At 29.6% G+C, this 115,343-nt stretch carries 107 protein-coding genes and 2 tRNA genes (1 of these 109 running past the window's edge); 58 read left to right on the top strand and 51 right to left on the bottom strand.

Annotation, left to right across the window (positions count from 1 at the left end; translation table 11 throughout):
- From CLV86_RS07075 to CLV86_RS07065, 3 genes are all read left to right on the top strand, one after another.
- On the top strand, positions 1-508 hold the 3' portion of the coding sequence (locus tag CLV86_RS07075) for a putative DNA modification/repair radical SAM protein (protein ID WP_076733581.1). The gene continues 755 nt to the left of window position 1, outside the view; 508 of the gene's 1,263 nt are visible here — the last part of the coding sequence; its start codon lies beyond the left edge, outside the window; it ends in the stop codon at positions 506-508.
- Position 509: 1 nt separating this feature from the next.
- Positions 510-1,280 (top strand): TIGR03915 family putative DNA repair protein, encoded by a 771-nt coding sequence (locus tag CLV86_RS07070; RefSeq protein ID WP_121051185.1) that lies wholly within the window; start codon positions 510-512, stop codon positions 1,278-1,280.
- Positions 1,281-1,393: 113 nt separating this feature from the next.
- Positions 1,394-3,610 (top strand): ATP-binding response regulator, encoded by a 2,217-nt coding sequence (locus CLV86_RS07065; RefSeq protein ID WP_121051183.1) that lies wholly within the window; start codon positions 1,394-1,396, stop codon positions 3,608-3,610.
- Between the two features lie 71 nt (positions 3,611-3,681).
- Here CLV86_RS07065 and CLV86_RS07060 read toward each other — a convergent pair whose 3' ends face one another.
- Together CLV86_RS07060 and CLV86_RS07055 are read right to left on the bottom strand one after the other, a co-directional pair.
- Positions 3,682-5,130, bottom strand: coding sequence for a glyceraldehyde-3-phosphate dehydrogenase (locus CLV86_RS07060; protein ID WP_076733578.1), 1,449 nt, complete (start codon positions 5,128-5,130; stop codon positions 3,682-3,684).
- A gap of 160 nt (positions 5,131-5,290) precedes the next feature.
- Positions 5,291-6,700 (bottom strand): trypsin-like peptidase domain-containing protein, encoded by a 1,410-nt coding sequence (locus tag CLV86_RS07055; RefSeq protein ID WP_076733577.1) that lies wholly within the window; start codon positions 6,698-6,700, stop codon positions 5,291-5,293.
- 163 nt (positions 6,701-6,863) lie between these two features.
- On the opposite strand from CLV86_RS07055, the gene dapF reads away from it, so the two are divergent.
- The 5 genes from dapF (at position 6,864) to CLV86_RS07030 (ending at position 10,881) form a co-directional block, all read left to right on the top strand.
- Complete coding sequence (gene dapF, locus CLV86_RS07050; RefSeq protein WP_121051181.1) at positions 6,864-7,643, top strand: diaminopimelate epimerase; 780 nt, start codon at positions 6,864-6,866, stop codon at positions 7,641-7,643.
- On the top strand, positions 7,637-8,167 hold the full coding sequence (locus tag CLV86_RS07045; RefSeq protein WP_121051179.1) for a GNAT family N-acetyltransferase: 531 nt from the start codon (positions 7,637-7,639) through the stop codon (positions 8,165-8,167). The genes dapF and CLV86_RS07045 overlap by 7 nt, the downstream gene beginning before the upstream one ends.
- Positions 8,157-9,200: an endolytic transglycosylase MltG gene (gene mltG / locus CLV86_RS07040; protein WP_121051177.1), complete on the top strand. Its 1,044-nt coding sequence runs from the start codon at positions 8,157-8,159 to the stop codon at positions 9,198-9,200. The genes CLV86_RS07045 and mltG overlap by 11 nt, the downstream gene beginning before the upstream one ends.
- Positions 9,201-9,202: 2 nt before the next feature.
- The gene (locus CLV86_RS07035; RefSeq protein WP_249037461.1) at positions 9,203-10,108 is read left to right on the top strand and encodes a DUF2279 domain-containing protein; all 906 of its coding nucleotides are present in this window, start codon (positions 9,203-9,205) and stop codon (positions 10,106-10,108) included.
- Positions 10,109-10,215: 107 nt separating this feature from the next.
- Positions 10,216-10,881: a peptidoglycan-binding protein LysM gene (locus CLV86_RS07030; RefSeq protein WP_076734411.1), complete on the top strand. Its 666-nt coding sequence runs from the start codon at positions 10,216-10,218 to the stop codon at positions 10,879-10,881.
- A gap of 12 nt (positions 10,882-10,893) precedes the next feature.
- On the opposite strand, the gene CLV86_RS07025 is transcribed toward CLV86_RS07030, so the two are convergent.
- The 3 genes from CLV86_RS07025 to dnaA are packed head-to-tail and all read right to left on the bottom strand — an operon-like array spanning position 10,894 to position 13,517.
- Positions 10,894-11,610: an SAM-dependent methyltransferase gene (locus CLV86_RS07025; protein WP_121051173.1), complete on the bottom strand. Its 717-nt coding sequence runs from the start codon at positions 11,608-11,610 to the stop codon at positions 10,894-10,896.
- Positions 11,611-11,615: 5 nt separating this feature from the next.
- Complete coding sequence (locus CLV86_RS07020; protein WP_121051171.1) at positions 11,616-12,074, bottom strand: low molecular weight protein-tyrosine-phosphatase; 459 nt, start codon at positions 12,072-12,074, stop codon at positions 11,616-11,618.
- A 15-nt stretch (positions 12,075-12,089) separates the two neighbouring features.
- Positions 12,090-13,517: a chromosomal replication initiator protein DnaA gene (dnaA, locus tag CLV86_RS07015; RefSeq protein WP_076733570.1), complete on the bottom strand. Its 1,428-nt coding sequence runs from the start codon at positions 13,515-13,517 to the stop codon at positions 12,090-12,092.
- 190 nt (positions 13,518-13,707) lie between these two features.
- Here dnaA and CLV86_RS07010 point away from each other — a divergent pair, with 190 nt between their 5' ends.
- Positions 13,708-14,106, top strand: a complete 399-nt coding sequence (locus CLV86_RS07010; protein WP_121051169.1) for an acyl-CoA thioesterase — start codon at positions 13,708-13,710, stop codon at positions 14,104-14,106.
- Positions 14,107-14,114: 8 nt separating this feature from the next.
- On the opposite strand, the gene CLV86_RS07005 is transcribed toward CLV86_RS07010, so the two are convergent.
- The 5 genes from CLV86_RS07005 to CLV86_RS06985 are packed head-to-tail and all read right to left on the bottom strand — an operon-like array spanning position 14,115 to position 17,693.
- A complete protein-coding gene (locus CLV86_RS07005; RefSeq protein WP_121051167.1) occupies positions 14,115-14,729 on the bottom strand; it encodes an IMPACT family protein in 615 nt (204 codons plus the stop codon).
- A 5-nt stretch (positions 14,730-14,734) separates the two neighbouring features.
- Positions 14,735-15,598: an EamA/RhaT family transporter gene (locus CLV86_RS07000; RefSeq protein WP_121051165.1), complete on the bottom strand. Its 864-nt coding sequence runs from the start codon at positions 15,596-15,598 to the stop codon at positions 14,735-14,737.
- On the bottom strand, positions 15,595-16,206 hold the full coding sequence (locus CLV86_RS06995; protein WP_121051163.1) for an HAD family hydrolase: 612 nt from the start codon (positions 16,204-16,206) through the stop codon (positions 15,595-15,597). The genes CLV86_RS07000 and CLV86_RS06995 overlap by 4 nt, the downstream gene beginning before the upstream one ends.
- A 43-nt stretch (positions 16,207-16,249) precedes the next feature.
- Positions 16,250-17,215, bottom strand: a complete 966-nt coding sequence (gene ribD, locus CLV86_RS06990; RefSeq protein WP_121051161.1) for a bifunctional diaminohydroxyphosphoribosylaminopyrimidine deaminase/5-amino-6-(5-phosphoribosylamino)uracil reductase RibD — start codon at positions 17,213-17,215, stop codon at positions 16,250-16,252.
- Between the two features lie 22 nt (positions 17,216-17,237).
- On the bottom strand, positions 17,238-17,693 hold the full coding sequence (locus tag CLV86_RS06985) for a hypothetical protein (protein ID WP_121051159.1): 456 nt from the start codon (positions 17,691-17,693) through the stop codon (positions 17,238-17,240).
- Positions 17,694-17,766: 73 nt separating this feature from the next.
- Between CLV86_RS06985 and CLV86_RS06980 the strand changes: the two genes are divergently transcribed.
- From CLV86_RS06980 to CLV86_RS14160, 5 genes are all read left to right on the top strand, one after another.
- On the top strand, positions 17,767-18,261 hold the full coding sequence (locus CLV86_RS06980) for a GNAT family N-acetyltransferase (RefSeq protein WP_121051157.1): 495 nt from the start codon (positions 17,767-17,769) through the stop codon (positions 18,259-18,261).
- A gap of 12 nt (positions 18,262-18,273) precedes the next feature.
- Positions 18,274-19,140, top strand: a complete 867-nt coding sequence (prmC, locus tag CLV86_RS06975) for a peptide chain release factor N(5)-glutamine methyltransferase (protein WP_121051155.1) — start codon at positions 18,274-18,276, stop codon at positions 19,138-19,140.
- Positions 19,140-19,721, top strand: a complete 582-nt coding sequence (locus tag CLV86_RS06970) for an LOG family protein (protein WP_121051153.1) — start codon at positions 19,140-19,142, stop codon at positions 19,719-19,721. Before prmC ends, CLV86_RS06970 begins: the two co-directional genes overlap by 1 nt.
- Before the next feature lies 1 nt (position 19,722).
- Positions 19,723-21,714 (top strand): NAD-dependent DNA ligase LigA, encoded by a 1,992-nt coding sequence (gene ligA / locus CLV86_RS06965; protein ID WP_121051151.1) that lies wholly within the window; start codon positions 19,723-19,725, stop codon positions 21,712-21,714.
- A 1,261-nt stretch (positions 21,715-22,975) separates the two neighbouring features.
- Positions 22,976-23,362: a hypothetical protein gene (locus CLV86_RS14160; protein ID WP_147427018.1), complete on the top strand. Its 387-nt coding sequence runs from the start codon at positions 22,976-22,978 to the stop codon at positions 23,360-23,362.
- Here CLV86_RS14160 and CLV86_RS06950 read toward each other — a convergent pair.
- Genes CLV86_RS06950 through CLV86_RS06940 form a run of 3 tightly spaced genes read right to left on the bottom strand, consistent with a single transcriptional unit; the run spans position 23,354 to position 25,476 of the window.
- Positions 23,354-23,728 carry a DoxX family membrane protein gene (locus tag CLV86_RS06950; protein ID WP_121051145.1) on the bottom strand — a complete coding sequence of 125 codons (375 nt, stop codon included), beginning with the start codon at positions 23,726-23,728 and terminating at the stop codon, positions 23,354-23,356. The two genes, CLV86_RS14160 and CLV86_RS06950, sit on opposite strands and share 9 nt — an antisense overlap.
- A gap of 59 nt (positions 23,729-23,787) precedes the next feature.
- On the bottom strand, positions 23,788-24,705 hold the full coding sequence (locus CLV86_RS06945; protein WP_121051143.1) for a bifunctional metallophosphatase/5'-nucleotidase: 918 nt from the start codon (positions 24,703-24,705) through the stop codon (positions 23,788-23,790).
- Between the two features lie 9 nt (positions 24,706-24,714).
- Positions 24,715-25,476: a 5'-nucleotidase C-terminal domain-containing protein gene (locus CLV86_RS06940; RefSeq protein ID WP_121051518.1), complete on the bottom strand. Its 762-nt coding sequence runs from the start codon at positions 25,474-25,476 to the stop codon at positions 24,715-24,717.
- A 70-nt stretch (positions 25,477-25,546) separates the two neighbouring features.
- Here CLV86_RS06940 and CLV86_RS06935 point away from each other — a divergent pair, with 70 nt between their 5' ends.
- The 14 genes from CLV86_RS06935 to CLV86_RS06870 all read left to right on the top strand — a co-directional run bounded on the left by CLV86_RS06935 (position 25,547) and on the right by CLV86_RS06870 (position 41,148).
- Positions 25,547-26,065, top strand: a complete 519-nt coding sequence (locus CLV86_RS06935; protein WP_121051141.1) for a DUF6913 domain-containing protein — start codon at positions 25,547-25,549, stop codon at positions 26,063-26,065.
- A 3-nt stretch (positions 26,066-26,068) separates the two neighbouring features.
- On the top strand, positions 26,069-26,953 hold the full coding sequence (gene dapA / locus CLV86_RS06930; RefSeq protein ID WP_121051139.1) for a 4-hydroxy-tetrahydrodipicolinate synthase: 885 nt from the start codon (positions 26,069-26,071) through the stop codon (positions 26,951-26,953).
- 166 nt (positions 26,954-27,119) lie between these two features.
- A complete protein-coding gene (locus CLV86_RS06925; protein ID WP_076733552.1) occupies positions 27,120-27,920 on the top strand; it encodes an outer membrane protein assembly factor BamD in 801 nt (266 codons plus the stop codon).
- Between the two features lie 10 nt (positions 27,921-27,930).
- Positions 27,931-28,257, top strand: a complete 327-nt coding sequence (locus tag CLV86_RS06920; RefSeq protein ID WP_076733551.1) for a DNA-directed RNA polymerase subunit omega — start codon at positions 27,931-27,933, stop codon at positions 28,255-28,257.
- A 4-nt stretch (positions 28,258-28,261) separates the two neighbouring features.
- Complete coding sequence (gene coaBC, locus CLV86_RS06915; protein ID WP_121051137.1) at positions 28,262-29,473, top strand: bifunctional phosphopantothenoylcysteine decarboxylase/phosphopantothenate--cysteine ligase CoaBC; 1,212 nt, start codon at positions 28,262-28,264, stop codon at positions 29,471-29,473.
- On the top strand, positions 29,466-30,353 hold the full coding sequence (porD, locus tag CLV86_RS06910; RefSeq protein ID WP_121051131.1) for a type IX secretion system protein PorD: 888 nt from the start codon (positions 29,466-29,468) through the stop codon (positions 30,351-30,353). Before coaBC ends, porD begins: the two co-directional genes overlap by 8 nt.
- Positions 30,354-30,487: 134 nt before the next feature.
- Complete coding sequence (gene recN / locus CLV86_RS06905; RefSeq protein WP_121051129.1) at positions 30,488-32,140, top strand: DNA repair protein RecN; 1,653 nt, start codon at positions 30,488-30,490, stop codon at positions 32,138-32,140.
- A gap of 111 nt (positions 32,141-32,251) precedes the next feature.
- Positions 32,252-33,076, top strand: coding sequence for an enoyl-ACP reductase FabI (locus CLV86_RS06900; RefSeq protein ID WP_121051127.1), 825 nt, complete (start codon positions 32,252-32,254; stop codon positions 33,074-33,076).
- Positions 33,077-33,320: 244 nt separating this feature from the next.
- A complete protein-coding gene (locus tag CLV86_RS06895; protein ID WP_121051125.1) occupies positions 33,321-36,128 on the top strand; it encodes a T9SS type A sorting domain-containing protein in 2,808 nt (935 codons plus the stop codon).
- Between the two features lie 104 nt (positions 36,129-36,232).
- On the top strand, positions 36,233-37,240 hold the full coding sequence (locus tag CLV86_RS06890) for a glycosyltransferase family 2 protein (protein WP_121051123.1): 1,008 nt from the start codon (positions 36,233-36,235) through the stop codon (positions 37,238-37,240).
- The gene (locus CLV86_RS06885) at positions 37,240-38,202 is read left to right on the top strand and encodes a CdaR family protein (protein WP_121051121.1); all 963 of its coding nucleotides are present in this window, start codon (positions 37,240-37,242) and stop codon (positions 38,200-38,202) included. Before CLV86_RS06890 ends, CLV86_RS06885 begins: the two co-directional genes overlap by 1 nt.
- The gene (gene coaE, locus CLV86_RS06880; protein WP_121051119.1) at positions 38,199-38,792 is read left to right on the top strand and encodes a dephospho-CoA kinase; all 594 of its coding nucleotides are present in this window, start codon (positions 38,199-38,201) and stop codon (positions 38,790-38,792) included. Before CLV86_RS06885 ends, coaE begins: the two co-directional genes overlap by 4 nt.
- 117 nt (positions 38,793-38,909) lie before the next feature.
- Positions 38,910-40,436 (top strand): sensor histidine kinase, encoded by a 1,527-nt coding sequence (locus CLV86_RS06875; protein ID WP_249037460.1) that lies wholly within the window; start codon positions 38,910-38,912, stop codon positions 40,434-40,436.
- Positions 40,437-40,440: 4 nt separating this feature from the next.
- Positions 40,441-41,148 carry a response regulator transcription factor gene (locus CLV86_RS06870; protein WP_076733541.1) on the top strand — a complete coding sequence of 236 codons (708 nt, stop codon included), beginning with the start codon at positions 40,441-40,443 and terminating at the stop codon, positions 41,146-41,148.
- Between the two features lie 51 nt (positions 41,149-41,199).
- Here the strand turns inward: CLV86_RS06870 and CLV86_RS06865 are convergent, their stop codons facing one another.
- From CLV86_RS06865 to CLV86_RS06825, 9 genes are all read right to left on the bottom strand, one after another.
- Positions 41,200-42,420, bottom strand: a complete 1,221-nt coding sequence (locus tag CLV86_RS06865) for a DUF2254 domain-containing protein (RefSeq protein WP_346226859.1) — start codon at positions 42,418-42,420, stop codon at positions 41,200-41,202.
- 97 nt (positions 42,421-42,517) lie between these two features.
- Positions 42,518-43,429 carry a tRNA (adenosine(37)-N6)-dimethylallyltransferase MiaA gene (gene miaA / locus CLV86_RS06860; RefSeq protein WP_121051115.1) on the bottom strand — a complete coding sequence of 304 codons (912 nt, stop codon included), beginning with the start codon at positions 43,427-43,429 and terminating at the stop codon, positions 42,518-42,520.
- A 9-nt stretch (positions 43,430-43,438) separates the two neighbouring features.
- Positions 43,439-44,299, bottom strand: a complete 861-nt coding sequence (locus CLV86_RS06855) for an ion transporter (RefSeq protein WP_121051113.1) — start codon at positions 44,297-44,299, stop codon at positions 43,439-43,441.
- Positions 44,300-44,320: 21 nt separating this feature from the next.
- A complete protein-coding gene (locus CLV86_RS06850) occupies positions 44,321-45,700 on the bottom strand; it encodes an exonuclease domain-containing protein (protein ID WP_121051111.1) in 1,380 nt (459 codons plus the stop codon).
- An 88-nt stretch (positions 45,701-45,788) separates the two neighbouring features.
- Positions 45,789-46,457, bottom strand: a complete 669-nt coding sequence (locus tag CLV86_RS06845) for a YggS family pyridoxal phosphate-dependent enzyme (protein ID WP_121051109.1) — start codon at positions 46,455-46,457, stop codon at positions 45,789-45,791.
- Positions 46,457-46,696, bottom strand: a complete 240-nt coding sequence (locus CLV86_RS06840) for a hypothetical protein (RefSeq protein ID WP_170148518.1) — start codon at positions 46,694-46,696, stop codon at positions 46,457-46,459. Before CLV86_RS06840 ends, CLV86_RS06845 begins: the two co-directional genes overlap by 1 nt.
- A 7-nt stretch (positions 46,697-46,703) precedes the next feature.
- On the bottom strand, positions 46,704-47,942 hold the full coding sequence (locus CLV86_RS06835; RefSeq protein WP_121051107.1) for a DUF1015 domain-containing protein: 1,239 nt from the start codon (positions 47,940-47,942) through the stop codon (positions 46,704-46,706).
- A gap of 75 nt (positions 47,943-48,017) precedes the next feature.
- A complete protein-coding gene (locus tag CLV86_RS06830; RefSeq protein ID WP_076733534.1) occupies positions 48,018-48,908 on the bottom strand; it encodes a 3-hydroxyacyl-CoA dehydrogenase family protein in 891 nt (296 codons plus the stop codon).
- 86 nt (positions 48,909-48,994) lie between these two features.
- On the bottom strand, positions 48,995-49,954 hold the full coding sequence (locus tag CLV86_RS06825; protein ID WP_076733533.1) for a Gfo/Idh/MocA family protein: 960 nt from the start codon (positions 49,952-49,954) through the stop codon (positions 48,995-48,997).
- Between the two features lie 157 nt (positions 49,955-50,111).
- Here CLV86_RS06825 and CLV86_RS06820 point away from each other — a divergent pair, with 157 nt between their 5' ends.
- Positions 50,112-50,753 (top strand): protein-L-isoaspartate(D-aspartate) O-methyltransferase, encoded by a 642-nt coding sequence (locus CLV86_RS06820; protein ID WP_076733532.1) that lies wholly within the window; start codon positions 50,112-50,114, stop codon positions 50,751-50,753.
- A gap of 3 nt (positions 50,754-50,756) precedes the next feature.
- Here CLV86_RS06820 and CLV86_RS06815 read toward each other — a convergent pair whose 3' ends face one another.
- The 6 genes from CLV86_RS06815 to CLV86_RS06790 all read right to left on the bottom strand — a co-directional run bounded on the left by CLV86_RS06815 (position 50,757) and on the right by CLV86_RS06790 (position 57,350).
- Entirely contained in the window at positions 50,757-51,272 is a 516-nt protein-coding gene (locus tag CLV86_RS06815; protein WP_121051105.1) for a DUF1648 domain-containing protein, read from the bottom strand.
- Positions 51,273-51,299: 27 nt separating this feature from the next.
- Positions 51,300-52,034, bottom strand: a complete 735-nt coding sequence (locus CLV86_RS06810) for a flavodoxin family protein (protein WP_121051103.1) — start codon at positions 52,032-52,034, stop codon at positions 51,300-51,302.
- A 98-nt stretch (positions 52,035-52,132) separates the two neighbouring features.
- Entirely contained in the window at positions 52,133-54,601 is a 2,469-nt protein-coding gene (locus tag CLV86_RS06805; RefSeq protein WP_121051101.1) for a DUF5686 and carboxypeptidase regulatory-like domain-containing protein, read from the bottom strand.
- Positions 54,602-54,712: 111 nt separating this feature from the next.
- Positions 54,713-56,332, bottom strand: coding sequence for a S8/S53 family peptidase (locus tag CLV86_RS06800; protein ID WP_121051099.1), 1,620 nt, complete (start codon positions 56,330-56,332; stop codon positions 54,713-54,715).
- Between the two features lie 5 nt (positions 56,333-56,337).
- On the bottom strand, positions 56,338-56,799 hold the full coding sequence (smpB, locus tag CLV86_RS06795) for an SsrA-binding protein SmpB (protein ID WP_121051097.1): 462 nt from the start codon (positions 56,797-56,799) through the stop codon (positions 56,338-56,340).
- A 35-nt stretch (positions 56,800-56,834) separates the two neighbouring features.
- Entirely contained in the window at positions 56,835-57,350 is a 516-nt protein-coding gene (locus tag CLV86_RS06790) for a phosphoglycerate mutase family protein (RefSeq protein WP_121051095.1), read from the bottom strand.
- A gap of 92 nt (positions 57,351-57,442) precedes the next feature.
- Between CLV86_RS06790 and mqo the strand changes: the two genes are divergently transcribed.
- Positions 57,443-58,930: a malate dehydrogenase (quinone) gene (gene mqo / locus CLV86_RS06785; protein WP_121051093.1), complete on the top strand. Its 1,488-nt coding sequence runs from the start codon at positions 57,443-57,445 to the stop codon at positions 58,928-58,930.
- Positions 58,931-58,932: 2 nt separating this feature from the next.
- On the opposite strand, the gene CLV86_RS06780 is transcribed toward mqo, so the two are convergent.
- Positions 58,933-59,370: a hypothetical protein gene (locus tag CLV86_RS06780; RefSeq protein ID WP_249037459.1), complete on the bottom strand. Its 438-nt coding sequence runs from the start codon at positions 59,368-59,370 to the stop codon at positions 58,933-58,935.
- 280 nt (positions 59,371-59,650) lie between these two features.
- Positions 59,651-62,257 carry an ATP-dependent chaperone ClpB gene (clpB, locus tag CLV86_RS06775; protein WP_076733523.1) on the bottom strand — a complete coding sequence of 869 codons (2,607 nt, stop codon included), beginning with the start codon at positions 62,255-62,257 and terminating at the stop codon, positions 59,651-59,653.
- Between the two features lie 253 nt (positions 62,258-62,510).
- On the opposite strand from clpB, the gene CLV86_RS06770 reads away from it, so the two are divergent.
- The 4 genes from CLV86_RS06770 (at position 62,511) to CLV86_RS06755 (ending at position 67,228) form a co-directional block, all read left to right on the top strand.
- Entirely contained in the window at positions 62,511-65,834 is a 3,324-nt protein-coding gene (locus CLV86_RS06770; protein ID WP_121051089.1) for a PAS domain S-box protein, read from the top strand.
- 2 nt (positions 65,835-65,836) lie between these two features.
- The gene (locus CLV86_RS06765; RefSeq protein ID WP_121051087.1) at positions 65,837-66,253 is read left to right on the top strand and encodes a response regulator; all 417 of its coding nucleotides are present in this window, start codon (positions 65,837-65,839) and stop codon (positions 66,251-66,253) included.
- Between the two features lie 65 nt (positions 66,254-66,318).
- A complete protein-coding gene (gene ytxJ, locus CLV86_RS06760) occupies positions 66,319-66,705 on the top strand; it encodes a bacillithiol system redox-active protein YtxJ (RefSeq protein WP_121051085.1) in 387 nt (128 codons plus the stop codon).
- Positions 66,706-66,715: 10 nt separating this feature from the next.
- Complete coding sequence (locus tag CLV86_RS06755; protein WP_121051083.1) at positions 66,716-67,228, top strand: DUF3124 domain-containing protein; 513 nt, start codon at positions 66,716-66,718, stop codon at positions 67,226-67,228.
- A gap of 111 nt (positions 67,229-67,339) precedes the next feature.
- Here CLV86_RS06755 and CLV86_RS06750 read toward each other — a convergent pair whose 3' ends face one another.
- The 3 genes from CLV86_RS06750 to CLV86_RS06740 form a co-directional block, all read right to left on the bottom strand.
- Positions 67,340-67,753: a hypothetical protein gene (locus CLV86_RS06750; RefSeq protein WP_121051081.1), complete on the bottom strand. Its 414-nt coding sequence runs from the start codon at positions 67,751-67,753 to the stop codon at positions 67,340-67,342.
- Positions 67,754-68,021: 268 nt separating this feature from the next.
- The gene (locus CLV86_RS06745; RefSeq protein WP_121051079.1) at positions 68,022-68,261 is read right to left on the bottom strand and encodes a hypothetical protein; all 240 of its coding nucleotides are present in this window, start codon (positions 68,259-68,261) and stop codon (positions 68,022-68,024) included.
- The gene (locus tag CLV86_RS06740; protein WP_121051077.1) at positions 68,254-68,709 is read right to left on the bottom strand and encodes an SRPBCC family protein; all 456 of its coding nucleotides are present in this window, start codon (positions 68,707-68,709) and stop codon (positions 68,254-68,256) included. Before CLV86_RS06740 ends, CLV86_RS06745 begins: the two co-directional genes overlap by 8 nt.
- Before the next feature lie 259 nt (positions 68,710-68,968).
- On the opposite strand from CLV86_RS06740, the gene CLV86_RS06735 reads away from it, so the two are divergent.
- The 6 genes from CLV86_RS06735 to CLV86_RS06710 all read left to right on the top strand — a co-directional run bounded on the left by CLV86_RS06735 (position 68,969) and on the right by CLV86_RS06710 (position 79,879).
- The gene (locus CLV86_RS06735) at positions 68,969-70,891 is read left to right on the top strand and encodes a peptidylprolyl isomerase (protein ID WP_249037458.1); all 1,923 of its coding nucleotides are present in this window, start codon (positions 68,969-68,971) and stop codon (positions 70,889-70,891) included.
- A gap of 1 nt (position 70,892) precedes the next feature.
- The gene (locus tag CLV86_RS06730; protein WP_121051073.1) at positions 70,893-71,747 is read left to right on the top strand and encodes a peptidyl-prolyl cis-trans isomerase; all 855 of its coding nucleotides are present in this window, start codon (positions 70,893-70,895) and stop codon (positions 71,745-71,747) included.
- Positions 71,710-73,161, top strand: a complete 1,452-nt coding sequence (locus CLV86_RS06725; protein WP_121051071.1) for a peptidylprolyl isomerase — start codon at positions 71,710-71,712, stop codon at positions 73,159-73,161. The genes CLV86_RS06730 and CLV86_RS06725 overlap by 38 nt, the downstream gene beginning before the upstream one ends.
- A 16-nt stretch (positions 73,162-73,177) precedes the next feature.
- Positions 73,178-74,131 (top strand): AAA family ATPase, encoded by a 954-nt coding sequence (locus CLV86_RS06720; RefSeq protein ID WP_121051069.1) that lies wholly within the window; start codon positions 73,178-73,180, stop codon positions 74,129-74,131.
- A gap of 534 nt (positions 74,132-74,665) precedes the next feature.
- Complete coding sequence (locus CLV86_RS06715; protein ID WP_121051067.1) at positions 74,666-77,440, top strand: bifunctional aconitate hydratase 2/2-methylisocitrate dehydratase; 2,775 nt, start codon at positions 74,666-74,668, stop codon at positions 77,438-77,440.
- Positions 77,441-77,611: 171 nt separating this feature from the next.
- Positions 77,612-79,879, top strand: a complete 2,268-nt coding sequence (locus CLV86_RS06710) for an aconitate hydratase (RefSeq protein WP_121051065.1) — start codon at positions 77,612-77,614, stop codon at positions 79,877-79,879.
- 75 nt (positions 79,880-79,954) lie between these two features.
- Here CLV86_RS06710 and CLV86_RS06705 read toward each other — a convergent pair whose 3' ends face one another.
- The gene (locus tag CLV86_RS06705; RefSeq protein ID WP_121051063.1) at positions 79,955-80,617 is read right to left on the bottom strand and encodes a C1q-like domain-containing protein; all 663 of its coding nucleotides are present in this window, start codon (positions 80,615-80,617) and stop codon (positions 79,955-79,957) included.
- A 214-nt stretch (positions 80,618-80,831) separates the two neighbouring features.
- On the opposite strand from CLV86_RS06705, the gene CLV86_RS06700 reads away from it, so the two are divergent.
- The 3 genes from CLV86_RS06700 (at position 80,832) to CLV86_RS06690 (ending at position 83,160) form a co-directional block, all read left to right on the top strand.
- On the top strand, positions 80,832-81,503 hold the full coding sequence (locus CLV86_RS06700; protein ID WP_121051061.1) for a Crp/Fnr family transcriptional regulator: 672 nt from the start codon (positions 80,832-80,834) through the stop codon (positions 81,501-81,503).
- An 82-nt stretch (positions 81,504-81,585) separates the two neighbouring features.
- A complete protein-coding gene (locus CLV86_RS06695; RefSeq protein WP_121051059.1) occupies positions 81,586-82,464 on the top strand; it encodes an anti-sigma factor in 879 nt (292 codons plus the stop codon).
- Positions 82,465-82,596: 132 nt separating this feature from the next.
- Entirely contained in the window at positions 82,597-83,160 is a 564-nt protein-coding gene (locus CLV86_RS06690; RefSeq protein WP_076733505.1) for a TlpA family protein disulfide reductase, read from the top strand.
- A gap of 4 nt (positions 83,161-83,164) precedes the next feature.
- Here CLV86_RS06690 and CLV86_RS06685 read toward each other — a convergent pair whose 3' ends face one another.
- From CLV86_RS06685 to CLV86_RS06655, 7 genes are all read right to left on the bottom strand, one after another.
- The gene (locus CLV86_RS06685; protein ID WP_121051057.1) at positions 83,165-84,310 is read right to left on the bottom strand and encodes a lycopene cyclase family protein; all 1,146 of its coding nucleotides are present in this window, start codon (positions 84,308-84,310) and stop codon (positions 83,165-83,167) included.
- 10 nt (positions 84,311-84,320) lie between these two features.
- The gene (locus CLV86_RS06680) at positions 84,321-84,770 is read right to left on the bottom strand and encodes a sterol desaturase family protein (protein ID WP_121051055.1); all 450 of its coding nucleotides are present in this window, start codon (positions 84,768-84,770) and stop codon (positions 84,321-84,323) included.
- A complete protein-coding gene (locus CLV86_RS06675; RefSeq protein WP_076733502.1) occupies positions 84,770-85,609 on the bottom strand; it encodes a phytoene/squalene synthase family protein in 840 nt (279 codons plus the stop codon). Before CLV86_RS06675 ends, CLV86_RS06680 begins: the two co-directional genes overlap by 1 nt.
- A gap of 3 nt (positions 85,610-85,612) precedes the next feature.
- Positions 85,613-87,076 carry a phytoene desaturase family protein gene (locus tag CLV86_RS06670; protein ID WP_121051053.1) on the bottom strand — a complete coding sequence of 488 codons (1,464 nt, stop codon included), beginning with the start codon at positions 87,074-87,076 and terminating at the stop codon, positions 85,613-85,615.
- 1 nt (position 87,077) lies between these two features.
- Positions 87,078-87,998: a MerR family transcriptional regulator gene (locus CLV86_RS06665; RefSeq protein ID WP_121051051.1), complete on the bottom strand. Its 921-nt coding sequence runs from the start codon at positions 87,996-87,998 to the stop codon at positions 87,078-87,080.
- A 103-nt stretch (positions 87,999-88,101) separates the two neighbouring features.
- Positions 88,102-88,186 (bottom strand) — tRNA-Leu (locus CLV86_RS06660).
- Between the two features lie 51 nt (positions 88,187-88,237).
- Positions 88,238-88,310 (bottom strand) — tRNA-Lys (locus CLV86_RS06655).
- 123 nt (positions 88,311-88,433) lie between these two features.
- Here CLV86_RS06655 and CLV86_RS06650 point away from each other — a divergent pair.
- Positions 88,434-88,952, top strand: a complete 519-nt coding sequence (locus CLV86_RS06650) for a shikimate kinase (RefSeq protein ID WP_121051049.1) — start codon at positions 88,434-88,436, stop codon at positions 88,950-88,952.
- On the opposite strand, the gene CLV86_RS06645 is transcribed toward CLV86_RS06650, so the two are convergent.
- Both CLV86_RS06645 and CLV86_RS06640 read right to left on the bottom strand, forming a co-directional pair.
- On the bottom strand, positions 88,944-89,447 hold the full coding sequence (locus CLV86_RS06645; RefSeq protein WP_076733498.1) for a phosphoribosyltransferase family protein: 504 nt from the start codon (positions 89,445-89,447) through the stop codon (positions 88,944-88,946). The genes CLV86_RS06650 and CLV86_RS06645 overlap by 9 nt on opposite strands.
- A gap of 25 nt (positions 89,448-89,472) precedes the next feature.
- Complete coding sequence (locus CLV86_RS06640; protein ID WP_121051047.1) at positions 89,473-89,850, bottom strand: RNA-binding S4 domain-containing protein; 378 nt, start codon at positions 89,848-89,850, stop codon at positions 89,473-89,475.
- A gap of 79 nt (positions 89,851-89,929) precedes the next feature.
- Here CLV86_RS06640 and CLV86_RS06635 point away from each other — a divergent pair, with 79 nt between their 5' ends.
- Positions 89,930-91,042, top strand: a complete 1,113-nt coding sequence (locus tag CLV86_RS06635) for an FKBP-type peptidyl-prolyl cis-trans isomerase (protein WP_121051045.1) — start codon at positions 89,930-89,932, stop codon at positions 91,040-91,042.
- Between the two features lie 71 nt (positions 91,043-91,113).
- Here CLV86_RS06635 and CLV86_RS06630 read toward each other — a convergent pair whose 3' ends face one another.
- From CLV86_RS06630 to CLV86_RS06620, 3 genes are all read right to left on the bottom strand, one after another.
- Positions 91,114-91,752, bottom strand: coding sequence for an outer membrane beta-barrel protein (locus CLV86_RS06630; protein ID WP_121051043.1), 639 nt, complete (start codon positions 91,750-91,752; stop codon positions 91,114-91,116).
- A 149-nt stretch (positions 91,753-91,901) separates the two neighbouring features.
- Positions 91,902-92,855 (bottom strand): transketolase family protein, encoded by a 954-nt coding sequence (locus CLV86_RS06625; RefSeq protein WP_121051514.1) that lies wholly within the window; start codon positions 92,853-92,855, stop codon positions 91,902-91,904.
- Between the two features lie 22 nt (positions 92,856-92,877).
- Positions 92,878-93,723, bottom strand: coding sequence for a transketolase (locus CLV86_RS06620; RefSeq protein WP_076733495.1), 846 nt, complete (start codon positions 93,721-93,723; stop codon positions 92,878-92,880).
- Positions 93,724-94,032: 309 nt separating this feature from the next.
- Between CLV86_RS06620 and tgt the strand changes: the two genes are divergently transcribed.
- From tgt to CLV86_RS06555, 13 genes are all read left to right on the top strand, one after another.
- Positions 94,033-95,163 (top strand): tRNA guanosine(34) transglycosylase Tgt, encoded by a 1,131-nt coding sequence (gene tgt / locus CLV86_RS06615; protein ID WP_121051041.1) that lies wholly within the window; start codon positions 94,033-94,035, stop codon positions 95,161-95,163.
- A 38-nt stretch (positions 95,164-95,201) separates the two neighbouring features.
- A complete protein-coding gene (locus tag CLV86_RS06610; RefSeq protein ID WP_076733493.1) occupies positions 95,202-96,275 on the top strand; it encodes an LptF/LptG family permease in 1,074 nt (357 codons plus the stop codon).
- Positions 96,262-97,176: a DMT family transporter gene (locus CLV86_RS06605; protein WP_121051039.1), complete on the top strand. Its 915-nt coding sequence runs from the start codon at positions 96,262-96,264 to the stop codon at positions 97,174-97,176. The genes CLV86_RS06610 and CLV86_RS06605 overlap by 14 nt, the downstream gene beginning before the upstream one ends.
- A gap of 40 nt (positions 97,177-97,216) precedes the next feature.
- Positions 97,217-98,170: an acetyl-CoA carboxylase carboxyltransferase subunit alpha gene (locus CLV86_RS06600; RefSeq protein WP_076733491.1), complete on the top strand. Its 954-nt coding sequence runs from the start codon at positions 97,217-97,219 to the stop codon at positions 98,168-98,170.
- Positions 98,171-98,338: 168 nt separating this feature from the next.
- Positions 98,339-99,874 (top strand): replicative DNA helicase, encoded by a 1,536-nt coding sequence (gene dnaB / locus CLV86_RS06595; protein WP_076733490.1) that lies wholly within the window; start codon positions 98,339-98,341, stop codon positions 99,872-99,874.
- Positions 99,875-99,882: 8 nt separating this feature from the next.
- Positions 99,883-100,431, top strand: coding sequence for a hypothetical protein (locus CLV86_RS06590; RefSeq protein ID WP_147427017.1), 549 nt, complete (start codon positions 99,883-99,885; stop codon positions 100,429-100,431).
- A 70-nt stretch (positions 100,432-100,501) separates the two neighbouring features.
- Complete coding sequence (locus CLV86_RS06585) at positions 100,502-101,530, top strand: AI-2E family transporter (protein ID WP_121051035.1); 1,029 nt, start codon at positions 100,502-100,504, stop codon at positions 101,528-101,530.
- A 181-nt stretch (positions 101,531-101,711) separates the two neighbouring features.
- Positions 101,712-102,896 (top strand): asparagine synthetase B, encoded by a 1,185-nt coding sequence (locus tag CLV86_RS06580; RefSeq protein ID WP_121051033.1) that lies wholly within the window; start codon positions 101,712-101,714, stop codon positions 102,894-102,896.
- Between the two features lies 1 nt (position 102,897).
- The gene (locus CLV86_RS06575; RefSeq protein ID WP_121051031.1) at positions 102,898-104,598 is read left to right on the top strand and encodes a tetratricopeptide repeat-containing sensor histidine kinase; all 1,701 of its coding nucleotides are present in this window, start codon (positions 102,898-102,900) and stop codon (positions 104,596-104,598) included.
- The gene (locus CLV86_RS06570; RefSeq protein ID WP_121051029.1) at positions 104,591-105,259 is read left to right on the top strand and encodes a LytR/AlgR family response regulator transcription factor; all 669 of its coding nucleotides are present in this window, start codon (positions 104,591-104,593) and stop codon (positions 105,257-105,259) included. Before CLV86_RS06575 ends, CLV86_RS06570 begins: the two co-directional genes overlap by 8 nt.
- Positions 105,260-105,358: 99 nt before the next feature.
- A complete protein-coding gene (locus CLV86_RS06565) occupies positions 105,359-109,291 on the top strand; it encodes a LamG-like jellyroll fold domain-containing protein (protein WP_121051027.1) in 3,933 nt (1,310 codons plus the stop codon).
- 114 nt (positions 109,292-109,405) lie between these two features.
- Entirely contained in the window at positions 109,406-109,675 is a 270-nt protein-coding gene (locus CLV86_RS06560; RefSeq protein WP_076733483.1) for an EF-hand domain-containing protein, read from the top strand.
- Between the two features lie 6 nt (positions 109,676-109,681).
- Entirely contained in the window at positions 109,682-110,749 is a 1,068-nt protein-coding gene (locus tag CLV86_RS06555; RefSeq protein WP_076733482.1) for an adenylate/guanylate cyclase domain-containing protein, read from the top strand.
- Here CLV86_RS06555 and CLV86_RS06550 read toward each other — a convergent pair.
- From CLV86_RS06550 to thrS, 5 genes are all read right to left on the bottom strand, one after another.
- On the bottom strand, positions 110,746-111,555 hold the full coding sequence (locus CLV86_RS06550; protein WP_121051025.1) for an HAD family hydrolase: 810 nt from the start codon (positions 111,553-111,555) through the stop codon (positions 110,746-110,748). The two genes, CLV86_RS06555 and CLV86_RS06550, sit on opposite strands and share 4 nt — an antisense overlap.
- A 147-nt stretch (positions 111,556-111,702) precedes the next feature.
- Complete coding sequence (rplT, locus tag CLV86_RS06545; RefSeq protein ID WP_076733480.1) at positions 111,703-112,047, bottom strand: 50S ribosomal protein L20; 345 nt, start codon at positions 112,045-112,047, stop codon at positions 111,703-111,705.
- Between the two features lie 107 nt (positions 112,048-112,154).
- Positions 112,155-112,352 carry a 50S ribosomal protein L35 gene (gene rpmI, locus CLV86_RS06540; RefSeq protein ID WP_076733479.1) on the bottom strand — a complete coding sequence of 66 codons (198 nt, stop codon included), beginning with the start codon at positions 112,350-112,352 and terminating at the stop codon, positions 112,155-112,157.
- A gap of 69 nt (positions 112,353-112,421) precedes the next feature.
- Positions 112,422-112,931 (bottom strand): translation initiation factor IF-3, encoded by a 510-nt coding sequence (gene infC, locus CLV86_RS06535; RefSeq protein ID WP_076733478.1) that lies wholly within the window; start codon positions 112,929-112,931, stop codon positions 112,422-112,424.
- A 71-nt stretch (positions 112,932-113,002) separates the two neighbouring features.
- On the bottom strand, positions 113,003-114,937 hold the full coding sequence (gene thrS, locus CLV86_RS06530) for a threonine--tRNA ligase (protein ID WP_076733477.1): 1,935 nt from the start codon (positions 114,935-114,937) through the stop codon (positions 113,003-113,005).
- Positions 114,938-115,343 lie beyond the last annotated feature (406 nt).

The raw sequence follows: 115,343 nt of genomic DNA, 5'->3' as shown, positions 1-115,343 counted from the left end.
TGTTTATTATTCTGGCTATGTACCAATAAGTTATGATAATCGATTGCCACAAATAGGAACACCAGTGCCAATGCTTAGAGAGAATAGACTGTATCAAACCGATTGGTTATTGAGATTCTATGGTTTTAATATAGAAGAGATATTAAATAACGACCATAAAAGTTTAGATTTAGATATAGACCCAAAACTAGGTTGGGCCTTACGTAATCTTCACGAATTTCCTATAGATGTAAATAAAGCAGAAAAACGAATGCTTGCCAGAATTCCAGGATTAGGCATGAAATCTGTTTATAAAATAATAAATGCTAGGCGTTACGGTAAGTTAAATTGGGAACATTTAAAAGCAATTGGTGTGGCCTTAAATAGAGCTAAATATTTTATTATTTGTGCTTCTAACGAGTATGAAAGAAGAGATTTAACTGCCCAAAAAATAAAAGGTTTAATATTACAAAATTCTAAAAGTAAGTATACAAAAACCTTATCAAACCAATTAAACTTGTTTGGCTAAAATGTATACAGCATTAATTTACGATGGCTCTTTTGATGGTTTTTTAACCAGTATTTTTGTAAGCTTCGATTTAAAATTGGAGAAAGTAAATATAGTTAAATCTCAATTTTTTCAGGATTCATTTTTTGAAGAGAAAGAAACTATAATTACAGATAAAGAAAAAGCAGATCGTGTTTGGTTAGGTTTAAAAAAGAAAATAAAACCAATAGAATTAAGCAGAATGTATTATGCTTTTCTAAGCGAAAATGCTACAGTAGAAAACGCATTGTTTATGGCAATAAAGTATGTGTTTAAAAGTAAAGATAATGTAGCTTCTAATTTCTCTAACCCATACATATTAGAAATTTCAAAGCTATCTAAAAATGTAAGTAGAGAAAAACATAGAATGGAAGCCTTTGTAAGATTTAAGCTTACAAAAGATAATATTTACTTTGCTAATATTGAGCCAGATTTTAATGTATTACCATTAATCACCAAACATTTTAAAAATAGATATGCGGACCAGAAATGGATGATTTACGATTTAAAACGTAATTATGGGATATTTTATAATTTAGAAAAATTAGAAACTATACAACTGTCCTTTAATAACAGTTTCGATCCCACAAAAACAAATGCGTCCTATTTTACAGATTCAGAATTAGAATTTCAACAACTCTGGAAAGACTATTTTAAAAGCACAAATATTAAATCTCGTAAAAATATGAAGTTACATATACAACATGTACCTAAACGGTATTGGAAATATTTAAGCGAAAAGAGTCCAATTTAAATTAATTAATATTTAAGTTTCTATTAATTGTATGTTTTACTTGCTTAAATTTTAGTTAGTTACAAATTATCTTATTAATATTGTAGTGATAACCTACTTATATTAAAAAAACCTTGAATAAAACTGTTTTAATTATACTAGCATTATTTCTTCATTGTTCTGTAATTAACGCACAATCTAATAGCAAATCTCAACAAGAAAAAGTTGAGAAAAATAATAACCTTCAAGAGCAAAAAGATATAGATTCGTTAATTAGAGATTTGCGTGATAGTTTTTATGCTAAAGATTATGTTAAGACTATAGATGACGGGAAAGCAATTATAGAAAAAGCAAAACCTATAAATTATAATACAGCAGTTTATACAGTTTCTAGTATTTTAGGTAACACTTTTTTGCAATTAAATGATACTATTGCAGCCGTTAAAATTATTAAAGACCAATTAGAACAAGCAGAAGTTAGAAAAGACTCAGCAAATTTTTTAGGAGCAAGTATCGATTTAGGAAATATTTATTTTTATCAAGGTAAAATTGATAAAGCTCTAACATCTTTTAAGTTTGTTTTGCCTCATGCAAAACAATCTAAAGACACAATACGTTTATTCATATTAAACTATAATATTTCCGAAATTTATTTAGATAAAAAAAACAGTAATAAGTCAGAGTTTTATGTTAATGAAACAGGAAAATACATAGATGTACTTAGAGCTAAACCTTATCACGCTGGATACGAATTAATATTAGGAAGATTAAAATATCTTAAAAATAATCCAAAAGAAGCCATTGTACACTTAAGTAAAGCAATTGAAATTTCTAATAAAATAAATTATACAGAGTGTTTAATTAAAAGTTCAAGCTTTCATGCTCTTGCAAGTGCTAAATTAGGCGATTTTGAAACTGCGTATAAACTACAACAAAAGGTAGATTTATATAAAGAAGAAAAATATAATACAGATAAAATAAAAGCTATAGAAACTGTAACTGCCAAATTTAATATAGAGCAATACAAACAAGATATAGAAAGAAAAGAGCTTAAAAATAAAATAATAGAGCAAGAAGCAAATAGAAACGAAACAAAATTAATGTGGGTATCTTTTGCAACAGTAGGATTATTGCTTTTAATGCTATCTATATTGTATTCATATTTTAAAAGAAAAAAGCTACTTAAAGACTTAAAAGAAAGAAATATAAAATATTTAAAAGCTAAAGAAAAAAGCGAAGAATTAGCAATTGCAAAAAGTTTGTTTTTTTCAAATATAAGTCACGAACTTAGAACTCCACTATATGGAATTATAGGTTTATCTTCCATTTTAATGGATGATAAAACTTTAGATAAACACAGAGAAGATGTTAAGTCTTTAAAATTTTCTGCAGACTACTTATTATCATTAATAAATGATGTTTTACAAATTAGTAAACTAGACTCTAAACAAGAAAATAAGCTAAATAAAAAAGCTTTTAACCTAAAAGATCTTTTAATTGGTATTATGAAGTCTTTTGAGTTTTTAAAGGTGCAAAACATGAATACCTTTAATATTAAAATTTCTGAAGACATACCTAATATTTTAATAGGCGATGATGTGAAATTATCTCAGATACTAATTAATATTATTGGAAACGCCTGTAAATTCACCGAGAATGGTATAATAACAGTAAATGTTGGTGTTGAAGCTATAAAAGATGATAATGTAACAATTAATTTTAACATTAAAGATACTGGTATAGGTATAGAAAAAAGTAAACAAGAAGTAATTTTTAATGAATTTGCTCAAGTAGAAAATAGAACAAAAGGATACCAAGGCACAGGCTTAGGTTTACCTATTGTTAAAAAACTTTTAGAGATACATAAATCTAAAATTAACCTTATTAGTGAAGAAGGGAAAGGAACAGAAATTAGTTTTAAAATAACTTACGATATAGCAACGGAAACGTCCCAAGTTATAAAGGAAAATTTATTAGAATCTAAAATTTCTATTAGAAATAAAACAATTTTAGTTGTAGATGATAATAGAATAAATAGAATAGTAACTAAAAAAATTCTAGAAAAATATAAAGCAAAACCATTGGTTGCAAATGGAGGACTTGAGGCAATAGAATTTGTTAAAAATAATACAGTTGAACTTATTTTAATGGATATTAACATGCCAGAAATGAATGGCTTAGAAGCAACAGAAGCGATTAGGTTAATAAATCCAGATGTGCCTGTAATAGCTTTAACTGCAGTAGAAATTGAAGAAATGAAAGAAAGTATACAAAACTCAACAATTTGCGATATTATAGTAAAACCTTATGACGAGGTCGTTTTTATAGAAACCATTTTAAAACATATTTAATTAAGGTTTAAAAATAAAAAAGCTCAAAATTGACATACAATTCTGAGCTTTTTTTATAAAGAATACTACTATTAATAGTAAGTAAAACGTCTTACTTTAGCAATATGTTTAGCTAAACGAATAACTTGATGACTGTATCCATATTCGTTATCATACCAAACATAAAGTATTGCATTTTTTCCATCTTTTCTTACAATAGTAGCTTTACTATCATAAATAGAAGGAGCAGAGCAACCAACAATATCACTAGAAACTAACTCGTCGCTCATTTCATATTTAATTTGTTCTACTAAATCACCTTCTAAAGCATATTTTTTTAATGTAGCATTCATACTATCAACACTAGCTTTAGATTTTAATTCTAAATTTAAAATAGCCAAAGATCCGTTAGGAACAGGAACTCGAATAGCGTTAGAAGTTAGTTTCCCTTCAAAACTTGGTAATGCTTTAGAAACAGCAGCACCAGCACCAGTTTCTGTAATAACCATGTTTAATGCTGCAGCACGACCACGTCTGTATTTTTTATGAAAATTATCAACTAAATTCTGGTCGTTAGTATAAGCGTGTATTGTTTCTAAGTGTCCGCTTTTTACACCAAAAGTATCTTCAATAGCCTTTAAAACAGGAGTAATAGCGTTAGTAGTACAAGAAGCAGCAGAAAATATATCTAAACTATCTGGGTCATTTTCTAAATGGTTTACACCGTGTACAATATTTGGAATACCTTTACCAGGCGCAGTAAGTAAAACCTTGTCTGCACCAGGAGAATTTTTTAAACGTGTTAAGGCTTCTTTATCTCTAAAAACACCCGTGTTATCAATAATTAAAGCATTATTAATATCGTATTTTGTATAATCTATGTCTTCTGGTTGATTTGCTGAAATAATTCTAACCGTAGTACCATTAATAATTAAAGATTCATTTTCTAAATCTACAGCAACAGTTCCAGAAAATTCACCGTGAACAGAATCGTTACGTAATAATGAAGCTCTTTTTTCTAATACAGTTGCATCGTTTTTACCACGTGTAACAATAGCACGTAAACGCAATTGGCTACCTTTACCAGTTCTAGTCATTAATTCTCGGGCAACTAAACGTCCAATACGTCCAAAACCATATAATACAACATCTTTAGGAGTTATATCATCTGTTTTATCAGCATTTTTTAATTTGCTAGAAACAAATGCCATAGCATTTGAATGCTCTTGCTCTTCTAAATGATACTCGTAAGTTAATTTACCAATATCCAATTTTGCTGGCGGAATATCTAATGTCTTAATAGCTTGTGCAATTTCCACAGAGTCAAAAACCGAAATTGGTTTTTGCACAAATTCACCTGCATATTCATGAAGGTTTAAAATTTGGCTTACATTTCTATCTATTAATTGGTTTCTAAAAAGAACCAACTCTATAGATTTGTCGTACCAAAGGTCGCTAACAATTTTAATAAATTCTACGGTAGCACGACGTCTGTCGGCTTGAAAAGCTAGTTCGTTTTCATAGGTTTCTTTAACTGGCATTCGTTTAAGTATTTAGTGAGTTGTTTTTTATATTTCAGTTTTACTGAATTTTTTTGCAAAAGTATAGAATTCAAACGTTTTCGTAAAGGATTTTAAATAAAAAAATAAAAGCACTTTAGAATTTTCTAAAGTGCTTTTAAAAATCTTATAATTTTAAATTTTATCTAAATGCGTATTTTAAATTTTGTCCATTAGAATTAATTAACTCAATAGCTAATGGGTGATAAGGATCTTTATTTTTTATAATCTCTTTTACATCTTCAACCGAGTTAACTTCAACACCGTTTACTTTAGTTATAATATCTCCAGCTTGAATACCTTCTTGAGATAAATATTGTGCATATCCTCCAGAAATTGCTGTTATTTTAACGCCTTTTTTAACCTTATACTTTCTTAAGTCTTTAGGCTTAGCATCTTTTATAATACCAATATTAGGTATTGTTAAAGTGTTATTTTTTAATAAAGTTACTTCTGCTTGTTGTTGTACACCATTACGTAAATAATATACTGTTACTTTATCGTTAGGTCTTTTAGTATCTAAATAACCTCTTAAGTCCGAAAATTTTCTAATTTCAATATTATCAACCTTTTTAATAATATCTCCACTTTTTAATCCTGCAGCATCTGCACCAGTATCTTCATCTACATCATCTACATAAAAACCTTCTGTTTCACCAACTCCAAGTTTTTCGGCAGCACTACTATTTAAAGAGCCACCACGAACACCTAAAATACCATTTTGTACGTTACCAAATTCCATTATATCTTGTACCACTTTCTTTGCTATATTACTTGGCACAGCAAAAGAGTAGCCTATATAAGAACCTGTTTGAGACGTAATAGCAGTGTTAATACCAATAAGTTCTCCATTAATATTTACTAGTGCTCCTCCAGAATTTCCAGGATTTACGGCAGCATCTGTTTGTATAAAAGATTGACTACTTTCTCCAGATAAATCTCTAGATTTAGCACTTATAATTCCTGCAGTTACCGTAGATGTTAAATTAAAAGGATTACCAACAGCTAATACCCATTCTCCAATTTTAGCAGTATCGCTATCACCAAAAGTTGTATAAGGTAAAGCTTCATCACTTTCAACCTTTAATAATGCAATATCTGTTTTTGGATCTGTACCAACAATAGTCGCTTCTAAAGTTCTGTTATCGTTTAAGGTAACGCTTAGTTTTTCAGAAGAATCAATAACATGGTTGTTAGTAATAATATAACCATCTGGAGAAATAATTACACCACTACCAGTACCTAATTGTTTACGCTGAGGTACACGACCTAACATTAAATCTCGCATAGATGGCTGCGCAGTTGTTATAGTAATATTTTTTACATGCACTACAGCATCTAACGTTTTTTCTGCTGCATTTGTAAAATTAATACCTTCTATGGCTCCTAAATTACTATTTGATGCAGTATAATTTACAGGTTGAAAAAAAGGTTGAACTTTTTCTTCTTGTTGTGCAATTGTTTGTTCTTCTTCAAGAAAGGTTTTATATGTTCCAAGAGTAATTGCACCTCCTAATACCGAAACTAAAACCAGTGTTGCTATTTTTTTCATATAAAATTTTTTTATTTCCTTTTAGTAAGGAATCTTAGTTAAGATTTATTAGTATAACTATAAAATTAATTTTTTTATTGCTCAATAAAATCAACTTTAACGAGAGATTAACATCAAAAATAAATTTTCAATACACTATATTTGTTCCTCTAAATTTTACTTAATGACACACACCTTTTTCAAATATCAAGGTACAGGAAATGACTTCGTTTTTATTGATAATCGAAAGGAATTATTTAACAAAAATAATACCAAATTAATAGCGCATTTATGTAATAGACGCTTTGGTATTGGTGCAGATGGCTTAATATTGCTAGAGAATGATGAAGATGCAGATTTTAAAATGGTTTACTTTAATGCAGATGGAAACGAAAGTACAATGTGCGGAAACGGAGGCAGATGTATTGTTGCTTTTGCTAATAAATTAAACATTTTTAAAGATAAAACAACATTTAATGCTATAGATGGTTTACACGAAGCAACAATAGATAATGGCTTTGTTAAACTTAAAATGAAAGATGTAGACGATGTAGAAGTATTTAAAGATTATGTGTTTTTAAATACAGGATCTCCACATCATGTAACATTAGTAGAAAATATAAAAGAATATAATGTTAAAAATGAAGGAGCAAAAATTAGATATGGTGCGCCTTATAATAAAGTAGGTACTAATGTAAATTTTGTTAAGCAAATAGATTCTGAAACTTTTTCAGTAAGAACTTACGAAAGAGGTGTAGAAGATGAAACTTTATCTTGCGGAACTGGAGTAACAGCAGTTGCTTTAGCAATGCATACCTTAGAAAAAACTAATACCGAAGTAGTAACCTTAAATGTAGAAGGAGGAACGCTTAAAGTATCTTTTGAAAAAACTGAAAAAGGTTATAAAGATATTTGGCTTCAAGGTCCTGCAACATTGGTTTTTAAAGGCGAAATAGAATGGTAACATTAAAAGGCGAACATATATATTTACGCGCTTTAGAGCCAGAAGATTTAGAATTTATTCATACTATTGAAAACGACGAGTCTATTTGGGAATTAAGTAGTACTATAACACCTTATTCAAGATTTTTAATTAAAGAGTATTTAGAACATGCTCACAAAGATATATACGAAGTAAAACAATTACGTTTATTAATTTCAGATTATAATAATGTAGAAATTGGTTTAATAGACGTATTCGATTTTGATGTAAAAAACCAACGCGCAGGTATTGGAATTTTAATTCATAAGACTAATAATAGAGGTAAAGGTTATGGAAAAGAAGCACTTTCTCTATTAGTAAAATACTGTTTTATGCACTTAGATTTGCATCAACTATATTGTAATATTTCTGAAAGTAACATAGCAAGTATTGCACTTTTTGAAAATGAAGGTTTTGAAAAAGTAGGATTAAAAAAGGACTGGAATTTCCATAACGGACACTATAAAAACGAATATTTATACCAACTTATTAATAATGTACATTAAAAAAATTATCACAGCCATTGCTATTATTGGCTTAGCAATAGCAGCTTATTTTGCTTATTTTATTTACGGAGCAATGTTAAAACCTAATACAGCTTTTAATAATAAAGAAGCTTATATTTTTGTTCCAACCAATGCAACTTACTCAGAAGTTAGGGAGCAATTAGAACCTTTGTTAAAAGATATTGATGGTTTTGATGCACTTGCAGAGCAAAAAAAATATACTACTAATATTAAATCAGGTCGTTTTGTTATAAAAAAAGATATGAGTAATAATGATATTATTAATTCTATAAGAAGTAATAATATACCACTTAAAATAGCCTTTAATAATCAAGAACGTATTGAAGATTTAGCTGGCCGTATAGCTTTTCAAATAGAAGCAGATAGTTTGTCTTTATTAAATGCAATGACGCATCCTGAATTTTTAAAGAAAAACGGATTTACAACCGAAACTGTTTTAGGAATGTACATACCTAATAGTTACGAAGTTTACTGGAATACTTCTGCAGAGAGTTTTAGAGATAAAATGCTAAAAGAATACCATAGATTTTGGAATCCATCTAGAACCAAAAAAAGAAAAGCACTTAACTTATCTACTAACGAAGTCATGTCTATAGCGGCAATTGTACACAAAGAAACTGCAAAAGTAGATGAGCGTCCTAGAGTTGCTGGAGTATATTTAAATAGAATAAAAAAAGGAATGCCTTTACAAGCAGATCCTACAGTAATTTATGCTGTTAAAAAACAATCGGGAGATTTTAAACAAGTTATAAAAAGAGTACTTTATAAAGATTTAGAAATAGACTCTAAATATAATACTTACAAATACGCAAGTATACCTCCAGGCCCAATTTTTATGCCAGATGTTTCAGCAATAGATGCTGTTCTAAACCCAGAAAAGCATGATTATTATTATTTTGTAGCTAATGTAAATAACTTTGGTTATCATAAATTTGCTAAAACTCTATCACAACATAACGTAAACAAGCGTGAGTATGTAGCGTGGATAAATAAACAAGGTGTTAATAGATAAAAGTGAAACGTTTTCTACTCTTTCTTTTTTTCTTTAATTTCTTATTTAGCTTAGTAGCACAACAAAATATTTTTTTTAAACCTAGTGATACTTTAAATACAAAACGAAGAAATGCAGTAGTAATTTCAGAAGCTACTGTTGGCGGTTTAACACTTTTAGGTTTAAATCAACTTTGGTATTCAGATTACGAACGTTCAAAATTTCATACAATAAACGATAATAGTGAGTGGCTTCAAATGGATAAGTTAGGTCACGTTTTCTCTGCTTATCAACTTGGTAGTTTTGGAGCAAAAACATTAAAATGGAGTGGTGTTAGAAAAAAAGATCAACTTTTATATGGTGCAACTTTAGGCTTTTCTTTTCTTACTGCTGTAGAAATTTTAGATGGTTTTTCTAGTGAGTGGGGATTTAGTTGGGGAGACTTTACTGCAAATACAGCCGGAACCGGATTGTATATTGGTCAAGAACTCTTATGGAAAGAGCAACGTATTGTTATGAAATATTCTTTTCATAGAACTAAGTATGCTTCACAAAGACCAGATAAACTTGGAAATGGCTTTTTAGAAGAAGCATTAAAAGATTATAATGGACAAACGTATTGGTTATCTGCAAATCTTCATTCTTTTTTGCCAGATACTAAAATACCAAAATGGTTAAACCTAGCTATAGGTTATGGAGGAGAAGGTATGTTGTCTGGAGATAAAACTCTTATAGTAGATAATAATCTTATCAATCAAAATAGAAAGAGACAATTTTACATAAGTTTAGATGTCGATTTGACAAAAATTAAAACTAATTCTGAACTATTAAAGACGTTTTTTAGCGTTTTTAATACTATAAAAATACCATTTCCAACTGTGGAGTTTACCGATAAAAATAGCGTAAAGCTCCATCCTATCTACTTTTAAAGCACTTAAACGATTGATTTTCAGTATTAAAAAAAAGGTTGTACATTTGCACTCGAAATTTTAGGCATGCTTATTGTTTAATAGCTGCTTTAAAAAATCAAATGGTTATGAATAAAAAAAATATTGCAAAGTTAGTTTTATTAGCGTTTACAATATGTATTTTAATTGTAGTATCGCTTTCAAACAAATCTTATACTAAAGATTATGCTATACTGGTTAAAAATAACACAGAAGATATAGCATTAAGTAATTCAATTGAGCAAAATAAAAATGCCAATGTTTCATTTAAAAATCAATTCTCTCCAAAATTAGGAAAATCGTTCAACGGTTTTAAAGAGCAATTAGGTTTTAAAGAATCTCAAAACGATTATTTTAGAGTTAACACTTTAGGTTATTTAGGTAAATATCAATTTGGAAGAAGTACTTTAAAGCTTATAGGTATTAATGATACTCAACTCTTTTTAAATACTCCAGAATTACAAGAAAAAGCATTTATAGCAAATGCAGAGCGTAACAAATGGGTATTAAGAAAAGATATAAAACGTTTTGTTGGTAAAAAAATTAATGGAATTGAGGTTACAGAATCTGGTATTTTAGCAGCAGCACATCTTGCTGGTCCAGGTGGAGTAAAAAAATACCTAAGAAGCTATGGCTCTAATGGTTTTGAAGATGCTTATGGAACTTCTATTAAGTATTACATGAAACGTTTTCATGGTTATGATACATCAAAAATTAAAGCAAATAAAAAAGCTAAAGTATCTGTTAATGCTTAATTAATAAGTTATTTAACTTTTATGAATTATAAATAACGTTGGTCTTTTATGGAGGTCAACGTTATTTTTTTTCCAGTTGTTTGCCGACATTGTTTTTATAAATTCTGAAGGTAAAGTAATATCGCAAGCTACGCAGATATTTGTGTTGCCATTTAATGTATTACACAAGTCTTCAAGAAATTTATTATTTCTATATGGAGTTTCAATAAATAATTGTGATTGATTTTGCTCGAAAGATAAACGCTCTAAGCGTTTTATTTCTTGCTTTCTTTCGTGCTTATCTATTGGCAAATAGCCATTAAAAGCAAAACTTTGACCATTCATTCCAGAACTCATCATTGCCATTAATATTGACGATGGACCAACTAATGGCACTACTTGTATATTATTTTCGTGTGCAAGTTTTACAATATCTGCACCAGGATCTGCAACACCTGGACAACCAGCTTCAGATAGTAATCCAATATTTAACCCTTTTTTACATGGTTCTAAAAAAGTTGGGAGTTCTTCTATTTCGGTGTATTTGTTTAATGCAAATAATGTTAGGCTAGATTGTATTTTAGATGGACATATTTTTTTAATGTCTCGTCTTGCGGTTTTTTCATTTTCAACAATAAAAATATCAACGTGCTCAATTGTATTTTTTACAGTTATAGGTAAAACCTGTAATGGATCTGTGTCTCCTAAGGTTGTAGGAATTAGATAAAGTTTTCCGTAAGATTCGTTCATTTAATTTATTGTTGTTTTAACCTAGTAGCTATTACATTACATGCTTCGTCTAACATATTATATACGTCGTCGAAACCAGAATCGCCACCATAATATGGGTCTGGAACTTCTAAATCTTTATTAGGATGACTTTCGTTTAAAATAAGCTTTACTTTAGCAATATCTTTAGGGTTTCTAGCCATTTTTACTATGTTGGAAAAGTTAGATTTATCCATAGCGTAAATAAAGTCGAAGTTTTCAAAATCTTCAACTTTAAACTGTCTTCCTCTTTGGTTAGTAATATCTAAGCCGTTTTTTTTAGCAACAGCAATAGAGCGTTTATCTGGTAAACTTCCTATATGGTAATTGCTTGTTCCTGCAGAATCTATTTTAAAATTTTCTGTATTTAATTTTGATTCTAATATACCGTGAGCCAGTGGTGAGCGACAGATGTTTCCGAGGCAAACCATTAAAATTTTAATCATAATTCTGATTTTTTTTTAGACCGACAGCTTTTTTGTCAAGTCTTCAACATACTTTCTAAATTGCTTATCTGTAGAAGATAAGTTGTCAACTGTTTTACAAGCATGTAAAACGGTAGCGTGGTCACGTTTTCCAATTTGAGAGCCAATACTTGCTAAAGATGCTTTTGTTAATTTCTTTGCAAAAAACATAGCTAATTGTCTAGCTTGAACAATATGGCGCTTTCTTGTTTTAGACTGAAGCGTATCAACATCCATTTGAAAATAATCGGATACAACTTTTTGTATATAATCTATAGAAACCTCACGTTTAGTATTTTTTACAAACTTTTCTACTACTTGTTTGGCTAGTTCTATATTAATCTCTTTTTTGTTGAAAGATGATTGTGCAATTAAAGAAATAATGGCACCTTCTAATTCTCGAATATTAGATTTAATATTTTTAGCAACGTACTCTATAATATCATCTGGCATTTCCACACCATCTCGATATAATTTGTTTTTAAGTATAGAAACACGTGTTTCAAAATCTGGTGTTTGTAGTTCTGCGCTTAATCCCCATTTAAAACGAGATAATAAGCGTTGCTCTATATCTTGCATATCTACCGGCGCTTTGTCACTTGTTAAAATAACTTGCTTTCCGTTTTGGTGTAAATGGTTAAAAATATGAAAGAAAACATCTTGTGTTCCAGATTTTCCAGATAAAAATTGTACATCATCAATTATTAGAACATCTATTAATTGGTAAAAATGAATAAAATCATTTCTATTATTTTTCTTAACAGAGTCAATATATTGTTGTGTAAATTTTTCAGCAGAAATATATAAAACTGTTTTTTCTGGATATTTATCTTTAATATCTACACCTATAGCGTGTGCTAAATGTGTTTTTCCTAAACCAACACCTCCAAAAATTAATAATGGATTAAAAGATGTTCCTCCTGGTTTTGCCGATACAGCTAAACCAGCACTTCGTGCTAAACGGTTAGAGTCACCTTCTAAAAAATTATCAAAATTATAATTTGGGTTAAGTTGAGATTCAATTTTTACATTACGAATTCCAGGTATTACAAATGGATTACGTAATTCTCTATCCTTATTTTTTAAAGGCACATCTACATCTTGAGCTTTTACTGAAGAACGATTAGAACTTGGAATGCGCTCTGTAAATGGTTGCTTGTTACCATAAGTGTTTTCCATTTTTATAATGTAAACAAGCTTGGCAGTTTCTCCTAATTCTTTTGTAAGTGCTACTTTTAAAATTTTAACGTAATGCTCTTCAAGCCACTCGTAAAAGAATTTACTAGGTACTTGTACACTTAAAGCATTATCTGTAAGCTTTACTGCAACGATTGGTTCGAACCAAGTTTTGTAGGCTTGAGGTTGGATATTGTCCTTTATAAAATTAAGACAGTTATTCCAGACCGATTGCGCAGTTATACTCATGTTAATTTTTTATATTTTTAAGTTAGTTGATTTACAGACGAAATATTGGGACATTGGCCGTCTGTTTTGTGCTTGGCAAATATGTGAACAAAAAACTTAAAAAAAAAATCATTTACTATTGAATATTTAGTTTTTTTTCCTCATACTGATATCGTAAACGAAACTACAAAAAAAATATCACAATTATAGAATGAAAACTGATAAAATTGATATAAGAGTTAGATATGCAGAAACCGATCAAATGGGTGTTGTTCATCACGGAAATTACGCATTATATCTAGAAATTGCAAGAATTGAATGGTTAAGGAAATTAGGAATTTCTTATAAAAAAATGGAGGAAAGTGGTATTGGTCTTCCGGTTGTGTCTTTAAGTGTAAAATATAAGAAATCTATTAAATATGATGATGTAATTACTGTTAAAACAACACTTAAAAATAAGCCTTCTGTTAAGGTTGAATTTGAGTATGAAATACTGAATGATTTTGGTCAAATTCTTTCAACGGCAAATGTGGTTTTAGTATTTGTTGATTTAAAGACAAATAAACCTACAAGACCTCCAGAATATTTTTTAAAAGCTTTAAGTGAATAATTTTAATATTAGACCTTTTTAATTGATACTTTATATATAGAGTCGAAAATATTATAAATAGCTTTTGCATCTTTTTTCCTAACAGAAATAGTTACTTCGCAGTCTAATTCTAGTTTTTGGTTGGTAATATTTAAGTTTTTTTCTTTAATAATACGCATTACTTTATTCATTAATTCGTATTCAAAACTTATAACAAATTCAATGTTTATTGTAAGTTCTTTAATATTTGATGCTTCTAAAGCTAATTGAGCTCCCGTTTTATAAGCGTTTATTAATCCTCCAACACCTAGTTTTACACCACCAAAATAACGAACAACTACTATTAGTATATTAGTTACATTGAATGATTGTATTTGACCATATATAGGCATTCCAGCACTATTGTTTGGCTCTCCGTCGTCGTTTGCGCGGTAAACAATGTTTTCGGTTCCAATTTGGTAGGCGTAGCAAAAATGTCCTGCTTTTTGATGTTGCTCTTGTAAGTTTTCAAGGTGGCTTTTAATGTCTTCTTCAGTTTTAACAGGAAATGCATAACAAAAAAACTTAGAGTTCTTGTCTTTAAAAAGTACTTCTTTAGAAGGTTTTAAAATTGTTTTGTATATATCACTTTTATTATCTGCCATAATAATTATGCTAATGTTACTAATATAATAGATACTATTGCTAATGCAATGCCAAACCAGTTTTTTAAACTTAACTTTTCTTTAAAAAAACTGAGGCCAACTAGTGTAGATATCATAACAATAGCAACATTGTTAAGAGTAAAAATTATAGAACTTTCAAATTGGTCTATTTGTAAAGCTTTTAAAAGCATATAAATAGAGTAATAATTTATAATGCCTAAAATTAATCCAGAATATATGCTACGAAAATCTATTTTTAATGCACCTTTTATCGCTTTCGCGGAAAGAATAGTAATTCCTATTAAACCAGCAATAGCAAAGATAATAGCCGAAAACAAGTGAGTTTCTATTGCAGAAACATAGGTTGTTTCAATATATTTTAAAGTGGTATCTATAATTCCAGAACCAATAAATAAAATTACTGGTAGCCATACATTTTTTAGTTTAACTGTGCTAGTTTTTACCTTAATAGAAGTTAAATAAACAGCAATTAATGCTAGCGAAATGCCTAATAGTTTTTGAGGACTTAAATTCTCGTTGTATGCATATATGCCAAAGGCAATTGGTATAACAACACTCATTTTACTAGCAACCGAAGCAACCGAAAGCCCATTTTTTTGAGCTGTTAAAGCCACTACATTAAACATTGTAATAAATAAAAAGCCTAAAAAAACTGCACCATAAAACCATTGTTTATTAATTATTGAGGTTAATGTTATAGTTTCTGTAGCGCTTGTAATACCAATTGTAAATGCAACAAAATAATTAACTATAATTGTTTGAAGTGTGTTTATTTTGTATTTAGAAAGTAATTTAAATAGAACAAAAACAAGTGTAGAGGCTAATATGCTAATAATTAGATATATCAAAATAAGTTGTTTTTTATGGTAAACAAATCGATTATATCTTCAATTTTTGGGTTGTTATTCCATACATGAATACCAAGTTTAGCTGCAGCTTGAGTATTCTCTATTGTATCGTCTATAAAAAGGCAGTCTTCGGCTTTTAAATTGTTTTCTTTTAATACAAATTCAAAAATATTGGTATTGGGTTTTCTTAAATTTATTTCATGTGATAAATAAAAAACATTAAAAGCAGATTTAAATTCTTCATAAAAAGGAACATTCTCTTTTATGCAATTAATATGAAGTTCGTTTGTATTACTAAGTAGAATAAGATTATACTTGTTGTCTTTAGCTAATTGTTTTATAAAATCTAATCGTTTAGGAGGAAAGTCGCATAAAATGTAATTCCAAGCTTCAATAATTTCTTTTTTAGATAGTTTAGGAAAGTTTTGAGTGTAAAACTCTATAAATTCAGCAGTAGAAATTAAGCCTTGCTCGTATAGTGTGTTTATGGCTATTAATTCTTCAGAAAGTTCTTCTAATTCAAATAACTCTAAAGCATTTAACATGGCACCTTCTTTATCAAGATTAATAAATACGTCTCCGAAATCGAATATTATAGTTTTTATCATTTAGTATTGTTACGCTTTTATTTGTGTGTTTTAAACGTTTAAATTAATGTTTACGTTCGTAAATTTTCAACACGTCATTAAAAATTGTTTGTTCAGAAATTAAATTTCCAGAAAAAACAGGAGCTTTAACGCCTTCTTTAAATTCTATAGCTCCTTTAAATACTCTTGCTTCATCCCAAAGTTCTTTGTCTATAAACAACTGAAGTGTTTTTGCTCCGCCTTCTATAATTATAGAATTAATATTTTTTTTATATAAATATTGGCAAGTTTCTTTTAAAGACTGCTCTTTAATAATTAAAGTTTCAGCTTCAGTATTAAAAATATTATACGCTTTAGAAAGCAAATTGTTTTTATCTAAAACTACACGAATTGGGTTTTCGCCAGTCCAATCTCTAACAGTTAAGGTTGGGTTATCTTTAACTACTGTATTGGTCCCTACTAAAATGGCTTGTTCTTCTGCACGCCATTTATGTACTAATTGTCTTGATGTTTTATTAGTAATCCAAATAGGTTTTTGTTCATTTTTTGTTGCAGGTGCTATAAATCCATTGTTAGTTTCTGCCCATTTTAATATAATATAAGGACGTTGTTTGTTGTGGAAAGTAAAAAAGCGTTTATGGTGCGCCTTACATTTAGATTCTAAAACGCCAACAGTAACTTTGCATCCAGAATCTATTAATTTTTTTATTCCTTTTCCAGCAACTTCAGGATTATCATCAACACATCCAATAACTACATTAGGTATTTTATAATGTATAATTAAATCGCTGCATGGAGGTGTTTTTCCATAATGAGAACAAGGTTCAAGTGTTACGTAAAGTGTGCTTTGTTGTAAAAGAGATTTGTCTTTAACTGCATTTATTGCATTTACTTCAGCATGGTTACCACCGTATTTACTTGTAAAACCTTCGCTTATTATTTTGTTATTATATACTATTACAGCACCAACCATAGGATTTGGACGAGTTTTTCCTAATCCGTTTTTGGCAATTTGTATTGCTCGGTGCATATATGTTTGGTGTGTATTCAAATTAAATTTTAATTTTTACATCTTCAATTTCATCGATATTGTATTTATGGGAAAATCCAAAAACTTTATATTTAATTTCACCTTGGTATTGTACTTTAACTGTTTTATTAAGTACGCTACTTAATAAACCACTAAGGTTATTAAGATTTAAAATTTTACTAGTAGGAATATTTGCCGATAACGGAATTGAAAAATCTTTTTTTGCAGGTACATCAAATTCTTTAGAAGATACAGTGGCAGCTTCAATACCATTTACGGTAATAATAATGCCTTCGGTTTCTAATTTTCCGCCAACACTGTTTGGGTTGTTAAAAAAAGCGTCTGCGGTAACAACAATAAATTCGCTATTAGACTCTGCAACTGCTATATTTTCAACACGCAAAAATTCTGGTTTTTCCTTAAATTTACAGCTTAAAAAGCAACATGTAATTGTTAATAAGATTATAAGTTTCTTCATCTTGATTTTTTTAATTTAATTGGTATTGCTGTATATTCAACCTCAAAATACTGCGTAAAAATACTATAATAAAGTGAGTAAAAATAATATGGTTATTAGAGAAATTATGCTTGAAGATAATGTGCAGATAGAAGGTGTTATACGTGCATGTTTTCCAGAATTTAATATTCCTTTAAAAGGTACTGCTTATGCAGATCCAGAAACAAAAATAATGTATCAATCTTACAAAAATAAAAACGATGTTTACTATGTAATCGATGTTGATGGAGAAATACATGGTGGAGCAGGTATAAAAACTTTAAACGGTTTTAAAAGTACAGTTTGCGAACTTCAAAAAATGTACTTTTCACCAAAAATTAGAGGAAAAGGTTATGGTAAACTATTGTTTAAAAAATGTATAGATTCTGCAAAAAAGATGGGTTATAAGCAGTGTTATATAGAGTCTGCTCCACAATTAAAAGCTGCAATTCATATTTACGAATCATTTGGTTTTAAACATTTAAAAGAGCCATTAGGTGATACAGGACATAACTCTTGTTCAATATGGATGATTAAAGATTTATTATAAATAAAGTTAATTGTGTTAGTAAAAGATTTAGAAAATATATTTCACGAAACGTTAGATGTTATTTATGGCAAAGAAGAAGTGTCTAGTTTTTTCTTTTTGTGTACAGAGGCTTTTTATAATATTTCAAGATTAGATATAGCCTTAAATAGAAACATTTCTATAACAAAAGAAGAGCAGCAGCCAATTTTTGATGCTTTAGAAGCATTAAAAAAAGAGCAGCCTATTCAATATATATTAGGTGAAACCGAATTTTTTGGTTTACCATTTAAAGTTAATGAAAATACATTAATACCAAGACCGGAAACGGAAGAGTTGGTACAGTTAATAATAGACTCTAAAAAAAATAAAGCATCAACTCAATTATCAATTTTAGATATTGGAACCGGAAGTGGTTGTATAGCTATTGCTTTAGCAAAAAACTTAAATAATGCACAACTGTATGCTTTAGATGTTTCGGAAAAAGCAATAGAAAAAGCTAAAGAAAATGCCACTTTAAATAATGTAGATATTAATTTTCTAGAAGGAAGTATCTTAAAAGATGATGATTGTGACACATTATTTAAAAATTTAGAGTTTAATATTATAGTATCTAATCCGCCTTATGTTCGTAATTTGGAAAAGGTAGAAATACAAAATAACGTTTTAAATAACGAGCCACATTTGGCATTATTTGTAGAAGATAATGATCCTTTAATATTTTATAGAGCGATTACAAAATTTGCCAAAAATAAATTGAAACAAAACGGACAATTATTTTTCGAAATAAACGAGTATTTAGGAGAGGAAACCAAAGATCTAGTTGAAAGTTTTGGGTTTAAAAATGTAGAAATATTAAAAGATATTTTTAATAAAAACCGAATGTTAAAAGCAAATATATAATGAATAGTATTGCAGTTTTTTGTGGAGCAAGTTTAGGAAATGATAATATAATAATTTCCGAAGCTCATGCTTTAGGTAAAACTTTAGCACAAAATAATATTACCTTGGTTTATGGAGCAGCAAAAATTGGTATCATGGGAGTTGTTGCTAAAGGTGTTTTAGAAAATAACGGAAAGGTATTAGGTATAATTCCTAATTTTTTAAAAACTAAAGAAATTGTTAGTGAAGATTTAACGCAGTTAATAGTAACTAATAATATGCACGATCGTAAAGTTAAAATGTACGAAAAAAGCGATGGATTTATAGTTATACCTGGTGGTTTTGGAACCATGGATGAGTTTTTTGAAATTACAACTTGGGGACAATTAGGTTTACATATTAAGCCAATAGGTATTTTAAACATAAATGGTTATTATGATGCTTTAATACAGCAAAGCAAGGTGATGGTGTCTAAAGGTTTTTTAAGTGAAGAAAACTTTAAAGCAGTTGTAATTGATAATACTATAGACGGATTGCTAGATAAAATGAACAATTTTAAGCCATTGCCAGCTCCAAAATGGTTAAATAAAGATAGATTATAGAATGACAATACAAGAAAAAATAAACCAACTTCGTAACACACTTCGCGAACATAATTATAATTATTATGTGCTAGATAATCCTACGATTAGTGATTATGATTTCGATATAAAATTAAAAGAACTTCAAGCTTTAGAAGAAGCAAATCCAGAATTTTATGATGCTAATTCCCCAACTTTACGAGTTGGAGGAGAGGTTACAAAAAATTTTAATACTGTAACTCATGAGCATAGAATGTATTCTTTGGATAACTCATATTCTTTAGAAGATTTAAAAGATTGGGAAACTAGAATTAAAAAGTTAGTAGATGGAGATGTTGCTTACACTTGCGAACTTAAATACGACGGAGCTTCAATAAGTTTAACATACGAAAATGGAAGTTTAGTAAGAGCAGTAACAAGAGGAGATGGTTTTCAGGGAGACGATGTAACTACAAATATTAAAACTATTAAATCTGTACCTTTAAAATTAAAAGGTAGTTATCCTTTAAAATTCGACATTCGTGGAGAAATAGTTTTGCCTTTTGATGGCTTTGTTAAAATGAATGAAGAGCGTGTAGCAAATGGAGAGGAACCGTATAAAAATCCTAGAAATACTGCTTCAGGAAGCTTAAAGTTGCAAGATAGTGCAGAGGTTGCTAAGCGACCTTTAGAATGTTTGTTGTATAACTTAACAGGAACTAATTTAGGTGTTGAAAATCAGTTTGAAAGTTTGGTAAAAGCAAGGCAAATGGGCTTTAAAGTTCCAAACGAAGCGCGCTTATGCAATTCTATTGAAGAGGTTTTTCAATTTATAAATCATTGGGATAAAGAAAGACATAATCTTCCTTACGAAACAGATGGAGTAGTAGTTAAAGTTAATAATTTATACCAACAAGAAGAATTAGGTTATACAGCTAAAGCGCCTCGTTGGGCAATGGCATACAAGTTTAAAGCAGAGCAAGTATCTACTACGTTAAAAGAGATAACATATCAAGTGGGTAGAACAGGAGCAATTACTCCAGTTGCTAATTTAGAACCAGTTGAATTAGCAGGAACCATTGTAAAAAGAGCATCTTTACATAATGCAGACCAAATTGAAAAGTTAGATATACGTGTAAACGATGAAGTTTTTGTAGAAAAAGGAGGAGAGATAATTCCTAAAATTATAGCTGTAGACTTGTCTAAAAGACCTTTAAATTCTGAACCAACAAAATATATAACACATTGTCCAGAGTGCCAGACACCGTTAGAAAGAGTGGAAGGTGAGGCAAAGCATTTTTGTCCAAATTATAATGGTTGCGAACCACAGGTTGTGGGAAGAATACAACATTTTATTTCTAGAAAAGCTATGGATATAGATGGTTTAGGAGGAGAGACTGTTGCACTTTTGGTAAAAGAAGGTTTAATTACTAATTATGCAGATTTATATGCACTTAATAAAGAGCAAGTAATGCCTTTAGAAAGAATGGCAGAAAAAAGTGCAGAGAACTTAATTAATGGTATTGATGCTTCAAAGCAAATACCTTTTGAGCGTGTTCTATTTGCTATTGGAATTCGTTTTGTTGGAGAAACAGTGGCAAAAAAATTAGCTAAACATTATAAAAGTATAGAGGCTTTAGCAAATGCCTCAATTGAAGATTTAGAAAAAGTAGACGAAATAGGAGTTAAAATAGCAGAAAGTGTAGTTGCTTTTTTTGCTTCAGAAGAAAATGTAAATACCATACAAAAACTAAAAGAGTTTGGTGTGCAATTGGAAGTGTCTGCAGAGAAGTTAGCAAATTTAACCAATAAACTAGAAGGTAAATCGTTTGTTGTTTCTGGAGTATTTACTCAAGTATCAAGAACAGAGCTAAAAAAACTTATTGAAGATAATGGAGGTAAAAATGTAAGTTCCATATCTTCGAAAACCGATTTTGTAGTTGCTGGTGATAAAATGGGACCAAGTAAAAGAGATAAAGCTGAGAAGTTAAATATTGAAATAATATCAGAAACAGATTTTTTAAACATGTTATAATTTTAAAATAAAAATAAATTTGTAAGTAATTTAGTGTTAATTTTTTTTGTTTCTTAATAGTTGAAACCGTTAATTTGGTATTTCATTACCTTTAAGCCCTTTATGTCCAAACAAAGTAAATTTATTATTTTATCCATGGCTATTATTTTAATAATAGTGCTTTTAGATGTGTTTGGGTTTAGCACAATATCTTATAATTTAGAGCTAATGTTTGTTCCCGTTTTAGCATTGTTCTATTTTTTTAAAAAAGGAGCTAAAAGTATTACATTAATACTGTTTTTTTTGTGTTATACAGTAGGAGAACTTGTTAGTATGTTTCTGTATAATCCAGACGAAAACATTTATTATTACTTATGTAATATTTCTTACATAATTGCATATTTTTTTCTTATTCTTTATGTTGTAAATGGCCTAAATTTTAAAGTGATATTTAAAAAGTATCTATTTTATTTTATAGTGTTGTTGTTATTGAGTATTTATATTCTTTATTTTTTTATAAACTTGGTCAAACCTATAAACTTTGAGTCTCAATTAGATGTTGCGGTTCATATTGTCGAATTTGTATATAATTTATCTTTAGTAGTATTACTGTCTCTTTCTTTTTTAAACTATATCCATAACAACATAAGGAAATATTTGGTGTTATTTCTGTCTTGTTTTTTAATAGCTTTTTCAGAGTTTATATTGATTACATATTACTTTATTGATGAGGATATTGTATTAGATTATATGTCTACAGTGTTTTTCTTTTTTGGTGTGTCGTTGCTCTATAGCCATATTCTTATAGCACCTGAAGAGGAAACGAATAGTTTACTTGTATAGTTTTTCTTTCAAATACAATTTAATTACGTGTATTTCGTCGATTAAGTGTATATTTTAACGTTTATTGGTTTATTTTCTTATATATTTACTTTCCCTTAAATCTATTATAATGAAAATCACAAAATTACAGTGTATAACAAGCCTTCTTGTTATAATCACTTGTTTGTTTATGGTTAGCGTCTTGTTTGACCTTGTTAAACTATCAAGCTATTTAAGAGCTTTTATACTTTCTTTTTTAGTGTATTTATATTTTACCGTATCAGAAAATAAAAGTAAATTTTTTGCAATCTTTTTAATTTCTTCCGCATTTGCAGAGTTTATAAAGGCTTTTAGTTATTTCGATGTTAGTGTTTTACCTAGAATTAGTAATATCGCTTATATATTTGGCTATTTAAACTTACTGTTATACATAGCTAAGCGTATTAATTTAAAAATATTAATGAGTAAATTTAAATTACCAATTTTTGTACTATTTATATTTAATGGTTATTTAATTTTTACCTTAAATCAAATGATTTTAGCAGATAGTACTATTAAAGTTTATACATTAGATTTTTTAATAGAATGCCTTTATAATATTAGCATATTATTGTTGCTTTCTTTTTCATTAATTAACTATTTGTATCATGATTCTAAGAAAGGATTAATACTTTTTTTAGCAAGTGTTTGTATTGTGTTTTCTGAAACAGTAAGAGTGGCATATGTGTTTGTTTCTTCAGACTATATACTAAGTGTAATTTATTCTATACTTTTAATTATAGGTTTCTCTCTTGTGTATTTTTATATTGTTTCTAAAATGAATAAATATTATAAAGTATTATTTTAAAATCGGAATTTTTTTTCTGTTGTAGAATAAAACAATACAAGAAAGAATAAATGTTATTAATGCTGTATAAAATAATATGCCATTATCTCCATTAACACTTATTCCAAGTTGTGTTATGTGTAAAAATATTGCGCCGCCAATTATACCAATAGTAAGTAGAGTTCCAACCCATACTGTTTTAGGAATTAATAGTAATATTCCAGCAACAAGCTCTAAAATTCCAATAGCAATACGACCGTAAGGCTCCATGCCAACTTGAGTGAAAATGTAAACACTATCTGGATGTCCAGTAAATTTATATCTTAAAGTTTGTATTAAAATAATGGCAATAACAATGCGTAATCCTAATAGTATTTTGGCTCTCATAAAAGCATAATGTTAATAATTAATAACTACTAAGTTTAGTCGTTATTAATTATTATTTATTACACTATTATAGAAGTTCCATTTGCAGTTTTGTTTTTGTCAGCATCAAAAAAGAAATCAATTTTACCTAAATTAATACCATAACAACCTACTTGGTTTACTAATACGTTTTTACCATCTTTATTTTGCGCTACTGTAGGCTTTGGTAAAAAAGTGTGTGTATGGCCACCAATAATTAAATCGATATCTCTTGTTTCTTTTGCAAGAACAAGGTCACAAATTTTATTTGGGTTTTTAGAGTAATAATATCCTAAATGAGATAGGCAAATAACTAAGTCGCATTGCTCTTCATTTTTTAAAATTCTAGACATATCTGTAGCAATCTCTACAGGATCTAAATACTCTGTTTCTTTATACATTTTTTTGTCAACTAAGCCATCTAGCTTAATACCTAAACCAAAAACACCAATTTTAATACCTTCTTTAATAAACACATGATAAGGTTTAACATGCGTATCCATTATTGTATTTTTAAAATTATAATTAGCAGATAAAAATTTAAAATCGGCATGAGGTAATTGCGCATACAAACCATCTATACCATTGTCGAAATCATGATTACCAATAGTTGCAGCATCATATTTCATTTTAGACATAAGTTTAAATTCTAATTCGCCGCCATAATAGTTAAAATATGGAGTGCCTTGAAAAATATCACCAGCATCTAATAAAAGTGTATTTGGATTTTCATTTCTAATAGACTCAACTAAACTTGCGCGTCTAGCAACTCCGCCTTGGTTAGCGTTTCTGCCATCTTCTGGGCTAAAAGGATCTATATGGCTATGCACATCGTTTGTATGCAGTATTGTTATTTTTTTTGTTTTTATTGCCGAATTACAAGATTGAAAACCAAATCCACCAAGAGTTACTAATGCTGTTGCAGCCGATGATTGTTGAATAAATGTTCTACGTTTCATTTTTTTAAATTATTTGGTTTGGGTAAATCTGTTATCAATTTTCGGGTTAATCGTATCTACTTTTTTAAAGTAATCAATCATAGCATTTCTAATTTTATAATCTAAATAATAAACCGAGTCGTTAGGTTTAAAAAAACGCATTCTGTCTCCACCGTCATATAAATAATCGTTAGTTGCTACATAGTAAGTTTTGTCTTTTTCTATTGGTTTTTTATTAACTAAAGCATTAGAAATTTTATAGTTTTTGTCTAAAGTTAATGTTATACCACGAACAGGATGAGCTCTTTTAGCTTCGCTTAAATAATGCATCATGCTGTCTATTTGTTGTCCTTTAAGAGCTACAACAACAATACTGTTTTCAAAAGGCATAACTTTAAAAGCTGTTTCTGTGGTAATGTTTCCTTTAGAAATTATGGATCTAATGCCACCGTGATTTAATAAAACAATATCAATATTTTTACCAGTTCTTTTGTTAAATATTGGGTTTCCTTCAGAAAAAACAACATCTGCCATTAAATTACCAATAGCTGTATTTAAGTCGCCATCGCTTTTTGTATAAGTTTTTGGAGCATAAGATAATACTCTATGCATATCTTTTTCTAGTTGTTCTCTATATGGTGAAATTAAAGAGTCAAAATCTTTATCTAATTCAAGTCTATCTTTTATAGCAATTTGTTTACCTTCAATTTTAGAAATTGAATACGGTTCTTGTTTACATGAGTAAAAGAAAATAAGAAGTAGCGTTAAATTTAATAAGTGTTTTTTTTTCATGTGTAATACTTGGTTTTTTTTAGAAAACATGTGGTCGATTTTCCTACTTTTGTACAAAGTTTAAATATAAATGATTTTAAAAGGATTAAAAGAAAAATCTAATAAAAACTATATTAATTCTAGGTTAAAAAATAGAGTTGTCTCACAATCAAATAGTAAGATTAATAGTATAGGAGTTATTTTTAATGCAGAAGAGATAGATAATCTTCCAGATTTTAATTTTTTAGCTAAAAATTTATATTTAAATAAAGAAGAAATAGAAATTATTGCTTTTAAAGAGCAAGTTAAAAAAGAAGAAAATACTTTTAAGCCAACCTTTACATTAAAACATTTAGGGTGGAAAGGCGTTATAAAAGATAAAGAATTGCAACAGTTTTTAAATAAAGAATTCGATTTGTTAATAAGTTATTTTAAAAACGACACAACACATTTAAAACTTTTAACTGTTTCTTCAAAATCAAAATTTAAAGTCGGCGTTTTAGAAACAGACGAGCGTGTAAACGATTTGATTATAAAAACTGAAATGAATGATTTTAAAACATTTACTTCAGAATTAAAAAAATATTTGAATATTCTAAATAAAATATAAATAATGAAAAATCCTTTTTTAGGTACAGGAATTGCAATAGTTACACCATTTACAACAGAAGGTGAAGTAGATTTTAAAGCACTAGCTAATATTGTAGAATATAATATAAAAAATGGTACTAATTATATAGTAATTAGTGGTACAACAGGCGAAAGTGTAACTATAACAAAGCAAGAAAAGCAAGACATAATCGATGCCATAATTAAAACTAATAATGATAGATTGCCACTAGTTTTAGGTATTGGAGGAAACAATACAAATGCAGTTATAGAAGAAATTAAGACAACAGATTTATCTAATTTTGCAGGAATTCTATCTGTATCTCCATACTATAGTAAACCAACTCAAGAAGGAATATATCAACATTTTAAAACTGTTTCACAAGTATCTCCTGTACCAATTATTTTATATAATGTGCCAGGTAGAACAGCATCTAATATGCTTCCAGAAACAACAATAAGGTTAGCAAACGACTTCAAAAATATTGTAGCAGTAAAAGAAGCAGGTAATAATGTTGCCCAATATTTACAATTGTTAAAAGATAAGCCAGAAGGATTTGGAGTTATATCGGGAGACGATGATTTGGCTTTACCAGTAGCTTTAGCTGGAGGAGATGGAGTAATATCGGTAATTGGACAAGCATTTCCAAAACCATTTTCAAAAATGATAGCACTAGGTAGAGAAGGAGATGCTAAACAAGCATTTAAGCTTCATTTTAAATTAATGGAAATAACAAGTCTTATTTTTTCAGAAAACAATCCAGCAGGAATTAAAGCTGTATTGCAAGCCCTAAATCTTTGTAACGACACAGTTCGATTACCACTTGTTGTCGCTTCAGATGATTTAAAAATTAAAATAGCAAACTTTATAAAGCAGTTTGAAAGTTAAATATTACTTAAACCGTGTGGTAGCTTAATTTCAACTCTTACTTTAGCAGTAAAATTATATTTTTAATATCCATATAAATAGCGTATTTTTGCATCTTGTTTCAAAATCTATAAAATAAACATAAAATTATTTTATAAAACAGATGAAAAAACAATAAAAAAAATTGATGAAAAACTTATTTTATTTACTACTCTTAGTCCTAACGCTTAGCTCTTGTAACGAATATCAAAAAGCTTTAAAGTCTGAAGATATTGCAGCAAAATATAAAGTTGGAGAAGAACTTTATAATGCTGGGAAATTTTCTAAAGCAAATCGTTTATTCGAACAAATAATACCGCAATATAGAGGTAAGCCGCAAGCAGAAAGATTAATGTTTTTAAATGCAGATGCTTCATATCAAACAGGAGAGTTTTATGTAGCAGGTTATCATTTTGAGCGTTTTGTTTCTGCATATCCAAAAAGTTCTAAAAGAGAAGAAGCTACTTTTAAAGCAGCAAAAAGTTATTATCAATTATCACCAGTATATTCTAAAGATCAAGAAGATACATATACCGCATTAGAGAAATTGCAAAATTTTATTAATGTTTATCCAGAATCTACAGATGTTACTGAAGCTAACGCCTTAGTAAAGGAATTAAGCTTTAAACTTGAAAAAAAGGCATTTGAAACTGCAAAACAATATAATAGAATTTCAGATTATAAAGCATCTATTTCGGCAATAGATAACTTTATAATAGATTTTCCAGGTTCATCACTTCGTGAAGAAGCTTTGTATATTAAATTTGATTCTGCATACCAACTCGCAGTTAGAAGTGTAGAATTTAAAAAGAAAGCTCGTTTAGAAGCTGCAGAAGCATATTATAATGCATTTAAAAAAGCATATGCAAGTTCTACTTTTTTAGAAGATGCAACAACAAAGTATGAAGATACTTTAGAACAATTAGAACAGTACAATACAAAAAGTTAATAAAACAACTATGGATTTAAAAAAGATCGATGCGCCTTTAAGTACAACAACTTATAATAGAAATAAAGTTGATGCACCTACAGAAAACATTTACGAAGCTATTTCAATTATTTCTAAAAGAGCAGAGCAAATTAATTCTGAAATTAAAAAAGAGTTAATTGAAAAGTTGGAAGAATTTGCAACTTACAACGATTCTTTAGAAGAAATCTTTGAAAACAAAGAGCAAATTGAAGTTTCTAAATTCTACGAAAAACTACCTAAGCCACACGCTTTAGCAGTTAAAGAGTGGTTAGACGGTAAAGTTTACCATAGAAATACAGAAGAAAAACAAGACTAATACTATGTCTATTTTAAGTAGCAAAAATATACTATTAGGCATTAGTGCTGGTATTGCTGCTTATAAAACAGCCATACTAGTAAGAGAATTTATAAAAGCAGGTGCTAACGTAAAAGTAGTTATGACACCTGCTTCTAAAGATTTTGTAACACCTCTTACACTTTCTACACTATCTAAAAATCCTGTACACTCTTCTTTTTATAATGAAGACGATGAGAATGCAGAATGGAATAATCATGTCGAGTTAGGGCTTTGGGCAGACTTTTTTGTAGTTGCACCAGCAACAGCAAATACCCTATCTAAAATGGCAAATGGTACATGCGATAATTTATTATTAGCAACATACTTATCTGCTAAATGTCCTGTATATTTTGCTCCGGCAATGGATTTAGATATGTACATTCATCCATCTACAAAAAATACATTTGCTAAGTTGGAAAGCTTTGGAAATATCATGATTCCCGCAGCATCTGGTGAATTAGCAAGTGGTTTAGTAGGACAAGGTCGCCTTGCAGAACCAGAAGATATTGTTGCTTTTATAGAAGCCGATATTCTTAAAAACCTTCCGTTAAAAAATAAAAAAATACTTATTACAGCAGGACCAACCTACGAAGCTTTAGATCCTGTTCGTTTTATAGGAAACCATTCTAGCGGAAAAATGGGTTTTGAAATAGCTAAAGCAGCAGCAGGCCTGGGAGCAGAAGTAATTATAGTTACTGGTCCAACGCACCAAAAAGCTAAACACAGTTTAATACAAGTTATTCCTGTAGTTAGTGCGCAAGACATGTATGAAGCCGTACACCAGCATTTTAATTTTGTTGATGTGGCAATATTATCTGCAGCAGTTGCAGATTATAGACCAAAAGAAGTTTCACAAAGTAAAATAAAAAAGAAAGGTGAAACGTTAACATTAGAGTTAGAGAAAACAAAAGATATATTAGCTTCTTTAGGAGCTATAAAAACAAAACAAATATTAGTTGGTTTTGCATTAGAAACAGATAATGAATTAGAAAATGCAAAAGGCAAATTAAAAAAGAAGAATTTAGACTTAATTGTTTTAAATTCGTTAAAAGATAAAGGAGCAGGTTTTAAAAAAGACACTAATAAAGTGACTATTATAGACAAAAATAATAATATAAACGCTTACCAATTAAAATCTAAAGCAGAAGTGGCAAGAGATATTTTAAGCGTTATAACACAAAAATTAAATGCGTAAACTACTTATACTTTTAGCCTTTTTTACAATAAACTTTGGTTTTTCTCAAGAGCTAAACTGTAATGTAGTTGTAAATGCGCAATTAACGGGTAACGAGAATCTTCAAATATTTAAAACACTTGAAAATCAATTAACAGAGTTTGTAAATAAAACAAAATGGACCAATAGAAATTTTAAACCTCAAGAACGTATAAACTGTAATATAGTAATAAATGTTACAGGACAATCTGGAGAAAATTTTGAAGCATCTATACAAGTACAGTCCTCAAGACCAGTATTTGGTTCTACATACACAACGCCTATTTATAATATAAACGATAAAGACTTTTCTTTTAGATATTTAGAATTTCAAAATTTAATTTATAATGAAAATCAGTACGAATCTAATCTTGTTTCTGTATTGGCTTTTCATATAAATATGGTTTTTGGTTTAGACGCCGAAACTTTTCAAAAAGAAGGTGGCGATCCTTACTTTAAGCAAGCTCAACGTATTGTAAATTTTTCTCAACAAGAAAATTTTAAAGGTTGGAAATTAGAAGATGGATTACAAAGTAGATTTGCACTTATAGATAATATTTTATCTCCAACATTTAGTGAGTTTAGAACCGTAATGTATAATTACCATAGAAGAGGAATGGACATTATGAGTGAAAATAGTAAAGATGCAAAAAATGAAATTGTATTAGCGCTATCATATTTTAAGAAAATGAATTCTAATAGACCAAACTCTTATCTTGCCCGTATATTTTTTGATGCAAAAGCAGAAGAAATAGAACAAATATTTTCTTCTGGACCTAATGTAGAAGTTGTAGATTTGATAGAGCTATTAAACCGCGTCGCTCCAACACATGCCAGCAAATGGCGAAATATAAAATATTAATTTCTTTATTTTTATTACTTAGGTAACAATCTAATAATTATATTTAATGTACACTCTTAATTTGTAGTTATTGCGTAAATTAAATATATAAATTAGAGATTGTAATTAAGTACCGCTTATTAAATTTAAAAAATATGTTAACTTCTTTATCCATAAAAAATTATGCTTTAATAGATCATTTACAAGTAGATTTTAATAATGGGTTTACAATAATTACTGGAGAAACAGGTGCAGGAAAATCTATATTATTAGGAGGACTCTCATTAATATTAGGTAAACGAGCAGATTTAAGTAGTCTTCGTAATAAAGAAAAAAAATGTGTTATTGAGGCTAATTTTGATGTAACAAACTATAAACTCGAAACTCTTTTTAAACTCGAAGATTTAGATTTCGAACCACAAACAATTATTAGAAGAGAAATATTGCCAAGTGGTAAATCTAGAGCTTTTGTTAACGATTCTCCTGTAAAACTTTCTAGCTTACAAGCTTTAGGAGAACGATTAATAGATATACATTCTCAGCACGAAACACTTCAAATGGTAGACGATAGTTTTCAATTTCAAGTTATAGATGCTTTAGCTAATACCCAAAAAGAAATATCAAATTATTCAAAAAAACAATTAGAATATAAAGCATTAAATAAAGATTTAGAAAAGTTAATAGCCTTTCAAACCGAAGCTATTAAAGAACACGATTATAACTCTTTTTTGTTAAACGAATTAACCCAAGCGAAGCTTAAAGCTGGAGAGTTAGAGACTCTAGAAGAAGAGTTAGAAATGTTAAGCAATATAGATGCTATTCAAGAAAAGTTAACAACATCAAATCAATTATTAAGCGATGAGCAAATAGGTGTTTTATCTACTTTAACAGAATTAAAAAATACACTTAAACAAGTATCTGTTATTTCTAATAAATACGAAGATCTTTATAGTCGTGCTAATAGTAGTTTAATAGAGTTAGACGATGTTTTTAGTGAATTAGAAACTTTTCAAGAAAATTTAGAAGCAGACCCAAATAGATTGCAAGAAGTAAACGGAAGATTAACAATTATAAATAACTTATTTCAAAAGCATGTTGTATCTTCTATAGAAGAACTAATTGTAATAGAAAATCAATTATCAGACAAAGTATTAGCAACAGAAAATGTAGATTCGGATATAGCTAAAAAGAAATTCGAAATTTTAAAAGTAAAACAAGATTTAGATGCTTTAGCGTTATTAATTCATAATAAAAGACAAAAAGCAATTCCATCTTTAAAAGAAAAATTAGAAGCTATTTTAGCACAATTAGGCATGCCTAACGCCCAATTTAACATTGTACTTTCATTATCAGAAACATATTATTTAAACGGAAAAGACAGTTTAGATTTCTTGTTTTCGGCTAATAAAGGAGGAGAATTTAAACCACTTAAAAAAGCAGCATCTGGAGGAGAATTATCACGTATAATGCTTGCTATAAAATCTATACTTACTCAATATATAAAATTACCAACTATAATGTTCGATGAGATAGATACAGGAGTTTCTGGAGAAATATCTAATAAAATGGCAGATATTATGGCAGGAATGAGTAAAACCATGCAAGTATTTAGTATTACACATTTACCGCAAATTGCGGCAAAAGGTCATACACATTTTAAAGTGTATAAAAAAGATGTAAACGAGGTTACAACAACTAATCTAGTAAAACTTAATCACGACGAGCGTATTGTAGAAATCGCACAAATGCTAGGTGGAGTAGATGTCTCAAATTCTGCCTTAGCGCACGCAAAAGAACTACTAAATTAAACACCTTTGTTTATATAAAAGTAGATAAAAGCTAATTATAAAAAATAAGAGTATTTTATATTATCTTTGATGCTTAATACAACTTACCAAAACGACTAAATAAATAACAATATGTCATACAATTTATTAAAAGGAAAAAGAGGAATTATATTTGGAGCATTAGACGAAAATTCAATCGCTTGGAAAACAGCCGAACGTGTACATGAAGAAGGAGGAACTTTTGTACTTACTAATGCGCCGGTTGCTATGCGAATGGGTGAAATAAATAAGCTAGCAGAAAAAACAGGTTCGCAAATTATTCCTGCCGATGCTACAAGTGAAGAAGATTTGCAAAATTTAGTGTCTCAAGCAACCGAGATTTTAGGAGGTAAATTAGACTTTGTTTTACATTCTATAGGTATGTCTATTAATGTAAGAAAAGGAAAACATTATACAGACCAAAATTATGCATGGACACAAAAAGGAACAGACGTATCTGCAATGTCTTTTCATAAAACTATGCAAACACTTTATAAGCAAGACGCTATGAATGAGTGGGGAAGTATTGTAGCATTAACATATATGGCAGCGCAACGTGTATTTCCAGATTATAATGATATGGCAGACAATAAAGCATATTTAGAAAGTGTAGCACGTAGTTTTGGATATTTTTTCGGAAAAGATAAAAAAGTAAGAGTAAATACAATTTCACAGTCGCCAACACCTACAACAGCAGGAAGTGGAGTAAAAGGATTTGATGGTTTTATAGCTTACGCCGAAAAAATGTCTCCTTTAGGAAATGCAACAGCAATGGACTGTGCTAATTATACAGTATCATTATTTAGTGATTTAACAAAACGTGTAACATTACAAAACCTTTATAATGATGGAGGATTTAGTAACATGGGTGTTAGTGATGCGGTTATGGATGCCTTTGTGAAAGGACAAGAAAAATAAAAATTATAAAAAATAAAAATTATAAAAAATTAAAATTATAAACCATTCAAAATTAATTGAATGGTTTTTTTTATGCCCTAACAAAAAAATAATACTAAATGATAATCAAACTGTTAACAAATCGTTAACATTTAATCGATATAAAAGGCATGTTGTCGATTTGTTGGTTTTTATTCTTATTACTTAATAAAAAAACAATATTTTGGTAAGATTAATAATTAATATTTACCTAAAACAATTTAATATGAAGAAAATTACTTTTTTACTTTTAATGCTGTTTGCATCATTCGCTGTTTCTGCGCAATGTATCAATACTACAGCATATTTAACAGTGACATCTAATAACAACAATGTTAGTCAACAAATTGGAACTTGTACTTACTCCACCGAGTATAATACAATAAACGGAATAGTTGTAGGTGAAGATTATGAGTTTGTTGCCACTGATGCTGGAACCGATGTCTATGTAACGATTACTGATTTATCAAACAATGTAATTGCATCCGGGCCATCTCCATTAACAGTTTCTGCAATTACTTCATCAGAGGTAAGATTGCACGTTACTGCAGACGAAACATGTGCTGGAGGTTCTGTTTGTCATGTAACTTCTTTTAGAAGTACATCATTTACTTGCCTTCAACCAACAGCTTTAACAGCAAGTAACATAACTACTTCTGGTGCAGATTTAGGTTGGACAGAGAATAATACTGCAACTTCATGGAATGTAGAAATTGTAGACGTTACTGCTGGCGGAACACAAACAATGACAGCAACAGCTTCTGGCGTTACAAACCCATATACAGCATCAGGTTTAACAGATGCTAATGATTACGAGTTTTATGTGCAAGCAGACTGTGGCGGAGGTGATTTATCACCATGGGAAGGACCATTTGCTTTTACAACGATTGCAAATTGTGTAGACCCGAGTGGTTTGACAATTTCGAATGTAACGACTGTTTCTGCTGAGGCGTCGTGGACCGAAAATGGAACAGCTAGTGTGTATAACGTAGAGTTAGTTAATATTACGGCAGGTGGAACACAAACAATGACTGCAACAGAAGCAGGAGTTGGTAACCCACATACATTTACTGGACTATCACCAAATGTTGATTATGAATATTACGTGCTTGCAGATTGTGGAGCAACAGGAGGAACAGGTGTTTCACAATGGGTTGGACCATTCGCTTTCTCAACAGCATGTTCAGCTATAGCAGCACCATATATCGAAGATTTTGAATCTTTTACGACAGGTTCATCTGCTTTTATTGAAGGAGAGTGTTGGGCAGGATCTGGAGGTTCTTACTATTGGGAGTCAGCTCCAGGAACAGATACAGGCTCTTCAGATACTGGACCAGATCCGTCTGTTACTACTGGTAATTATTTTTATACGGAAGCAACAAGTGGATCTGCAGGAGATATAACAGAATTAACTGCTCCAATGGTAGATTTATCTGCTCTTACAGCACCTGCTTTGTCTTTTGATTATCATATGTACGGATCTGTAACAGGAACATTAGATGTATTAGTTAATGGTAACGTTGAATATAGTATTTCAGGGCAACAACAAGGAGCAGCTACAGATCCTTTTTTAAATGCAGTTGTAGATTTAAGTACTTATGCAGGTCAAACTATACAAGTTGTATTTAGAGCAACGAGTGCCGGAACTTATCAAGGAGATATGGCTATAGATAATGTTTCTTTTGATGAAGCTCCATCTTGTATAGCTCCTGCAGGAAATGTTACAGTGGTAGATGATTGTGCAAACTCAATGTTTTCTATTGATGTTGATGTAACTAATTTAGGAAGTGCAACTACTGTAAATATTTTTGATGGAACGACTTCAACTCCTGTAACAGTTACAGGTGTTACAACAGTTGGACCTTATGCTTTTGGAAGTTCAATTAATATAACTTTAGTGCATGATACAGATAATTCTTGTGATGCAGATTTAGGTATGTATACTGAGGGAATTTGTCCTCCAGTGAATGATGCTTGTGAAAATGCAATTACTATAAATTCTGGAGATTCTATATCTGGAAGTACTGTTGGTGCAACTAATGTTGAAAATTTAACAGCATGTTCAGGTGGTACTGTTGGTACTACTTGTGACCCAGGTGGAGATTCTTCACCTAATGGAGGTTTCCTTGTTTTTGGAACAGGAGTATGGTATGTATATAACTCTCCAGGAAACGAATCTATTTCTGTTGAAGATTCTGCTGGTGCTTTCGATTCAGAAATTCAAGTATGGTCTGGAGCTTGTGGTTCATTAGTATGTGTTGCAGGAGATGACGATAGTTCAAATGTAGGAAATGGAGGTTTTGTTTGTTTCGATTCTGAAGCGACACCAACAACATATTATATTTATATAGATGGTAATGCTGCTACAGGTACAGGAGCTTATACATTAAACTTAAATACAACACCTATACCAGTCGCAAACGATGAGTGTACAACAGCTGAAGCATTAACTTTAGGTGTTATGGCTACTGGAGATACATCTACAGCTACAGATTCTGGAGTGGCAGCAGGTTCTTGTGGTGCAACTGGTGGAGATCAAGATATTTGGTATTCTTTTGTTGCTACTTCTACAATGGCAGTAACAGTTGATACAACTGCAGATACAGTTGTAATATACGATGATACTGCTTGTACAGGAGGTGCAGAAATTGCATGTGTTGGAGAAGGTTCTACAGATGTTGGAGGTCTTACAGATGGAGCTACTTACTATGCAAGAGTTTATAACAGTGGTATTGCTAAAGTAGCCGGACCAGTTAATATAACAATCTCAGAAACTACATTATCTACTAGAGATTTTAATGGAAACACTATTTTCTCTTACTATCCAAACCCAGTAAATAATACATTAACATTAAACGCTCAACAAGCTATAAATAATGTTACTATATTTAATATGTTAGGTCAAGAAGTTATTAGAACAGCACCAAATGCTGTATCTAAAGATGTTGATATGTCTAACCTACAATCTGGAACTTACTTTGTACAAGTAACTGTTGGAAGTGCAGTAGAAACTGTAAAAATTATTAAAAACTAATAATTTATATAATATGTTTTACTAAAACTTAGTACTACATAAATATTATAAAAGCCACTCTTTTTAGAGTGGCTTTTTATATTGTATTACTGTACATTTGTATTATGCAATTATCGTTTTCATTTATTATTCCTGTTTATAATCGCCCTAATGAGATAGAAGAGCTTTTACAGAGTTTTTCTAAATTAAAGTTTAGCGGAGATTATGAGATTGTTATTGTAGAAGATGGCTCTACAGATTCTTCAGAATTAGTAGTAAAAAATTATAATTCACTTTTAAATATTTCATATTATTTCAAAGAAAATTCTGGTCCAGGAGACTCTAGAAATTTTGGTATGGAAAAAGCAAAAGGAAATTATTTTATAATTTTAGACAGCGATTGTATTTTACCAGAACAGTATCTAAATGAAGTTATACGTAATTTAAAACATAATTATGTAGATTGTTTTGGTGGACCAGATGCAGCACATGCGTCATTCTCTAACCTACAAAAAGCTATAAATTTTAGCATGACTTCTTTTATAACTACAGGAGGAATTAGAGGTAATAAAAAAAGTGTAAATAAATTTCAGCCTCGAAGTTTTAATATGGGCCTATCTAAAAAAGCATTTCAATCTACTGGTGGTTTTGGGCGTGTTCATCCAGGAGAAGATCCAGACTTATCTATAAGATTATGGGATTTAGGGTTTGAAACAGCATTTTTTGAAAACGCTTATGTTTACCATAAACGTAGAATATCTTGGTCTAAATTTTATACTCAAGTAAATAAATTTGGTATGGTTAGGCCAATTCTTAATAAATGGCACCCACAAACTAAAAAAATAACATATTGGTTTCCTACCTTATTTGTGCTAAGCATTGTTTTTTCAATTATTATATCGTTTTTAGAAATAAAGCTGCCTTTATATTGTATATTAGGTTATTATGGTTTAGCTTTTAGTTTAGCTTTAATAAAAACAAAAAATATAGTAGTTGCATTTCAATCTTTAATAGCAATAACAATTCAATTTTTTGGTTATGGTATTGGGTTTTTAAAATCGACATTTTATTTAAGTATTTTAAATAGAAATCCAGAAGCGCAGTTTCCTAAATTATTTTTTAAACATAAATAATGTCTTTAATCTCAAGCACAATAAAAAATATAGTAAGAAGCAGGAAACTAAATGTATTTCTTATATTTTTTATATTGGCTTTTTTTATTTTAATCTTAGCAAGGTTATCGGCAAGTTATACAAATACAGTAAAATTTAAAGTTGTATTAAAAAACATACCAGATGAAATGGTAGTGCTTAACGACTCTACCAATGTATTAAACTTTACAATGAATACAGATGGTTTTGAGTGGTTAAAGTACTATTTTAAAACACCTTCAATAGATATAGATTTTAAAAATGAAGTAAGAAAAAGCGATTCGCTTTATGTTTGGTCTTTGTCTAGAGGATATTCAGGAATTAATGATCAATTTGGAAAAAATATAGAGATAAAAACTATTAATCCAGATACACTATTATTTAAAGTAGATATTAATGCTGTTAAAAAGGTGCCTGTTATGCCTAATTTAAAAATTAATTATAGTCCAGGTTATAATGTTTTAAATTCTATAGTTACTAATCCAGATTCCGTAAAAATAATTGGCCCAAAATCTTTAATTTCTAATATAAATAATTTAGAAACAAATGTGTTAAAACGAGAGAATGTTAACAAGCCTTTTAATGCTAGATTAGCATTAAAATTAGATAGTTTAGATTCTCAAATTTTAGTAAAAACTAAAAGTGTAAGTGTAGATATATTAGTAGAAAAATTTACAGAGGGAACTTTAACTTTACCTGTAGAAATTATTAATGTACCTAAAAATGTAAAAGTTAATTATTTTCCTAAAACGGTTAACCTATCTTACTACACTAGTTTAGAAAATTATAATAAAATAACTGTAGACGATTTTGATGTTATATGTGATTTTAAAGAGCATAATAATAAGTCAACATATTTAACACCAAAGTTAATAAAGTCTCCAAAAACAATAAAAACAGCTCGATTACATGAGCAAAAAATAGAATATATAATCTCAGAATGATAACTGTTGGACTTACAGGAGGAATTGGTAGTGGAAAAACTACTGTAGCTAAAGCTTTTGAAGCTTTGGATATACCTATATATATAGCTGATGATGAAGCCAAAAAATTAATGAATAACTCTAAAGTAATTAGAAGAAAGCTAATAAAACTTTTTGGAGAAGAAGCATATTTAAATGGCACACTTAATAAACCATATTTAGCCAAAGCTATTTTTAATAATAAAGAATTATTAAAAAAAATGAATGCTATTGTACATCCTAAAGTAGGAAAGCATTTTGTAAAATGGAAAAACAAACAAACTGCTCCTTATGTTATAAAAGAAGCCGCTATACTTTTTGAAAATGGAAGTTATAAAAATTACGACTACATTATAACTGTAACTGCTCCAGAAGAAACACGTATTAAACGTGTGTTAAAGCGTGATAACTCTAATGTAAAAAAAGTAAAAGCAATTATAGCTAACCAGTGGCCAGATATTGAAAAAATTAAGCTTTCCGATTTTGTAATAGAAAATATAGATATTAAAAAGACAAAAGAAGAAGTTTTAAAAACCCATCAACAACTCCTTAAACTTGCCAAAAACATTTAAAAAGTTTTAAGTTTTAACATTTTTGTTAATGTAAGGTTAAATCCGTCGTTTACTAAATGTTAAAATATTAATTTTGAATGAATGAGTAAAAAAGTGTTTTTTGTACTAGTTGTCCTAATGAGTTTATCTCTTATAGGTATCATATTTGTGCAAAGCTATTACATATCTAATTCTATAAGCAGTAAAGAAGATAATTTCAACTTTAATGTTAAACAGTCGTTAATTCAAGTTTCTAAAAATGTTGAACAAGAAGAGTTTAGAGACTATGTTTACAAATTAAAACGTTTAATAGCTCAAGATATAGATATAATTAGAGATACAACAGCTATTCGAAATCTTTATGTTAAACAAGAAGATCAAGCTAAAAACGAAACACTTGTTTACAGAAATGGAATATTAGAAGAAAATTATAAATTATCTCCTGCGCTCTTTGACATAGGTTCTGATTCAATAAGTATTAAAAAAATTATTAGTGAAAAAGAAACCAAAATCTTTAAAACTAGTGAAATTGATGGAAATTTAAATAATAATGAGATTTTTACAGAGTATGGAAGAACAGAAAAAATACTCTTTGATGATTATTATAGAGATTTCGCGTACAGAACTCCAATTCATAGAAGAATATCTCGAGAAAACATAGATAGATTGTTAGCTCTTAAGTTAAAACAATTTGACATAGATATTGATTATGAATTTGCTATATATAGTAATGATTTAGCAACAAAAGTACAATCTGAAAATTTCGAATTAGAAGACCAGATTACAATGGAAGTTCCTATTTTTTCTGAAGATAACGGAACAAACAACTATAGATTGTTAGTTAATTTTCCACAAAGAAATAGGTTTATTTGGTCGTCTGTATTAGGTATGTTAGGGTTATCTGTTTTGTTTACATCTATAATTATAATTGCCTTTATAACTGCATTAACGCAAATTATGAGGCAAAGACAAATTGCAGAAATTAAAACAGATTTTATAAATAATATGACACATGAGTTTAAAACACCTATTGCAACAATAAATTTAGCTTTAGACTCCATAAAAAATCCTAAGATTATTAATGATAAAGATAAGGTAAAACGCTATTTAGGAATGATACGTGAAGAAAACAAACGTATGCATGCCCAAGTAGAAAATGTACTTAGAATTTCTAAATTAGAAAAAAACGAGTTAAATATTAGTAAGGAAGGACTAGGTATTCACGACTTAATAGAAGACGCTATCTCACATATAGAATTAATTGTAGAAGATAGACAAGGACATATAGAAACAGAACTTAAAGCAACCAAATCTTCTGTATTAGCTAACGAAACACATTTTACAAATGTTCTAGTTAATATATTAGATAATGCTATAAAATATTCGCCAGAAGCACCAAAAATTACTGTACAAACAGAAAATGTAGGTAATAGCATTTTGGTAAATATTAAAGACGAAGGTAGCGGAATGAGTAAAGCTGCTGCTAAACGTGTTTTCGAAAAATTTTATAGAGAGCACACAGGAAATATACACAATGTTAAAGGTCATGGTTTAGGCTTGGCTTATGTAAAAAGAATAGTAGAAGACCACAACGGTCATATATCAGTAACAAGTGAAAAAGGGAAAGGGAGTACTTTTACAATAAAACTTCCGTTAATATCATAACATTATGGACGAACAAGAAAAGAAAATATTATTAGTAGAAGACGATCCAAATTTTGGAACCGTTTTAAAAGATTATTTAATGATGAATGATTACGAAGTAATCCACGCCAAAAATGGAATGGAAGGCTTCGAGAAGTTTAAAAAAGACGACTACGATCTTTGCATCTTAGATGTTATGATGCCTTATAAAGATGGTTTTACGCTTGCCAAAGAAATTAGAGAAAAAAATGCCGAAGTACCAATTATCTTTCTAACAGCTAAGGCAATGAAAGAAGATGTACTTAAAGGATATAAAGTAGGAGCAGACGATTACCTAAATAAACCTTTTGATAGTGAAGTGCTTTTAATGAAAATTAAAGCAATAATGGCTAGAAAAGCAACAGATACTGTTGCGGATAGTAAACAATTTGAATTTAAAATTGGAAATTTCGACCTTAATTCTAAATTAAGATTTTTAACTTTTAAAGGAGGAGAACAAGTAAAATTATCTCCAAAAGAAAACGAATTATTACGTTTATTGGCTTTACATGAAAACGATTTAATGCCAAGAGAATTAGCGTTAACAAAAATATGGAGAGACGATAACTATTTTACATCTAGAAGTATGGATGTATATATAGCTAAACTTCGTAAATACCTAAAAGTAGACGATAGAGTAGAGATATTAAACATACATGGAGAAGGCTTTAGATTAGTTGTTAATCCAGAGTAGAATCTACATTCAATTTACAAATAAAAAACACCACCTATAAAGTGGTGTTTTTTATTTAATACTAGCCAAATCTCTTTCATTTTTTATAGAAGATTTAGCATCAATTTTTAATTGTTCTATTTCGTTAATAATTACTTTTTTATAATTTTCGTTAGTACATGTGTTTTTCAAGCTAGTTAGCATAACTAATAGTTTTTGTACCAAAATAATGTCGTGTTTACAGTAAGTTCTTAAAGCAGCCATGACTTGAAAAAGTAAAGTTTTAAAACTAACTGTTTCCATTGTAATTACTATTTCGTCATCAATTTTAGTATAAGTAACATCATTTTTTTCAATTCTAATACTAAAAAGCTGCGTTAAATAATCTATAGCATTTATAGCTGTTCCAGGATCGTTAATACCAGGAGACATGGCTTTAACAGCAATTTCTGTTAATTGCTTAAAGGCTAGCGCGTAATTATCTTCTATCATTTCGCTTTTAGCAAAGGCAAAAAGTTTTAATATTTTTTCAATTTCCTCATCTTTAAGTTTTACGTTAGATTTAAATAAATCATTCTCCTTAAGCACAAAGGTACCTTTAATAGGTATTATTTTAATTTTAGCATCTATTTCTTTAGTTATTTTAGCAATGTTTGTTAACGATACATCTTGCAAATAACCACTAATGTTAGATTTGTAACAGTTCCAATTTTCGGTGTTTTCAAACTCTTTAATATCATCTCCTTCATCTTCATTTTCAATTAAAATTTCTAAACGTTTTTTAGAAGTTTTAAATATTTTCTGCATTATATTACTAATCTGTATTTCTTGAGAAATAGAGTGAATAAAATAAATAAATGCTGCTAGACAATTAAGCATAAAAATAATAGCAAACAGTACCGAAAATCCTGGTAGTTGGTATTTATTACCATCTGGCTCTATGTAAACTAGAATAAAAATGCAATAAATAATGGTAGATAAATAAATTCCTAAAACTATTTGATGTCTTGTGTTAGATATTAATCCAGGTAATAGGCGAGGAGAAAAGTTACTAGAAGCTTGACTTAAAAGTATCATTACCATAGAGAAACTAAAAACCATAATAGAAATTAAACCAGCAATAAATGTGGTAAGTAAAGATCTTGCAGTTTCGGTATTATTAATAACTAATTGTGGTACGGTTTCTAACAAATATTTAGAGATACCTTGCTCTTCAAGGTAAAACATAAGATATGCAAACAAGCAGCCTACAAAACTTATTAGGGTAGGATAGAATGCTATTTTGTCTTTCAATTTATAAATTAATCGAAAGATGTATATAAATCGTTCTTTCATAAAGAGGTATTTATGTCTAAGATACTGTATTACTTTAATAATTGAAAGTATCCAATTATAGTTTGCTTTTTATGCTAGAGATTATATTGTCTACACTTGTTTGGTAGTCAAACCATAAAGTATTAGGGTCACGTTTAAACCAGGTTAATTGGCGTTTAGCAAATCTCCTTGTATTTTTCTTAAGTTCTTGAATTGCAAAATCAAGTGTCCATTCGCTATTAAAATAATTAAAAAACTCTTTGTATCCTACCGTATTTAATGCGTTAAGATGTTGCTTGTTAATAAGAGATTTTACTTCTTCTAATTGTCCTTGAGACATCATAATATCTACGCGTTTATTAATACGGTTATATATTGTCTCGCGCTCTGCAGTTAGACCAATGGTTATAGTTTTAAATATGCGTTTATTTTTGTCTTTATTTAAAAATGAAGAATATGGTTTACCACTTCCTAAACATATTTCTAAAGCTCTAATAACACGTTGAGGATTATCTATAGCAATTGTGTTATAAGCTTTTAAATCTAATGTTTTTAATTGAAGCTGAAGTTTTTGTAGACCATTCTCGGCTAATTCTAAATTTAATTTTTCTCTAATACTCTTATCTATTTCTGGAAAATAATCTAATCCTTTTGTAACGGCATCTACATAAAGACCAGAACCTCCAACCATAATAACAATATCATGTTTTTTAAATAAATTGTCTAAGGTTTTAATAGCATCTTTTTCAAAAGCACCAACGTTATAGTTATCTTCAATAGATTTATTATGTATAAAATGATGTTTTACTTGAGATAGTTCTTCTTTAGTTGGAGCCGCCGTACCTATTTGCATTTCTTTATAAAATTGTCTAGAATCTGCAGATAATATTTCGGTTTTAAAATGTTGCGCAAGTTTAATACTTAAGCTTGTTTTACCAATGGCAGTAGGTCCAACAATGGAAATAAGATATTTGTTTTTAGAATTCAAAAGTGATGACTATTCTATGTGTAAGTTATGGCCGCAATTATAGCAGTACTCGGCCTCATCTTTATGTTTTGTTGATAAACAATTTTGACACGTTTGAGAGTTTAAGTGAATTTTTTCTGCTTTACTATCCTTGTCAATATCATTTTTGTTTGCGTTTTTGGTATATTCTGCCGAAACAATTCCTGTAGGAACAGCAATAATACCATAACCCATAATCATAATTATAGTTGCTATTAATTGGCCTAAAGGTGTTTGTGGAGCAATGTCTCCAAAGCCTACAGTTGTAAGTGTTACAATACACCAATACACACTTTTTGGAATATTAGAAAAGCCATGCTCTTCTCCTTCTACCAAATACATTAAGGTTCCAAAAATTATAGATGCAATTAATACTGCAAATAAAAAAACAGATATTTTTGCACGACTGGCTTTTATGGCAGAACTTAAATGGTTAGAAGCACCAAGATAACGTGCCAGTTTTAATACTCTAAATATTCTTAATAGACGTAAAGCTCTTAATGCAACTAATGCGTTACTTCCAACAACAAAAATAGATAAGTACATTGGTATTGTAGATAAAAGATCTATAATTCCATAAAAACTAAGAATATATTTTTTAGGCTTATTTACTGTAATAATTCTAGCAATATATTCTATAGAAAATAAGATAGTAACTATCCATTCTCCTATATATAAAATATCGTGGTATTTGTCATCAATCCAACTAACACTCTCTAACATTACTAGAGCAATACTTGCTAGAATAAAAATAAGTAAAACAATATCAAAAAGTTTACCAGCAGGAGTGTCTGCTTCGTAAATAATCTCGTGGAGTTTATTTTTTAAATTGTTTTTATTTGTTTTACCCATAAATCAAAAATACTAAAAAGATTATTTCCTTAGCTCAGAATCTAATTTAAGAATTTTAAGACGCTTATTTTTTCTTAAGTAACTTTGTATTATGTGTTGCGTGTGTTTATTGTTTTCCATTGGAATAATAATAGATTTTAAAATGTCTTTATTATTTAATTGGTAATTTAAATCGTAAAAACCATAGCCTTTAAATATTCCATTTTCAATTAAAATTGCACTACGTTCGTTAACATTTCGACCTTTGTCTATAATAATCATGTCTTGGTCTTTGTAGCTATATTTAGATATAAACTTATTAACACGATTGTTATATAATTTAGTGTTTTCTTCATTTACACAAGCGCCATCACATTCTTTTAATTCATACCTAAAACAGCTACTTAAACTTTTTTCTAAACCTGTTAGCTTTAGGCATAAACTGTATTTTTCTGTGGCTTGATGCAAAAAATCCTTAGCACTTTGCTTATTACTAAATGTTGTTATAGGTCTTTTTCGTCCATCGGCTACATCAATTTTTAAATTTATATAACCGTTATTATCTAAAGTAGTATATAAAGCGTGAGAGAAAACATTTTTTCTTAAACCTCTATTAAATATAGGTTTATTTTTTTTTATCTCATGGCTTTCTTTTAATAGCGCAATTAACTCACTACCTGTAGCATCGTAAGTAACAGTTGCTACCTGTAATTGAATTTTTTTAGATTTTCTATTAGTACCTGTAAAATGCTGATTAATACGCTTTTTTATATTCTTACTTTTCCCAATATATATAATATTGCCATCTTTATTATGTATATAATATACACCAGTAATCGAAGGTGTTTGGGCAATAATATCTACTAGTTTTGGCTCTAATTGTTTTTGTGTGTGTTTACGTAAAAATGTTTTAATTATTGTTTTTTCTACGTCTTTGCTTAGTAAGAGTTTAAAAAGTTTTACAGTAGCTAAAGCATCTCCAGAGGCTCTATGCCTATCTGTAACCGGTATTCCTAAAGAACGTACTAATTTTCCTAAGCTATAAGATGGTAAATCTGGAATAAGTGTTTTTGCTAATTCTACGGTACAAAGTGTTTCTTTATTAAAATCAAAACCTAAACGCCTAAATTCTGTAGTTAGTATTCTATTATCAAACTGGGCATTATGTGCAACTATAACGCAACCTTCGGTGATTTCTACAATTCGTTTTGCAACCTCATAAAATTTAGGCGCATTTTTTAACATATTACTGTTAATTCCTGTAAGGTTAACTACAAAAGGCTGTATTTCTCTTTCCGGATTTACTAAGCTTATAAATTGGTCTACAATCTCGTGTCCATCAAATTTATAAATAGCAATTTCAGTAATGCCTTCTTCATTATATTTACCGCCAGTGGTTTCTATGTCTAGTATTGCGTACAAATAAGTTAAAAGTTGCTTGTGTTTATTAGTGTTGTAAAATAATCTGCTTTATTTTAGTAAGATTGTTTTGCAGTTTTTATTATAGTGATTAATTATAATTTCTGCTGCCAAATATACTACTTCCAACGCGAACCATTGTACTTCCACATTCAATAGCTAAATTGTAATCTCCACTCATTCCCATTGAGATTGTTTCTAATTTACAATTAGTAGAATTTAATAATTTTAATTCGTCAAAAACTGTTTTTAATAGTTTGAATTCTTTTTCAATTTGTAGCGTATTATTAGTAAAGGTTGCCATACCCATAACACCAGTAATTTTAATATTTTTTAAAGCTGAAAAGTCTTCCGATTGTAAAATAGTTGAAGCGTCTTGAGGAGTCATTCCAAATTTAGAATCTTCTTCGGCTATTTTAATTTGAAGCAAACAATCTATAACTCTATCATGTTTTTTTGCTTGCTTATTAATTTCTTTTAATAGTTTAAAGCTTTCTACACCATGAATTAAACTTACAAACTCAGCCATGTATTTAACTTTATTACGTTGTACATGTCCAATCATGTGCCATTTAATGTCTTTTGGCATTTCTTTATATTTTTCAACCATTTCCTGGATTTTGTTTTCTCCAAAAACGCGTTGTCCAATGTTGTAAGCTTCCATTAAATCACTAATAGGTTTTGTTTTAGAAACAGCTACTAATGTTACGTGTTCTGGAAGTGATTGTTTTATATTATTAAGGTTGTTTTGTATGCTCATTATTCTTCTTTTCTAGTAATTGCATAATAGATAACATAAAGCCAACTAAAAAGGCCATGAATTATTGCAAATAAAATAGATTTGTTTCTTTCCCATGAAGTAACTACAGCAATTACAGAGCCAAGACCAACTCCATTTTTTATTATGGTATTTTGTATAGTACTAGATTCGTTCTGGAAAGCAAAACATTCTAAACTTATTAAAAATATAATACAAAAAGAAATATGGTGTTTTTTCATAGTTTTATTAAAATTCATAAATGGTTACACCACTTCTTAATTTTGGTTCAATATAGGTGCTTTTTGGTGGCATTTTAAGGCCATCGTCTGCAATTTTTTTCATTTGCTCAATGGTTGCAGGAACCATACCAAAACCAACTTTAAACTCGCCACTATCTATTTTGCTTTTTAGATTTACAATTTCTTTTTTTCCGCTTAAATAATCTATTCTATTATCATTTCTTAAATCGTAAATTCCAAGAATAGGTTTTAATATAGTTTGGTAAAGCAGTTGCGCGTCTAATTCGTCTAAAGATGTTTTAAAGCGATAGTTTGTTTTTCTTAAGTATAGCGAGTAAAATTCACCATCTAAATACATGCTAAAATGATGAGGTTTAGAAGGTTTATAAGGCATTATACCTCGGTTTTCAATACGATATATTGCATCTAGCTTAATTAAAAATTCTTCTTTAGTAAAACCATTTAAATCTTTTACAAGTCTATTAAATTCATGGATTTTAAGCTCGGATTCTGGAATAAGAAAACTCATAAAAAAATTATAAGTTTCGTTACCTTGATGGTTTTTATTTTCTGCCTTTAAATCTTTACAAAGTAAATTTGAAGAAGATGAACGATGGTGCCCATCTGCAATATAAAGTGTTTCCATTTTTGCAAAAGCAGCTGTAATTGTTTTTACATGTGCTTCATTATCTATTTGCCATAAGTAATGTGTATCGCGATATGTTGTTGTAAATTCAAATTCTGCACGTTGTTCCTGAATTTTATTTGTAATAGTTGAAATTTCACTATTATCAGGATAGGTTAGGAGTACAGGTTCTGCATTAAAGCCTACGGTTTTTAAATAGTCTTTAAATACAGTTTCGCGTGTAGTAATAGTATCTTCATGTTTTTTAATAACATCGTTTAAGTAGTCTTCTACACTAGCCGCAGCAACAATGCCGTTAAATTCTTGATTGTCACGATCTACAATTTTGTAAATGTAAAAAGATGGTTTCTTGTCTTGTACAAAAATACCATCTTCTTTAAATTCTAAATATCTGTTTTTTACTAATTGGTAGCGTGCCTCTCCAGAAATCTCTTTAGCATATTTATAGCCTGGATTTACAATATGTAAAAAAGAAAATGGATTATAATCTAAACGTGCTTCGCGTTCTGCTTGCGTATAACTCTGGTACGAGCGTGATGCTACAAGGCTTACTTTATCTCGTGTTGGTTTTACTGCTTTAAACGGAACTACTTTTGCCATAAATTTAGATTACAAACATAATAGTAGTATTTACTTAAATTATAAGTTTACTTAACTAAAAACTACTATTATAATTTATTTTAAAAATTGCTTAGCAACTTTTTCGGCTTTTCTAGATTCTGAATAATCATAAAAACCTTCACCAGATTTTACACCTAATTTACCTGCACGAACCATATTTACTAATAATGGACAAGGTGCGTATTTAGGGTTTTTAAAGCCATCGTACATAACGTTTAATATTGATAAACAAACGTCTAAGCCAATAAAATCTGCTAATTGTAATGGTCCCATTGGGTGTGCCATTCCTAATTTCATTACCGTATCTATTTCTTCAACACCAGCTACTCCATTATATAGTGTTTCTATAGATTCGTTAAGCATTGGCATTAAAATACGATTGGCTACAAATCCTGGGTAATCGTTTACTTCTGTAGGTGTTTTGCCTAAAGTTTTAGATAATTCCATAATGGTGTTTGTAACAGCATCACTTGTATTATAGCCACGAATAATTTCTACCAATTTCATAATTGGTACAGGATTCATAAAATGCATACCAATTACCATTTCTGGTCTAGATGTTACAGCTGCAATTTGTGTAATTGAGATTGATGATGTGTTTGTAGCTAAAATTGTGTTTTCTGGACAAACATCGTCTAATTGTTTAAAAATATTAAGTTTTAAATCTATATTTTCTGTTGCTGCTTCAACTACTAAATCTGAATTTTTAACACCTTCTTTAATATTTGTATAGGTTGTAATATTACCTAAGGTTTCAATTTTATCAGATTCTGATATTTTTTCTTTAGAGAGCATTCTATCTAAATTTTTAGTAATAGTTGCTACTCCTTTTATTAACGATTTTTCGCTAATATCTATTAATTGTACTTTAAAACCAGATTGTGCAAAGGTATGAGCAATACCGTTTCCCATTGTTCCTGCTCCAATTACTGCTATGTTTTTCATTTATATTTTATTTGTTTTTATAATTATAATCTAAACAGTTTATAACATACTGTTTAAATTGTTATTAATTGTATAATAATGTTTTTCTAAAATTGATCGATAATCATTGTTGCTACACGTAATGCTTCTGTTCCATCGTGAAGTGTAACTACTGGCTTTGTATTAGTGTTTATAGCATCAGCAAAACTTTCAAGTTCATCTAAAATGGCATTGTTTGATGATACCTCGGGATTATCAAAATAAATTTGCTTTTTAACACCTTCGGCATTTTGAAGAATCATATCAAAATCTCCAGGTGTTTTTGGTGCATCTTTCATCTTTACAACCTCGCATTTTTTCTCTAAAAAATCTACAGAAATGTATGCGTCTTTTTGAAAGAAACGTGTTTTACGCATATTTTTTAAAGAGATTCTACTTGCTGTTAAATTAGCAACACAACCGTTTACAAACTCTATTCTTGCGTTTGCTATATCTGGAGTATCACTAATTACAGATACGCCACTTGCAGATACGCTTTTTACTTTAGATTGTACAACACTTAAAATAACATCTATATCATGAATCATTAAATCTAACACTACAGGAACATCTGTGCCGCGAGGATTAAATTCTGCAAGACGATGTGCTTCTATAAACATAGGGCTGTCTAATTGATGCTTTATAGCAATAAAAGCAGGATTAAACCTTTCTACGTGCCCAACTTGACCTTTTACACCATGCTCGGCAACTAAGGTTCTTAAAGTTTCTGCCTCTTCTACGGTATTGGTTATTGGTTTTTCTATAAAAATATGTTTGCCTTTTGCAATGGCTTGCCTAGCACACTCGTAATGAGATAGTGTAGGTGTTACAATATCTACCATATCTACAGCATCTATTAAGGCTTCAATGGAATTAAAGTATTTGTAACCAAATTCGGCCTCAACTTTTTTACCATTTTCTTCACTCGAATCGTAGAAACCAACGAGATTATATTTGTTAGATTGATTAAGTAATCTTAAATGTATTTTTCCAAGGTGTCCAGCACCTAAAACTCCAGCGTTTAGCATTCTGTTTACGTTTTTTTCAAAAATAAGATATTTAGCTACGAATTTCGCAAAATTGATTGAATTTTTAATTGCTTTTATTATTAAAATTAAAATTTAATTTTTGCTTTTAAAACGACATATCTTTTATTAATTTTAGCATTCTAAACTACCCATAATTTTGCGAGATACTTTTAAACATCAAGGCCTTAGACAACAATTAGTTAATGTTTTAATTGGTAAAGGTATAACTGATAAAACAGTTTTAAATGCCATTGGAAAAATACCAAGACATTTGTTTATGGATTCTGGTTTTTTAGATCATGCATACCAGGACAAAGCATTTCCTATTGCAGCAGACCAAACAATATCTCAACCTTATACCGTGGCTTTCCAAACGGAATTAATGCAAATAGAAAAAGGAGATAAGGTGCTAGAAATAGGAACAGGAAGCGGTTACCAAACGGCTGTTTTGTGCGACTTGGGAGCAAAAGTTTATACTATAGAAAGACAACAGGAGTTGTTTAAAAAAACGAGTAAATTTTTACCGAAATTAGGTTATAGAGCTAAAAAGTTTGTTTTTGGTGATGGTTATAAAGGTTTACAGGAGCAGGCACCTTTTAAAAGTATTATTGTAACTGCTGGTGCTCCTTTTGTTCCAAAACCATTGTTAGCACAGTTAGAAATTGGTGGTCGTTTAGTAATACCAGTAGGTGATAATGTGCAAACCATGACGCTTTTTGTTAGAAAAGGAGTAATGGAATTTGATAAAACTGAGTTTGGCGAGTTTAGGTTTGTGCCATTGCTTGAAGATAAAAACTAATATTTAATTTCTTCTAAAAACTTTTAATAATACAAAAATTAAAGGTCCAAAGGTTAGGGTAGCAACAATGGTGTATATTAAATATTCGATCCAAATTCCAAATTGATTGCCGTTGTTTAATGCGATATTTACTATTTGATAACTTGTAATTACAAATAGTATTGCAATTAATACATTAATATAGGTAATCATTTTTACTGACTCTTTATATTGTTTCTCTGCATTTTCTTTTGTTATTTTTATTGGGTAATTAAAAATATGAGGATATTGATTAAGTTTAAATAATGCAAAAGAGGTTAAAGCTCCAATAATAGCTAATACAAATAAAGAATCTTTACCTCCATAACTATTAACTTCGCCTTTATAGTTAAAATGCATTGGAACTTGTTCTGGTAGTGCAGAATAGTAAATTGCAGGATATATAAAACAAAAGATAACACAAATTAATACTATAATTTCTAATACTTTTTGTGTTTGGTCTTTTTGGAGTTTTATTTTAGGTCTGTTTTCGTTAAACATGTTTTATTGTAAAAGGAATACTAAACTTTATCTATATTCTGGATTATCAAATTTCCAACGTTTTCCATCGTCCCATTCTTCTCTTGAATTACCGTAACTAGGATAACCGTTATTATTTTTTAGCATTAATGCTAAATTGAGTAAGTTATAAGTCATAAATGTGGTATTTCTATTGGTAAAATCACTATCAAAACCAACTGGTTTATCTAGTTTTTTACCTTTCCATTCTTTATCTCCATAACTTGGTCCAGGCCCAACTTTTCCTATCCATCCGCAGTCTGCTTGTGGTGGTATAGAATAACCTACGTGTTGCAGAGAATATAGTATTCCCATTGCGCAATGTTTTATACCATCTTCATTACCAGTAACTATGCAACCACCAACTTTACCATAATAAATATATTGACCTTTATCGTTGGTTTGACCGCTCATTGCATAAAGTCTTTCAATTAGTTTTTGGGCTTCAGAAGACTTTTCTCCTAACCAAATAGGAGTGCCAACAATTAGGATATCTGCGTTTAAAATTCTTTTTGATAATTCTGGCCATTCATCAACATCCCATCCGTATTCTCTCATATCAGGATAAACACCGCTTGCAACCTGATGATCGATTAATCTAATTTCATCAATTTGAACATTTTCTTTTGCCATAATGGCTTTAGAAACCGCTATTAAAGTTTTAGTATGGCTCTCTTGTGGCGATTTTTTAAGTGTACAATTAACATAAACTACTTTTAAGCTGCTAAAATCTATTTTGTCCATAATTGATGAGTTTTAATTATTACTGCTTAAGTTAGTAATTATTTTTAACAAATTAGATGTAGCTACTTATAGCATTTTATTGTTTTTAAATAAATGGCTTAAAAGCTAATTCCAAACATAATAGCATCGTTTAAAAAGCCGCTTTGGTAAGAACGTACATAATCTACACGTAAAAAGCGATATTTACCAAACCCGATATTATCTACGCCAATAGAATATTCAGAATAAGGTTTGTTATCTTGAGTAAATGCTGCTTTTGCTCCTAAAATAAGATTAAAATTAAGTTTATTTAATAGTGGTATTTTGTTTAAAATATAACCGTTAAAACGTTGTTCGACATGAATTTCGGCATAATTATTATTAGTGCTTAAAGTATAATATGGCAAGTTTTTAAATGAAGTTAAGTAAGAGCCATCAAGTTTTACATTGGTTTGGTTGCCGTTAAAATGTTTATAATCCATAAAGGCTATATTATTTGCATTTGAAAAAATACCACCTTGTGCATCATACTCAAATTCTCCTTTGTTTCCTAAATCTATTCTCTGTCTTAATCGCGCTTTAAATTGGTCGAAATTGTAATTGGAGTTAGTTGCAGCAAATCCTTTTTCGTATGCTAAATACAGTGTTGGGTATTTTCTGTTTGGGATATTGTATTTGCCATCTGGATAGCTTAAATAATCTTGAGCAAAGTTAATAGTTGTGTTTATATTTAACTTCGCAATGTTGTGTGTGTTAAAAGGTTGAGTAATATAATCTGTTTCGTTTAAAGGATTATTGCTAGTGTAGCTATCTCTAACTTCATTAACCAATACATAATCGGAGTTGTTAAAAAGTGCTTTTCTGCGCTCGAAAGCTAAGCTAGAATTTAATGTAAAGCCATTAAATAATTCTTGGTAAAATTGACCTTGTACAAAGCTTTTGTCATAAAGCTTCATATAGTTATCTTCAAACAATAATGTGCTAACTAAATTCTCTGTATTAGAGATAGGATTAAGACTATTAAATTGTTCTGTTTTAACTCCTCCAGAAAGTGAGATAAAACGTTTGTTTATACGATTAAATCTATAACGAGCATATATGGTTCCGCGCAAGCGATCGTCTGCTTCGCCATAATTAACATCTCCAGAAATACTAAAGTAACGTTTGTACTCGTCGTAATTTTTGGTGTATTGCATGCCTAAAGTTGCATTCCAGCCTTGTACGGTATTAAAAGTTATTTTTTTAATAGGAGAATCTACACTAAAACGATAATTTTTATGTGAGTTTTGGTAACTATATCCACCAAGTATATTTCCTAATCTAAATTTGTTGTTTTTATTATCTATAGAATCTAAATATGGTTTAGATTCTTTAACTAATTGAATGCTGTCTTTTTTTAGATAATCTGTAGATTCTTCGCTAGTTAAAGGAACAGGACGTTTTTCTTCCCAAAAAATAGAATCTTTTTTATTAGAATTTTCTTCGAAAGAAAGAATTTCTCTTGTAAAGTGTTTAGCGTCAAATTCTGGTGTAAAATCGTAATTACTATATACTGCGGTAAACTTACCTTCTCCTTTAAAGCCTAAAAGGCCATATTTAAAATCTATGGTTTGAGAAATTAATGCCCAAATATTATCTGTATCTGAATAAGAAAACGTTTGTTTTAAGGTTAATAAATCTATAGGAGGAATTCCTGTGCGTTTACCAGTAATTGTTACATCTGTTGCATAAATTAACCATTGGTCTTCTACAATATAAATATAACCAGAGAATGCGGCATCATTGTCTCTTTTAGGTGTAATTAATATTTTATTTATAAGGTTGTTTTTATCATCGTAAAAGGTGCCTTCTAATTTATACTTGTAATAATTAAAGGCGTAATCTGCAATAGGAGAGATGACGGTATTGCCAAGTTCTATTGTATTATTATAAAAATTATAATTTACGTCTGTAGCGTTGTTAAAGCTAAAACCACTAGCATCACCACTTACTTTTGAGGCTAAAATTTTCTCTTTTAATCGTTTTGGTTTTTGGTATTCGATTTTAGAAATGGTTTCAGATAAATAAATTATGCCGCTTCTTGTTGAGTCTAATTCTGTATCTAGCATATCGTCAACTTCTTGTCCAAAAATTGTTTTAGGAGCATCTTTAATTTTTATAAGTCCACGAGAATAAAAGTCTGCTTTATATTCATTTAATTTTTCTAAAACATCTTTACGTTTGGCAATCGTATTTCGTATTATTTGATTGGCTGGATTTTCTTCAGAATTAATAACAACTTCGCTTAAAGAAATATTTTCCTCTATAAGTTTAGCATTTAAAACAAATGGAAGTTTTAAGATGTTAACTGTTTTTTTAAGAGTTTTAAAACCTAAATATTGAAAAACAATAGTGTAATTACCTGTTTTATTAACGTCTAATGTATAGTTTCCGTCTTCGTTTGTAGTTGTACCTATATACGTGTCGTTTATATAAACGTTAACAAAAGGTAGTGTTTCATTAATATTAGATGTTACGTTTCCAGTAATTTGAGCGTAAGTAAATACTGAAGTGATAGCTGTAAAAAATAGGAGTAATTTTTTTTTCATAAGTTGGTTTATGTTTCTATTAGTATAGACGCTCTTTTTTATAAAAAGGTTGCCTGCGTAAAACCAAACTTAAATAAATTTAATAATTAAAATTTTAGATTTAACGTAACTTTAATTAATTACTAACTTTTTTGTAGTGATTGTATTTTCGTTTTCTAAAGTAACTAAATACAATCCTTTAGATAAATTTTTAAGAGATATTGTATTGTTTTTTCTGTTTAATTTTTTAGAAAAAACCTGCTGTGCTAATACATTGTGAATTTTTAAACTAGTTGCGTTATTAGCATTTTTTAAATTAATATTTAATATGCCTTTTGAAGGATTTGGATACATATTAAAAACTATTGAGTTTTCTGTTTTTACACTAAGCGTATTTTCTAGCGCAAGCATTGCAGCCTCCATATTAGGAAAAGGTCCAATGTTGCCACCAGAGCCTTGAGGGATTCCTGTGGTAACTATTAAATTTCTTAATTCTTGAGATGTTAAATAGCTTCCTGTTAAAGCAAAGTTGTATGATTGTAAAACAGCTGTAAAACCACCAGCAAGAGCTGTTGCAGAACTTGTGCCGTTAAAACAACTGCTGTAAGTTTGATTAAAATCGTTACCTATAACAATATCGCAAGAGCCTTGTCCTGTTGTATATACGTTTTGTCCCCAAGCTTGAATGTTAACACGAGAGCCATAAGTAGAAAAGCTTAATTTATTATGGGCTGTGTTAGATGATCCTGCACCAACAATTATTGCTCCACTGTCTCCTCTGGCGTTATAACTATTATAAAAAACATCATCTAAATTTTCGCCACCATTTCCTGCGGCAGCAACAATTACAATACCTGCATCTGTAGCTGCTTTAGTAAGATCCCAAATGGCTTGCGAATATTCGGCAAGGACATATTCTCCATTTTGACCTGTAGTTTGCATCTCGTAAATAATAATATCTCCTGCACTGGAATTTGCAATGGCATTAGAAACTGCTAAAACGCGATTATATCCATATTCTTCTGTCCATTCTGGATACAATATATATTCATTTGCACCGTGAGCTAAACCACTTACACCGTAAATACCATTATCAGCAAAAATAGCTCCGGCTACTTTTGTACCATGTTCGGTATAAGCTACTGTAGCGCTAGAATTTATTGTTGTATTTGGTGCTAAAAAAGCATTAGTATGGTCTAAATCTTCATGATTTGTATTTATACCATATTCTACCGTTCTAATATTTACGCCTGCGCCATTTACACCATTATTCCATGCGTGTCTTACATTTAGTCCAGGATTAGGTTCTATATAACCTTGGTTATTTTCGAAATTACTGGTTGTAGGTGCTATATCATGAGGAGGTTTTATAGGCGTTGTGTTTGCTTGGTAAGCATAAATTAAACCTGATAGTTTTTGAAGTTTGTTTAGTACTTTTTTTGAAGCTTCGTCATCTAAAAAAGCTTCTATTTTAAACGTGTTTTTTAAAGTGTGATTGCTTTTAGATTGCTTTTCTAAAGCCTCTATTTGTGTGCTCGATAAGCTATATGCATTAGTAATCTTAATATCGAAATCTTGTTTTAAGAGGTTTAAAGTTCCAATATTTAAAAGATCGTTTGGAGCATTAAAATGTAACGACGGTTGGAACTTTAAATAAAACCTTGTAAAATACTTGTTTTCTTGCCCAATTACTTGTGTTGTGATTAAGCATAATACAACAGCTAATAGATTTTTTTTTAAAAGTACCAACATTGTATTTAATTATTAAAATCTTTTTTAATGCGTGCTAAATCACGTTTATTGTCACGGTCTTTAATAGTCTCACGTTTATCATAAAGTTTTTTACCTTTAGCTAAAACAATGTCTAGTTTAGCAAAACCTCTTTCGTTTATAAATAATCGTAATGGTATAATTGTTAAACCAGAATTAGCAACTTCTTTTTCTAGTTTTTTTAGTTCTTTTCTATTTAATAAAAGTTTGCGTTCTGCTTTTGGTGCGTGATTGTAATAATTACCATAAACATATTCTTGAATAGTCATGTTAATAACAAATAATTCACTTTGTTCGTTAAATTCACAAAAACTTTCGGCGATTGATGCTTTACTATCTCTAATAGATTTAATCTCTGTTCCTGTTAAAACTATTCCAGCAGTATATTTATCTAATATTTCGTATTGAAATTTAGCTTTTTTATTAAGTATGTTTATTTTTTTTTGCATGTTGAGGCAAAGCTAAAAAAATTAATGGTATTAATTTAATCTATAGTTTTAAGTTGATGGTTTATTTTTTTATCTGTAATAGTAACAATATACATATTATTATAAACAGTTTCATCAATTTCGTTATATTCTTTAGTGCCTATAATATTGTTTGCGAAATCTGAAATAGTGTTACTATGCCCAACTATAAATATGGTTTTGCCTTTAGTTTCATCTTTAAATTTGTTATAGTCTATTTCAAAAGCGTTATAAATTATAGTTTTTAAATTTTTAGATTTTGCAGTAGGTAATGCTGTATTTTTTGTGCGTGTAAAATTTGTGGAGTAAATGGCATCCAGCTTTATATTTTTAAAATACTTAGCATAATTTAAAGCTCTTAGTTTTCCTTCAGGTAGTAGTTTAGGGTTGTTTGCAGGCTTATTATCTTTTTCTGCATGCCTAACAATGTAATACGTTGTAGTAGTAATTTTTTTATCATCCTCATTATTATTTTGGGCTTTTAAACAGGAAAATGTTGTAATAATGGATAATAAAATAATTAACTTTTTCATGACTATAGAGTTGAATTGTTTAGAGTTTTAAAGGTATTAAAATGAATTTATCTTTCTAATTAATATTTTATATTTAGCCTAAAATTAACGGAATGAGTTTAAAAAAAACAGATGTAAATAAAGATTATGATTTAATATGTGTAGGCGCAGGAATAATGACGGCAACTTTAGCCTTGTTAACAAAGCTTGTTAAACCAGAACTTAATATTTTAATTCTAGAACGTTTAGATAATGTAGCATTAGAGAGTTCTGCTGCTTGGAATAATGCGGGAACAGGACATTCTGCACTTTGTGAATTAAACTATACACCAGAAAAAGGAAGCACAGTAGATTGTACGAAAGCATATAGTATTTGTACGCAGTTTGAATTGTCTAAACAATTTTGGAGTTATTTAATTGAAGAAAATTTATTAGATAGTCCTAGAGAATTTATTAATTCCGTTCCGCATCATAGTTGGGTAACAGGAGAGGAGAATGTAAGTTTTTTAAAGAAAAGATTTGAAGCCTTAAGAACTAATTTTATGTTTGAAAGCATAGAGTTTACAGATGCTTTAGAGAAAATGAAAGAATGGTTTCCATTAATAGTTGCAAATAGGAGTGAGGATGAGGTTATGGCTGCGACAAGGATTGAACGTGGTGTAGAGATGAATTTTGGAGCTTTAACTCAAAAACTTTTCCATATTTTAGAAACTAAATACAATACTAAAGTACAATGTAATGAAGAAGTTTTAGATATTGATCCAGATGATACGGTAGAGTGGTCTGTAATTGTAGAAAATACTAAAACTAAAAAGAAACAATTTCTTGATGCAGAACATGTTTTTATTGGTGCTGGAGGAGGAAGTTTACTATTGTTGCAAAAAGTTGAGATAGAAGAAAAAGAAGGTTATGGAGGTTTTCCTGTAAGTGGTGAGTGGCTGGTGTGTAAAAATAAAGACATAATAAAAAAACATCACGCTAAAGTATATAGTAAAGCAGGACCTAAAGATCCGCCAATGTCTACACCGCATTTAGATACTCGTTTTATTGATGGAGAAAAACAGTTAATATTTGGTCCTTTTGCAGGATTTAGTCCTAAATTTTTAAAACAAGGCTCGTTTTTAGATTTATTTAAATCTATAAAAGGAGATAATGTAAAGCCTATGTTAAATGCGTTTTGGGATAACTTACCACTTACAAAATATTTAATAGAGCAGGTTACAGCATCTCACGAAGACAGAATGAACGATTTACGTAAGTTTGTAAAAAATGCAAAAAGTGAAGATTGGGAAATATTAGTAGCCGGACAACGAGTTCAAATTATTAAAAAAGATGATTTTGAAAGAGGGAAACTTCAGTTTGGTACTGAAGTGGTAAAAAGTAAAGATGGTAGTATAACATGCTTACTTGGTGCATCTCCAGGAGCATCAACAGCGGTACATGTTATGTTAGAAGTTTTTGAAACCGCTTTTCCAGAAATAGTAAATTCTAAAGAAGGTAAAGAAAAGTTAGAGGAAATTGTTTCTCTATGGAAAGCAGAAATAACACCTGAGTCATTTAAAAAAGCAATTAATAATTCAGCTAAAGCTTTACAACTTTAAAATTATATTATTTTTTTATTGTTAACTTTTTCTTTGTCGAATACAGTTTTTACCCAAGCAATAGCATCTGTAAGATTGTCGAAAATTCCATAAGGTTTATGGTAAAATTGCTTTTCAAACTCTGCATTAGATCGCATACTTTCGCTCCCAGGAATTATTGCAACAGCAATTAAGTTAGGGATTTTTTCAGCTTCTTTATACACCATAGGATTTATAGAAAAAGAATGTACTCTATTAGAAATGTACGCCACTTTTTTATTTTTAAAATGTATGTCTAAAAGTTCTTTAAATGTTTCTGTTTCTTTGTAAGAAACAAGTTCACCTTCTTTAACTTGTTTAATTAGGAAATCGTCAAAAATAAATACTTCTGCGTGCGGTAGATTGTAATATTTAAACATTCCCATAATATTAGTAGCTAGTCTTAATTTTGTAAGATACAAAAAAGGAATGTTATTTTCTAAATATTAATACAATACATCTATTTTTTGATTAAAAATACAGTTTAAATGTAATATTTGTAAGATTTTGTTTATAAATGGAAGAAATAAGTTGCTAAAATTTAAATTATAAAAAAATAAAAAAGCAACAATTAACACTATATGTCTCTTGTTGCTTTTTCAAACTAACTAACTAACTAACCATTATTATGAAAACGTGCTGTAGTTTTGTTTATTTTATGTTTAACAATACTTTATGATTTTAAGTTAAACTTCACTTAACTTAAAGTGCATCAGATACTAAATCGCCTTGATTTCTAAACACTAATTTTTTGTCAAAAGCATCTAATAATATTACACTATCTGTTGTAACTTTTCCAGAAAGAATTTCTTTACTTAAAGCATTTAAAACTTCTTTTTGTATAACTCTTTTTACTGGTCTTGCGCCAAATTCTGGTTCGTATCCTTTTTCAGATAAATATTCGATTGCTTCTTGTGTGGCATCAAATGTAATACCTTGTTTAGCAATCATTTTTGTAATGCTCTTTAATTGAAGGCTAACAATTTTATTAATATTTTCTTTAGTTAAAGGTGTAAATAGAATAGTATCATCAATTCTATTTAAAAACTCTGGTCTTACAGATTGTTTTAATAAGCCTAATACATCTATTTTGGCAGATTCCATTGCAGTATCTAAATCTTTAACGGTGTCAAAACGTTCTTGTATAATTTGACTTCCCATATTAGAGGTCATAATTATAATGGTGTTTTTAAAATCTGCAGTACGACCTTTGTTATCGGTTAAATGTCCTTCGTCTAAAACTTGTAATAGAATATTAAAAGTGTCTGGATGTGCTTTTTCAATTTCATCTAATAAAACTACAGAGTATGGTTTTCTTCTCACAGCCTCTGTAAGTTGTCCACCTTCATCATAGCCTACATATCCTGGAGGTGCACCAACAAGTCTACTTACAGCATGACGCTCTTGGTACTCACTCATATCTATACGTGTTAATGCGCTTTCGTCATCAAATAAATATTCTGCTAAAGCTTTAGCGAGTTCTGTTTTACCAACACCAGTAGTTCCTAAAAATAAAAAGGTTCCAATTGGTTTTTGTGGGTTTTGCAAACCGGCTCTACTACGGCGTACAGCATCACTTACAGCTGTTATAGCTTCTTCTTGACCTACAACACGTTTATGTAACTCATCTTCAAGTTTCAAGAGTTTTTCTCTATCACTTTGTAGCATTTTGGTAAGAGGAATGCCTGTCCATTTTGCAACAACTTCTGCAATGTCCTCGTAGGTAACTTCTTCTTTTATTAAGGATGTTTCAGACTGTGTTTTTAATTCGGCTTGTAATTTTTCAAGAGCTTCTTGAGCTTCTTTAATTTTACCGTATCTAAGCTCTGCTACTTTACCGTAATTACCTTCACGCTCCGCTTTTTCTGCTTCAATTTTAAAGTTTTCAATATCCTGTTTTGTGTTTTGAATATTATCAACAAGTTCTTTTTCACTTTTCCATTTAGCATTAATTTCGTTTCGTTCTTCTTTTAAATTTGCTAAGTCACTGCGTAGAGATTTTAATTTTACTTCATCTTTTTCGCGTTTAATAGCTTCTATTTCAATTTCTAACTGCATGACTTTTCGGTCTAAAACATCTAATTCTTCTGGTTTAGAATTTATTTCCATGCGCAATTTAGAAGCCGCTTCATCCATTAAGTCTATAGCTTTATCTGGTAAAAAACGATTAGTAATATAGCGTGTAGATAATTCTACAGCACCAATAATGGCTTCATCTTTTATACGTACTTTATGGTGTGTTTCGTACTTTTCTTTAATACCTCGTAAAATAGATATGGCACTTTCTGTATCTGGTTCGTCTACCATTACTTTTTGAAAACGACGTTCTAGTGCTTTGTCTTTTTCAAAATACTTTTGGTACTCGTCTAAAGTGGTTGCTCCAATTGCGCGTAACTCGCCTCTGGCTAGTGCTGGTTTTAAAATATTAGCTGCATCCATAGCACCTTGTCCGCCGCCAGCACCTACAAGTGTGTGTATTTCGTCTATAAACAAAACAATATCACCATTGCTGTTTGTTACTTCTTTTATTACTGCTTTTAAGCGCTCTTCAAACTCACCTTTAAATTTAGCTCCTGCAATAAGAGCTCCCATATCTAATGCAAATATTTGCTTATCTACTAAGTTTTCTGGAATGTCTCCATCTACAATTCTATGTGCTAAACCTTCAGCAATTGCGGTTTTTCCGGTTCCTGGTTCTCCTACTAAAATTGGATTGTTTTTTGTTCTACGAGATAAAATTTGAAGAATTCTTCTAATTTCTTCATCGCGTCCAATTACAGGATCTAATTTCCCATCTTTAGCTAACTGATTTAAATTTTTAGCATATTTGTTTAAAGAGTTGTAAGTGTCCTCTTGACTTTGAGATGTTACACGATTTCCTTGTCTTAACTCATTTATGCTTGCTTTTAAGTTTTTTTCTGTAACACCTTGATCTTTTAATACCTGAGCAATTTTGCTATTAGACTTGAAAATTGCTAAAATTAAATGTTCTATAGAAACAAACTCATCGTTCATATCTTTTGCGATAATAGACGCTTCATTTAAAGCTTTAGAGGCTTCACGCGATATGCTTAATTCTCCTCCTGTAACTTTTGAAAAACTTTCAATTTGTTTATCTAAAATTTGTTTTAGCATTGGAATATTAACATTCATTTTCTTTAAAATAAATGGTAATACATTTTCGTCTACTTCAAAAATTGATTTAAAAATATGTTCGTTTTCAATTTGTTGATGCCCATAGCTTTGAGCAAGCTGTTGTGCTTGCTGTATAGCTTCTTGAGATTTTATTGTATAATTATTAAAATTCATATGTATATATCTTAATTAATTGTTGTTATGTTTTTCAGCATAAAAGGCAATTATCTTACCATACCGAAAAACTAGACGTAAAGCGACAAAATGACCTGTTTTCGCTAACAACTACTGACTTTTTGTCTTGTCTAGTATTTCTAAATAAGTAAGCTAAGTTTTTTTGTCTTTTAATGTACTATTTTTTTGAAAATGAATTAATTAAGTTTTATTTTTATTTCTTAAATTTTTTATAAAATTTTTATTTTAATTAATGGATAGCCTCAAGAAAAAAATTAGACGTAGATATATAATATTTACATCTATATCAATTGTATTGTTTTCTTTACTGTTTTTTACGGTACAGAGGCATATTACTATTCAAAAAGATGATGCTTATATTATAAATAGGTCTGGTAAGCAACGTATGTTAAGTCAAAATATTGTAAAGCAACTTCTAGCATACAATAATAATTTTAGTTCTTTAAATATAAGAAAAAGAGATTCTTTAGTAGTTAATAAGCTTATAAAGGAGTTTGGTCAATCGCATGTTTATTTGGTTGACTATTATAAAAAATTACATAATAGTAAAAAACTCGATTCGCTTTTTAGTATTGTAGATACTAATCATAAAAAAATAATATCTTCAAGTAACTTAATTTTAAATTCTGCAGAAACAGAGTTAATAAATGATGAGGTAGCCAAGCTAGTTGAGGCGGAAGATGTTTTTTTAGACACTATGGATTTGATAGTGTTTGAGTATCAGTACATTGCAGAAGAAAATTTAAAAAAGTTACAAAATAATTTTTATAATTTAATGGCAGTTGCGATACTGCTATTGGGCTTAGGATTTTTCTATTTATTAGTGCCAGCTATTAGAGAAATGATTGCAAAAAATGAAGCTCTAAAAGATTCAAACAGTGCACTAAAAAAGACTAAGGAGGAAATTAGAAATAATTTAGTAGAGTTAAAAAGGCTTAAAGAAGATTTAGAGGTTAAAGAGCAATTTAATAAAATTTTCATTGAACAAGCTCCACCATCATTAGCAATGTTGGACAAAGACATGAGATATATTGCTGTTTCAAAAAGATGGAAAAAAGATTACGGTAAAGAAGATATAGATATTATTGGTAAATCGCATTACGAAGTATTTCCAGAAATTGGTGATGAATGGAAAGCAAAACACCAAAGATGTTTAAATGGTGATATAGATACGCGTGACGAAGCGCCATTTTTTAGAGAAAATGGAAGTGTGCAATGGCTCTCTTGGGACATAAGGCCATGGTATTTGGAAGATAATACAATAGGTGGTTTGTTAATGTATTCAAGAGATATAACAAGTGTAAAAGAACAAGCATTAGCCAAACAAAGAATAGATAAAATTTTAAAAAGGACTAGTAATGTAGCAAGAATTGGTACTTGGGAGCTGGATATGGAAACCGATTTATTAACTTTTAGTGCAGTCTCTAAAGAGATTTTAAAACTACCTGAAAATTATGCAATACATAGTAAGGATAGTTTACACTTCTATAAAGAAGGTGTAAGTAGGCAAAAAATTATAGATGCAATTTATAATTTAATTAAAACAGGTAAACCATTTGATATAGAGTTGGAAGTAATCAATGAAGAAGGAGAAGAGATTTGGATTAGAGATATAGGTCAAGCAGAATTTGTTAAAGGAAAATGTGTTAGGTTGTTTGGGGTTTTTCAAGATATAAATCACATAAAAAAGGCAGAAAAAGAACTAAACCATAAAAATGAGCTTTTAAACTTTGCTGAAAAAGCAAATAAAATTGGTAATTGGCAATGGGATTTTAAAACCAACCAAGTAATATGGTCTTCTGGTTTGTATGATATAATGGATCGTGAGCAAAATGAAGACATTATAACAATTGAAAAATTTATAGATTATACATATCCTGAAGATGTAGAAAGAATACAATTGCATGTTAAAAACACTATAGAAAACAAAAAATTTGATGGTGAATTAATACATAAAATAATCTCTGAAAAAGGAAAGACAAAAATAGTACAAGTATTAGGTAAAGTTTTTACAGACGATGATGGAGAAGTTGCGTCAATAATAGGAAGCTATCAAGATATAACGCATATAAAAGATATAGAATATTCGCTGTTAAGACAAAATGATTTATTAAATTTTTCTGAAAGAATTACAAAAACAGGTCATTGGAACTGGAGTGTAGTATCTAACAAAATCGTATGGTCCGATAATTTGTACGATATTATGGAATATACAAAAGGTTCTGTTGATGTTTCATCTCACACACTATTAGATATAACGCATCCCGACGATCGAGAAGGTGTGCAAAAGCATATGCAAAAAACATTTGAAGAAAAAGAATTTTCAAATGAATTAATACATAGAGTTATAACGCCAAGCGGAGCTATTAAAACACTAAGAGTTTTAGGTCGAGTGATTAAAGACGAAAATGGAGAGATTATAGAAATAATTGGTGCAGCGCAAGATATTACGAGTCAAAAAATGGCAGAAAATAAGTTTAAAGGACTTTTAGAATCTGCTCCAGATGCAATGATTTTTTTAAACGACCAAAAACGCATTCATCTTATAAATAAACAAGCCGAAAATTTATTTGGTTATACGGCTTCAGAATTAAAAGGCGAGAGAATAGAGTTGTTGCTCCCAGAACGTATAATAGAAAATTTTAAAGTATATAGAGATGCTTATTTTGCAGACCCAAAGTCTATTGCAATGGGAGATAATCGAGAGTTAATAGGTTTAAAAAAATGCGGAAAAGAATTTCCTATACAAGTAAGTTTAAGTCCATTAGAAACAGACGAAGGTTTTTTAATATCTTCTGCAATTAGGGATATAACTAAGCAAAAACAGGTAGAACGTAATATTAGAAACTCTAAAGAAAACTTAGAGTTACTTGCTAAGAAATTAAAAACTCAAAATGCTCAATTAGCAGATTTTGCGCATATAACATCGCATAATTTAAGAGCTCCTGTTAGTAATCTTAATTCTTTATTAGATATGTATTATATGTGTGATAAAGAGGAAGATAAACAAGATGTTTTTAAAAAGTTTCAAAAGGTTATAACTCATTTAACAGATACATTAAACACGCTTGTAAGTGCTCTAAAAATAAAAAAAGAAAAAGCCAGTTTAAGTTCTGTTGATTTTTCTGAAACTTTAAAAAAGACGAAAGAGTTATTAGCAGCTCAAATTATTGAAACCGAAGCTGAAATTACAAGTGATTTTAAAGAAATAAATAAAATTTCTTATAATAAAATTTATTTTGAAAGTATTTTTCTTAATTTAGTGGAAAACGCTATTAAATATAAAGCAAAAGATAGAGCCCCAAAAATACATTTAAGTACTAAACTAATAGATAATCACGTTGTGTTGGAAATTAAAGACAACGGCTTAGGTATTAATCTAGATAGACATAAGCACAAAATATTTGGTTTAAATAAAGTGTTTCATAGACATCCCAAAGCTAAAGGTGTGGGTTTATTTATTACGAAATTGCAAATAGAATCTTTGGGAGGAAAAATAAAAGTAGAGAGTACTGTTGATGAAGGCTCTAAATTTATTATTAATTTTAATAAATAAATATGGATAACACTTTAAATATTTGCATTGTAGATGACGATGAGATTTATAAGTTTACAGTTGTGAAAATTTTAGAATCAATAGATTTTGATAAAAAAATAGAGGTTTTTTCTGATGGAGAAGAGGCTTTTTCTTTTCTTTTAGATAATATAGATGATTCAGAACAATTACCAGATATTATATTGTTAGATATAAACATGCCAGTAATGGATGGTTTCCAGTTTATGGAAGAGTATATAAAAATTAAACCTCGAGTAGGTAAGAAAATTACAATTTATATGGTTTCGTCTTCGGTAGATTTAAATGATATTGAAAAAGCGAAAGGTATTAGTGAAATTTCCGACTATATTATTAAGCCAATAAAAAGAGGTCAATTAAAAAAAATAATATCTGGCCTTCGTGATATTGGGCGTATTTAATTTTTTTAAAATAATTTAAATATGTTTTAAAACATATTTTTTTTATACTTAATAGTAGCAATTTTATGGGAATTTTTAATAAAATATTTGGAGGTGCATCTCAGCCTAAAGAAGAGAAAATATTACCTTGGGTTCCATTAACTGCAGTTTCTCAATTGAAGGCTATTGCAGAAAAATCAAAATCTAAAACGCAAATTATTTTTAAGCACTCAACACGATGCGGTATTAGTAAAATGGTAATTAATCAATTTATAGATGCTTATAATTTAGATTTAAATGTAGACTTGTATTATCTCGATTTGTTGAATTATAGAGAAACTTCAAACGAAGTAGGTTATAAATTTCAAGTAATGCATCAATCGCCACAATTATTAGTTATTAAAAATGAAGTAGTGGTAGTTCATGCTAGTCATGGTGCTATAAATGAAATAGATTTACCTAAATTTGTTTAAAAATTTTTAAATGAAAAAAACAATATTTTTATTTTTTATAGTCTTACTAATTTTTAACTGTAATAATGATGTTACAAATGAAGCTTTGCCTTCTAATCATTTAGAAAAATATAAATGGAATAATAAACTAGAAGACTCTTTAGTTTCTGGATCTACATATTTATCTGTCTATTCTCAAATTTATAGTATTACAGAGCATAAAAAATTAGATTTAACAGCAACTATAAGTATTAGGAATATTAATAAGAGAGATACTATATTTATTAAAAGTGCTAATTATTATGATACAAAAGGAGATTTAATTAGAACGTATTTAACAACTCCTATTTTTGTTAAACCTATGCAAACTATTGAGATTGTTATTGATGAAAAAGATCAAACAGGAGGAGCTGGTGCTAACTTTGTTTTCGATTGGTTGGCTCCTAAAAAAGTAAATTCACCTTATTTTGAAGGTGTTATGATTACTACTTATGGACAACAAGGTTTATCTTTAACTACACAAGGAGTAGAAATTAAAAATTAAATTATAGTAAATATTATATTAATGCGTTTAGTGCGCTAATATGTTTTTAGATATAAAAAAGTCTTAATCAATATATTGATTAAGACTTTTTTTCTTGTACTTATTGTTGTTTTAGTCTGGATTAGTGTTTGTTATTACCCATTTTTTTATGTATCCGTTGTAAGTAAGCTCAAAAGCATCACCTTGTGGTATAGTCATATTTGGGCTGTATAAAATTCTATTTGAACTAGAAGAGCTTGAGTTGTTTGGTAAAAAAGTAATAGCTCCATTTGTTGCGACTACTAATATTTTTTTTCCATGTTTTGCAGCCTTAATACCAGAAACAGTAACGTCTTGACTTAATGATAGAAATCTTGATTTAAGAACCAGTTTTCTTCCATTATTAGAATCTCCAGGAAAAATGCCTATTTCAGCGTTATGAATTTTAATTGGATTTGGGTTTGTGTGTTCTTTATTGCTGGCAGTTGCAAAAGCAATATTTAATACGCAAAAAAGCGTAAGTAATGTTTTAGGTAACTTAATCATTGTTGTAGGATTTATAATGTAATAGCTCGGTAAAAATACATTAAATCCGGATTAAATACTAATAATCAACACTGTAGGCGCTTTGTTTTCTATGAAACGCTATTTTATCCGTCAAAGCAATATATTATTTCGTTTAAAAGCTGTTTTCGATTAATCGTTCACTTGTAATCGTTAAGTGGTACATTATCAATTAATTAGTTGGTAAATTGAGAGAGTTGTTAAATAACTGCTTTGTGTAGTATAAGTGATTTTTACTTTAAAAATATAGCTAATTTTCAATATAAACTTGTCCGCGATGAGGTTTTAAAGCATCTCTAACCGGTCTCATTTCATTTTCATTTACAACTAAAAAAGCAATAGCATGAAAGCTATTAACAACCTCAAAACCAGTTATGTTTAAACTAAGTTTTTCAATTGCAATATATTCTTTTAAATGCTTTTCGTGGTGCTCGGCTATTTTTAAGCCATCTGGGCCTTTAAAATCCCATATTAATTTTAGTTTACGCATCTTTTACAGAAATGCCTTTTTCGGCAAAATTTTTAAAATCGTTTAAATATTTTATAGTTTGTTTTTTAAAAATGTTTGGAGATAACAACATCATAGAACGCATAAAAAAGTTTGTTGCTAAAAATTCATTTTTAATTATCCATTTTGTGTGTCCTTGTGCTGTACTTTCAAAGTAGTTTTGCTGTATGTTATGTACGCCTTTAGTATCGTAATGAAGATGTAATAGATGTGGTAAATTAGTTTCTGTAATTGTTTCTACAAGTTCCATTTTACGATTTCCTAAAGAGTAATTTAATTTTATTTTAGATCCAACTACACCGATATCTCCAGATAAATGTTCAAAACTTTCTAGTCCACGTTGCCAATGTTTAAAGTTATCATGGTTTTCAAGAATTGTTATAAACTGTTCTAAAGGAACTTTAATAATAATCTGCGAAGTATATTTCATTTTATGGTAAAAACTTTTTCAAATTTAAAATTATGCAAATTAAACAAGTTGTTAGTAAAGTATCGCTTAAATATTAATTTTAATAGTTAAAAGTAATTTTTTAAAGATTTGTTTTTAAACTAAATGTCTTTTCTTTCTGCAATAAATATTCTTTTTTTATCGTTAGGCATTGTGCTTGCATTATAGGCTAATATTGTTATTTTTGCAACACTTTGTCTATTTTTAAATAATTATGAAAATTAAACATCTATTTTATTTTTTGTCCTTTATTCTTACCTCTCTATTTACGGTTCAAGCTCAAGAGGAAGAAGTGCTTTTTACAGTAGATAATACACCAGTTTTAGCATCAGAATTTATTAGGGTTTATAATAAAAATCTCGATTTAGTTAAAGACGAATCTCAAAAAGATATAGATGGTTATTTAAAACTTTTTATTAATTACAAACGAAAATTACAAGAGGCAAAACAATTAGAGTTAGACCAGAAACCTAGTTATCTTCGTGAATTCGAAAATTATAAAAAGCAATTAGCTAAAAACTTTTTGGCAGATAATAAAGTTACAGAAGCTTTAGTAGAAGAAGCGCATAAAAGACTTCAAACCGAAATAAATGCTAGCCATATATTAATTAAAATTGATGAAAATGCAAGTCCTCAAGATACGTTAGAGGTATATAATAAAATTTTAAATCTTCGAGAACGTGTAATTAATGAAGGTTATAAAAATATACAACAAGAAGTACATAATGGTAAAACAATTTTTGCAGAAGATTTAGGTTATTTTTCTGCATTTAAAATGGTTTATCCATTTGAAAACGCAGCATACAACACTAATGTTGGTGAAGTTTCAAAACCATTTAGAACGCGATTTGGATATCATATTGTAACTGTTTTAGATAAGCGTAAAGCTAGAGGCGAAGTTTCTGTTGCGCATATTATGATTAAAACAGATCAAGATAATACCCAAAATAGCGAAACAAAAATAAACGAAATAGCTAAACGTATTGAGCAAGGAGAGCCATTTGATGCTTTAGCAAAACAATTTTCAGAAGATAAAAGCACCGCTAGTAAAGGAGGTTTACTTAAACCTTTTTCAAGTGGTGAAATTAGTTCTCCCATTTTTGAAGATATTGCATTTTCGTTAAAAACAGTAGGAGAGGTTTCTAAGCCTTTTAAAAGCCAATTTGGATGGCATGTAATACAATTAAAAGCAAAAAAAGATATTGCTTCTTTAGAAGAAATGAAGCCGCAATTAGAATCTAGAATTAAAAGAGACTCTAGATCTAAAGTTATAAATGATTTTAGAGTAAAAACATTAAAAGAAAAATATACAATTACAGAAAACACTAATGCTTTAAACTATTTTAAAAGTATTATAAACGATGGTTTTTTTGATAATGTATGGAGTTTGCCTTTAAATTTTGAAGCAGAAAAGACATTTTTAAAAATTCAAGATAAAAAATTAACTTATAAAGATTTTGGTCAGTTTTTATTAAAAAGCCAACGAAATTATAATAATAAGTCTTCTAAAATATCTGTTATATTAGATAAGTTGTATGAAACTTTTTTAGAGAATGAATTACAAAAATATCAAGAAGAAAATTTAATAACAGAAAATATTGATTATGCACAAATTGTTGAAGAATACAGAGATGGTTTATTGCTTTTCGATTTAATGGAAACAAAAATTTGGAACGTATCTAAAACAGATACAGTTGCTTTAAAAGCATATTATAATGCGCATAAAAACAACTATTTTTATCCAGAACGTGTAAACGCTGTTGTTGCTTCTTCAGCAAAGAAAAATATTATTAAAAAAGTTTCAAAATTAATGAGTAATGGAGGCGATTTTGAAACAATTAAAAATTTGGTAAACACAAAAAATCAAATAAATGTAACTTTTTCTAGTGGAGAAATGGATAAAGCGCATCAAGCTCTACCTAAAAACTTTATATTTAAAGAAGGAATATCTAAAATATACAAGCATAACGAAACTTATGTTGTTGTTAATGTATTAAATATTTTACCTAAAAGTCCAAAAACTTTTGAAGAAGCTAAAGGTCGTGTAACAAGCGATTATCAAGTTTTTAAAGAAGAAAATTGGCTTAAGGAATTAGCAGCAAAATATACCGTAGAAATTAACGAGGAAGTTTTAAATAAAGTAAAGCAGGTTTTAAAGAAATAGTATGTTTAAAAAAATTATTTTTTGTCTATTTATTAGTGTTATTAGTGTTTCTTGCGAATATTTTAAGCAGCCAGAAACTCAAGACGCAATAGCAAGAGTTAATGAAACATACTTATATAAGGACGATATAAAAAAAATACTTCCAGAAAATTATACCAAACAAGATAGTACTGTAATAGTTAATAATTACATTAATAACTGGGCAACAGAACAACTATTAGTAAAAGGAGCGACTTTAAATTTAGATGAAAATACGCAAGAGGAATTTAACCAGTTAGTAAAACAATATCAAAACGATTTATATAGTAAGGCCTATTTAGAAGCTCTTGTTTATAAAAACCTTGATACAACTGTTTCTGTAGAAGAAGCAACCAAGTATTACAATGAAAATAAACAAGCTTTTAAACTAAATGAAGACCTTATAAAATTTAGATACATTAATATTGATGAAAATAGACTCGATTTTGATGAAGTAAAACAAAAATTTAAACGTTTTAATAATAAGGATAAACGTGAGTTAGACTCTATAGCTATACAATTTAAATCCTATTCCTTAAACGATTCTGTATGGATAAGACTAGATCAAGTTATTACTAAAATACCAACAGTAAATACAGATAATAAAAATGAACTGTTAAAAAAATCTAATTTTATACAAAGCAAAGATTCATTAGGGCTATATTTGATGCAAATTAATGATGTTCTACTTAGAAACGCCGAAGCACCACTAGAATACGTGCAACCAACTATTAAACAAATAGTAATAAACAAGCGTAAATTAGAGCTAGTGAGACAATTAGAAAAGGATATTACAAAAGATGCAATTAAAAATAAACAATTTGAAATTTACAATTAATTTGAAACACATAATAGCAGTTTGCTTAACACTTTTTGTAGCTAATGGAATTTTAGCACAAGAAATTATTGATGAAACACCTGTAATAGAAAAAAAGGTAGATACTATAAAGCCAACAACAAATATTAAAGTAGATGGTGTTTCTGCAGTAGTTGGAGAATACATTATTTTAGAATCAGATATAGATAAAACTTTTTTACAATTAAAAGCACAAGGAGGAGATCCATCTGCAATTAGTAGATGTCAATTATTTGGAAAGCTTTTAGAAGATAAATTATACGCACACCATGCAATACAAGATAGTATTGTAATTAATGATGCCGAAATTCGTTCTTATGTTGGACAACAATTAGAGCAAATCAAGCAACAAGTTGGTGGAGATATGCAAAAGGTTCTTGATTTTTATAAAAAAGCAGACGAGCAAAGTTTAAGAGACGAAATGTTTGAAATAAACAAAGCGCAGAAGTTAGGATCAGAAATGCAGCGTAAAATTATAGACGAAATAGAAGTTACTCCAGAAGAAGTTCGTCAGTTTTTTAATAAAATTCCTAAAGAAGAACGTCCAACATTTGGAACAGAGTTAAAAGTAGCACAAATAGTTATAGAGCCTAAACCTACACAGTTAGAAATAGATAATGTAATAGCTAAGCTAAAAGCAATAAAAAAGGACGTAGAAGAAAATGGTGCAAACTTTAGATCAAAAGCACTCTTTAATTCAGACGATCCAGGATCTAAAAAAAATGGAGGAGCATTACCTCCAATGAATAGAGCTAGACCTAGAATGGTAAAAGAATTTAGAGAAGTTGCTTTCTCTTTACAAGAAGGTGAAATTTCAGAACCTTTTAAAACACAATATGGTTATCATATTATATTACTTGAAAAAATTAGAGGACAAGAATATGATGTAAGACATATATTAATGATTCCAGAAGTAGCAGAAACTGCAATTCAAGAAGCTAAAGATAAAATAGAAGAAACTAAAAAAAATATTGAAGAAGGCACAATAACATTTGCAGACGCAGCAAGAGAAGTTAGTGATGAAGTTGAAACAAAATATCAAGGAGGTCAATTAATTAATCCAGCAACTCAAGACTATAATTTTGAATTAACTAAAATGGATACAGAAATCTATGTTAAAATTCAAGATTTGCCAAACAATGAAGTTTCAGAAGTTCTTGTAGATAGAGACGAAATAGGCAATGTTCAATTTAAAATTCTTACCGTAACAGATAGAATAGATGAGCATGAAGCAAATTATGCTAGAGATTATCTTAAAATTAAAGAACTAGCACTTAACGAAAAACGTTTAAATGCTATAGCGAAATGGCAAGAAGAGAAAATCCAAGACACTTATATTAAAATAAGCGGACAATACAGAGACTGTGATTTCACAAATAATTGGCTTAAAAAATAATACAGAATAATTAAAAATGTCAGACGTAGCAGCTATCAACCAATTAGTAGTTAAGTACAAATCATTAAGACAAGAAATTGCGAAAGTAATTGTAGGTCAAGACGATGTTGTAAATCAAATATTAATTTCTATTTTTTCTGGAGGTCACGCCTTATTAATAGGTGTTCCTGGTTTGGCAAAAACGTTAATGGTTAATACTATAGCTCAAACATTAGGGTTAGATTTTAAACGTATTCAATTTACACCAGATTTAATGCCTAGTGATATTCTTGGAAGTGAGATTCTTGACGAAAGTCGAAATTTTAAGTTTATAAAAGGACCTATTTTTTCTAATATTATTTTGGCCGATGAAATAAACCGTACACCTCCAAAAACTCAAGCAGCTTTACTAGAAGCTATGCAGGAAAGAGCGGTAACCGTTGCAGGACATCATTATAAATTAGATTTACCATATTTTGTATTAGCTACCCAAAACCCAATTGAGCAAGAAGGTACATATCCTTTACCAGAAGCACAATTAGACCGTTTTATGTTTGCTATAAATCTTGATTATCCAACTTTTAGTGAGGAAGTACAGGTCGTAAAAGCAACCACTAGCGATGTAAAATCAAAAGTAAACACTTTATTTTCTGCAAAAGAAATTATAGATTTTCAACAACTTATTCGCAAAATTCCGGTAGCAGATAATGTTATAGAATATGCTGTGAAAATGGTTGCTAAAACACGACCTAATAAAGATACTGCTGCAGACTTGGTTAAGCAATATATTGATTGGGGAGCAGGACCAAGAGCTTCACAAAACTTAATATTAGCAGCAAAAACACACGCAGCAATTAATGGTAAATTTTCGCCAGATATAGAAAATGTTCAAGCTGTAGCAATTAGTATTTTACGTCACAGAATTATTAAAAATTATAAAGCAGAAGCTGAAGGCGTAACTGAAGAACAAATTATAAGAAATCTTTTTTAAATCTAAACTAAAGGGCTTGTTTTAGTATTAAATTTCAATTTGCATATTATTAAGTTACCTATACTACTCATGTTTATCTTAAGGTTAAGCATAGTTACATTGGTAATATATTCCAAAAAATTTCATACAGGCAACAAAAACAGAATTTAGAATAACTATAATTAATAGTTTTTTCAAATGTCTTTTAAAGAAATAGCTAATAGCTATTCGCTAATAATAAAATATTATTTTGTTAATAGTATTTCTGTAAATAAAGCAATTAGTTTTTTTTTACCAATTTGATATTTTTTAAACATTCAAATTATCATTTTAATAAAAAAATATGCTGATGTAGTGTTTGTTTTAAATTATTCGCAAACATTTTTAGATTGTGTTACAAATTTTTTAATTCTTCAATATTTTGTATTTTTGGGCACCAATTTTTAATAGACTTTAGAGTGTTTTTTAACCTTAAAAAATATTTAAAGTTTAAAAGATTACAAACCAAACTAACCCAGCTTTTTAAGCTGTATAAAACAGAATTAATTCTATTATATGAATATTTATAACGATTATCTTAAGCAAATTGAAACTCGAAAGGAGCAAGGTCTTCATCCGCAACCAATCGATAGTGATAAATTACTTAGCCAAATCATTGAGCAAATTAAAGATTTAGATAACGAGCATAGAGAAGAATCTCTTAACTTTTTTATCTATAATGTTTTACCTGGTACTACAAGTGCAGCTACAGTAAAAGCAAAATTTTTAAAAGAAATTATTTTAGGTGAAGAAATAGTTAAAGAAATCACTCCAGAGTTTGCATTAGAGCAATTATCACACATGAAAGGTGGGCCTTCAGTTGAAGTATTATTAGATTTAGCTTTAGGAGATAATGAAGAGATAGCTAAAGATGCTGCTAAGGTTTTAAAAACACAAGTATTCTTATACGAGGCAGATACAGATCGTTTAGAAGAAGCTTACAATAACGGTAGCGCTATAGCTAAAGATATTATTGAAAGTTATGCACAAGCAGAATTCTTTACAAAATTACCAGATGTAGAAGAAAAAATAGAGGTTGTAACCTACATCGCTGGAGTAGGAGATATCTCAACAGATTTATTATCACCAGGTGGAGATGCGCATTCACGTTCAGATAGAGAATTGCATGGTCAATGTATGTTTGAACATAACAAAGACATGCAAAACGAATTATTAGCATTAAAAGAGCAACACCCAGATAAGCGCGTTATGCTAATTGCAGAAAAAGGAACAATGGGAGTTGGGTCATCTAGAATGTCTGGTGTTAACAACGTAGCATTATGGACAGGTATTCCTTCTAGCCCTTATGTACCTTTTATTAATATAGCACCAGTAATTGCAGGAACTAATGGTATTGCTCCAATTTTCTTAACAACGGTTGGTGTAACAGGAGGTATAGGTTTAGACCTTAAAAACTGGGTGTCTAAAAAAGATGAAAACGGAAATACTATTGTAGATGAAGATGGAGAACCTGTATTAGAACAAATGTACTCTGTGGAAACAGGAACTGTTTTAACAATAAATACAAAAGAGAAAAAATTATACCACGGTAATGTTGAATTAAAAGACATTTCTGCAGCATTTACTCCTCAAAAAATGGAGTTTATGAAAGCAGGTGGATCTTATGCTGTAGTTTTTGGAAAAAAACTTCAAACCTTTGCATGTAAAGTATTAGGTATAGATGTACCGCAAGTTTACGCGCCATCAAAAGAGGTTTCAATAGAAGGACAAGGTTTAACAGCAGTAGAAAAAATATTTAATAAAAATGCTGTTGGTACTTCAGGAGCTACATTACACGCAGGATCGTATGTTCGTGCAGAAGTAAATATTGTAGGTTCTCAAGATACCACAGGTTTAATGACATCGCAAGAATTAGAGATGATGGCTGCAACAGTTATTTCTCCAATTGTAGATGGTGCTTACCAATCTGGTTGTCATACCGCATCAGTATGGGATGATAAATCAAAAGCTAACATTCCAAGATTAATGAAGTTCATGAACGACTTTGGGTTAATTACTGGTCGTGATCCTAAGGGAGTTTATTTTCCAATGACAGATGTTATTCATAAAGTACTTAATGATATTACTGTTGGAGACTGGGATATTATTATTGGTGGAGATTCACACACACGTATGTCTAAAGGTGTTGCCTTTGGAGCAGATTCTGGAACAGTTGCTTTAGCATTAGCAACAGGAGAAGCATCTATGCCAATTCCAGAATCGGTTAAGGTAACCTTTAAAGGTGAAATGAAATCTTATATGGATTTTCGTGATGTAGTGCATGCAACACAACAACAAATGTTAAAGCAATTTGGTGGAGAAAATGTTTTTCAAGGTCGCGTTATTGAGGTGCATATAGGAACATTAACTTCAGATGAAGCCTTTACATTTACAGATTGGACAGCAGAAATGAAAGCAAAAGCTTCAATCTGTATTTCAGAAGATGATACATTAATTGAATCTTTAGAAATTGCAAAAGGACGTATCCAAATCATGATTGAGAAAGGTATGGATAACGAAAAACAAGTGCTTCAAGGACTTGTTAATAAAGCAGAAACAAGAATTACAGAACTTAAAACAGGTATAAAACCTGCATTAAGGCCAGATGCAGACGCTAAATATTATGCAGAAGTTATTATTGATTTAGATGAAATTGCTGAACCAATGATTGCAGATCCAGATGTAAATAATGAAGATGTTTCTAAGCGTTATACGCACGATAATATTCGTCCATTGTCTTACTATGGTGGAATCAAAAAAGTAGATTTAGGTTTCGTGGGATCTTGTATGGTTCACAAAGGTGATATGAAAATATTAGCGCAAATGTTGAAAAATGTTGAAGCGCAACAAGGTAAAGTGGAATTTAAAGCACCTCTAGTAGTAGCACCACCAACCTATAATATTGTAGATGAATTAAAAGAAGAAGGTGATTGGGAAGTATTACAAAGATATTCAGGATTCGAATTTGACGATAGCGCACCTAAAGGTTTAGCACGTACTAAGTACGAAAATATGCTGTATTTAGAGCGTCCTGGTTGTAACCTTTGTATGGGTAACCAAGAAAAAGCAGAACCTGGTGATACTGTAATGGCAACATCAACTCGTTTATTTCAAGGTAGAGTTGTAAAAGATACTGGAGATAAAAAAGGAGAGTCATTATTATCATCTACTCCTGTAGTTGTGCTTTCAACTATTTTAGGAAGAACTCCAACGATGGCAGAATATGAGGCTGCTGTAGAAGGTATTGTTTTAACAAAATTTAAACCTTCAACAAAACAATTAGTTAGATAATACATTTTTATATATTTAAAAGCCTGAATTATGCAATTCAGGCTTTTTTTTGTTTTAAATTTAACATATAAAAAAACTATTTTAGAATCAATCTATAATATCATTCAGATTTTTAAACTCAATCTGTATTTTGTATATTACAACAATAAAACTTAAACAAAAAAAAATAATATGGCATTCGATATCGATATGATTAAGAAGGTTTACAGTCAAATGGCAGAACGTGTTGATGCAGCTCGTGAAGTCGTTGGTAAGCCATTAACACTTTCAGAGAAAATTTTATACAATCACCTTTGGGATGGTAAAGCAACTAAAGCTTTTACCAGAGGTAAAGATTATGTGGATTTTGCTCCAGATCGTATTGCTTGTCAAGATGCTACAGCACAAATGGCATTATTGCAATTTATGCAAGCTGGTAAAGATAAAGTGGCAGTACCAACAACAGTACACTGCGATCACTTAATTCAAGCAAAAGAAGGAGCAGCAACAGATTTAAAACACGCTAACGATGTAAGTAGCGAAGTATTTAATTTCTTAGAATCTGTTTCAAATAAATACGGTATAGGTTTCTGGAAACCAGGAGCAGGAATTATTCACCAAGTTGTTTTAGAAAATTACGCTTTTCCAGGAGGAATGATGATAGGTACAGATTCTCACACAGTAAACGCTGGTGGATTAGGAATGGTAGCTATTGGTGTTGGTGGAGCAGATGCAGTAGACGTTATGGCTGGTATGGCTTGGGAACTTAAATTTCCTAAACTTATTGGTGTAAAATTAACAGGAGAACTTTCTGGATGGACGGCGCCTAAAGATGTAATTTTAAAAGTAGCCGAAATTCTTACCGTAAAAGGTGGAACTGGAGCTATTGTAGAATATTTTGGGCCTGGAGCAACAGCAATGTCTTGTACAGGTAAAGGTACAATTTGTAACATGGGTGCAGAAATTGGAGCAACAACTTCAACTTTCGGGTACGATGAGTCTATGGAACGTTACTTACGTGCTACAGATAGAGAAGATGTTGCAGATGCAGCAAATAAAGTAAAAGAATATTTAACTGCAGATGCAGAGGTATATGCTAATCCAGAACAATATTTCGATCAAGTTATAGAAATAAACTTATCTGAGTTAAATCCATTATTAAATGGACCTTTCACTCCAGATTTATCTACCTCTGTGGGTAACGATATGACTGAAAAAGCTAAAGCTAACGATTGGCCAATTCAAGTAGAATGGGGATTAATAGGTTCTTGTACAAACTCATCTTACGAAGATTTATCTCGTGCTTCTTCAATTGCGCAGCAAGCATTAGATAAAGGTTTAAAAATGAAAGCAGAATTAGGTATTAATCCAGGTTCTGAAAAAGTAAGATATACTGCAGATCGCGACGGTATTTTAGGCATATTTGAAAAACTAGATGCTAAAATATTTACTAACGCTTGTGGACCATGTATTGGTCAGTGGGCTAGATATAGCGATCCAAAAAATGCACCAAAAAATAGTATTGTGCATTCTTTTAATAGAAACTTCGCAAAACGAGCAGATGGAAACCCAAATACTCACGCGTTTGTAGCCTCTCCAGAATTAACAGCAGCTATTGCAATTGCTGGTCGTCTAGATTTTAATCCAATGACAGATAAGTTAATTAACGAAGATGGTCAAGAAGTAATGTTCGATGAGCCTAGAGGTTGGGAGTTACCACCAAAAGGTTTTGAGGTTAAAGATAATGGTTATTTAGCTCCAGTAGAAGATGGAAGTGGAGTAGAAGTTGTTGTTAGTCCAACATCTGAACGTTTACAATTACTTACACCTTTCGAGCCAATAGGAAATGAAATAAATGGAGCTAAACTTTTAATTAAAGCATTTGGTAAATGTACAACAGATCATATTTCTATGGCAGGACCTTGGTTACGTTTCCGTGGGCATTTAGATAATATTTCTAACAATTGTTTAATTGGTGCAGTTAATGCTTTTGGAAAGAAAACTAACTTTGTTAAAAACCAATTAACTGGAGAATATGCAGGTGTACCAGATACAGCGAGAGCTTATAAAGCTGCAGGTATTAAAACTGTAGTAGTTGGTGATCATAATTATGGTGAAGGTTCTTCAAGAGAGCACGCAGCTATGGAGCCAAGACATTTAGGTGTTGCAGCTGTAATTGTAAAATCTTTTGCACGTATTCATGAAACAAACCTTAAAAAGCAAGGGATGTTAGGTTTAACATTCGCTAATGAAAACGATTACGATTTAATTCAAGAAGACGATACATTTAACTTTGTTGATATTGCCTCTTTCTCTCCAGATAAACAATTAACTTTAGAAGTGGTTCATGCAGATGGAAGTAAAGATACAATTATGTTAAATCATACATATAACCAAGCACAAATAGATTGGTATAATGAAGGTTCTGCATTAAACTTAATTAAAAAGCAAAACGCTTAACATGCATTTTTTATAAAAAGAAAAACGCTTAGAATTTTAATTCTAAGCGTTTTTCTTTTTTTTATATTATAGTTGTTATCGTACTTGATGTATTGTGAAATAAGAATTAGCAGAGTCTCCAAGTAAACTAAGGCTTATTAAATCGCTATTAATTCTAAAAGTAATTACATCACCAACATTTAAACTTAATAAAGTATTTGCAGTTCTAATAGGTGGCGTAACATTAACTCCTAAAACACCAATATTAGCAAAACTATTTGTAGCTTCTAAAACATTATTTTTATAAATAGAAATGCCAAAATTAGCAGCAATTGCAATAGCTGAATTTGCTTTTATTTGCGCATGTATATTGTAGATGCCAGCTTGTTTTGCTGTAAATTGATGGGTTGTAGTATCAAATTCATCATTTAAATCAAAATCTTCATCATCAAAAGGAATTAATGCTTCGTTAGAAACTAAGCTAAGGTTTACTAGCGCAGCAGAGGAAAATTTTGCTTTAACCGCAGTTTTTATAACACTATTTATTACCTGTTGCGATTCAACTCTTTTTATAATTCCGTCATTCGAAATTACTAAAATTGAATCTTTAATAATAGATTCTATAGTTTCATGGGTAATAGTTCTAATTCTTAAATCTCCATTAACATCCAAACTTGCGGTTGGGTTAGTAGTTCCTATTCCTACTTGAGAAAAAGCAGAAAAACTAATTAGAGAAATTAATAAAATTTTTAAGTTCATAGCATTATTTTTTTAATTAAACAAAACCATCAACAAATTGGTATATAGCGTTGTAAATTTATTTTAAATTTTAAATTTATCTACGAAAAGATTGTTTTATTCGACGAAATGCAATAAAAATTAAGATTTACGTCTTTTTTGTAAGAAATTATTACAAATTATAGAGTGTAAGGTTGTCTTTTTTTTTGCGACTTTAATTAAATACTTATATAAGATGAATACAATTTGGTTTTTTGAAGATTCCAATCTTTTTAAAGTTTTATGTCCTCATAAATTTAAAACTTATAAGAAGAATCACGATTTTGATGGTTATAAAAAAAAGGACTACATCTATTTTGCCCAAGACTCAGCAAATAAAGTTTACTTAATAGAAAAAGGTAAAGTAAAAATTGGATACTACAACGAGGAAGGAGATGAAATTGTAAAGGCAATTTTATCTAAAGGTCAACTTTTTGGCGAAAAAGCAATATTAGGAGAATCTGTACGCGACGAATTTGCTCAATCTTTAGATAATACTACTTCTATATGTCCAATAGGAGTAAATACTATGTACGAGCTTATGAGAGATAACCAAACATTTAGTTTTAAAGTCTATAAATTTATTGGGTATAAACTTAGAAAGCTCGAAAGACGACTTCAATTATTAATGTTTAAGGATACTAAAACGAGGTTACTAGAGTTTTTAAACGAACTTTGCGAAGAATATGGTTATAACTGTCCAGAAACAGGCCATAATATTATAACTCATCCATACACACAAAAAGATATAGCTTCTTTAATAGGTACTTCTAGGCCAACATTAAACATATTATTAAATGAGTTAAAAGAAGAAAATATTATAGATTTTAATAGAAAAGAAATAAAAATTTATAATAAACTCGTTTAGTGTTAGCTAGCTAACATTTAATTATAAGTTCTTGTTTTAATTTTACCTGTATAAATAAATACAAACAAAAAAAACAAAAACTATGATTAAAAAAACGATTTTAGGAGTTTTGGCATTAGGAATATTTGCCACCTCTTGTAGTAACGATGATGATGCAACTGTTATTATACCAGAAACTTCACCTTTAACTTTAAATCTAAACGGTTTAGAAGCATTAGGAAATGATTTTGTTTACGAAGGTTGGATAATAGTAGATGGGAATCCTGTATCAACAGGAACATTTAACTCTGTAAATTTTCCACAAACATTTCAAGTTAACACATTACAATTAAATGCAGCTACAACTTTTGTGCTTTCTGTAGAACCTGCTATTGATCCAGATCCAGCACCAGCAGCAACAAAAATATTAGCAGGAGATTTTTCGGGAGCATCTGCAGTAGTTAATTCTAATTTAGTAGCAGATTTTTCTCAAGTTGAAGGTGCTTTTATATTAGCAACACCAACAGATATGGATGATACAAACGAATCAAGTGGTGTTTGGTTTTTAGACAATTCATCTGGAGCAGCAACAACAGGTTTAATTTTACCAGAACTATCTGAAGGTTGGAAATACGAAGGATGGGCTGTAATCGATGGAACACCAATAAGTACAGGTACATTTACAGATGCATCTATGGCAGACGATAATGCAGCAACATCACCATTTAAAGGAGATTCTAATAATGGTCCAGGTTATCCAGGAGAAGACTACTTACAAAATGCACCAGCAGGTTTAACATTTCCTACAGATTTAAAAGGACAAACTATTGTGGTATCTGTCGAACCTAGTCCAGATAATGATCCAGCACCATTTACTTTAAAGCCATTAGCACACATGATACCAAGTGATGCAATGGAACATTCTACAATAACTATGGGTGATGGTCCAGTAACAATATTAGAAGGGTCTGTAACAAGATAAGTATAAATAAAACTACAGAATACTATTTATAGTCTTTGTAAATTCAGTTTATTAGACATTATAGTATAGTTTGTTTTTATTAGATTTGAAGCGTTAATCGAGTGGTTAACGCTTCATTATTTAAATATAATTATGATAAAAAGAAACATTTCAATAAAAAATATCTTTTTCTTAATATTAATTGCATTATTAATTATTCCGCAAACAAGACAGCAAATTCAAATTGCTTTACATACAATGATTGCTAAAATTAATCCAAGCCTTGAAAAAGAAGATGCAGTAGCAAAAATAAGTAGTTATAATTGGAAATTGAAAGATTTAGAAGGCAATAGTGTAGATTTAAACCAAGTAAAAGGTAAAGTGGTATTTGTAAATATGTGGGCAACTTGGTGTCCTCCGTGTATTGCCGAAATGCCTTCAATTCAAAAATTATATAATGATTATAAAGATAAAATTGAATTTGTTTTAGTTTCAAATGAAAAACAAGCAACTATTAAATCATTTTTAGAAAAGAAAAATTATAATTTTAATACGTTTATACCACAAACTCAAATACCTCAAACGTTTAATGTAAAAAGTATACCAAGAACATTTCTTATAGATAAAGAAGGAAATATTATTATAGACGAGTCTGGCGCTGCTAATTGGAATAGCCAAATGGTAAGAAATACCATAGATAAGCTATTAAAGGATTAAATAATTAAAGTGTTTTAAAAAAAGCCTTTATAAAAGCAAAAGAGAATAGGGATTTCATAATTTTAAATTCTTCTAAAAGTGAAGAGTCTTCATCTAAAAAACGAAACATACTTTCTATGGAGTTTTTAGTGTAAAATTGCTCGAAAATCCATTCACCTTTATGGTTTTCATCTTTTAAAACTTTCAAGAATACTTTGTCGTAAAACTTAAATTTCTTTTTAAATAAATTCTCTGAAGGATTTTTATTAGCTTTTAAATTCTTGATAATTGTAGAAACTTTTTTTTCTGTATGTTTAAAAGAATAACCAGTAGATCCTTTTACCCAACCTCCAGCAGTACCAATTTTTGTTATATTTTTAGTTGAATAATTTTCGAAAGGAAAATTCGTCATAGGAATATTACCGCTTTCAATTTCAACTATTTTGTAATTTTCAATTTTTAAAATACTTTTAATATACTCTTTTATGTACTCATCGTAAGTTTCTTCTTCTACAATATTAGGAGTAAAATAAGTAAATTCTACAAGAGCTTCGGTTTTAGAAAAAGGTAGTACATAGGTAAATGTTGTTTGCTCACCATCTTTTAGTCTATAATCCATCATTGTAAATTGTTCAGGATTAAATTCGGGTGTTTCGGTTGTAATTGTCCAGCCCTTAAAATGTTGAATAACTTTAGTGTAATTGTTTGCTTCTGAAAAATAGTCTTTAGGAATTCTACTATCAAAAACATGATGAGCAGAGTAGGTGTTGGTTATCGTTGTTACAGTAGGTTTGGTAGAATTTTCAACTTTTAGAACTTCGTCTATAATAAAATGAATATTAGGTTTTTTAGAAAGGATGCGTTTAGCTTCGGTATAAAAATTTAAAGCTCGTATGGTTTTGTAGATGTAAGGATTAAGGTTTAAGGTAATTTGTTTTCTTGAAGAATAGAACAAAGCTTCCTGCCAAGATTTTTCAACAATATTATCCCATTTTCCTTTTTCTTTTTCCCAAAAACTCCAAGTTTTATCGTTTTTGTTTTTGATAGATTTGTCTATTAAAGCTATTTGTTTGTTTTTAAAAAAAGGTTGTTCTGCAAAACTTAAGGCTAATTGTAAGCCAGCAAGGCCATTGCCAACAATAATATAATCGAAAAACTCACTATTATTCATTTAATATAGCTTATCTCTTAAAATATTTAAATGGGACAATAAGCATTCCAAAACATTCTCCATGATCTTTGCCTAAATGTTTATGGTGCATTTTGTGAGCACGTCTCACTCCTTTGGCGTACCAATTGTTGGCATTTCTAAGTATTTTAAAACGTTGATGAATAAAAATGTCGTGAACTACAAAATAAGCAATACCATAGGCCATAATACCTAAGCCAATAGGTAAACACCACCAAACGTTTTCGTAACTCCAAAAGTAAAAGCAAGTCATACTTACAATGGCATAAAAAATAAAAAAAGCATCATTACGCTCGAACCAGCTATCGTGATCTTTGTGGTGATGGTCTTTGTGTAAAGACCACAAAAAGCCATGCATTACGTATTTATGTGTAAACCAAGCCATAAATTCCATAGCGCAAAAAACGGCTAAAAATATAAGTATCCAGTATAGTGTTTGCATTACAATAAATTTAGTTGATATTTTACGTAACTCCTAGTTAAAAGCTCTACTTTTTTATAATTAGGAACTCTAACACGAGTATTTTTAATATCTAAAGCAGGTGTTTTTTTTAATTTTTTTAATAATTGGCTATAATAGCGGTAAGCCATAAAAACTCCAAATTTTGCTTCTATAGGTAAAAGTTTAATGCCTTCTAATCCTTTTGCAAAATCATGCTCAATATCTTCAATTATAAGTTGCTTAGCGCTTTCATCTAAATTGTTTAAATCTGTATTAGGAAAATAGGTGCGTTCTAATACATCAAAATCTGCTTTTAAATCTCTTAAAAAATTTACTTTTTGAAAAGCTGAACCTAATGACATTGCAGCATCTTTTAAGTCTTCGTATTTTTTATTATCTCCCTTAACAAAAACCTTTAAGCACATTAAACCCACAACATCGGCTGAACCATAAATGTAATTTTTATATTCTATTTCTGTTAAATAAGTAGTTTTCGTTAGATCTAAACGCATACTTTTCATAAAAGCATTCACCATTTCCATATCTAAGCCGTATTTGTGATATGTATGTTGAAATGCATTTAAAATTGGGTTTAAACTAATTTTATCTGTTAAAGCATGCTCTAAGTCCGCTTCAAATTTCTCAAATAAACTTTGTTTGTCGTAATCATGAAAAGAATCTACAATTTCATCAGCAAACCTAACAAAGCCATAAATATTATAAATATCTTGTCTTATAGTGTTTGCTAACATTTTAGTTGCCATGGAAAACGAGGTGCTATAAGATTGTGTTACAACCTTACTACACTTATTAGATACCGAATCGAATAGTGCTTTCATAAGTTAAACTTGGTGTTTATTAATTAAATCTGCTACTAATTTTCCAGAAATAAGAGCTGGAGGTACTCCTGGTCCAGGTACAGTTAACTGTCCAGTAAAGTACAAATTTTCTACTTTATTACTTTTTAAGTTAGGTCTTAAAAAAGCTGTTTGCATTAATGTATTTGCCATGCCATAGGCATTACCTTTATACGAGTTGTAATCTTTAATAAAATCGTTTACACAAAACGATTCTTTAAAAATTATGGAGTCTTTAACTTCTTGAGAAGTTAAATCTTCAAACCTATCGATAATTTTATTAAAGTATAGTGTTCTTAAAGCTTCTGTATCTTCAATTCCAGGAGCTAAGGGTATTAAAAATATTCCAGCCTCTTTGCCGTCTGGAGCAGAATTTTCATCAGTAATACTAGGGAAACTAGCATAAAATAATGGATTTTCAGGCCATTTGGGAGTATCGTAAATATCTTGTGCATGCGCTTCAAAATCTACGTCGAAAAATAAAGTATGGTGATTTACATTTTTTAATTTCTTATTAAAACCAACATAAAATAATAATGATGAAGGAGCAAAAGTTTTTTTACTCCAATATTTTTCAGAATATTGTCTGTTTTCTTTACTTAATAAAGTTTCGCTGTGGTGATAATCTGCTCCACTTAAAACAATATCTGCATTGTATGTTTTGCCTTTTGAAATAATACCAGTTGCTTTACCTTTATCTACGACTATTTTATCTATTGGGTTTTCAGTTTTAATATCTACACCAAGAGATTTTGCTAATTTTTCCATAGCAAGCACTACTTGGTACATACCTTTTTTAGGATGAAATGTTCCAATACCAAAATCGGCATAATTCATAAAACTATAAAAAGAAGGAGTATTACTTGGTTTTGCTCCAAGAAATAAAACAGGGAATTCAAGAATTTGAGCTAATCTATTATTTTTAAACTCTTTTCTTACATCACGTTTAATTGTACTTAAAAACTGATGTATTTTTTTTATTGTTACAGGTGTTACCAATTCTAAAGGAGATACGCCTGGTCTATAAACTAAATCTTTAATTGCTACTTCATAATTATTTTGAGCATTATCAATAAACTTTTTTAATTTTTTTGAACTGCCTGGTTCTTCCTTTTCAAAAGCTAAATAAATTTTTTCTAAAGTATCTTCAATAGTGATGTAATCATCCTTGTCAAAATAAACACTATAAGCAGGATTTAGTTTTTCTAGCTCATAGTAATCTGAAGGTTTTTTATTAAAATCATTAAAAAAGCGTTCAAAAACATCAGGCATCCAATACCATGTAGGGCCTATATCAAAAGTAAAGCCATCTTTTTTTAATTGTCTAGCGCGACCACCAATAGAACTGTTTTTTTCAAAAATGGTTACTTTGTAACCTTCTTTTGCTAAATAACAAGAAGCAGATAAGGCAGAAAAACCAGAACCAATTATAGCTATACTTTTTTTCATATTAATAGTTTTTGTTTGGAGTTAAAGTTTCTAAAATATCTTTGGTGGATTTAAAAAGTGATATTTTTTCATTTAGTTCACTTGTATCCAAGGTATCAATTTGCCTTCCAGAAATTAATAAATTATTATTAGTTCCTGTTAATACTTTGTTACTTAAAGTTTCTAAATAGTTATTTATATTTTCTGTATCTGGTTTTACTGTAAAATTTGAAATAAATGTAATATCATTATAAAAATCTGTTAGGTACTCTAAACTTTCAATTGGTACACTTTGACCTAAATATATAGATTGAGCGCCAACTCTTGTTAATTCATAATTTATAAATAATAATCCTAATTCATGAATTTCGTTTTCAGGTAAAAATAAAACATAGGTTTGCTTTGAATTTTTATTTTTCTCTATATCAATTTCATTCTCAGTAATTACTAATATTTTATGTTTAATTAACTCCACAATAAAATGCTCATGAGCAGGAGTTATGGTATCAGTTTGCCATAAAAGACCAATGTCGTCTAAAAAGGGAACTATAAATAAGTAAAAAATATCTTTAAACGAATATTGCTTTTCTAAATCGCTATAAGTAGAATAGAAGAGAGATTTATCAAAACTAAACATAGCCATTTTAAAAGCATTTAAAACAGAGTTATTTTGATTTTTGTTTTTAGATATTTCATTAACAAGTAAAGGTATCTCTTTCTCGCTTAGTTTGGCAATTTTAGAAATTTTATACCCATTCCTATTTAAATAACTAATGTTTAAAATTTTCTGTAAACTTTTTAAACTATAGTTTCTAATATTAGTATCTGTTCTATTAGGTTGAAAAAGAGAGTAGCGTTTTTCCCAAATTCTTATAGTATGTGCCTTGATGCCCGATAGGCTTTCAAGATCTTTAATACTAAACTTTGTTTTAATATTGTTCATAGTATTGCTAAAATAGTTAAACAAAATAATTTAACAACTATTTTTAACAGAGTTTTTTATAATAAAACTAAGAAAAGTAAAATTTTTTAGAGAAATAGTTAAGTGCGCACGAGAAGATTCGAACTTCCACGATTTCAGTAATCACTGGCCCCTCAAGCCAGCGCGTCTACCAGTTCCGCCACGTGCGCATTTAAAATATGGGATAAAAAAAAAGTTAAGCAAAGCTTAACTTTTTTTAGTGACCGGGCTGGGGCTCGAACCCAGGACCCTCTCCTTAAAAGGGAGATGCTCTACCAACTGAGCTACCAGGTCATTTGCGTTTCCGGGTGCAAATATAGAACCTTTTATTAGTAATACAAGCGTATTTTTAATTTTTTTTTGTTTTTTTGTGAAGATGTTTTGTACATGTTTAATAATCAAATAATAAGCCCTTAAATGAATATTGTATTAATTGGATATATGGCTTCTGGAAAGTCAAAAATTGGAAAAGAATTAGGAAAAATACTGTCTTATGACTTTAAAGATTTGGATAATGTTATAGAAAATGGAGAAAATAAAACTGTAAGAGAAATTTTTGAAGACTTTGGCGAATTATATTTTAGAAAAAAAGAGAAGGAATATTTAGAGGCACTTTTAAAACAATCGTCTAATACAATTATAGCTCTTGGAGGAGGAACACCTTGTTATTATAATACAATGGATACTTTAATAGAGGATAAAAGTTTAAAAACTGTATATTTAAATGTAACTATTCCTGTATTAGTTAATAGGTTAAATAACGAAACATCTAAAAGACCCTTAATAGCTCATATTAAAACAGACGCTCTTTTAACAGAGTTTATAGGTAAACACTTATTTGAAAGAGTTCCTTTCTATAATAAAGCCGAATTTAAAATTGATGCAAATGGAGATGTAGATGGTATTGTGGAAAATATTCTACTTCGTTTATTTTAAATTTACTTCAAATTTATCTCCTTTTAATATAACTTCTACATGCTCATTTAAAGATGTTGATAGAGAGATACCTTTAAAATCTGCTTTTACAGGATATTTTTTGTGATTTCTATTAACAAGCACAGCCGTTTTAAATTTCTTTAAAGGCACATCTAAAAAGTGTTTAACACCATAAATTAATGTTGTGCCAGAATTTAGAACATCATCAATAAGTATAATAGACTTATTTTCATAATCTTCCTTTTTAATAGAGGTTGTTATAGTTTGTAAAGGATTTTTTTTGTCAATAATTACCTTACATAATATTGTATTTAGAGGTGAAATTTTATTTAAAACTACCTTTATTTTTTTTGCCAAAATATACCCATTAGTATCTATTCCTGCTAAAATAACTTCAGTTTCATTACTATTAGCTTCATAAATTTGATAAGCTATTCTTCTTATTTTATGTGTTATCTCGTCGTGAGAAAGGATACAATTTTTTAAACTAGTCATAATTTATACTTTATTAATAAAGTGGCTATTCTTCTTCATTTTCTCTGTAAACATTATCTATATCTCGCCTATCTTTTTTTGTTGGTCTTCCAGTACCTTTTTTTCTATAATAATCTTTAGCAAATTTAAGTAATTCTTGAGATTCAAAAGCAGATTTTGGTGTTGTATCGACTCTGTAAATATCAACTAATTTAGCTCCAACACGATTTGGTGGAATATCTAAAACTGTAAGTGTGTAGTTAATTTGGTTTTTTCGTAATTCTATTTTATCAGTAGCATATACTTCTCTACTTGGTTTAACAACTTGATTGTTAACCTTTATATGGCCTTTTTTACATGCTGTTGTTGCAATGTTTCGGGTCTTAAAATATCTTACACACCACAAATACTTGTCTATTCGCATATAATTTTACTTAATTCTACGTTAATGATATTGTACAAAATTATTATATAGTTTATCTTGCACCCAAAAATAAGCAAAAATGAAATTAAGAAAATTTTTATTCCCAATTTTATCTCTATTACTTGTTACTTTTTCTTGTAACGATGATGATACAGAAGAATTTGTTATTGTTGAATTAAGAGATAGTCAAGAGGTTTATGAAGAGAACTTAATTGAAATTCAAACGTATTTAGAAACGCATTATTTTAACTACGAAGATTTTGATTTTACAGATAGTACAAATCCTGCAAATAACAATTTTACTGTAGTATTAGATACTATTTCTGCAGATAATGGTACACAAGATAAAACTCCAATTATAGATTATTTAAATCAAGCAGATGGTATTTATCCAAGATTAGATATTAAGGTTGTAGAGCAAGACGATATAGATTATAATTTATATATTTTAAAAGTAAGAGAAGGTGAAGGAGATAGCATTAGTCCTTTAGATGCAGCTGCAATGGCATATAAAGGAACAATACCAGACGGAACAGTTTTCGATAGTCAAATAGGTATTGAAGCTGGTCAGCCATTTAATTTAACACCAGTAGGAGATGCAGCAGGAGTTGTTACAGGATTTAAAGAAGGTATAGTTGAATTTAAAACTTCAACGAATTTTACAGAAAATACAGATGGAACGATAACTTACATCAATCATGGTATTGGAGTAATATTTATGCCATCTGGTTTAGGATATTTTGCTTCACCATCTACATCAACAATACCTCAGTATTCACCTTTATTTTTTAATTTAAAAGTTATTTCTAGAAGTAATACAGATTGGGATTTAGATGGAATACCTTCTCATTTAGAGCACCCAGATGGAGATTTTACAGAAGCTGATGATGATACAGATGGAGATTTATTAGTTAATTTTATCGATAACGATGATGATGGAGATGGTGTATTAACTGTAAATGAAGTAATAAAATTAGAATACGATAATGATGGTACAGATCAATTTATGAGTAAAGCAGAAGCAAAAGCTTATTTTGATGCAAATGCGGCAGATGATGAATTTTTTATTTATATCGAAGGTGAGTTAGACGGTACATTTACCTTACACACACTTATAATTCCAGATGACAATAATGATGGTATACCTAATTATTTAGACAGTTCTGTAACTACAAATTTAGAAGAAGAGTAATTACATAATATATATTAAAAAGCCCAATTTGAAATTCAAATTAGGCTTTTTTTATTTCTTAAATAGAAGTATTATAGTTTTACAGAAAGACTTAATATTAATTGATTTTGTCTGGTGTCTAATCTATCTACACTAACAGTAGAGTTATTTAAAATTATATTAGCCTCGTTGTCCGAGAAGCCACGCTCATAACGTAAATCTATTCCAAAGGAATCAAAATTTAATCCAATTCCAAAATTAAGACCCACAGTAAAATCGTTTTCTAAATTGCTAATTCTTGCGTTTTCAAAATCAGAATTTAAAATATATTGAAAAGCAGGACCTGCAAAAACACTAACAGGACCTAAAACTTCTATACCTACTAAAACAGGAGCATCGATACGTTTTAAATTAAAATCACCAACAATATATTCGCTAGTGGTTTTAGTATACATTATTTCTGGTTTTATATATAATTTGTCTCCAATTTTACCAAAAACACCAATATGATATCCTATTGTTGCTGTAGGATCGTCTGAAGTATTACTAATAGAATTAAAGTAATCACCATTGGCATTGTAGTTTAAACCTGCTTTAACTCCAAATCCAGTTCCATTTTGTGCTACTGTAGTTAAAGTAAAAATGATAATAAAAAATAAAGAAAAACCTATTGGTTTGCTAAAACTACTTTTTTTGTTGAAGTGATTTTGATTTTTTTTTAAATGTCTCATAATTGTTTGTTTTTTAATGTGAATGAATATTTAAAACGAAAACTCTACTAATATATTTCCTTAAACTTATAAAAATGAAATATTAAGATATAAAAAAAGCTGAAAAACAATTTCATTTTTCAGCTTTAAAACATTCTTTTGTAAGAATTTTATTTTCTTTTTATAACGTTTTCACACGCTTTAACAATAGCATTAGCATTTAAACCGTATTTTTCCATTAATTGAGCTGGTGTTCCAGACTCACCAAAAGTATCGTTTGTAGCTACAAATTCTTGAGGAGTTGGTTTATGTTGAGATAAAACTCTAGCAATACTCTCTCCAAGTCCACCTAAGTGGTTGTGCTCTTCTGCAGTAACAATACATTTTGTTTTACTAACAGAGTCTATAATTGCTTTAGCATCTAAAGGTTTAATAGTGTGTATATTTATAACTTCTGCAGAAATTCCATTTTCGTTTAAAGTTTTAGCAGCTTCAAGCGCTTCCCAAACTAAATGTCCAGTGGCAGCAATAGTTACATCTGTTCCGTCTTGTAGGTGTAAAGCTTTTCCTATTTCAAATTTTTGATTTTCTGGAGTAAAGTTTGCAACTTTTGGTCTACCAAAACGTAAGTAAACAGGTCCTTCATGTTCTGCAATAGCCATAGTAGCAGCTTTTGTTTGGTTATAATCGCAAGGATTAATAACAGTCATGCCAGGTAACATTTTCATTAAACCAATATCTTCAAGTATTTGGTGTGTTGCACCATCTTCACCTAAAGTTAAACCAGCGTGCGATGCACAAATTTTTACATTTTTATTAGAATAAGCAATACTTTGTCTAATTTGATCGTATACACGACCTGTAGAAAAGTTTGCAAATGTTCCAGTAAAAGGAATTTTACCACCAATAGTTAAACCAGCAGCAACACCCATCATATTAGCTTCAGCAATTCCTATTTGGAAAAAACGTTCTGGATTTTCTTCTATAAATTGGTCCATTTTTAAGGACCCAATTAAATCTGCACAAAGTGCAACAACATTTGGGTTTGTACGTCCTAATTCTGTTAATCCTGCTCCAAATCCTGAGCGTGTATCTTTATTTCCTTGATTTTCGTAAGTTTTCATTTTTGTCTCTTGTTTTGAAGGATTAATAGTCACCTAAAGTTTCTGGGTTTTGTAATAAGCCTTCGGCTAATTGTTCGTCATTAGGAGCTTTACCATGCCATGCATGAGTATGCATCATAAAATCTACACCGTTACCCATAACTGTTTTTAATAATACACAAACAGGTTTTCCTTTACCTGTTAAAGCTTTAGCTTCAGCCATTCCTTTTAAAATAGCTTCTATATTATTTCCTTCTTCAATTTCTACAACAGTCCAGCCAAAAGCTTCAAACTTACCTTTTACACTTCCTAATGGTAAAACAGTATCTGTAGAACCATCAATTTGTTGTCCGTTTAAATCTATTGTAGAAATAATGTTGTCTACATTATTTCCAGCTGCATACATTATAGCTTCCCAGTTTTGTCCTTCTTGCAATTCGCCATCACCATGTAAACTGTAAATTAAGTGATTATCACCATTTAATTTTTTTGCTTGTGCAGCACCAAGAGCAACACTCATGCCTTGTCCTAAAGATCCAGAAGCAATACGTATTCCAGGTAAACCTTCATGAGTTGTTGGGTGACCTTGTAAACGAGAGTTAATTAATCTAAAAGTATTTAACTCATCTACTGGAAAATATCCAGCTCTGGCTAAAACACTGTAATAAACAGGAGAAATATGACCATTCGATAGGAAAAATAAGTCTTCACCTATGCCATCCATATCAAAACCATCGTTTCTGTCCATAATCTCGTTGTAAAGCGCAACAAAAAATTCTGCGCAGCCTAAAGATCCACCAGGATGCCCTGAATTTACTTTGTGAACCATTCGTAAAATATCTCTACGAACTTGGGTTGTAATGTCTTCTAGTAGTTGTGTGTTTGCCATTATTTTTAGCTTGATTTATAAAGCATCAAAAGTAACTTTTTTAAAGAAGTAAAACAAAGATTGATTAAAGGCACTTATTAACGAATTAGTATAATTTGCTAACAATTTTATTTTTTTGGCGTTACCACAAGGGTCGGGCTATACGTTACAAGTCCTCGTACCTCCTACGTCGGGCTGTGGGCTTTACACTACTATCCCTAACGCAGCTAATATTTTAGGTGTAATAACTAATTTTTTTAATTTTATTAAATGTTTAAGAAGCATTGTAATTTTGTTATTTATCTTTACCAACTGAATTTATAAGTAATAATGACATTCGATTTAAAAGCAAAAGATGCGCAAAGTAGTGCCAGAGCAGGAGTAATAACAACAGATCATGGTGTTATAGAAACACCAATTTTTATGCCTGTTGGTACCGTAGCATCTGTAAAAGGAGTACACCAAAGAGAACTTAAAAACGATATTAACCCAGATATTATTCTAGGAAACACTTATCATTTATATTTAAGACCACAAATAGAAACTCTAGAAAAAGCGGGAGGTTTACATAAGTTTATGAACTGGGATAGAAACATTTTAACAGATTCTGGTGGTTATCAAGTATATTCGTTATCGTCAAGACGAAAAATAAAAGAAGAAGGTGTTAAATTTAAATCACATATAGATGGTAGTTACCATACATTTACTCCAGAAAATGTTATGGAAATTCAACGTTCTATAGGTGCAGATATTATTATGGCTTTCGATGAGTGTACACCTTATCCTTGCGATTATAATTATGCTAAACGTTCTATGAAAATGACACATAGATGGTTAGACCGTTGTATTAATCATCTTGAAAAAGTGCCATTTAAATACGATTATTCTCAAGCATTTTTTCCTATAGTTCAAGGTAGTACTTATAAAGATTTACGTATGCAATCTGCAGAATATATAGCAAATGCAGGAGCAGTAGGTAACGCTATTGGAGGATTATCTGTAGGGGAACCAGCAGAAGAAATGTATGCAATGACAGAAGTTGTTACAGATATACTTCCAGAAGATAAGCCACGTTATTTAATGGGCGTTGGTACACCTATTAATATATTAGAAAACATAGCTTTAGGCGTAGATATGTTTGATTGTGTTATGCCAACACGTAATGCTAGAAATGGTATGTTATTTACAGCACACGGTTCTATAAATATTAAAAATTTAAAGTGGAAAGATGATTTTTCTCCTTTAGACGATATGGGCATTACATGGGTAGATACAGATTACTCTAAAGCTTACGTTAGGCATTTATTTAGTGTAAACGAAAGATTAGCAGCCCAAATTGCTACAATACATAATTTAGGTTTTTACATGTGGTTGGTTCGTGAAGCTAGAAAGCATATTTTAGCAGGAGATTTTAGAACCTGGAAAGATATGATGGTTAAACAAATGGATAAAAGACTATAACAATATTATAGCTCTCTGTTTAGAGGGTTTAAAAGAGGATGAAAATACTTGATTGGTACATATTAAAGCGTTATTTGCTTACTTTTTTAATGATGATTTTACTGTTTATCCCTATTGGTATAACGGTACACTTAGCAGAAAAAATAGGTAAGATTTTAGAGCGCGAGGCACCTTTTGGTGAAGTAATGGTGTATTTATTAGACTTTACTATATATTTTGCTCACTTACTGTTTCCGTTATTTTTATTTCTTTCTGTAATTTGGTTTACTTCTAAACTGGCAAATAATACAGAAATTGTTGCTTTTTTAAGTTCTGGAGTATCATTTTCAAGATTTTTAAGACCTTATTTAATAGGAGCAACTATTGTTGGATTAATTTCTATAGCTTTAGGTTTATACCTTGCTCCAAACGCAAGTAAAGGATTTAACGACTTTCAATATAAATATTTAAAAAGTAAAAAAAATTCTCAAAGCCAGAAGCTGTTTAAGCAAATTAATGATAATGAAATTATTTATGTTAGTAGCTTTGACGCTAATAGAAACCAAGCTTTAAACTTTACTTTAGAACATTTTGAAAACGATAAATTAGCCTATAAAATAAGTGCTAATAGTATTAGATATATAGAAGAAGATTCTATTTATAGATTACGTAATTATTTTAAAAGAACAGTAAATAATAGAGAAGATATACTTGAAACCGAAAGGAAAAAAGATACTGTTTTTGGGTTCGATTTAGAAGATTTAGTCCCAGACGAGTATATTGCAGAAACTTTAAATTATGTTGCTTTAAAACGATTTATCTCTAGAGAAGAAAAAAGAGGGTCATCTAATATTGGAAGATATAAATTAGAGTTATATAGAAAATGGAGCTTACCAGTATCTGTATTTATATTAACAATAATTGCTGTTGCAGTATCCTCAATAAAACGTAGAGGAGGCATGGGTGTAAATCTAGCTTTTGGTATTACTATAGCAATGATATTTGTGTTTTTTGACAAAGTATTTGGTACTATGGCAGCACAATCAGATTTTTCGCCTTTAATAGCAGTTTGGTTTCCTAATGCCATTTTTGGTGTTTTAGCAATAATACTTTTATATAATGCTAAACGATAAGGTAAAAAATTATTTGCATCTTCATTTTTTGGTTTTTATTGCTGGATTTACAGCCATTTTAGGAAAACTAATAAGTCTAGAAGCAGTTTCTTTAGTTTGGTACCGTATGGTTATAGCAGCAATAATCATGTTTTTATACATTAAAATTGCTAAAATAGATATATCTATAAATAAACAAACTCTAGCTAAATTTTCTATAGCAGGAGTTATTATAGCATTGCACTGGATAACTTTTTTTGCAGCTATAGATGTGTCTAACGTTTCAATAGCATTAGCTATGTTTTCTACAGGAGCGTTTTTTGCTTCGTTTATAGAACCAATTATTTATAAACGAAAAATTATTTGGTACGAAATTGTTTTTGGAATAATAGTTATTTTGGGAATTTTAATTATTTTAAAAACTGAAATGAAGCATATTTCTGGTATTATATTAGGTGTTTTATCAGCGTTTTTTTCTTCACTATTTGCAGTTTTAAATGGAAAATTTCTTGAAAAAGATTCCGCAACAAAAATTTCGTTTTACGAGTTTATTGCTGGAGTTGTTTTTATTTCAATTTTTATAATAATATTTGGGCAAGGTTTTTCATCACAATACTTTGCATTAAGCACGCAAGATGTTATTTATTTACTAATTTTAGCCTCTATTTGTACAGCTTATGCATTTATAGCTTCTGTATATGTAATGAAGCAAATTAGCCCATATACAGTGGTGCTTACGTACAATTTAGAACCTATATATGGTATTGTTTTAGCACTTATTATATTTCCCGAAACAGAAATAATGTCGTCTTCATTTTATTATGGAGCAATCATTATTTTAACCACTGTTTTATTAAACGGAATAATAAAAAACATAAAAGCCTTTAAAAATAAGAATACGCAAAACCAAAAATTTGTGTAGTTTTGTAAACTAACTTAGAAATTTTTTAATACAATTCTCAATGGAATATTTAGAATTTGAATTACCAATAAAAGAACTAGAAGATCAATTAGACAAATGTCAAGTAATTGGTGAAGAAAGCGATGTAGATGTTACAGAAACTTGTAAACAAATCGAAAAAAAGCTTGTAGCTACTAAAAAAGAAATATATAAAAACTTAACACCATGGCAGCGTGTACAAATGTCGCGTCACCCAAATAGACCATATACTTTAGATTATATTAAAGCATTATGTGGAGATTCGTTTTTAGAGTTACATGGTGATCGTAGTTTTAAAGATGATAAAGCTATGATTGGTGGTTTAGGTAAAATTGGAGACCAAAGTTATATGATTATTGGTCAACAAAAAGGATATAATACCAAAACAAGACAATATCGAAACTTTGGTATGGCAAATCCAGAAGGTTACCGTAAAGCATTACGTTTAATGAAATCTGCCGAGAAATTTGGGATACCAGTAATTACATTATTAGATACTCCTGGAGCATATCCTGGTTTAGAAGCAGAAGAGCGTGGTCAAGGCGAAGCTATTGCAAGAAACATTCTTGAAATGACACGTTTAAAAGTACCAATTATAACAATTGTTATTGGTGAAGGAGCATCAGGTGGTGCATTAGGTATTGGAGTAGGAGATAAAGTATTAATGTTAGAAAATACTTGGTACTCTGTAATTTCACCAGAATCTTGTTCTTCTATTTTATGGAGAAGCTGGGAGTTTAAAGAACAAGCTGCCGATGCATTAAAATTGACTGCAACAGACATGAAAAAAATGAAAATTGTAGACGAAATTATAAAAGAACCATTAGGAGGAGCACATAGTGATAGAGATAAAACTTTTTCAGCTGTAAAAGCAGCAATTGAAAAATCTTACGAAGAGTTTAAAAACTTATCACCAAAAGATTTAGTTGCAAAACGAATGGATAAATATTCTCAAATGGGAGTGTTTAAAGGCTAGCAACAATAAATACAATAAATAAAAAAATCTGAAAGTTGCGCTTTCAGATTTTTTTATGCTTATTAACAATATAATTGACTTATTAACAGTTCAATTGTTGATGAAGTGTGAAGATTGAGTAAGCTCAAAACACTCATACTCTTAACAATTGTTTTACTTTCGCTTAACATGAAGCAACCACAAAACATATCTGGATATAAAGTAGATAAAAGCACCATTATCTCCCTTGAAAAAGGAAAAATACCGCCACAAGCTATTGATTTAGAAGAGGTTGTACTTGGTGCAATGATGATTGATAAAAAAGGTGTCGATGAAGTAATTGATATTTTAAGCCCAGATGCTTTTTATAAAGAAGCGCATCAACATATTTTTGAAGCCATTTTTATGCTGTTTCAAGAAAGTCAACCTATCGACTTATTAACCGTTTCTACGCAATTAAAAACAAATGCGAAGTTAGACTTAATTGGAGGTGATTTTTACCTTATTTCTTTAACCCAAAAAGTATCATCTTCTGCCCATATAGAATTTCATGCACGTATTATATTACAAAAATATATTCAGCGTAGTTTAATTAAAATTTCAAGTGAAATTATTGAAACAGCTTACGATGAGACACAGGATGTTTTCGATTTACTTGATACTGCAGAATCTAAACTTTATGAAGTAACTCAAGGAAACATTAAAAAATCTAGTGAAACAGCACAAGACTTAGTAATACAAGCCAAAAAGAAAATTGAAGAAATTTCTAAAAAAGATGGGATGAGTGGTATTCCATCTGGATTCGATAAATTAGATAAATTAACATCTGGATGGCAACCTAGTGATTTAATTATTGTTGCCGCTCGTCCTGGTATGGGTAAAACAGCATTTACACTTACTATGGCTAGAAATATGGCTGTAAACTCTAATGTTCCTGTAGCTTTTTTCTCTTTAGAGATGGCTTCTGTACAATTAATTACACGTTTAATTTCTAGTGAAACTGGTTTATCTTCCGAAAAACTTAGAACAGGAAAATTAGAAAAACACGAATGGGAACAACTTAACGTTAAAGTTAAAGCATTAGAAAAAGCACCTTTATTTATTGATGATACGCCATCGCTTTCTATTTTCGATTTACGTGCAAAAGCAAGACGTTTAGCCTCTCAGCATGGTATAAAAATGATCATGATTGATTATTTACAGCTTATGACAGCTGCAGGTAATGGAGGTAATCGTGAACAAGAAATATCTACTATTTCAAGGAACTTAAAAGCATTAGCCAAAGAATTAGAAGTGCCGGTAATTGCACTTTCTCAATTATCTCGTGCGGTAGAAACTCGTGGAGGAAGCAAAAGACCTTTACTATCAGATTTACGTGAATCTGGAGCCATTGAGCAAGATGCCGATATTGTATCGTTTATTTATAGACCAGAATATTATAAAATTGACGAATGGGATGATGACGAACAATCTCCAACAGCAGGTCAAGGAGAATTTATTGTCGCAAAACATAGAAATGGTGGTCTAGAAAATATTCGATTAAAGTTTATTGGTAGCTTAGGTAAATTTGATAATCTTGATGATTTTGATACACCTTTTACCTCTGGACAAGAATTTCATAGTAAAATGAATGAAGCAGCAAACGATAATACGTTTAATTCTGGTAATTTTACAGCCTCACCAGAAGATGCTTTTGGCGCACCAGATGATGAAGTACCATTTTAATTTTTTAAATGAATAAACTTCTTTTTTATTTATGCTTATGCATGATTTTATCTTGCTCATCTATTAAAGAAAATACTTTAGTATCTACTACTAAAGAAGAATCTAAATACAAATATTCTCAGACTGGTATTATAGAAAATGTAGACTCTTTATATTCAATATTAAAAGAAAATACTAAAGAAAATATAGAGACCAATAAGCCGTTAGTAATTATTTATCACTTAGGCGAAAACCATTGTAACTCCTATAAAGATAGTTATGATAGAAGAAATAAAAGGAGATTATGGATTAAGCAACTGCACAGTAAATTAAATAAAATAGCAGAGGTTAAGCCAGTTTATATTTATAAAGATACTATTGGAATTAATAAATTTAAAGGAATTGTAAATTATTATAAAGATCCAGACAGTACAATTGAGTATTCATTTTTTAAAGAGCAAAACTATTGTTCTAATTTTGTGGTTGTATCTCCAAATGGCAACTTTATAAGTAATTATGGTGAATACCCTAAAGAAGCAGTTTGGGAAGCAGCTAAATTAATTTTAAATAAAGATTAAATACTCTGTTAAAATTTCATAATAAAAGTCTTCATTAAATTATCTTTACATAAAAATAAGTGTAATCCTAATGGATAAAATACGTACAACAAATTATTTACTTTTAATTATAGTAATACCTATAATATTTTATTTACTTAAAATACTATCTTTTATATTTATACCTCTTATCTTTTCAATGTTTATAGCATTATTGTTTTTGCCACTAATGCGTTTTTTAAAGCGAAGAGGAATACATAAAATTATAAGTATTTGTATTGTTTTATTAATAATTACACTTGGCGTTAAATTAGGAATAGAATTAGTAAAATTATCAAGTAAACAAATAATAGAAAGTGATTCATCATTTTTTTTAAAAGCCGAAACAAAAATAAATGATCTAGTTTACGAAGTAGAATCTGTTTTTGGTGCCAATGCAGTTAAAGAAGACAACGCAAAATTATCGAGATTTTTAAATAAAGAAACTGTTTTTAAAAATTTCGGGAATACTTTAAGTGTAGTGAGCAAGTTTTTAACAGCACTATTAATGACTGTTTTTTTCGTTGTTCTTTGGTTAGCAGAATCTATAAATATTGAAAATCTTTTAAATAAAACTATTTTAAGAAAAAGACATCAGTCTATTAAAACATTTATTAAAATAGAAAACGATTTAATAAAGTTTATTAAAGTAAAAGTATTAGTTAGCTTTCTAACAGGTGTATTTACAGGTTTAGCATGTTATTTTTTCGATGTTAGTTTTCCAATTTTTTGGGGATTATTTGCATTCTTAATCAATTTTGTGCAAATGGTAGGTTCTTTTGTAACCGTAATTTTATTGTCAATTTTTGCATTTGTAGAATTAGAAGCATCAAGTACATTACTATTCTTTATAATAGCCATTGCGGGAACACAAGTACTCTATGGTAGTATTTTAGAACCAATATTTATGGGAAAATCCTTTTCTATAAACGTTATTACAGTACTTGTTGCATTAATGTTTTGGGGATTTATATGGGGAGTACCAGGTTTAATTATGGCAATTCCTATTACTGTATTTCTAAAAATTATTTTTGAGCAATTTCCTAGTACAAGAGGTATTGCAAAGCTTATTTCTGCTTAAATTACACTTGTTAAAGTAGCTTAGGTTTTTAAAAAAGGAATATTTTTTGATTATATTTCAACAAGGCTATCTTAAAATAGTTTTTATTGAAATTTTCTATAATAAAACAATGAGAAAAATACTATATATATTCATTTTCCTATTAACTACTCAAAGTTATGCTTCATATATTTTGGTTCCTATGGATGCCGAAACTCAGGAAAACCATTTAAAAGCTTACGGAATTACTTATTGGACACTCGCCAAAAGCATTAAAGTTAAATGGTTATTAAACTATAGAGGAGGATCTTTTCTATTACCCGATACAGATGAAATACAGAAAGAATGTAAAATTAGAGGTGTTAGTTTCGAGATTTTAAGCAACGATAGAGTTGAAAGTATTCTACAAGATATTAGCAGCCCAAGTAAAAATATGGAAGCTGTAGTTTTAGAAAAAGCACCAAAAATCGCTGTTTATACACCAAAAGGTAAGCTGCCTTGGGATGATGCAGTAACAATGGTTTTAACCTATGCAGAAATTCCTTACGAAACTATTTACGATGAACAAGTATTAAAAGATGAACTCGTTTTATACGATTGGTTACACTTGCATCATGAAGATTTTACAGGACAATTTGGTAAATTTTACGCACGCTATAGAACTGCAGCATGGTATATAGAAGAAAAAAAAGAAGCCGAAGCATTAGCAACAAAATTGGGTTACAATAAAGTATCCGAAGCTAAAAGAGATGTTGCTCTTAAAATACGAGATTATGTAGTAGGTGGTGGTTTTATGTTTGCTATGTGTAGTGCAACAGACAGTTTTGATATAGCACTATCTGCAGAACATGTAGATATTTGCGAACCCATGTTTGACGGTGATGCAAGTGATGCAAATTATCAATCTAAAATAGATTACAATAAAACCTTTGCATTTAAAGACTACACACTAGAAAGAAGCCCAATGGTATATGAGTTTTCTAGTATAGACATGACAAGAAAACGTAAAATACCAAAACAAACAGATTATTTTTCATTGATGGATTTTTCTGCAAAATGGGATCCAATTCCAACTATGTTGTGTCAAAATCATACTGCATTAGTAAAAGGATTTATGGGTCAAACCACCTCATTTACACGTGAAGAAATTAAAAGTAACGTATTAGTAATGGGAGAAAATAGAACCAATGGAGAAGCAAAATATATACATGGCATAAAAGGAAAAGGCTTTTTTACCTTTTATGGCGGTCACGATCCAGAAGACTACACACATAAAGTTGGCGACCCAAAAACCGAATTAGATCTGCATCCAACATCTCCAGGCTATCGTTTAATTTTAAATAACGTATTATTTCCTGCAGCAAAAAAGAAGAAACAGAAAACTTAGTATGAAGTATTTTTTGTTTTTTATTTCATTCTTATGTTTTCAAGTATTACTATCTCAAAATGATAGTATTATAAATTTTGGAGAAAATTTGGTTCAAGAAAATAAGTTGGACGAAGCAATTAATTATTACAATAAGCATTTACTTAAACCTAAAACAAAAGAACAAGAAATATTCTTATTACTAGGACTTGCAGAAGTATACAAACTTAAGCTAAATTATAACCAGGCTAATAATTTTTTTATAAATGCCTTTGAAAAGATTAAAAATTTAGAAAACAAAAAATTAGAGTTTTTATACCATGTAAAACTTGGAGAATTTTTTAGAAAAAGATCTTTAGAGACTGAGTTTGAAACCGAATTGGATAAGGCTAGAAAAATTTTAAAGTCTTATAAAATTAATGACAAATATCTAGTAAAATACTACAACCGAAAAGCAGCCTTATTTACCGAACGTTATCAAAACAATGATTCTACACTTTTTTATGCTAATAAATCACTTGATTTAGCCAAAAAAGTAAAAGATAAAGATAACGAGTTTTATTCGTTATTGGAGATTGCAGGCGTTTACGAACGTAAAAAAGACTATAAAACATCAATACGATATATAGAAGAAATAATTGAATTTGCAAAAAGCAATAATATGCAACAACAAGAAGCTGATGCATATATAAGTTATATCATGGCATTAGCAAGAAGCAATCAATTAGAAAAAGCATTAAACACAGCTTTACATGCTGCTAATTTTTCAAAAAAAAATAATCTATTATATAACGAGATAATTTTTAATGAGAATATTCAAAACCTATATTTTAGATTAAAAAATACAGAAAAAGCATACGAATACTTAAAATATAGATTAGAACTTACTACTAAGTATAACGAAATAAAAAAAGAAGAATTATTATTTAATTTAGAAGCGAAATATAAATTAGCAGATAAAGAAAATCAAATTAAAATAAATACACTTGAACTGGATAATAAAAATAAAGCTTTAGCATCTAACAAAATCAAGTTATATGTAAGTATTGGATTGTTATTAGCAGCTACACTTATTACAATTTTAATAGCTTATTTTTTTAAAAAAGAAAAACACAGTAATAAGCGATTACAAGCATTATCATACGAAAATGAATTTTTGTTAAGTGAGGCCAATCATCGTATTAATAATAACTTACAGCTGGTAATTATTCTTATAGCAGATCAATTAAAAAAAATAGAAGGCACTAATGGTTTCGAATTAAAAAATATTTTAACCAAAGTAGAAGCCATTTCAACTCTACATAAACATCTTTATAAAAATACAGACAAAAAGAAAATTAATGCTCAAAACTACCTTGAAGATGTAAAAGTTAGTTTTTTTGATGTTTTTAAAGCTAACCATATAACTATAAATTTTAACTGTGAACCAGTTGAAATTCCTAATGATATTGCTATGTATTTTGGGTTACTACTTACAGAGTTATTTATCAATTCTATAAAGCATGCTTTTTTAAAAGAGGATTATAAAGAAATAAATTTTGAATTATATCAAGAACAAGATATTTTGGTTCTTAAATATTCTGATAACGGAAAAGCTAATACCGGCAAAATAGTACAACCTAAATTAATAAATAAACTCTGTAGGCAATTAAAAGCAGAGTATAAAATTAATACCACAGAAGGTTTTGTATTTGTACTTGAAAAACACCTTAAAAATGACTAACCAAAACAAGATAAAAATTCTAATTGTAGAAGACGAAATTTTAATAGCAGATTTTATTTTGGACATTTTACAAGAATCGAATTTTAAAACTATAAAAATTGCTAACAACTATAATACAGCTTTAAGTTTAATGGAATCTTTTTTACCAGAAATTATTTTAATGGATATTAATTTAAACAGTGGTAATACAGGTATCGAGCTTTCAAAATTAAAAAATAAAAATGCTACTGTTATTTTTATTACTGGTCAATACGATTTTGCATCAATGAGCGAAGCTTTAAAAACAAATCCAGATGCCTATTTAACCAAACCAATAAAAAAAGTTGATCTTTTAGCATCTATAAATTTAGCATTACACAAAAAACAAATTAAAACGTTGCAGTTTAGAGATGGTTATGATACTGTTAAACTAGAGTTCGATGCAATTAATTATATAGTTGCAGATGGTAATTACATTAATATTCATACTAATTCTAAAAAATATACTGTTAGGCAATCTTTAAATACTATTGCAGAGCAACTTCCCGATAATATGTTTATTAAAACTCACCGTTCTTATTTAGTTAATGAGTCTAAAATAGAAAGAATTACTTCAAATTCAGTTTTAGTAAATAATATAGAAGTTCCACTGTCTCGAACATTTGCTAAACAATTAAAATAACCTTTTAAATACAAGATATTGTATTTCGTCCCTGTTTATTTGTATTTTATAGGTAAAAATTTAGATTTGGCGCCTTAATTCTAACCAAACCTAAATCTTATGAAATTAAAATTCTACTTTTTTTTATGGGCAATATTTTGCCTTAATTTTTCTTACGCACAAACAACACCTGTTGTAACAGGAATTTCCCAACCTTACAGTTTGGCATTCCATGAAGATAATTTATATGTAGCAGAGCGTTCTATAAAAAGAATATCTATAAAAGATATTACAACATCTGGAACCGGCATAACAGGAGTACTTACTTATACAAACGATAATCCTGTAGCCTTAACAATGGATGGAGATAATCTATATTTAGGCTATCAAAACTCTATTATAGTAGATAAAGCTAATGTTGTTAATTATACAGGTTTGCAAAATGTTTATGTTAGCAATTCTGCTCCTATAACTTCTTATGGATCAGTTGTTCACGATGGTTATTTATATTTTACAAATTCAAATTATGGAGAAATAATACAAGTAGATTTATCATCTGGTGGTTTTGTAACATATATTAGTGGTTTACAAAATCCATATGGTTTAGCAATTAAAGGAGATGATCTTTATGTTTCAGAATTAGGTGCTAGCCGAATATCTAAAATAGATGTTACAACTACACCGGCATTAACGACAGTAATTACAGGTTTAGCTAACCCTAGAGGAATTGCATTTTATGGTAATAACCTATATGTTGCAGAATATTCTGCAAATCGCATTGGTGTAATAGATGTTACTGCAACTACACCTTCAAATACTCCTATAGCAACAGGTAGTGTATTTGGCCCTATTGATGTAGCACTAAAAGGGAACGATTTATACATTGCAGAATTAAGCAATAATAGAGTTTCTAAAACTACACTTCCATTATATGAGCCAAGTCCTGCAACACATTTAAATTTTGATGGTATAGATGATTCAGTATCACTAACAAATACTTATGGCTCTGTTACAGACTTTACAATTGAAGCTTGGATAAAAACAAATTCTGATGGAATAATTATACATAGTAATTCTGCTTATGATAATAGTTATTTAGCAGTGACTAATGGAAAGTTAACTTATACAACAAGCAGACATGGCTACGGAGGTCATATTCTTACATCTAATCAAAATGTTAATGATGATACTTGGCATCATGTCGCATTTTCTACAAGCTCAATAAACACAAATGGTCAAGGTAGCTTATATATTGATGGAGTTTTAGATAATTCCACTTCATTTGCTGTATACACAGTTCCAATGGGCTCTTTAACTATTGGTGGTGTTAATACTTCATACTTTAGTGGTTCTATTGATGAATTACGTGTTTGGGATGTAGTGAGAACTGCTGCAGAAATTAACAATGCCAAAAGCAGCGAAATACAATGCAATGAAATAGGTTTAATAGCTTATTATCAATTTAATAAAGGTATTGATGCAAGCGAAAATACCAATATAACTTCTTTAACCGATATAACAGGAAATGTTAATAATGGAACGTTAAATAATTTTGCTTTAACAGGAACAACTTCAAATTGGTTAGCCGGATCACCAATAACTACAGTATCACTTCCACCAGATGTTGTTTCTCCTGTAGAGTATATGCAAGATGATACGGCAACTCCATTAACAGCAACTACAGGAGCAAATGGAACAGGTTTAATGTGGTACACTACAGAAATTGGAGGAATGGGAGATGCAAATGCGCCAACACCAGACACATCAACAGTTGGTTCTACTTCTTATTGGGTAGCTAGTACAAACGACAATGGTTGTGAAAGTGAGCGTACAGAAATTGTAGTAACTATTTTACAACCAGCTACAAATTTAGATTTTGGAGGTGCTTTAGATTATGTAAATTGTGGTAATGGTGCAAGTTTACAAATTTCAGGAAATGCTATAACTTTAGAAGCTTATGTTAAATTTAATAGTTTTGCAGGAGCTGAATGGGGAGGAAATATAATTAATAAAAATGGTACTGGTGATTACGGTTATATGTTAAGAGCTGGTGGTAATGGAGTTGTTAATTTTAATTTAGGTAATGGTACTTGGAACGAAGTAAGCTCTCCACAAAATACAATAAGTTTAAATACTTGGTATCATATAGCAGGAGTGTACGATGGTACTACTCAAAAAATATATGTAGATGGTATTGAAGTCGCTTCAAATAATCTTTCAATTAATTTTGTTGAAAGTGGTTTTAACTTAAATTTAGGTCGTGATCCTCAATTTACAGATAGAGGTGTAGATGCGTCAATAGATGAAGTTAAAATATGGAATATTGCTAGAACAGAAGATCAAATAAATGCATCAAAAAATTGTGAATTACAAGGAGATGAAGTAGGTCTAGCTGCATATTATAAATTTAATCAAGGCCTTGACTCAGCAGATAATTCATCTGAAACAAGCTTGTTAGATGCAACTTCAAATGGAAATAATGGAACCTTAACAAACTTTAATTTAACAGGAACGACCTCTAATTGGCTGGCAGGTTCTCCAATAACAACAGGATTAATAATTCCTTCTGAAGCAACAGTTACAACACCAGTAATATACAATCAAGGAGATACTGCTTCACAGTTAACAGCAACTACAGGTGCTAATGGAACAGGATTAATGTGGTATACTACAGAAATTGGTGGAACGGGAGATGCAAATGCACCAACACCAGACACATCAACACTTGGTTCTACTTCATATTGGGTATCAAGTACAAATGATAATGGTTGTGAGAGTGAGCGTGAAGAAATAGTAGTTACTATTAATGAGCTAATTCCTGCAACACATTTAAATTTTGATGGTGTTGATGATTATATAAATATAAATATTGGAGAATTTACTACTTCATTATATAATTACACACACGAATTTTGGTTTAAAACATCAAGTGCAGATGGTACAATATTTAATTTTTCAGATACAGGATTACCAAATTCTGGTGGGTTTAACAAAACAATATATTTACAAAATGGAAATTTAGTATCTTACGTTTATAATAACTCAGAGCATTACATTACATCAACAACAACATATAACGATAATAACTGGCATCACGTAACAGAAATTGCAAATGCCTCAGAAAGAAAATTATATGTAGACGGTGTTTTGATTGGTACAGATTCAAATTTTTCAAATCAATATTTTGGATATATTGTTTTAGGAGCAAGTAATAAAACTCCTGGAGTTTACTTTAATGGTGATATTGATGAAGTAAGAATATGGAATACAGCTCTACTTATAGAAGATGTTAATAATAGAGGTAATTGTGAGTTACAAAACAACGAAACAAATTTATTAGCATATTACCGATTTAATCAAGGTAATGCTACAGTAGATAACACTTCTGAAACAACTTTAGTAGATTCTACTTCAAACACATATAATGGAACATTAAATAATTTTGCATTAACAGGAACAACTAGTAATTGGTTAGCAGGATCACCTCTTGGAGCAGCGCCTACAATTACAATGCAACCACAAGACCAAACTATTTCATCTGGAGATAGTTCAGTAGTTTTTTCTGTATCTGCTTCAAATGCAACATCATACCAATGGGAATTTAGTAATGCAGACGAAGATATTTGGACTCCTCTAAATGATAGTTTATCAGATCCAGATATTTCTGGTTCTACAACTAATACATTAACAATCTCAGGACAAAATTTAGAAACTATTACTAACTTAAAATTTAGAGTTTTAGTAAACGGAGAGTCTACTTGTTATATTATTTCAAATGAAGTAACCGCAAGCGAAACACTTAGTGTTTCGTCTTTTAAAGAAGATGATATTAAGATATATCCAAATCCAACAAATAATTTAATAAATATAGCAACAACTTTAAACTCTAGCTTACAATTATCTATTTACGATATAAACGGTAGAGTGTTATTAAGTAAAACATGTAATCAACAAATTAATACTATAGACATTTCAGCATTTAGTAATGGAATGTATTTATTAAAAATGAAAACAGATTTTGGTGAAGTAACTAAAAGAATAATTAAAGAATAATTTTTTAAAATTTTTATCATTATAAAAAGGGTCACAGGAATGTGATCCTTTTTTCATTTAAATACAATATTAATTTCAAACATATTTTCTTACATTTAAAAAAAATCAAATTGCATGTCAACAAAAGAAGATATTTTAAAAAAAATAGAAATACTAATTACTAATCATTTTAGAACACCAGAAGAAGCATTTAACTTTTTCGATGATAATGGTGATCAAAAATTATCGAAATCAGAAATTAAAGATTTGTTACAAGAAGCAAAAATTAGTGGTTTTATTCGTGGTATTGTAGCTTCAAAGTTAATAGAAGGTTACGATAAAAATGATGACCAATTAATAAGTTGGGAAGAATTTCAAACCGCTATAGACGAAATATCTAATTAGAATATCGTGAAAAATCTTATTTTTCAATTCTTACGTTTGTTATTACAAACAGTCATATTCTGGATTTTAGCTTTTTGCCTATTTATATTTATTAGATATTTTGCAATAGGAGCAGAGGAAGGTGTAATTGTAACAGTTTATCATATTTCAGATATACTATTTTTTGGTGTCTTATTAGGCTTACTTATAGGTTCGTTGTTTGCCGTAGTAGAGTTTTTATTCGATAAATTTTTATCAAAAAATCTATCTCTAGCTTTAGTACTTCTAGAAAAACTAGTAATTTATTTAATAGGCATTATTTTATCTCTCAATTATGTTTTTCCAATTGCAGAAACCGAATTAAATTTAAATTTAACAACAGAAATAGGCTGGTGGAAGACTAGTAGAATATTCTGGTTAATTGTTTCTTATTTTTTAATTTGCTCAATAGTTTTCTCATTTATAAAAATAGCTAATGAGAAATTTGGTAGTGGAATGTTCTTTAATTTTTTAATAGGAAAGTATAGAACACCTAAAGAAGAAAAAAGAATATTTATGTTTTTAGATTTGCAAGCCTCAACTACAATAGCTGAAGAGTTAGGGCATTATAAATATAGCGAGTTTATACAAGATTGCTTTTACGATTTAAATAGAATTGTCTCTAAATACAATGCAGAAATATATCAATATGTTGGAGACGAAGCCGTATTAAGTTGGAAATATAAAAAAGGAATTAAAAATAATAATTGTGTAGATTTATTTTTTCATTTTCAAAAACGAATCGAAAAGAAGCAAAAATATTATTATAGTAAATACAATTTAGCACCTGTTTTTAAAGCAGGTTTACATGGAGGAAAACTAATAATTACAGAAGTTGGAACAATTAAAAAAGAAATAGCTTACCATGGCGATGTAATAAATACAACTGCTAGAATTCAAGGAGAATGTAATAAGTACAAAGAGCTGTTACTGTGTTCAAATACATTACTTATGGAATTAAAACTATCAAATAAATATTCTACAGAATTTATTGGAAATTTAGAATTAAAAGGAAAAGAAGAAAAGTGTAAAATTTCTGCGATTAAAAGCATTTAATAATTGCTTTTAGCCTTAAGTAATTGTTGTAAAATACTTTCAACACCATAACTATCATTATTTGTAGTTTCAAAATTTGCAACAGCTTTAACATCTGGATGGGCATTTTTCATAGCAAAGCTATATTTAGCTAGTTTTAGCATTTCAATATCATTATTATAATCACCAAAAACCATGGTTTCTTCAGGAGTAATATTATAATTCTTTTGAATAAGTGATAGTGCGTGTCCTTTATTTGCTTTGTTTTCAGAGATATCAACCCAATGATTTGCACTAACCTTTACTTTAAAACGATCTTCTATATGTTTTACAAATGGATATATAAAACGTTCAGAACTTTCTTCATGAAATAATGCAATTTTGTAAATAGGTTCTGTAATTTCTAAAGTATTTAAAATCACTTTATAATTAGGGTAGTACTCTTTTAAAAAATTTAAAAGCTTAGTCGAATCGCTTAGTATATAAGCTTTATTTTTAGCACAGAAAACAGAAAGAGAGTTTTCTATACTTAAAACTAAATTACAAATTTCTTTAAAATTGTTTTTTTTAATTGGGTTAGATAGAAATAATTCATCATTTTTTATTGCCAATCCACCATTTTCAGACACAATTATAATGTCGTCTTTTATTTTTGAAAGTTTATCAATCATACTATAATATGGTCGACCACTTGCGGCAACAAATAAGATGTCGTGAGATTTTATTTCATTAAATAAGCTAAAAAACAACTCACTAACCTTATGATTAGAATTTAGCAATGTACCATCCATATCTGTAACAATTAATTTAACTTGAGATAAATTCATATTTTTTAATTAAAGATAATTAGTGTTGTTGTTTAATATTTAAAGAGAATATTAAGTTAATATAAATATTAACAAAAAAGCCTGACTCGAAAGAGTCAGACTTTTTATATATAAGTGAAATGATATTATTTTATTGGCAAAAAGCCTTTATTTAATTTTGTTCACAATTGCTTCAAAAGCAGTTGGGTGGTTCATCGCTAAATCAGCTAAAACCTTACGGTTTAATTCGATGTTATTAGCTTTTAATTTACCCATAAATTGTGAATAAGACATACCGTGTAAACGAGCTCCAGCGTTAATACGCGTGATCCATAATGCACGAAATGTTCTCTTTTTAACTCTACGGTCTCTGTACGAATATTGCATCGCTTTATCAACCGCATTTTTTGCTACTGTCCAAACGTTTTTACGTCTTCCAAAGTAACCTTTTGCTTGTTTAAGCACCTTTTTTCTTCTGGCTCTTTTGGCAACAGAATTTACTGATCTTGGCATAATTTAAATGTGTTTTGTAGTAGGCGGTTAAATTTTAACACTTGTTTTTAATCTTAGTTAGCCTAACTCCAGGGTTATTAATTTGTTTTTAACCTATTAAAATAATGTTACTTTAAACGCATCATTACTTTAATATTGTTCTCATCTGCAGGGTGTACTAATGTACTATGCGTTAGAGCAAGCTTACGTTTTTTAGATTTCTTTGTTAAGATATGACTCTTAAACGCGTGCTTTCTTTTTATCTTCCCAGTACCAGTAAGCTTGAAACGCTTTTTAGCACTAGATTTTGTTTTCATTTTAGGCATCTTGTTTCCTAGTTTTAATTATTTCACTTATAATTTTGTTATGTTGATGCTATATCAACACCTTTTGTTTTATTTTTTTGGAGCAATAAACATTGTCATTCTCTTACCTTCTAATCTTGGCATTTGTTCTACTTTACCAAGTTCTTCTAGGTCCTGAGCTAAACGCAGTAATAAAATTTGACCTTGCTCTTTAAACACAATCGAACGTCCTTTAAAAAATACAAATGCTTTTAATTTAGCACCTTCTTTTAAAAACTTTTCTGCGTGTTTCTTTTTAAACTCGTAATCATGGTCATCTGTTTGAGGTCCAAAACGAATTTCTTTTATAACAACTTTAGTCGCTTTACTCTTTAAAGCTTTATCACGCTTTTTCTGTTCGTAAAGAAACTTTTTATAGTCCATAATTTTACACACAGGCGGATCTGCTTTTGGTGAAATTTCTACCAAATCAAGTTCCTGCTCTTCAGCTATGGCTAAAGCTTGTTTAGTTGTGTAAATACCAACTTCAACATTTTCTCCAACTAGACGCACTTTTTCTGCTCTAATTTTCGAGTTGATTTTGTGTTGGTCTTCTTTAATGACTCTTAAAGGTCCTCTTGATCTTTTTCTACGTATTGCTATGACTTTATAATTTTAGTTAAACGTTATATTTAAAATTGTTTCAATGTTTTATTTATTTCTGTTTTAACAATTTCTGAAAACTCTTCTACACTAATCGTGCCTAAATCGTCTCCGCCATGTTGTCTTACAGATATCTTGTTTTCATTCTCTTCATTTTCTCCTATAATAATCATATAAGGAGTTTTATTCATTTCTGCTTCTCTAATCTTTTTACCAATAGTTTCACTACGGTTATCTACAAGTGCGCGAATTTCGTGATTTTCTAGCAAATTTAAAACTTTTTCACCGTATTTTTCATATTTCTCACTAAGAGTTAATATAGAAACTTGATTTGGCATTAACCATAATGGGAAATTTCCGCCCGTATGCTCTAGTAAAATAGCTATAAAACGTTCCATACTTCCAAAAGGAGCACGATGTATCATTACAGGTCTATGTAATTCGTTATCACTTCCTTTGTATGTTAAGTCAAAACGTTCTGGTAAATTATAATCTACTTGTATTGTTCCTAGTTGCCATTGTCTACCTAAAGCATCTTTTACCATAAAATCTAATTTAGGGCCATAAAAAGCTGCTTCACCAGTTTCAATCACATAATTCAATCCTTTGTCTTTTGCAGCACTAATAATGGCTTGTTCTGCTTTTTCCCAATTTTCAAGACTACCTATATACTTATCAGGATTTTCAGGATCTCTTAAAGATACTTGTGCAGTAAAATTTTCAAACCCTAACGAACCAAAAACATAAAGAACTAAATCAATTACATTTTTAAACTCTTCGTCTAATTGGTCTGGTGTACAAAATAAATGTGCATCATCTTGTGTAAAACCACGAACGCGAGTTAACCCATGTAATTCTCCACTTTGCTCATATCTATAAACTGTACCAAATTCTGCATAACGCTTAGGTAAATCTTTATAAGACCATTGCGCAGCGTTGTATATTTCACAGTGGTGAGGACAGTTCATAGGTTTCAATAAAAACTCTTCATCTGCTTTAGGAGTTTTTATAGGTTGAAAACTATCTTCTCCATATTTAGCATAGTGCCCAGAAGTAACATATAATTCTTTTTGCCCAATGTGTGGACTCATAACCATTTCGTAACCTGCTTTCTTTTGTGCAGCTTTTAAAAAGTTTTCTAAACGTTCACGTAAGGCAGTTCCTTTAGGTAACCATAATGGTAAACCAGCTCCAACTTTTTGAGAGAAAGTAAACAACTCTAATTCTTTACCAAGTTTTCTATGATCTCTTTTTTTAGCTTCTTCTAAAAGAGCTAAATACTCAGTTAATTCCTTTTGTTTAGGAAAACTAATACCATAAACACGAGTTAATTGAGGTTTTGTTTCGTCTCCTCTCCAGTAAGCACCAGCTACAGATAATACTTTAACGGCTTTAATAATTCCTGTATTAGGAATATGTCCACCACGGCATAAATCTGTAAAAGTAGAATGATCACAAAATGTAATTGTACCATCCTCTAAATTTTCTATTAATTCAGTTTTAAAAGGATTATCTTTATATAATTCTAGGGCTTCTGCTTTAGTAGCACTTCTCATATTAAAGTCATACTTACCTCTAGCTATTTCCAGCATTTTGTTTTCAACCGTTTTAAAATCTTTTTCAGTTAAAACGTCGTCACCAAAATCTACATCATAATAAAATCCACGATCAATAGCAGGTCCTATAGTTAATTTAGCATTTGGATATAAATCTTGTATAGCTTGTGCTAAAACATGAGCACTAGAATGCCAGAAAGCAGTCTTTCCTTCATCATTATTCCAGGTATATAATATCAAAGAACCATCGGTGGTTAAAGGTGTAACGGTTTCAACTGTTTCACCATTAAAACTTGCAGAAATAACATTTCTAGCCAAGCCTTCACTAATGCTTTTAGCAACATCCATAGGAGTAGAATTCGTGTTAAACGATTTTACACTTCCATCTGGTAAAGTAATCTGTATCATATATAAGTTTAAATTCAATTAACAAAGATAATAGGTTACAAACTCACAAGCAATACATAAACGTAAATTATACAATAATAAATTTGGCGTTCCCTATCGGTCAGGCTTTCAACTATATCTTTTTGCAAAAAAAATGCAAAAAGGATGCCGTTTCAATCCTTAACGCGGTCATAGCACATAAGTTGGTTTCAGGTGTAAAGTTGTTTTAAACCTTAAATAATTAAGTATATTAATATAAACAAAAAACAAAAGAATATTGCATACATGTTCTAAAGTAAATGAAGAATTACTTCCATGCATGTAAGACGTAATTTTCCCATTAAAAATCGTGTATATATAATAAGGACAAATAGTAGAATAAAATTTTAAAAAAAACAGAGTGTATAATGTGTTGATTAGAAGCTTT

Source organism: Lacinutrix venerupis (assembly GCF_003663945.1).
GTDB classification, from domain to species: domain Bacteria; phylum Bacteroidota; class Bacteroidia; order Flavobacteriales; family Flavobacteriaceae; genus Lacinutrix; species Lacinutrix venerupis.
This window is presented reverse-complemented; position numbering and strand designations above follow the sequence as displayed.

What these genes read in the sequence shown, in the direction of transcription:
- CLV86_RS07070 (WP_121051185.1), top strand. Translation starts at nt 510, where the DNA reads ATGTATACAGCATTAATTTACGATGGCTCTTTTGATGGTTTTTTAACC.
- CLV86_RS07060 (WP_076733578.1), bottom strand. Translation starts at nt 5,130, where the DNA reads ATGCCAGTTAAAGAAACCTATGAAAACGAACTAGCTTTTCAAGCCGAC.
- CLV86_RS07055 (WP_076733577.1), bottom strand. Translation starts at nt 6,700, where the DNA reads ATGAAAAAAATAGCAACACTGGTTTTAGTTTCGGTATTAGGAGGTGCA.
- dapF (WP_121051181.1), top strand. Translation starts at nt 6,864, where the DNA reads ATGACACACACCTTTTTCAAATATCAAGGTACAGGAAATGACTTCGTT.
- CLV86_RS07045 (WP_121051179.1), top strand. Translation starts at nt 7,637, where the DNA reads ATGGTAACATTAAAAGGCGAACATATATATTTACGCGCTTTAGAGCCA.
- mltG (WP_121051177.1), top strand. Translation starts at nt 8,157, where the DNA reads ATGTACATTAAAAAAATTATCACAGCCATTGCTATTATTGGCTTAGCA.
- CLV86_RS07030 (WP_076734411.1), top strand. Translation starts at nt 10,216, where the DNA reads ATGAATAAAAAAAATATTGCAAAGTTAGTTTTATTAGCGTTTACAATA.
- CLV86_RS07025 (WP_121051173.1), bottom strand. Translation starts at nt 11,610, where the DNA reads ATGAACGAATCTTACGGAAAACTTTATCTAATTCCTACAACCTTAGGA.
- CLV86_RS07020 (WP_121051171.1), bottom strand. Translation starts at nt 12,074, where the DNA reads ATGATTAAAATTTTAATGGTTTGCCTCGGAAACATCTGTCGCTCACCA.
- dnaA (WP_076733570.1), bottom strand. Translation starts at nt 13,517, where the DNA reads ATGAGTATAACTGCGCAATCGGTCTGGAATAACTGTCTTAATTTTATA.
- CLV86_RS07010 (WP_121051169.1), top strand. Translation starts at nt 13,708, where the DNA reads ATGAAAACTGATAAAATTGATATAAGAGTTAGATATGCAGAAACCGAT.
- CLV86_RS07005 (WP_121051167.1), bottom strand. Translation starts at nt 14,729, where the DNA reads ATGGCAGATAATAAAAGTGATATATACAAAACAATTTTAAAACCTTCT.
- CLV86_RS06995 (WP_121051163.1), bottom strand. Translation starts at nt 16,206, where the DNA reads ATGATAAAAACTATAATATTCGATTTCGGAGACGTATTTATTAATCTT.
- ribD (WP_121051161.1), bottom strand. Translation starts at nt 17,215, where the DNA reads ATGCACCGAGCAATACAAATTGCCAAAAACGGATTAGGAAAAACTCGT.
- CLV86_RS06985 (WP_121051159.1), bottom strand. Translation starts at nt 17,693, where the DNA reads ATGAAGAAACTTATAATCTTATTAACAATTACATGTTGCTTTTTAAGC.
- CLV86_RS06970 (WP_121051153.1), top strand. Translation starts at nt 19,140, where the DNA reads ATGAATAGTATTGCAGTTTTTTGTGGAGCAAGTTTAGGAAATGATAAT.
- ligA (WP_121051151.1), top strand. Translation starts at nt 19,723, where the DNA reads ATGACAATACAAGAAAAAATAAACCAACTTCGTAACACACTTCGCGAA.
- CLV86_RS14160 (WP_147427018.1), top strand. Translation starts at nt 22,976, where the DNA reads ATGAGTAAATTTAAATTACCAATTTTTGTACTATTTATATTTAATGGT.
- CLV86_RS06950 (WP_121051145.1), bottom strand. Translation starts at nt 23,728, where the DNA reads ATGAGAGCCAAAATACTATTAGGATTACGCATTGTTATTGCCATTATT.
- CLV86_RS06945 (WP_121051143.1), bottom strand. Translation starts at nt 24,705, where the DNA reads ATGAAACGTAGAACATTTATTCAACAATCATCGGCTGCAACAGCATTA.
- CLV86_RS06940 (WP_121051518.1), bottom strand. Translation starts at nt 25,476, where the DNA reads ATGAAAAAAAAACACTTATTAAATTTAACGCTACTTCTTATTTTCTTT.
- CLV86_RS06935 (WP_121051141.1), top strand. Translation starts at nt 25,547, where the DNA reads ATGATTTTAAAAGGATTAAAAGAAAAATCTAATAAAAACTATATTAAT.
- dapA (WP_121051139.1), top strand. Translation starts at nt 26,069, where the DNA reads ATGAAAAATCCTTTTTTAGGTACAGGAATTGCAATAGTTACACCATTT.
- CLV86_RS06925 (WP_076733552.1), top strand. Translation starts at nt 27,120, where the DNA reads ATGAAAAACTTATTTTATTTACTACTCTTAGTCCTAACGCTTAGCTCT.
- CLV86_RS06920 (WP_076733551.1), top strand. Translation starts at nt 27,931, where the DNA reads ATGGATTTAAAAAAGATCGATGCGCCTTTAAGTACAACAACTTATAAT.
- coaBC (WP_121051137.1), top strand. Translation starts at nt 28,262, where the DNA reads ATGTCTATTTTAAGTAGCAAAAATATACTATTAGGCATTAGTGCTGGT.
- porD (WP_121051131.1), top strand. Translation starts at nt 29,466, where the DNA reads ATGCGTAAACTACTTATACTTTTAGCCTTTTTTACAATAAACTTTGGT.
- recN (WP_121051129.1), top strand. Translation starts at nt 30,488, where the DNA reads ATGTTAACTTCTTTATCCATAAAAAATTATGCTTTAATAGATCATTTA.
- CLV86_RS06900 (WP_121051127.1), top strand. Translation starts at nt 32,252, where the DNA reads ATGTCATACAATTTATTAAAAGGAAAAAGAGGAATTATATTTGGAGCA.
- CLV86_RS06895 (WP_121051125.1), top strand. Translation starts at nt 33,321, where the DNA reads ATGAAGAAAATTACTTTTTTACTTTTAATGCTGTTTGCATCATTCGCT.
- CLV86_RS06890 (WP_121051123.1), top strand. Translation starts at nt 36,233, where the DNA reads ATGCAATTATCGTTTTCATTTATTATTCCTGTTTATAATCGCCCTAAT.
- CLV86_RS06885 (WP_121051121.1), top strand. Translation starts at nt 37,240, where the DNA reads ATGTCTTTAATCTCAAGCACAATAAAAAATATAGTAAGAAGCAGGAAA.
- coaE (WP_121051119.1), top strand. Translation starts at nt 38,199, where the DNA reads ATGATAACTGTTGGACTTACAGGAGGAATTGGTAGTGGAAAAACTACT.
- CLV86_RS06875 (WP_249037460.1), top strand. Translation starts at nt 38,910, where the DNA reads ATGAGTTTATCTCTTATAGGTATCATATTTGTGCAAAGCTATTACATA.
- CLV86_RS06870 (WP_076733541.1), top strand. Translation starts at nt 40,441, where the DNA reads ATGGACGAACAAGAAAAGAAAATATTATTAGTAGAAGACGATCCAAAT.
- CLV86_RS06855 (WP_121051113.1), bottom strand. Translation starts at nt 44,299, where the DNA reads ATGGGTAAAACAAATAAAAACAATTTAAAAAATAAACTCCACGAGATT.
- CLV86_RS06845 (WP_121051109.1), bottom strand. Translation starts at nt 46,457, where the DNA reads ATGAGCATACAAAACAACCTTAATAATATAAAACAATCACTTCCAGAA.
- CLV86_RS06840 (WP_170148518.1), bottom strand. Translation starts at nt 46,696, where the DNA reads ATGAAAAAACACCATATTTCTTTTTGTATTATATTTTTAATAAGTTTA.
- CLV86_RS06835 (WP_121051107.1), bottom strand. Translation starts at nt 47,942, where the DNA reads ATGGCAAAAGTAGTTCCGTTTAAAGCAGTAAAACCAACACGAGATAAA.
- CLV86_RS06830 (WP_076733534.1), bottom strand. Translation starts at nt 48,908, where the DNA reads ATGAAAAACATAGCAGTAATTGGAGCAGGAACAATGGGAAACGGTATT.
- CLV86_RS06825 (WP_076733533.1), bottom strand. Translation starts at nt 49,954, where the DNA reads ATGCTAAACGCTGGAGTTTTAGGTGCTGGACACCTTGGAAAAATACAT.
- CLV86_RS06815 (WP_121051105.1), bottom strand. Translation starts at nt 51,272, where the DNA reads ATGTTTAACGAAAACAGACCTAAAATAAAACTCCAAAAAGACCAAACA.
- CLV86_RS06810 (WP_121051103.1), bottom strand. Translation starts at nt 52,034, where the DNA reads ATGGACAAAATAGATTTTAGCAGCTTAAAAGTAGTTTATGTTAATTGT.
- CLV86_RS06805 (WP_121051101.1), bottom strand. Translation starts at nt 54,601, where the DNA reads ATGAAAAAAAAATTACTCCTATTTTTTACAGCTATCACTTCAGTATTT.
- CLV86_RS06800 (WP_121051099.1), bottom strand. Translation starts at nt 56,332, where the DNA reads ATGTTGGTACTTTTAAAAAAAAATCTATTAGCTGTTGTATTATGCTTA.
- smpB (WP_121051097.1), bottom strand. Translation starts at nt 56,799, where the DNA reads ATGCAAAAAAAAATAAACATACTTAATAAAAAAGCTAAATTTCAATAC.
- CLV86_RS06790 (WP_121051095.1), bottom strand. Translation starts at nt 57,350, where the DNA reads ATGAAAAAGTTAATTATTTTATTATCCATTATTACAACATTTTCCTGT.
- mqo (WP_121051093.1), top strand. Translation starts at nt 57,443, where the DNA reads ATGAGTTTAAAAAAAACAGATGTAAATAAAGATTATGATTTAATATGT.
- clpB (WP_076733523.1), bottom strand. Translation starts at nt 62,257, where the DNA reads ATGAATTTTAATAATTATACAATAAAATCTCAAGAAGCTATACAGCAA.
- CLV86_RS06770 (WP_121051089.1), top strand. Translation starts at nt 62,511, where the DNA reads ATGGATAGCCTCAAGAAAAAAATTAGACGTAGATATATAATATTTACA.
- CLV86_RS06765 (WP_121051087.1), top strand. Translation starts at nt 65,837, where the DNA reads ATGGATAACACTTTAAATATTTGCATTGTAGATGACGATGAGATTTAT.
- ytxJ (WP_121051085.1), top strand. Translation starts at nt 66,319, where the DNA reads ATGGGAATTTTTAATAAAATATTTGGAGGTGCATCTCAGCCTAAAGAA.
- CLV86_RS06755 (WP_121051083.1), top strand. Translation starts at nt 66,716, where the DNA reads ATGAAAAAAACAATATTTTTATTTTTTATAGTCTTACTAATTTTTAAC.
- CLV86_RS06750 (WP_121051081.1), bottom strand. Translation starts at nt 67,753, where the DNA reads ATGATTAAGTTACCTAAAACATTACTTACGCTTTTTTGCGTATTAAAT.
- CLV86_RS06745 (WP_121051079.1), bottom strand. Translation starts at nt 68,261, where the DNA reads ATGCGTAAACTAAAATTAATATGGGATTTTAAAGGCCCAGATGGCTTA.
- CLV86_RS06740 (WP_121051077.1), bottom strand. Translation starts at nt 68,709, where the DNA reads ATGAAATATACTTCGCAGATTATTATTAAAGTTCCTTTAGAACAGTTT.
- CLV86_RS06730 (WP_121051073.1), top strand. Translation starts at nt 70,893, where the DNA reads ATGTTTAAAAAAATTATTTTTTGTCTATTTATTAGTGTTATTAGTGTT.
- CLV86_RS06725 (WP_121051071.1), top strand. Translation starts at nt 71,710, where the DNA reads ATGCAATTAAAAATAAACAATTTGAAATTTACAATTAATTTGAAACAC.
- CLV86_RS06720 (WP_121051069.1), top strand. Translation starts at nt 73,178, where the DNA reads ATGTCAGACGTAGCAGCTATCAACCAATTAGTAGTTAAGTACAAATCA.
- CLV86_RS06715 (WP_121051067.1), top strand. Translation starts at nt 74,666, where the DNA reads ATGAATATTTATAACGATTATCTTAAGCAAATTGAAACTCGAAAGGAG.
- CLV86_RS06710 (WP_121051065.1), top strand. Translation starts at nt 77,612, where the DNA reads ATGGCATTCGATATCGATATGATTAAGAAGGTTTACAGTCAAATGGCA.
- CLV86_RS06705 (WP_121051063.1), bottom strand. Translation starts at nt 80,617, where the DNA reads ATGAACTTAAAAATTTTATTAATTTCTCTAATTAGTTTTTCTGCTTTT.
- CLV86_RS06700 (WP_121051061.1), top strand. Translation starts at nt 80,832, where the DNA reads ATGAATACAATTTGGTTTTTTGAAGATTCCAATCTTTTTAAAGTTTTA.
- CLV86_RS06695 (WP_121051059.1), top strand. Translation starts at nt 81,586, where the DNA reads ATGATTAAAAAAACGATTTTAGGAGTTTTGGCATTAGGAATATTTGCC.
- CLV86_RS06690 (WP_076733505.1), top strand. Translation starts at nt 82,597, where the DNA reads ATGATAAAAAGAAACATTTCAATAAAAAATATCTTTTTCTTAATATTA.
- CLV86_RS06685 (WP_121051057.1), bottom strand. Translation starts at nt 84,310, where the DNA reads ATGAATAATAGTGAGTTTTTCGATTATATTATTGTTGGCAATGGCCTT.
- CLV86_RS06680 (WP_121051055.1), bottom strand. Translation starts at nt 84,770, where the DNA reads ATGCAAACACTATACTGGATACTTATATTTTTAGCCGTTTTTTGCGCT.
- CLV86_RS06675 (WP_076733502.1), bottom strand. Translation starts at nt 85,609, where the DNA reads ATGAAAGCACTATTCGATTCGGTATCTAATAAGTGTAGTAAGGTTGTA.
- CLV86_RS06670 (WP_121051053.1), bottom strand. Translation starts at nt 87,076, where the DNA reads ATGAAAAAAAGTATAGCTATAATTGGTTCTGGTTTTTCTGCCTTATCT.
- CLV86_RS06665 (WP_121051051.1), bottom strand. Translation starts at nt 87,998, where the DNA reads ATGAACAATATTAAAACAAAGTTTAGTATTAAAGATCTTGAAAGCCTA.
- CLV86_RS06650 (WP_121051049.1), top strand. Translation starts at nt 88,434, where the DNA reads ATGAATATTGTATTAATTGGATATATGGCTTCTGGAAAGTCAAAAATT.
- CLV86_RS06645 (WP_076733498.1), bottom strand. Translation starts at nt 89,447, where the DNA reads ATGACTAGTTTAAAAAATTGTATCCTTTCTCACGACGAGATAACACAT.
- CLV86_RS06640 (WP_121051047.1), bottom strand. Translation starts at nt 89,850, where the DNA reads ATGCGAATAGACAAGTATTTGTGGTGTGTAAGATATTTTAAGACCCGA.
- CLV86_RS06635 (WP_121051045.1), top strand. Translation starts at nt 89,930, where the DNA reads ATGAAATTAAGAAAATTTTTATTCCCAATTTTATCTCTATTACTTGTT.
- CLV86_RS06630 (WP_121051043.1), bottom strand. Translation starts at nt 91,752, where the DNA reads ATGAGACATTTAAAAAAAAATCAAAATCACTTCAACAAAAAAAGTAGT.
- CLV86_RS06625 (WP_121051514.1), bottom strand. Translation starts at nt 92,855, where the DNA reads ATGAAAACTTACGAAAATCAAGGAAATAAAGATACACGCTCAGGATTT.
- CLV86_RS06620 (WP_076733495.1), bottom strand. Translation starts at nt 93,723, where the DNA reads ATGGCAAACACACAACTACTAGAAGACATTACAACCCAAGTTCGTAGA.
- tgt (WP_121051041.1), top strand. Translation starts at nt 94,033, where the DNA reads ATGACATTCGATTTAAAAGCAAAAGATGCGCAAAGTAGTGCCAGAGCA.
- CLV86_RS06610 (WP_076733493.1), top strand. Translation starts at nt 95,202, where the DNA reads ATGAAAATACTTGATTGGTACATATTAAAGCGTTATTTGCTTACTTTT.
- CLV86_RS06605 (WP_121051039.1), top strand. Translation starts at nt 96,262, where the DNA reads ATGCTAAACGATAAGGTAAAAAATTATTTGCATCTTCATTTTTTGGTT.
- CLV86_RS06600 (WP_076733491.1), top strand. Translation starts at nt 97,217, where the DNA reads ATGGAATATTTAGAATTTGAATTACCAATAAAAGAACTAGAAGATCAA.
- dnaB (WP_076733490.1), top strand. Translation starts at nt 98,339, where the DNA reads ATGAAGCAACCACAAAACATATCTGGATATAAAGTAGATAAAAGCACC.
- CLV86_RS06590 (WP_147427017.1), top strand. Translation starts at nt 99,883, where the DNA reads ATGAATAAACTTCTTTTTTATTTATGCTTATGCATGATTTTATCTTGC.
- CLV86_RS06585 (WP_121051035.1), top strand. Translation starts at nt 100,502, where the DNA reads ATGGATAAAATACGTACAACAAATTATTTACTTTTAATTATAGTAATA.
- CLV86_RS06580 (WP_121051033.1), top strand. Translation starts at nt 101,712, where the DNA reads ATGGATGCCGAAACTCAGGAAAACCATTTAAAAGCTTACGGAATTACT.
- CLV86_RS06575 (WP_121051031.1), top strand. Translation starts at nt 102,898, where the DNA reads ATGAAGTATTTTTTGTTTTTTATTTCATTCTTATGTTTTCAAGTATTA.
- CLV86_RS06570 (WP_121051029.1), top strand. Translation starts at nt 104,591, where the DNA reads ATGACTAACCAAAACAAGATAAAAATTCTAATTGTAGAAGACGAAATT.
- CLV86_RS06565 (WP_121051027.1), top strand. Translation starts at nt 105,359, where the DNA reads ATGAAATTAAAATTCTACTTTTTTTTATGGGCAATATTTTGCCTTAAT.
- CLV86_RS06560 (WP_076733483.1), top strand. Translation starts at nt 109,406, where the DNA reads ATGTCAACAAAAGAAGATATTTTAAAAAAAATAGAAATACTAATTACT.
- CLV86_RS06550 (WP_121051025.1), bottom strand. Translation starts at nt 111,555, where the DNA reads ATGAATTTATCTCAAGTTAAATTAATTGTTACAGATATGGATGGTACA.
- rplT (WP_076733480.1), bottom strand. Translation starts at nt 112,047, where the DNA reads ATGCCAAGATCAGTAAATTCTGTTGCCAAAAGAGCCAGAAGAAAAAAG.
- rpmI (WP_076733479.1), bottom strand. Translation starts at nt 112,352, where the DNA reads ATGCCTAAAATGAAAACAAAATCTAGTGCTAAAAAGCGTTTCAAGCTT.
- thrS (WP_076733477.1), bottom strand. Translation starts at nt 114,937, where the DNA reads ATGATACAGATTACTTTACCAGATGGAAGTGTAAAATCGTTTAACACG.